Origin of the sequence: Kitasatospora sp. NPDC088391 (assembly GCF_044753345.1) — a bacterium.
Classification (GTDB): Bacteria; Actinomycetota; Actinomycetes; order Streptomycetales; family Streptomycetaceae; genus Kitasatospora.
On sequence record NZ_JBIVNB010000010.1, the window covers coordinates 56723 to 169384 of the forward strand.

Consider the following 112662-nt stretch of genomic DNA (forward strand, 5'->3'; position numbering starts at 1 on the left):
AGTGCCCTGGTCTCCAACTGCTCGATCCGGAGCCGCTTCTCGGCCCGCAGCACCTCGTCGCGGTGCCCGGCGTCGACCAGCCGGTCGAGTTCGGCCTTGAGGGTGCGGCCGTGCTCGCGGAACTGCCGCAGTTCGCCCTCGCGGGCGGTGCGGTCGGCCTCGACGGCGGCCCGGTCGGCCTCGGCGGCGGTGAGGGTCTCCTCGATCCGGCCGAGCAGGTGCCGGGCCCCGGTGGCGACGGCGGTGGCGGTGGCGGACTCCCGGCGGGCCCGTTCGCGGCGTTCGGCGGCTCGGGCCCGGGACTCGCGCTCGGTGCGGGCGGCGCGGTCCAGCTGGTCGGCGCGGCCGGCCAGCGAGCGGACCCGCTCCTCGTGGGTGCGGACGGCGAGCCGGGACTCCGTCTCGGCCTGCCGGGCGTCGCCGGCGGCGGCGGCCAGCCGGTCGCGTTCGGCCGGGTCGGGCTCGTCCTCGCCGCCGTCGGCCGACTCCTCGGCGGTGGCGAGGCGTTCGGCGGCCTCCGCGGCGGCGGCCCGGGCCTCGGCCAGGCCGCTCCCGGCCTTGGCGGCGGCGGTGGCGGTGCGTTCGGCCTCGCCGGCGGCGGCCCGGGCGGCGCCGCCGGAGCGGCCGAGCGCGCCGGCGAGTTCGGCCCGCCGCTGTTCGCCCCGGCGGCGCAGCAGGGCCGACTGCTCGACCTCGGCGGCCAGTTCGGCGCGCCGTTCGCGGGCGGCGGCCAGTTCCTCGGCCAGGCGGGCGCAGCGGGTGTCGAGTTCCTCGATGCCGCGGGCGGCCTCGGCGACGGCGGCCCTGGTCTCCAACTGGCCGGGCGCGCCGGCCGATCCGCCCAGGGCGTGGGCGGCGGCGAGCAGGTCGCCGTCCCGGGTGACGGCGGTCCATCCGGGGTGCGCGGCGGTCAACTGCCGTGCGGCGTCGAGGTCTTCGACCACGGCGGTGCGGGTCAGCAGTCGGCGGGCGGCGGCGAGCACCCCGGCGGGCCCGTCCAGCAGGTCGCCGGCCCACCGCGCCCCGGCCGGCGGGGCATCGCTGCCGTCGGCGCCGCCCCCTTCGGCGCTGCCGCCGTCCGGGCTGCCGCCGTCCGTGATCAGCAGCGCGGCCCGGCCGGCGTCCTCGGCCCGCAGCCGGGTCAGCGCCCGGACGGCGGTGTCGACGCCGTCGACGGCCACGGCCTCGGCGGCGGCGCCCAGGGCGGCGGTCATCGCCTGCTCGAACCCCGGTGCCACGGAAAGGAGTTCGGCGGCGGGCCCGAGGACGCCGGGGTCGCCGAGCAGGGTGCCGCTGCCGTCCTTGCGGCGCAGGCCGAGGGCGAGCGCGTCGTGCCGGGCGGCCAGCGCGGCGCGTTCCTTCTCGGCGGCGGTGAGCGTCTCGCGGGCGGCGGAGGCGGCCCGTTCGGCCGCCCCGAGCGCTTCGCGGGCCTGCTCGTGCCGCTGTTCGGCCTCCTCGTCGCCGGCCGCGGACTCCGCGCTGTGCGCGCGGAGTTGCTCGTGCTCCTGCTGGGCGGCCTCGGCCCGCAGCAGTGCCTCGTCGCGGGCGGTGGCGAGCCGTTCGCTCTCGGCCTCGGCGGCGGTGGCGCGGGACTGCGCGGCGGCGGCCCGGCCCTGCAGGCGGGCCAGCCCCTCGCGCCGGTCGGCGATCGCCCGGGCGGCCGCCTTGAGCCGCAACTCCTCGGCAGCGAGCGCGCGTTCGAGTTCGGCGCGTTCCTCGCCGGCCTCGGCGAGGGCGTACCGGGCCTGCTCCAGGGCCGCTTCGAGGGCGGCCTCGTCCTCGCGGACCCGGGCGGCGTCGCGCTCCAGGTCCTCGGGGTCGCGGCCGCGCCGCTCCTCCAGTTGCCCGGCGGTGGCGGCGGCCCGGACCCGGGCCTCGGCGAGTCCGACGGTGCCGCGGGTGCGCTCGGCCAGCGAGGAGAGCCGGTACCAGGTCTGCCGGGCGGCCTCCAGGGCCGGTCCGAGCTGTTCGACCTGGGCCTCCAGGACGGCCTCGCGCTGGATGGCGGCGGCGAGTTCCTGTTCGACGGTGGTGCGGCGCAGGCCCAGCGCGAGTTCGTCGGCGACCTCGGCCTCGACGGCCCGGCGCAGGGTGAGCAGGTCGTCGGCGAGCAGCCGCAGCCGGGCGTCGCGCAGTTCGGCCTGGATGCCGGCGGCCCGCCGGGCGATCTTCGCCTGCCGCCCCAACGGGCCGAGCTGGCGACGCAGTTCGGCGACCAGGTCCTGGGCGCGGTTGAGGTTGACCTGCATCGCGTCGAGTTTCCGGAGCGCCTTCTCCTTGCGCTTGCGGTGCTTGAGGACGCCGGCCGCCTCCTCGATGAAGGCGCGCCGCCCCATCGGGTCGGCGTGCAGCACGGAGTCGAGCTGGCCCTGGCCGACGATGACGTGCATCTCGCGGCCGATGCCGGAGTCGGAGAGCAGTTCCTGGATGTCGAGCAGTCGGCAGACGGTGCCGTTGAGCGCGTACTCGCTGCCGCCGTTGCGGAACATCGTCCGGGTGATGGTGACTTCGGTGTAGTCGATCGGCAGGGCGCCGTCGGTGTTGTCGATGGTGAGGCTGACCTCGGCGCGGCCGAGCGGGGGGCGCCCGCTGGTGCCGGCGAAGATGACGTCCTCCATCTTGCCGCCGCGCAGCGACTTGGCGCCCTGCTCGCCCATCACCCAGGAGAGCGCGTCGACCACGTTGGACTTGCCGGAGCCGTTCGGGCCGACCACGCAGGTGATGCCGGGTTCGAAGCGCAGGGTGGTCGCGGAGGCGAAGGACTTGAACCCGCGCAGGGTCAGGCTCTTCAGGTGCACCCGCCCGCCTCCTCGCCGTCCGTGTCCGCCGCCGCCCGTGTCCGGCGGCCGCCCGTCGGCGACTGTATCCGGCCGGGCCCGCGAACAGCCGCCAGGCGGCGGTTTGGCCGCACCGCGCGCCGGGCAGATCACGGCGGAGGGGGTTCGGCGGCGAGCCCGGGAACGACGAAGGGACGTCCGGCACGGACGTCCCTTATAGGCTGCCATCCCCTCGTCGGGGAAGCTCAGTGCACCACTGCGTCGATCACGGGGCCCCGGTTCCGGGGGCCATGGGCGACGGTCAGGTCAGGGCCGGCTCTCGCTGGTCCAGGTCGATGCTGCTGAGCAGCGAGTGCTCGTCGGCGACGGCAGTCAGGGCGTCGTTCTCGGACTGGAGCTTGGCGAGCTCGTTCTCCAGGTCCAGGACGCGCTGCTGCAGTCGCCGCATCTCGGAGAGCATTCGCGGGTCGGGACCGCCGACGTACCCGAGAAGCGCCTTTGCCATGATGTGTGGTCCTCCACGCTGAGTGACCGAACCGTGTACGGTGGGTCTTGGGGGAAGGGAAGCGCACGCGTCTGGGCGGTCGGACGTGCTGGCTGGGCACTACGAGGGCAGCCGCAGCTGGGAGCGCCTTCGTGACGCACCCGCACGGCGATGCCCCGCCGACAAACTCGGACCTGTGCGCGGGTTTCCAGCGTCTCACCAAAGACCGTACGGGTCAACACGATCACCGCACGCTACCGCGCCCCTGTCACCTGCCTGGCGGGACGGACACACCAGCGGCCGGGGTAGTGGATCACTACGCCTGCGGAGTCAACCACGAGTCTGCCCCGAAGGCAACCGCATGACACCGGCAGTTGCCGGCGGCTCTCCTCCGGCCGGCAACTGCGGTGTGCTCATCGGATCACGAAGCCTTGGTACCCGTCCCCCACGGCGGTCCAGATCTCGGTGACCCCACTGACCTGACCTGGCGTTCCGGGCCCGCGCAGCGCGGCGAGCAGGCGCTCGCAGTCGACCCGCGAACCCTCGGCGACCACCTGGACCCGGCCGTCCCCGAGGTTGCTCGTGTAGCCCGTCAGCCCGATCTCCAGGGCCCTGGCCCTGGTCCACCAGCGGAACCCCACCTGCTGGACGCGCCCGCGCACCCAGATGGTGGCGCGGACCGAACGGCGGCTGTCGTGACCTTGCATGTGTCAGACCATAGTCCGGCACTCAGGGGGCGTACGGAACAGGCTTCACGCCCCTTCCACCGAGCCTCCCCACCGGCCCGACGGCGTTCACCGCCCGCCCCCGCACCCCCGTAGTCCCCCGTGTCCCGCGCTCAGCGGCGCGGTTCGGCCAGCAGGTGCAGCGTCCAGCCCCGGCCGGCCGGGTCCAGCGGGGCGGTGGCGGCGGTGAACAGTTCGGCGGCCCGCCGGTAGGAGAGCCGGCCGCGGCCGGTCAGCGGGCAGCGGTCGGCGGGGGGCGTGCCGGCCGGGGCCCGGCGGTCGGTGAGGAACAGCGGGCCGGCGGTGCGCCCGGCCACCAGCAGCGGCAGCAGCCGGGCCGCGCCGCCGCGCCAGCGCAGCGGGCGCTCCCCGGCGGCGGCGGTCCGGGCCTGCCGGTTCGCCAGGTCGAGCCGGTCCACGTCCAGCGCCAGCAGTTGCCCGATCGGGGCACCGGTCTCCCGGACCAGATGCCAGAGCACCTTCTCGCGCAGCGGCGCCCGGAGCGCCAGGACGGCCCGCGCCCGGTCCTCGGTCGGGCCCGGGGCGGGCGCGACGGGCGGCAGCGGACGCACCCCGGCCGCCGGGTCGGCCGCCAGCCACCCCCGCGCACACCACCAGCGGGCGGCGGAGCGCAGCGCGGCGAGTTCGCGGTTGGCGGTGCGCGGGCCGACCTCCGCGGCGCGGGCCGCGAACGCCCCGGCCACCCGGCGGGGCGCGTCCGACCCGTCCAGGGCGGCGAGCGGCAGCACCGGCGGGGCGGCCCGGCGACGCTCCGGCCCGGTCGGCGGGGTACGGCCGACCAGCAGCCAGGCCCAGGTCCGCAGGGCGATCCGGTAGACCCGGCGGGAGCCCTCCGCGAGCGGGGCGCCGGCCAGGTAGCGGTCGACGGCGACGGCGTACTCGACAGGTATCACTCCCGCAGTAAACAGCGCGGTCGATGAGCCGTCAATCACCGCTCCCACTGCGGTAAATACGTGATTTACTGCGGGAATTTCAGCCCCTCCGAAAATTGATGCCGATCCGCTCAGGTTTTCCGTCGGAACCCCTTGTCGGCAGCCCTGCCGCCGGGGCAGTCTGCCGGTCATGAAGCCGATCTCGCGGCGGTTCGCCGTCCTGCGCGGGCGGGAGTTCCGCCTCTTCTTCACGGGCTACGCCGTCTCCCTGTTCGGGTCGTCGATGGCCTCGGTGGCGGTGGCCTTCGCGGTCCTGGACGGCGGGGGCGGCGGCTCCGGGCTCGGGGTGGTGATGACGGCGCGCATCCTGCCGATCGTCCTGTTGCTGGTGCTCGGCGGCGCGGCCGCGGACCGGCTCGGGGCGCGCCGGGTGATGCTCGGCTCGGACGGGCTGCGCTGCCTGACCCAGGCCGCGACGGCGGCGCTGCTGTTCGCCGGGCAGGGCCGGATCTGGGCGCTGGCGGCACTGATGGCGTGCTGGGGCCTGGCCGAGGCGGTGTTCATGCCCGCGCTGGACGCGCTGCTGCCCCGGCTCGTCCCGGCCACCGGGCTCGCCGACGCCAACGCCCTGCTGGGGATCGCCCGGAACGGCGCCCTGGTGGCCGGTCCGGCCCTGGCGGGCCTGCTCACCGCCGTGGCCGGCCCCGGCTGGGTGCTGGCGGTGGACGCGGCCAGCTACGCGGCGGGCCTGGCCGCGCTGGCCCTGCTCCGCCTCCCGGCGGCGGCCCGCCCGGCCGCCGGGGAGTCGCTGATCGGCGAACTGCGTTCCGGCTGGGCCGAGTTCGCCTCCCGCCGCTGGCAGTGGGTGAGCGCCCTGCAGGGCTGCCTGTTCAACCTGCTGGTCTGGGCGCCGTTCCTGGTGCTGGGCCCGGTGCTGGCCCGCGACCGGCTCGGCGGCGCGGGCGGCTGGGGCGTGGTGATGGGCGCCTACGGGGCGGGCGCGGTGCTCGGCGGGCTGCTGCTGCTCGGCCGCCGGCCGCGGCGGCCGCTGCGCACGGCGGTCGCGGTGACCGCGGGCTGGGCGCTGCCCTCGGGGGCGCTGGCGCTCGGCTGGCCGCTGCCCGCGGTGGCGGTGGCGGCGGCCGGGGCGGGCGTCACCTCGGTCGTCTGCGGTTCGCTGTTCGCCGCGCTGACCCAGCGTCACGTCCCGCCGGAGGCGCTGGGCCGGGTCAGCGCCTACGGGACGCTCGGGGCCTTCGCCTTCGGGCCGGTCGGGCTGGCGCTGGCCGGGCCGGTCGGCGACGCCTACGGGGCGGGGCCGGTGCTCGGCTGGGGCGCCGCGTTCCAACTGGCGTCCTGCGCGATGACGCTGGCGGTGCTGGGCCGCCGGGAGCCCGACGGCTCCCCCGCCCCGGCCGGGCCGCGTCCGGCGGTGCCCACCCGGACGGGGTGAGCGGCCGGACGCGCGACGGCTCCCGGACCGTTCCCGGTCCGGGAGCCGTCGCGGCCGTGCGGGGGTGACCCGGCGTCAGAAGTCGCCGCCGCCGAAGTCCCCGCTGCCGCCGAAGTCGCCGCCGAAGTCCCCGCCGCCGCTGTCGCCGAAGCCGCTGTCGAAGTCCGACCCGTTGAAGTCGGCGCCCGAGTACTCGCCGGCGTCCGCGCCGTCGTTGTCGTCGTGGCCCCCGTCGCCGTGGCCGTAGCCGTAGTCGGCCGCGTAGGCGTAGCCGGGGGTGGAGAGCATCGAGCCGAGCATGGTGCCGACCAGCAGGCCCGGCAGCATGCCGCCGCCGAAGTAGCCGCCCGCCCAGGGGCTGTAGGCGGGGCCGGCGTTCCAGTACGGCTGGTCGCCGTGCTCGGTGTGCACGGTGCGGACGTCCGGGTCCTGGCCGCCGGCCAGCCGGGCCGCGTCCTCGGCGCAGGCCGGGACGGTGCGCGGGGCGCCGCCGGACGGGGCCCACTGGACGTCGGCGACGGACGGGCCGTGCCGCGGGTCGAAGAAGCACGGGACGCGGCGCTCCGGCAGCGGCCGGCCCTCGCGGCGGGCCGCCAGCGAGGCCAGCGCGAACCGGCCCTGCTCCAGCGCCTCGGTGACGGGGCGGACGTCCTCGGGCTTCTTCGCCCCGTCCATGGTCCGCTTGGCCAGGTCGTAGGCGTCCAGGGCGCCGGTGTAGTCGGCGCGCTGGGCGTCGTCCGCGTCGGGGGCGCCGGGGTTGAAGTCGAGCCGGTCGAGTTCCTCGCCGAACGCGGTGATGTCCTCGTCCACCACGGTGCGCAGCCGGTCGAGGTCGGCGCGGAGCTGGTCCTCCTTGCGCTTCTTCGCCCGGCGGAACAGCAGGAACACGCCGGCGCCGAGCAGTCCGAGCAGCAGCAGCGGGACCAGCAGCCAGGCGATCGAGGTGCTGTGCTGCGGTCCGTCGCCCTTGGTCTGCTTCACCGCCTGGTCGACGAACTCGTCGACGGTGGCGCCGATGTCGCCGGGGTGGGAGCGGAACGCGGCGCCCGCGATCCGCTCGGTGGAGGCGCCCGGCAGGGCCTTCGCGTCGGACTGCGCCTTGAACTCGTTGCCGCGCCAGACCGCGTAGACGCCGACGATGCCGACCTTGGTGCGCAGGTCGGTGAACAGGTTCTTGCCCGGGTACGCCTCGCTGTCCGGCAGCACCGCGACGAAGACCGGCTTGTCGGCCGACTTCAGCCTGGCGGCCAGCTCGGCGGCCTGGTCCTTGGAGAAGCGGCCGGTCATCTCCGGGTCGACGTACACCTGGGTCCGCTTCAGCGCGTCGGCCGCGTCGTTCAGTCCGGACGCCGAGGCGGGCGCCGCCAGGCCGAACACCATCAGCAGGCCGAGCAGCGCCGCCCCGAGGGCGGCGGCGGGCCCGGTGGTCCGGGGGCGGCGGGGCACAGTTCTCATGCTCCAGACCGTACCGGTCCGCGCGTCCGCCCCGGGTCCTGCCCCGGTACCGTCCGACCCCGGTGCCGACCCCTACTCCAGGGCGAGGGCCGCCGCCGCGACCCCCGCCGACCGGCCGGAGTTCGGCCCCGGCGGTCCGGGCGGGGGCACGAAGCGGGCATAGTGGTGACGATCTTCCACTCCCCCGACAGGAGCCCCCAGGTGATCCTCGGTCTCGTCACCGCCGTCGCGGCGTCCGCCTGCTACGGCACCGGCTCGGTGCTGCAAGCCCTCGGCACCCGCCGCTCGGCCCGGGAGGAGGCCGCCTCCGGCGCCGTCACCGAGCACGGCGGGCCGAGCCTGTCCTCCACCGCGAAGGCCGCCGTCACCTGGGAGTTCATCCTCGGCACGGTGCTGGACTTCGTCGGCTTCGGCCTCGGCGCGCTGGCCGCCCGGCTGCTGCCGCTGTTCCTCTCGCAGACCATCATCAGCGCCAACCTGGTGATCACCGCGGTGCTCTCGGTGCGGCTGCTCGGGCTGCGGCTGCGGCAGTTGGAGTGGCTGTCGATCGGCGTGCTGTGCAGCGCCCTGGTGCTGCTGGCGGTCGCGGCCGGGCCGGAGGGCGGGCACCACGCGGCCCGGTCCTTCCACTGGTGGCTGCTGATCGGCTCGGTGGTGCTGATCGCCGGGGGCGCGCTGGTGGTCCGCCGGCTCGGGGCGAGCGGGGCGATCGTGGCCGGCCTGCTCTCCGGCCTCGGCTTCGGCGCGCTCGGCATCGGCGTGCGCGTCCTGGACGGCGTCGAGCCGTTCTCGCTCGGCGCGCTGCTCGCCGACCCGGCCCTGTACGCGATCCTGGTCGGCGGCATCGGCGGGATGTACCTGCACACCATCGCCCTGCAGATCGGCTCGGTGAACGGCGCGACGGCCGCCCTGGTGGTCGGCGAGACCGTGGTCCCGGGCGCGGTCGGCGTCCTGTGGCTCGGCGACTCCTCGCGGGACGGCCTGGGCTGGATGGCCGCCTTCGGCTTCGTCCTCGCGGTGGTCAGCGCGGTCGGCGTCGCCTACTTCGGCGACGAGGGCGGCGCGCTGCACGCCGCCGAGGAGGACGCGAAGTCCCCCGCCGGCAGTCCGAACTGACGGCCCGCCGGGGAGTCGGCCCGGGCCTGGCGGCAGGTCAGGCCCGGGGCGGGCGCTGGCACTTCGGGCAGGAGTAGCTGGAGCGGTTCATCCAGGGGTCGCGGCGCATCGCGGTGCCGCAGCGGCGGCAGGGCTCGCCCTCGCGGCCGTAGGCGTCCAGGTCCCGGGAGAAGTAGCCGCTCTCGCCGTTGACGTTGACGTACATCGAGTCGAAGCTCGTCCCGCCGACCGCCAGGGCCGCCGTCATGACGTCCCGGGCGTGGCCGAGGAGTTCGAGCGCGGCGGGGCGGGTCAGCCCGGCCGTGGGGCGGTCGAAGTGCAGGCGGCTGCGCCAGAGCGCCTCGTCGGCGTAGATGTTGCCGACGCCGCTGACCAGGGTCTGGTCGAGCAGGGCGCGCTTGACGGTGGTGCGCTTCGCCCGCAGGGCGGTGGCGAAGGCGGCGTCGTCGAACCGGGCGTCGAGCGGGTCGCGGGCGATGTGCGCGAGCGAGAGCGGGGTGGCCTCGGGGTCGTCGGCCTCGGCCTCCTCGACGGCCAGGCCGCCGAAGGTGCGCTGGTCGACGAAGCGCAGCTCGGTGCCGCCGTCGGTGAACCGGACCCGGGCCCGCAGGTGGACGGAGGGGGTCATCTCCGGTTCCTGGATCAGGAGTTGGCCGCTCATCCCGAGGTGGCCGATCATCGACAGGCCGTCGCCGAGCGGCACCCACAGGTACTTGCCGCGGCGCTGCGGCGCGCCGAGGGTCCGGCCGCGCAGTAGCGCGGTGAACTCCTCGGCGCCGCCGGCCTGGCGGCGGACGGCCCGCGGGTGCAGTACCTCGGCCTCGGCGACGGTGCGTCCGGCGGCCCAGCGGGCCAGGCCGCGGCGGACGACTTCGACCTCGGGCAGTTCGGGCACGGCGGGCGGCTCAGCCGGCCGCGGCGGGCGGCTCGCCCTGGGCCTTGGCGGCGTGGGCGGCCTCGTTCTGGGCCTTGATCGAGCGCCAGGCCGATTCGGCGGCCTTCTGCTCGGCCTCCTTCTTCGAGCGGCCGGTGCCGGAACCGTAGTCCTGTCCGGCCACCCGGGCGGCGGCGGTGAAGGTCTTCTCGTGGTCCGGTCCGGACTCGGTGACCACGTACTCGGGGACGCCGATGCCGACGGCCGCGGTGAGCTCCTGGAGGCTGGTCTTCCAGTCGAGTCCGGCGCCGAGCTGCGCGGACTCCGCGATCAGCGGGTCGAACAGCTGGTGGACGAAGTCCGTGGCGGAGTCCAGGCCCTTGTCGAGGTAGATCGCGCCGATCACGGCCTCGACGGTGTCCGCGAGGATCGAGGACTTGTCGCGTCCGCCGGTGCCCTCCTCGCCCTTGCCGAGCCGGATGAAGGCCCCGAGGTCCATGCCGCGGCCGACCTCGGCGAGCGCGCGGGAGTTGACCACCGCGGCGCGGAGTTTGGCGAGCGTCCCCTCGGCGACCTCCGGGTGGAGGCGGTAGAGGGTGTCGGTCACCACGAGGCCCAGCACCGAGTCGCCGAGGAACTCCAGGCGCTCGTTGGTGGGCAGGCCGCCGTTCTCGTACGCGTACGAGCGGTGGGTCAGGGCACGCACCAGAAGGGCGCGCTCGAGCGGATACCCGAGGCGCCCTTCCAGGACGTCGTATTCGGTCGAAGCCGGCCCGCCGCCCTTACCCCCGTTGCTCGCGGAGTTCGGCTTGCGAGAGGAGTTGCCACCGTCCGACATCGATCCGTGCACCCTGCCGATCAGACCGAGAGGACCTGGCGACGGTTGTACGTGCCGCAGCTCGGGCACGCGATGTGCGCGAGCTTCGGCTCGTGGCAGCGGTCGCACGCGACGAGCGCGGGCACGACGGCCTTCCAGTTGGAACGGCGGTGACGCGTGTTGCTGCGCGACATCTTCCGCTTCGGAACAGCCACGGTAAATCTCCTGGTTCTACGGCGAGGCCCTCACGGGCAGCGCTGTGTCTTATTCCTCGTCACCCTCGTCGCCGGGGGCGGCGGAGAGTCCCTGCAGAGCCGCCCACCGGGGGTCGGCGGCGTCGTGGTGGTGCGCCGGGTCGTCGCTCAGCCGCGCTCCGCATTCGGAGCACAGGCCCAGGCAGTCGTCCTGGCACACCGGCTGCAGCGGCAGTGCGAGCACCACCGCGTCACGCAGCACCGGCTGGAGGTCGAACAGGTCGCCCTCCAGGCGGTAAGTCTCGTCCTCGGACTCCTCGTCGAAGTCGTCCCCCGCGATCGCGCGGTGCCGCTCCTCGGACTCCGGGTAGTAGTAGAGCTCCTGGAAGTCGACCGTCAGGTCGTCCCCCACCGGCTCCAGGCAGCGCGAGCACTCGCCGGCGACCTCGGCCTCGGCGGTGCCGGTGACCAGCACGCCCTCGACCACGGACTCCAGGCGGAGCTCCAGCTTGATCTCGCTCTTCTCGGGGACGCCGATCACGTCCGCGATGCCCAGCTCCGCCGGGGCCTCCAGGGTTCGGGTCACCTTGCGCAGCGATCCGGGGCGACGGCCGAGCTCGTGCGTGTCGAACACGAGGGGGTCGCGGTGGTCGAGGCGGTTCAAGGTTTCCTGACTTCCTGGTGGCGGCACGCATCCCTGCGTGGCGCGAAGGTGGCTTCTGCGGTGCGCGGCCCGGTCGCGGGCACACGGCGAACCCGGCACGAACAGACCGGAGTGGTCAGACTACCGGAGACTCCGCGTCCAGCCCAACTCGCCCGTCCTCCGGCCGCCGGTCCCCGTCCCCCGGCCGCTGGTCAGCGGCCGCCGAGCTCCCGCAGCCGGGTCATGTCGATCATGCTGGTGTCGAAGAAGCTGGTCTCGTCCAGCCCGCCCTGCTGCGGCACCTGGGTCGGCTGCTGCGGCGGCTGCTGCTGCTGGTAGCCGTACGGGTCGGCGGGCAGCGGGTTGCCCCACTGGTCGAAGCCCTGCTGCTGCGGCTGCTGGTACTGCTGCTGGTAGTACGGGTCGACCGGCTGCTGGTGCCCGTAGGGCTGGCCGTACGGGTCGGTCTGCGGGGCCGCGGCCGGGTCGTAGCCGCCGCCGTACACCTCGGCGTACTGCGGGGCCTGCGGCTGGGCGTAAGGGTCCTCGGCGGGGTTCTGCCAGCCGGCCGCGGCCGGGGTCTGCTCGGGCCAGGACTGCTGCTGCGGGACGTCCGCGTACCAGGACTGCTCACCCTCGTCGGCGAAGCCGGCCGCGACCGCCTCGGCCCGGTCCTTGAGCTGCTGGGCCTCGTCGGCGGCGGCCAGGTAGGCGCCCAGCTCGTCGATCGGGGCCTTGCCGAGCAGCTTGTCGCGGCCCTTGCCGACCGCCTCCAGGGTGGCGGAGAGCACCGCCTCCAGGGTGGCGAGTTTCACGTCGACGTACTCGTCGGCCTCCGGGCTGGGGCTGATCCGCGGCCGGAACTCCTCGCCGTCCTCGGCGCCGTCCTGCTCCGGCTCGTAGACGCCCGAGTCGCCGCGCAGCTTCTGCCGGCCGCGGCCGACCGCGCCCAGCGTCTTGGTCAGCACCACCTCGAAGTTGGCGAGCTTGGAGTCGACGTAGTCGTCCGCCTCGGCGCGCTTGGTCTCCACCTCGCCGCGGGCCTCGGCCAGCACCCGGTCGGCCTCGGCCCGGGCCTGGCGGACCACTTCGGTGTCGGAGATCAGCGAGCCGCGCTCGTCGTGCGCGCCGCGGATGATGTGGTCGGCCTGCGCGTGGGCGTCGGCCACCATCTGCTGGTGGTCCGCCACCACGGACTGGGCCTGGGCGAGTTCGGCGGGCATCGCGTCGCGCAGGTCGCGGAGCAGGGCCGTCAGCTCGGCGCGGTTGACCACGCAGGAGGCCGACATGGGCATCGCCTTGGCCTTCTCGACCAGGGAGATGATCTCGTCGAGTTTCTGCTGCACGTCCACGGGCGTCTTTGTCTTTCCGTGTGCCGCCGAGGTGCGGCGGAGGCAGTGCCCGGGAGTCGCGGAGACCGCTCCCCGGGGCCGGGAGTACAGACTGTACGGCCACCCGCCCCGCCGCTCACAACGCCTCGGTCAGTTGCGCCGTTCGGCGATCCGCTCGACCAGCCGCTCGTGCACCACCGGCGGCAGCAGGTGGGAGACGTCGCCGCCCAGCGAGGCCACCTCCTTGACCAGGCTGGAGGACAGGAAGCTGTACGTCGGCGAGGTCGGCACGAACAGCGTCTCGACGCCCGTCAGGCCGTGGTTCATCTGGGCCATCTGCAGTTCGTAGTCGAAGTCGCCGGCCGCCCGCAGGCCCTTGATGATCGCCGGGATGCCGCGCTCGCGGCAGAAGTCCACCAGCAGGCCGCTGTGCGACTCCACCTCGATGTTGCCCAGGTGCGCGGTGGTCTCGGCGATCAGGCCGATCCGCTCGTCGACGGTGAACATGCCCTGCTTGTTGCGGTTGATCAGGACCGCCACGTGCACCACGTCGTACAGCTTCGAGGCCCGCTCGATGATGTCCAGGTGTCCGTTGGTGATGGGGTCGAAGGACCCCGGGCAGACGGCGCGGCGCATGGCGGAAAGCTCCCTCGGGAGGCGGGACGTTCGTGACTACGAGTCTTGTGCAGCCCCGGTAGCGGCGCGACCGTACCAGAGCGTGCCCTCGCCGTAGCGGCGGGAGCGCAGCCCCTCGAAGCCGTCCGGCCAACCGAACTCGCCGCCCCGGGTGCTGCGTTCCACGGTGACGAGAACATGCTCCGCCAGCCAGCCCCCCGAGCGCAGTGTGACCAGCATCTCCCCCAGCACGGCGTCCTCGACCGCGTACGGCGGGTCCAGGAACACCAGGTCGTAGGGCTCGGCGGGGGGCGCCCCGGCGATCACCTTCTCGGCCTTCTCGGCCCGCACCTCGGCGCCGGGCAGGCCGAGCGCGCGGACGTTCTCCCGGACCGTCCGGGCGGCGGCCGGGTCGGCCTCCACCAGCAGGGCGTGGCCGGCGCCGCGGGACAGCGCCTCCAGGCCGACCGCGCCGCTGCCGGCGAACAGGTCCAGCATCCGGGCCCCGCCGATCGGCCCGTACAGCGCCTCGACGGTGGAGAACATCGCCTCCCGCGCCTTGTCCGAGGTCGGTCGGGTGTTCCGGCCGGGCGGCGCGGCGAGCGGGCGGCCTCCGGCGACGCCGGCGATCACGCGGGGCATGGGGAAGTCCTTACGGGGCGGGGGCGCGAGGAACTGCGCGCCCGACCATAGCCGACATTCGGGGCATGGCCGGTGCGCGCGCCGCTCGCGCCCCGGGGCCCGTTACTCGTTGGACGCGGCGCCCAGCACCGACGGCGACGCGTACCGGGACCAGGACAGGCAGCCGTCCGGCGGGCAGTACTCGGGGCGGCGCGGGTCGTGGCCGAGCTCGCGCAGCTTGGTGCGGACGGAGTCGGGGGTGCGGCCGTAGCGGGCCGCGATCCGGGCGATGGTGTCGCCGTCGTGGAAGCGGCGGACCAGCTCCTCCTCGTGCTGCGGCACCCAGGGGGAGCCGTGGCCGGGGTAGAGCTCGCGCAGGACGTCCCGGTCCGGGATCGGCTCGGAGACGTCGGCGACGATCGCCAGCGCGCGCAGCGCGCGGTTCAGCGCGATCCGCAGCGAGGCGACGTCCTCCACCGGGAGGCGGAGCTTGCCGGAGGCGACCGGGTTGGCGGAATTGCCCTCGCGCCAGCCGGTCAGGGTGAGGGTGACTTCGCGGTCGTCCTCGCTGGCGACCTCGATCCGGAAGACCTTGTCGCCGAGCGGGAGCTCGTTGAGGTGACGGAATGCCATGGCAATGACCCCCAATTCTCGCGCCGGGGACGCGACTTGGAGCGCGCCCCGGACAACTTCATTCTCTCCCGGGGCACTGACATCCGAGGGGTGCGAACGAGCCGCTTCAGCCCTTCTCCAGGTACTCCGCGCGGTCCGCGTCGAGCAGGCTCTCCAGCGCGGTGCGCAGCTCGGGGTGGTCGGCCAGCGCCGGGTCGGCCCCGACCAGCCGGGTGGCCTCGGCCCGGGCGGTGGCGATCACGTCCTCGTCGTCCAGGACGGAGAGCACCTTGAGCGAGGACTTCACGCCGGACTGGGCCTGGCCGAGCACGTCGCCCTCGCGGCGCTGTTCGAGGTCGATCCGGGAGAGCGCGAAGCCGTCCAGGGTGCCGGCCACCGCGTCCAGCCGGGCCCGGGCGGCGCTGGCCGCGGGCATGTCGCTGACCAGCAGGCAGAGGCCGGGTGCGGAGCCGCGGCCGACCCGGCCGCGGAGCTGGTGCAGCTGGGAGACGCCGAACCGGTCCGCGTCCATGATCACCATCGCGGTGGAGTTCGGGACGTTGACGCCGACCTCGATCACCGTGGTGGCGACCAGCACGTCGACCTCGCCGGCCGCGAACCGGCGCATCACGTCGTCCTTGGCCTCGGGCGCGAGGCGGCCGTGCAGGATCTCGATCCGCAGCCCGGCCAGCGGCCCCTCGGCCAACTTCCCGGCGGTCTCCAGCACCGAGAGCGGCGGCCGCTTCTCCTCGCTGTCCGCTCCCCCGCCGACCTCCTCCGGGTCGTCCTTGCGCTTCCTCCCCTTCTTGCCCTGCTCCTCCTCGTCGCCGATCCGCGGGCAGACCACGTACGCCTGGTGGCCCTTGCCGACCTCCTCGCGGACCCGCTCCCAGGCCCGGACCAGGAAGTTGGGCTTCTCCAGGGCGGGCACCACGTGGGTGGAGATCGGCGAGCGGCCGGACGGCAGCTGGTCCAGCACCGAGGTCTCCAGGTCGCCGAAGACCGTCATCGCGACGGTGCGCGGGATCGGCGTGGCGGTCATCACCAGCAGGTGCGGCGGCTGCTCGCCCTTGGCCCGCAGCGCGTCGCGCTGCTCGACGCCGAACCGGTGCTGCTCGTCGACCACCACCAGGCCGAGGTCGGCGAACTGCACCTTGTCCTCGATCAGGGCGTGCGTGCCGATCGCCAGCCCGGCCTTGCCGGAGGCCATGTCCAGCAGCGCGCCGCGGCGGGCGGCCGCGCCCATCGAGCCGGTCAGCAGGGCCACCCGGGTGCCGATCTCGGAGCCGCCGATCATGCCGGCCTCGGCGAGGTCGCCCATCATCTCGACGATCGAGCGGTGGTGCTGCTGCGCCAGCACCTCGGTCGGGGCCAGCAGCACCGCCTGCCCGCCGGTGTCGACCACCGCGAGCATGGCGCGCAGCGCGACCAGCGTCTTCCCCGAGCCGACCTCGCCCTGGAGCAGGCGGTGCATGGGGTGCTCGGTGGCCAGATCGGCGAGGATCTCGGCGCAGACCTTCTGCTGGCCCTCCGTCAGGGTGAACGGGAGGCGGGCGTCGAAGGCGTCCAGCACCTTGCCGGGGACGGGGCGGCGCGGGACGGCGGGGAGGGCGGAGTCGGCGGCGCGGCGCTGGGCGAGGGCGACCTGGAGGACGAAGGCCTCGTCCCAGCGCAGCCGGTCCCGGGCGCGCTCCTTCTCGGCCTGGCTGTGCGGGCGGTGGATCAGCTCCAGGGCCTCGGGCAGCGGGATCAGGCCGTGCTGGGCGCGCAGTTCGGCGGGCAGCGGCTCGCCGACGTCCGCCAGGTGCTTGGTGAGGGCCAGGTCGACGCAGAGCGAGAGCTTCCAGCTGGGCAGCTGGGCGCTGGCCGGGTAGACCGGGATGAGCCGCCCGGCGAACTGCTCGGCCGCCGAGGAGCCCTCCTCGGCGTCGATCAACTGATAGTCGGGCGAGGCGAGTTGGCGGGTCCGGTTGAACAGGCCGACCTTGCCGGCGAACAGGCCCTGCTGACCGGGCTTCAGGTCCTTCTGCCGCCAGCCCTGGTTGAAGAAGACCAGCGAGAGCCGGGAGCGGCCGTCGGTGACCACCACCTCCAGCCGGTCGCCCTTGCGGCCGCGGAACGGGATCAGGGTGACCTTCTCGATCCGGGCCAGCACCGTGACGTGCTCGTCCACCTCCAGCTCGTCCAGGCTGGTGAGCTGCCCGCGCTCGACGTACCGGCGCGGGTAGTGGTGCAGCAGGTCGCCGACCGTGCGCAGCTTGAGGCTGTCGGCCAGCACCTTCGCGGTGCGGTCGCCGACCAGGTCCTTCAGTGGTTCATCGAGAGCGCCCATCGGACCCATTTCACACCACGGCACCGACGTCGCGGTGTCACTCCACCCCGATGAGCAGCGGGGCGGCCTCCTGGCCTCCGTGGTAGGCGACGGCGTCGATCTCCGGCCGGGTCCGCCGGGCGTGCGCGATCAGCCGGTCGGCGAGTTCGGCGGGGGCCTCCTCGCCGAGCACCAGGGTGACGAGTTCGCCGCCGGCCGCGATCATCCGGTCCAGCACGGCCAGCGCCGTGCCGGTGAGGTCCCGGCCGATCACGGCGACGTCGCCGTCGATCAGCCCGAGCACGTCGCCGGCCTGGCAGACCCCCGCCATCGTCCAGGACTCGCCCTCGGCGACGGCGAGTTCGGCGTGCCGGGTGGCGCCGGCCGCGGAGGTCATCGCCACCACGTCCTCGTCGAAGCGCCGCCCGGCGTCGTGCACGGCGAGCGCGGCCAGGCCCTGCACCGGGGAGCGGGTCGGCAGCACCGCGATCCGGACGCCCTCCTCGCGCAGCTGGTCGGCGGCGGCCCCGGCGGCCGGGCGCAGCTCGGGGTCGTTCAGCAGCAGCACCGCCTCGCGCGCGCCGCACCGGTGCACCGCGGCGACCAGTTCGGCGCTGGACGGCGCCCGGTCCGGGTCGGCCGACAGCACCACCGAACCGGCCTGCTCGCACAGCTGCGCCAGCCCGCTGCCGGTCACCACGCTCAGCACCGCCCGCCCGTGCGAGACGGTCTCCTCCCGCTCCCCGGACCGGGCCGCGGCCTCCGCGAAGTGGGTGATCCTGATCCGGTACGGGCGGCCCGCCTCGACGCCCGCCTCGACGGCCGCGCCCGCGTCGTCCACGTGCACGTGGACGTTCCACAGGCCGTCGCCGCCGCCGATCACCAGCGAGTCGCCGAGGCCCGCCAGCCGGTCGCGCAGCCGCGGCAGCCGCTCGTCCCCGGCCTCCAGCAGGTAGATCACCTCGAACGCCGGGTGCCCGGGTCCGGGCGGGCGCTCCTGGCCCTCGCAGCCGGCCACCACCAGCGGGTCGAGTTCGCGCCGCAACGCGACCGGCCCCATCGGCTGCCGGCCCGAGACCGCGTCCACCAGGGCGCCCAGCACCGCGACCAGGCCCCGGCCGCCCGCGTCGACCACGCCGGCCTCGGCCAGCACCGACAGCTGGTCGGGCGTCCGCAGCAGTGCCTGCCGGGCCGCCCGGTACGCCTCCTGGGCCTGCCCGGTCAGCCCGTCCGCGTCCTTCGCCGCGGCGGCGGCCGCCGCGGCGACCGTCAGCAGGGTGCCCTCGACCGGCTGCGCGACCGCCGAGTACGCCGAGCGGGCGCCGCCGTCCAGCGCCTCGGCGAGCCGGCTCCCGTCGGCGAGCTCCCCGGCCAGGCCGCGCAGCCACTGCGCCAGGATCACGCCCGAGTTGCCGCGCGCCCCGACCAGCGCCCCGCGGGCCGCGGCGGCGGCGGCCCGGGCCAGTCCGGGGTGCTCCTCGGCGGCGAACACCGCGTCCAGCGCCTCGGCCGCGGACTCCAGCGTCAGGTACAGGTTCGTGCCGGTGTCGCCGTCCGGGACCGGGTACACGTTCAGCGCGTCGATCTCCTCGCGGGCCTGGCCGAGGGCCGCCAGCGCGAGTCGGCACCAGGTGCGGACGGCCGGGGCGTCGAGGGTGTCCAGCACCGGGTCTCCTCCGGATGAACGCCGCCGGAACACGACAGGACGCGGCGGCGAGGGGCGAGGGGCGATGCTGGCAGGTTATCGGCCCCGGCCGGGCCGCCGGCCGCAGGCTCGTGCCCAGCTCACGGGAACGATCACCCCCGTGATCGTGGTAGTTTCGTGGAGCCGGACGTGCCGTTGTATGCTCTCCCGGTTGCCTGGAACACCCCGGGCTAGTTCAAGTACCTGATCTGTCTTGGAGTGACTCCTGTGGCTGCCAACTGCGACGTCTGCGGCAAGGGCCCGGGCTTCGGCAACTCTATCTCCCACTCGCACCGCCGCACCCCCCGTCGTTGGAACCCCAACATTCAGACGGTGCGCGCTGTGATCGGGCGGACGCCGAAGCGGCTCAACGTCTGCACCTCGTGCATCAAGGCCGGTAAGGTCTCGCGCTGACGCGCAGGCCGGTCCGCCGGTCACCTTCTTGTTCTTGTCGGCAACAGCCGACCACACCCTCCGGGGACCGTGGTCGGCTGTTGCTTTTCCCGCACCTGAGGGGCCCCGGCCGGGGCCCCTCAGGTGTTCACCGCTGCTGCCAGAAGTGGTCGACCGGGCCGATGCCGGCGCCGAGGGCGAAGCCTTCGCGGATGGCACCGGTGACGTAGGTCTTGGCGTGGGCGACGGCGGTGGGGACGGGGTGGCCCTTGGCGAGTTCGGCGGCGATCGCGCTGGCGAGGGTGCAGCCGGTGCCGTGGGTGTGGCGGTTGTCGTGCCGGGGGGCCCGGTACCAGTGGGTCTCGCCGGCGGGGCCGAGCAGCAGGTCGGCGGCTTCGCCGTCGAGGTGGCCGCCCTTGATCAGGGCCCACGCGGGTCCGAGGTCGCGCAGCGCCTTCGCGGCGTCGAGCATCTCGTCCTCCCGGGTGACGGTGCGCCCGGTGAGCTGGGTCACCTCGTGCAGGTTCGGGGTGGCGAGGGTGGCGACCGGCAGGAGGCGTTCGCGCACGGTGGCGACGGCTTCGGCGGCGAGCAGGGCGTCGCCGTGCTTGGAGACGCCGACCGGGTCGACGACCACGGGGGCGGCGGTGTCGGCGAGGAGTCCGGCGACGGTCTCGACCAGTTCGATCGAGGCGAGCATGCCGGTCTTGACGGCCTGGACGCCGATGTCGTCGACGACGCTGCGGTACTGGGCCCGGACGGCTTCGGCGGGGAGTTCCCAGTAGCCCTGGACGCCGAGCGAGTTCTGCGCGGTGACGGCGGTGATGACGCTCATGCCGTGGACGCCGAGGGCGAGCATGGTCTTGAGGTCGGCCTGGATGCCCGCCCCGCCGCCGCTGTCGGAGCCGGCGACGGTGAGGACTCGGGGCGGGGCGGTTCGGGTGGTCATGCGTCCCAACCTATCGAGCCCGGGGATCGCTCAGAGCACGGCCTCGGATTCGGCCCAGCGGCCCTCGGGGACGGTCTTGAGCCGGACCACCGCGTCGGCGATCGGGACGAGCCGGATGTCGGTGCCGCGCAACGCGGTGAAGTGGCCGAAGGCGCCCTGGTGGACGGCTTCGACGGCGTGCCAGCCGAAGCGGGTGGCGAGGACCCGGTCGAGGGCGGTGGGGGTGCCGCCGCGCTGGGTGTGGCCGAGGATGACCGGCCGGGCCTCCTTGCCGAGCAGGTTCTCCAGCTCGGCGGCGAGCCGGGTGCCGATGCCGCCGAAGGTCTGGTGGCCGAACCGGTCGACCTCGCCGTGCTCGAAGCGCAGCGTGCCGGGCTCGGGCTTCGCGCCCTCGGCGACCGCGATGATGGCGAACTTCTTGCCGCGCCGGAAGCGCTCCTCGATCATCCGGGCGACGGCCTCGATGTCGAAGGGCTTCTCGGGGATCAGGATGCCGTGGGCGCCGCCGGCCATGCCCGCGGTGAGGGTGATCCAGCCGGTGTGACGGCCCATCAGTTCGACCACCATGATGCGCTGGTGGGACTCGGCGGTGGTCTTCAGCCGGTCGATGGCCTCGGTGGCGACGTGCACGGCGGTGTCGAAGCCGAAGGTGACGTCGGTGGCGTCGATGTCGTTGTCGATGGTCTTGGGGACGCCGACCACCGGCAGCCCGGCGTCGCTGAACAGCTTGGCGGCGGTCAGGGTGCCCTCGCCGCCGATCGCGATCAGCGCGTCGATGCCGAGCTTCGCGGCGAGTTCGCGGGAGTTCTCGACGGCCCAGCGGATCTTCTCGCGCTGCACCCGGGCGGAGCCGAGGACGGTGCCGCCGAGGGTGAGCAGGCCGGTGACGTCGTCGTGCGAGATCGGGCGGGCCCGGCCCTCGATCAGGCCGAGGAAGCCGTCCTCGATGCCGAGGATCTCGTCGCCGTGCACGTCGGTGCCGCGGTGCACGACGGAGCGGATCACCGCGTTGAGGCCGGGGCAGTCGCCGCCGCTGGTGAGAACGCCGATTCGCATGTGGCTGTGCTCCTGCTCCGGGGCCGAGCCCCGCGTACGTGGGGGGGACCGGGCCGTCGACGCTGCCGGCCCGTCCGACAGTCGCCACCCTACGCGTCCGTGGACGTACCGTCCGGTAGCCACCCGGGGGCGGGGCGGCTACTCCTCGGCGAAGTGGTCCCAGCCCGCGCTGCGGTCCCAGGGGGCCCCGTCGACGGTGACGGTGCCGCCGCGGCCGGGCCGGGCGGGGCGGGCGACCTCGCCGATCACCCGCCAGCGGGCCGGGAGCTGGACGCTGCGCGGGAAGGTCGCCACGATCGCGTGGTCCTCGCCGCCGGAGAGCACCCAGACCAGCGGGTCGACGCCGACGGCCTGGCCGATGTCGGACATCTGGGCCGGGACGTCGAAGTCGGCGGCGTGCAGGTCGATGTCGACGCCGCTGGCCCGGGCGACGTGGCCGAGGTCGGCGACCAGGCCGTCGGAGACGTCGACCATGGCGGTGGCACCGAGGTCGCTGGCGGCGGGGCCGGCGTGGTACGGCGGCTCGGGGCGGCGGTGCGCCTCGACGAAGGCCCGCGGGGAGCGGAAGCCGCGCTGCAGCACGGTCAGGCCGGCCGCGGACCAGCCGAGCCAGCCGGTGACGGCGACCACGTCGCCGACCTGGGCGCCGGAGCGGACCACGGGGCGGCGGCCCTTGAGGTCGCCGAGCGCGGTGATCGCCAGCGTGATGGTGTCGCCGCGCACCACGTCGCCGCCGACCACGGTGGCGCCGGCCACCTGGCACTCGTCGCGCAGGCCGTCCATCAACTCGGTGGCCCAGGTGGTGGGCAGGTCGGCGGGGGCGACCAGGCCGAGCAGCAGGGCGGTGGGGACGGCGCCCATCGCGGCGATGTCGGCGAGGTTCTGGGCGGCGGACTTGCGGCCCACGTCGTAGGCGGTGGACCAGTCGCGGCGGAAGTGCCGGCCCTCGATCAGCACGTCCATGGTGGCGACCACCCGGCCGTCGGGCGCCTTGACCACGGCCGCGTCGTCGCCGGGCCCGAGCTCCACCGCCGGGGTCATCGGCAGCCGCGCGGTCAGCTCCCGGATGAGCCCGAACTCGCCGAGCTCGCCCACGGTCCCCTGCATCAGCCCGTCCTCCCGCGTTCCAGGTGTCGTCGGGGTGCGCCCCCGCCGCGCAGCGTACGCCCTCCGGGGCCGCCGGGGACTCCCCCGTCCGCACCCTCGCGCGGTAGCGTGGTGATCAGACTGCCGGTCAGCAACTCCCCCACCCAGCCGCCTGGAGGTCCACCGTGGTGCAGGCGTACATCCTGATCCAGACCGAGGTGGGCAAGGCCACCTCGGTGGCCGAGTCCATTGCCAAGATCACCGGCGTGCTCACCGCCGAGGACGTCACCGGTCCGTACGACGTGATCGTCCGGGCCGAGGCCGCGTCCATCGACGAGTTGGGCCGCCTGGTGGTGGCCCAGGTGCAGCAGGTGGAGGGCATCACCCGCACCCTGACCTGTCCGGTGGTGCGCCTGTGAGGGCGTCTACCATCGACGGGTGCCTCTCCGTGACCTGCTGAACCGCCTCCCGGCCCCGGTGCGCTGGCTGGGCCCGCCCGCCGCCCTGCTGGGGTGCACGGCGGGCCTGGTCGCGTTCTGGAGCGGCGACCCGGACGTCGCCCCGCCGGTGCCGTCGGCCGAGGCCGCGGAGTACTGCGCGGCGCTGGACCGGGCGCTGCCCGCCGAGGTGCTCGGCCACCCGCGGCAGGACCCGTCCCCGGCCTCGCCGTACACGGCGGCCTGGGCGTCCTCGCCGCGCACCGTGCTGACCTGCGGCGGGGACCGCCCGGACTTCCTGAACGACACCGCCCGCACCGGGCCGTGCGTCAACCAGGTCGGCTGGGGCATGGGCGAGGACGGCCACGGCGGCTACCGGTTCGCCACCGGGCTGCGCAAGGCGTACGTCGAGGTGCACGTCCCGGCGGGCGCGTACGGCAACTACGCGGACCCGCTGGGCTACGTCGCCGACGCGATCCGGTCGACCGTCCCGGTGATCAACGGGGCGGCCGACTCGGACTGCCTGGACGACGGGGGCTGAGCCTCAGCGCAGGCCGGTGGAGCGGCGCAGCGCGGCGGCCAGCAGGCGGTCGATCAGTTCGGCGTAGGGCACGCCGGTGGCCTCCCACATCTTGGGGTAGGCCGAGATCGGGGTGAAGCCGGGCATCGTGTTGATCTCGTTGACCATCCACCGGCCGTCGGCCAGCAGGAAGAAGTCGACCCGGGCCAGGCCCTCGCAGCCGAGGCCCTCGAAGACCTCGACGGCCTGGCGGCGGATCTCGTCCTGCTCGGCGGCGGTGAGGTCGGCGGGGATGCGGACCTCGGAGGAGTCGATGTACTTGGCCTCGAAGTCGTAGAACTCGAAGTCGCCGTCGACCAGCACCTCGGCCGCCACCGAGGCGCGCGGGCCGTCCTCGAACTCCAGCACGCCGCACTCGATCTCGCGGCCCTCGACGCCCTTCTCCACGATCACCTTGGGGTCGTGGCGGCGGGCCTCGTCGATCGCGGCGTCCAGGTCGGCGAGGTCCTTGACCTTGGTGATGCCGATCGAGGAGCCGGCCCGGCAGGGCTTGACGAACAGCGGCAGGCCGAGCGCGGCGATCCGCTCGCGGGCGGCGGCCCGGCCGGCCTCGGACTCCCAGTCGCGCGGCTTGAGCACGGTGTACTCGCCCGCGTACAGGCCGAGCGACTCGATGATCCGCTTGGTGAACTCCTTGTCCATGCCGACCGCGGAGGCCAGCACGCCGGAGCCCACGTACGGGACGCCGGAGAGCTCCAGCAGGCCCTGCAGCGTGCCGTCCTCGCCCCACGGGCCGTGCAGCAGCGGCAGCACCACGTCGACCTCGCCGAGGACCTTCGGCGCGGCGCCGGGCTCGCTCCACACCACCTCGCGGTCGCCCGGGGCGGCGGGCAGCACGACCTGGCCCTCGACCGACTCGGCGACCTGGTCGACGTCGGGCATCCGGCCGTCCGTGATCACCATCCGGGCGGGTTCGTCGCCGACCAGGGCCCAGCGGCCCTCATGGGTGATGCCGATCGGCAGCACCTCGTACTTGCCGCGGTCGATCGAGCGCAGCACGCTGGCGGCGGTGACCACGGACACGCCGTGTTCGGAGCTGCGGCCGCCGAAGACGATGGCGACGCGCGGCTTGGCCGCCTGGTTCGGGGAGGTCTGTTCGATGCTCATATCGGCGTTGAGACTACCGTCCGATTCCGGTCATCGGCGTTCAGGCTTGGCCGAACGGGCCATCAGTCCCTTCAGCACTTCCTGGGTGGGACGGCCGTTGTGCACCACGTCGACCACGGCCTCCACGATCGGCATGTCGACGCCGTTGCGGCGCGCCAGGTCGAGCACCGACTCGCAGGACTTCACGCCCTCGGCGGTCTGGCTGGTGGCGGCGACGGTCTCGGCCACCGTCATGCCGCGGCCCAGGTTGGTGCCGAAGGTGTTGTTCCGGGACAGCGGCGAGGAGCAGGTCGCCACCAGGTCGCCCATCCCGGCCAGGCCGGCGAAGGTGTGCGCGTCCGCGCCCAGCCGCAGGCCCAGCCGGGTGGTCTCGGCCAGGCCGCGGGTGATCAGCGTGGCCTTGGTGTTGTCGCCCAGGCCCATGCCGTTGGCCATGCCGACCGCCAGGCCGATCACGTTCTTCACCGCGCCGCCGAGCTCGCAGCCCACCACGTCGGTGTTGGTGTACGGGCGGAAGTACGAGGTGTGGCAGGCCCGCTGGAAGCGCTTCGCCACCTCCTCGTCGGTGCAGGCGACCACGGTGGCGGCGGGCTGCCGGTTGGCGATCTCCCCGGCCAGGTTCGGCCCGGACACCACCACGACCCGCTCCGCGGCGACCTCGGCGACCTCGGCGATCACCTCGCTCATCCGCTTCGCGGTGCCCAGCTCGATGCCCTTCATCAGGCTGACCAGCACCGTGTCGGGGGCGAGCAGCGGCGCCCAGTGCGCGAGGTTGTCGCGCAGCGTCTGGGACGGCACCGAGAGCACCGCGAACTCGGCGCCGGCCAGCGCCGCCGCCGGGTCCGTGGTGGCCCGGATGGTCGGCGGGAGGGCCAGGCCCGGCAGGTAGTCCGGGTTGACGTGGTCCCGGTCGATCGCGTCGACCAGCTCCTGGCGGCGGCCCCACAGGGTCACCTCGCAGCCGGCATCGGCCAGGATCATCGCGAAGGCGGTGCCCCAGGAGCCCGTCCCCATCACCGCGCAGCGGGTCACCGGCCACCCTCCTCTGCGGCGCGCTCGCGCTTGGCCTCGGCGGCCGCGGCCCGGTCCTTGGCGGCCCGGCGCATGTCGTAGCGCTCGGCCGGGGCCTGCTCGCCCCGGACGCCCTCCAGCACCTCGGTGATCGCCGCCATGATGTCGTCGGTGGCGTCCCTCAGCACCTGGGCGGTCAGCTCCTGGCCCTGGTACTTGCTCAGGTCGACGGCCGGACCGGCCGCCACCGTCACCCGGTGCCGCGGGAACAGGTGGTACTTGCCCTTCCCGCCCCGCGCCCCCCTGCCGTACGGCGGGATGATCTCGTGCGCGCCCCAGTGCGCGACCGGGATCACCGGCGCGCCCGTCATCAGCGCGACCCGGGCGGCGCCGCTCTTGCCGGTCATCGGCCACAGGTCCGGGTCCCGGGTGAGGGTGCCCTCCGGGTAGAACTGCACGCACTGGCCCTGCTCGATCGCCTCGATCGCGGCCCGGAACGCCTCGGCGGCGTCGGTGGACTCGCGGAACACCGGGATCTGGCCGGTCTTGCGCAGCATGAAGCCGATGAACGGGATCGAGAACAGCGAGGACTTGCCGAGGATGCGCGGCGGACGGCCCGAGTTGTACTGCCAGTGGGCGTAGAACACCGGGTCGATCACCGAGTTGTGGTTCACCGCGGCGATGAACCCGCCCTGCTTCGGCAGGTGTTCCCAGCCGCGCCAGTCCGTCGTCGCCAGGGCGTTGGTCACCGGCTTCACGAGCACCGCCGCGAAGCGGTACCAGATCCCGTAGTCGGCGTTGCCGAATCTGGCGTTAGAGCGGCGGGCCACCCCAGCTCCTCCTCGTTCGTGCGGCGCCCCGTTGCCCGAACACCGCGATCTCTCCTCACCGGGGCCGACCTGCGGCTCCGAGGCGCCGACCAGTCTCACCCGCGAGCCGAGTCCGTGTCGAGCAGCCACCGCCGCCACCAGCCGACCGGTCCCCCGGCCGCCGCCCCGGGGCCTCCCGGAACCGCTGGCCAGGTCTCCCCGGCCGACGCCACAATGGCGCCGATGACAGAGGACACCGTACGCCCCGCCGCCCCCGGTCCCACTGCCCCGGTCCCGGCCCCCGCCCGGCGGTCGGTGCCGCGGCCGGGCTGGTCGCTGGTCGTCCCCGTCAAAACGCTGGCCGAGGCCAAGAGCCGGCTGGCCCCGCTCGGACCGCTCCGGCCCCGGCTCGCCCTGGCCTTCGCCCTGGACACGGTGGCGGCGGCGCTCGCCTGCCCGGCGGTCGGCCGGGTGCTGGTCGTCACCCGGGACGCCCGCGCCGCCGGGGCGCTGCGCGCCCTGGGGGCGGACGTGGTCGAGGACGAGCCCGGCGGCGGGCTCAACCCGGCGCTCGCGCACGGCGCGGCCACCGCGCACCGGCACCACCCCCGCTCCCCCGTCGCCACCCTCTCCGCCGACCTGCCCGCGCTGCGGCCCGCCGAACTCGCCCGCGCCCTCGGCGCGGTGCCGCCCGGCGGCCGGGCCTTCCTCGCCGACACCCCCGGCACCGGGACCGTGCTGCTGACCGGCACCCCGCTGCGGCCGGCTTTCGGGGCCGGCTCCCGGGACCGCCACCTGGCCGGTGGCGCGCGCGAACTCCTGCTGTCCGACGTGCCCTCGGTCCGCCGCGACGTCGACACCCCCGCCGACCTCGCCGACGCCCGCCGCCTGGGCCTCGGCCCGGCCACCGCCGCCCTGCTCTGACGCTCTATGCTGCTGCCATGCAGGCCACCGCGTTCACCTTCGACCCCACGACCCGCTCCGGCTCGGTCCTGCTCGACGACGGCACGCCCGTCCCCTTCGACGCCCCCGCCTTCGACGCCGGCGGCCTCCTCCTGCTCCGCCCCGGCCAGCGCCTCCGCATCCGCACCGCCGGCGAGGGCCCGGCCCGGCGCGTCGTCTTCCTCACCCTCCAGACCTTCCCCGACCCGGCAGCCGACTGACCCCCCGTCACCCCCGAGTCATCCCCTGACGCCCTTTCACCCTTCCGTGGGACAGCGCTTCCACGCGCCCCCGCACGCCCCGCGTGCTTCAGGGGGCGATCACGCGCAGCGGGCGGTTTCGTGGGGCCGGTCGTCCGGGGCGTCGAGGCGGAGGGCGGCCACCTCCGGGGTGGTGAGCAACTGGAGCGTGACCGGGGCGAGTTGGAAGGGGCCCTGGGTGGCGGGGGCGACCCGGAGGAGGCGGGTGCGGCCGAGCAGCACGAAGGTGAGGCGGAGTTGGCCGTCGCGGGCGAGGAAGGCCGCGGTGCGGTCGGCGGCGCCGGGGCCGAAGAAGTAGCGGTAGGCCTCGTACTGCGTCCAGCCGAGCGGGAGGGTGCGGAGGGTGGACCAGAGGGACGCGAGGGCGTCGGCGAGGAAGCGGAACGAGGTCGGCTCGGTGATGCCCTCGATGGACACGGTGTAGCCGGGCGGCGTGGTCTTCACGGCGGCTCCTGGGGTGGGTCGAATTCGGCCCAGACGGTGTGGGTGCGGGCGGCGTAGCGGTGTCCGTAGCGATCGGCGCGGGCGAGGACGGCGAGGACGGCCCGGTGGTCGTGCTCGTCGGGGCCGGTGGGGAGGGTGGCCTCGATCCGGTAGCCGCCGCCGGGGAGGCGTTGGATCCGGGCTTCGGTTCCGCCCGCCGCGGCGAGGTCGGACGCCAGCTCGAACACCCTGGTGGTTCGCACGCCACGCCTCTCCCCGAGGTCAGCCGATCACGCAAAGTAAAGCTAAGGCATTAGATTCCACCTGATGCATTAGATTGTCAAGCTGAAGCACCCGCCCTGTCCCTGCCGGACAGGGCTCGCCCTCCGCCGGGAGACGCCCGATGCCCTCACAGGACCCGCCGTACCTCCGCATCGCGGACCACCTGCGCCGCCGGGTGACGGCCGGCGAGTGGGCGGTCGGCGAGCGGCTGCCCTCCCGGGCGCAGCTGGCGGAGGCCTACGCGGTGGGCGCCAACGTGCTGCAGCGGGCGCAGGAGGTGCTGATCGCCGAGGGTCTGCTGGAGGGCCGCACCGGCTCGGGGACGTACGTCCGGGAGCCCGTGGAGCGGCTGCCGCTGCACCGCTCGCGGACGGCCGGCGGCTTCCCGGCCACGGCGGTCCCCGGCGGGACGTGGGAGACCCAGACGGCGGCCCGGACGCCCGCCCCGGAGGAGATCGCCCGGCGGCTGCGGATCGAGCCCGGCGCGCTGACGGTGCACACCCGGTACGAGTTCCTGCTGGGCGGCCGGCCGGTCCAACTCGCCGATTCCTGGGAGCCGATGACGCTCACCGACGGCACGCCGGTGCTGATGCCGCAGTACGCCCCGATGCGGCTGCGCGGCGTGGTGGCGCGGATGGCGGAGATCGGGGTGCGGGTGGCGCGCGCGGTGGAGCGTCCGCGCCCCGCCCGGGCCTCGGCGGAGCAGGCGGTGCTGCTCGGGATCAGCCCGGGCGACCTGGTGACGCTGGTGGAGCGGACGTACCTGGACGACACCGGCCGGCCGGTGGAGACCGCCGACCTGGTGATTCCGGATTCCCGCTGGGAGATCTGCTACGAGCTGCCGGTGGAGGCCGCGGAGTAATTCCGCGCTTTCCGGTTCCCAGCCGTACCGGCGTTCCGACGGGGAGCCGCGCCGGCGGTTGTCGGCGGCGGCCCGTCGGCGCGCCCCGGAAATCCGCCCGGGGGAAGCCGCCCGGGGGAAGCCGCCCGGGAAGCCCTCCGGAAAGCCGGAGGGCCGCACCGGCCCCGGCCCGGGCGCTCCGGTGGTCCGGATCGCGCGGGGCGGGGCCGGTGCGGCCCGGCCTGCTCCCGGCACCGGCTGACGCGGCGCCAGGTGCGGGGCGACTACTTGGCGGTGGACTTGCGCGCGGTGGTCTTGCGCGTGGTGGTCTTCTTCGCCGGAGCGGTCTTCTTGGCGGTGGCGGTGGCCTTCTTGGCCGCCGTGGTGGCGGTCTTCTTGGCGGCGGCCTTCGCCGGGGCGGCCTTCTTGGCGGTGGCGGTCTTGGAAGCCGCGGCCTTCGCCGGGGCGGCCTTCTTCGCGGTGGCGGTCTTGGAAGCCGCGGCGGTCTTGGTCGCCGCGGCCTTGACCGCGGTGGCCTTCTTGGCCGCCGTGGTGGCGGTCTTCTTGGCGGCGGCCTTCTTGGTCGCGGTGACGGTGGCGGCACCCGCGGCGGCGGCGCGCTTGGTGGCGGCGCGCTTGGCGGCGGGGGTCGCGGCCACGCCGGACTTGCCCGGGGTGAGCGAGCCCTTGGGGGCCTTCTTCACGGACGGGCCGTCCTTCGGCAGCTTCTTGCTGCCGGCGACGAGGTCCTTGAAGCCCTGGCCGGGACGGAACCGCGGCACGGCGGTCTTCTTGACCTTGACCCGCTCGCCGGTCTGCGGGTTCCGGGCGAAGCGCGCCGAGCGCTCCACCTTCTCGAAGGTGCCGAAACCGGTGACCGAGACGCGGTCACCCGCCACGACGGCACGCACCATGGTGTCGAGCACTGCGTCGACGGCCTCTGCGGCAGCCTTGCGACCGCCCAGCTGCTCGGCCACCGCTTCGACAAGCTGAGCCTTGTTCACGTCTTCCCCTTCGGAAACGGGCGCCGGATGATTCCATCCGTTCTTTTCGCACGTTAGGTATGTATCTGCGGACTTTCAATTACCAAACGCGTGAATCACCCTAGTGTCGCAATGGATTTGCGCATGGAGGTGCTCACCGGGGCGGCATCCGCCCCTCGTCGAGGTCCTGCACAAAGCGACTCAACCGCCGTGCCGCCCCCGGGAGATCACGCTTGGCGGTCTCGGTGACGATCAGCAGTTGTCGGGTGAGAGCGGTCTTTGCGTCCGTCGACACGTTCAGCGCGTGAACGCGGGCGTGGGCTTGCTTCAACCGCTCGGCCACCAGTGCGTAGAGCAGGGTGACTTCCGAGTCGGCAGCACCGTCCTGGCCCTCCGCGGACGCCGGTTCGGCGTCCTGGTACGGGGGTTCGGCGCTGTGGTGCATGCAACGATTGTGCCATCTGTGCGGAGTTGCGCTACACCAGGGTCTATTCACGGGTGACGAACTCCCCTGCGAACAACGAAGACCCGCCCCGGGTGGGGGGCGGGTCTTGTTGTCGGTCCGTCAGAAAGCGGGGGGTCAGGCGACCGGCTGGGTACGCGGCTTGAAGGACGGCCGCTTCGCCTCGAACGCCGCCACGTCGGCCTCGTTCTGCAGGGTGATGCTGATGTCGTCCAGGCCGTTCAGCAGCCGCCAGCGCACGTTGTCGTCCAACTCGAACGGGGCGGTGACGCCCTCGGCCCGGACCTCGCGGGCCTCCAGGTCGACGGTGATCTCGGCGGTCGGGTCGGCCTCGGTCAACTCCCAGAGCCGCTCGACGGTCTCCTGCGGCAGGACCACCGTGAGCAGGCCGTTCTTCAGCGAGTTGCCGCGGAAGATGTCGGCGAACCGGGACGAGACCACGGCCTGGAATCCGTAGTTCTGCAGCGCCCAGACGGCGTGCTCGCGGGACGAGCCGGTGCCGAACTCGGGGCCGGCCACCAGCACGCTGGCGCCCTGACGCTCCGGCAGGTTCAGCACGAAGGACTCGTCCTTGCGCCAGGCCTCGAACAGGCCGTCCTCGAAGCCGGAGCGGGTGACCTTCTTCAGCCAGTGCGCCGGGATGATCTGGTCGGTGTCCACGTTGGAGCGGCGCAGCGGGACGGCGCGGCCGGTGTGGGTGGTGAACTTCTCCATGGCTCAGACCTCCACGGCCACGTTGTCGGTCAGGTCCGCGGGGGCGGCCAGTCGGCCCAGCAGGGCGGTGGCGGCGGCGACCTGGGGGGAGACCAGGTGGGTGCGGCCGCCCTTGCCCTGCCGGCCCTCGAAGTTGCGGTTCGAGGTGGACGCGCAGCGCTCGCCCGGGGCCAGCTGGTCCGGGTTCATGCCCAGGCACATCGAGCAGCCGGCGTGCCGCCACTCGGCGCCCGCGGCGGTGAAGACCTTGTCCAGGCCCTCCTCGACGGCCTGCAGGGCGACCCGGACCGAGCCGGGGACGACCAGCATCCGCAGGCCCTCGGCGATCTGCCGGCCCTCCAGGATCGCCGCGGCGGCCCGCAGGTCCTCGATCCGGCCGTTGGTGCAGGAGCCGACGAAGACGGCGTCGACCTTGACCTCGCGCAGCGGGGTGCCGGCCTCCAGGCCCATGTACTTCAGGGCGTTCTCGGCGGCGATCCGCTCCTGCGGGTCCGCGAAGTCCTCCGGGTTCGGCACGTTGGCGCCCAGCGGCGCGCCCTGGCCCGGGTTGGTGCCCCAGGTGACGAACGGGGTCAGCTCGGCCGCGTCGATCAGCACCTCGGCGTCGAAGACCGCGTCCTCGTCGGTGGCCAGGGTCTCCCAGTAGGCGACCGCGTCGTCCCAGTCCGCGCCCTGCGGGGCGTGCGGGCGGCCCTGCAGGTAGTCGAAGGTGGTGCGGTCCGGGGCGATCATGCCGGCCCGGGCGCCCGCCTCGATGGACATGTTGCAGATCGTCATCCGGGCCTCCATGGAGAGGCTGCGGATCGCCGAGCCGCGGTACTCCAGGACGTAGCCCTGGCCGCCGCCGGTGCCGATCTTGGTGATCACGGCCAGGATCAGGTCCTTGGCGGTGACGCCCTCGGGCAGCTCGCCCTCGACGGTGATCGCCATGGTCCTGAACGGGGCCAGCGGCAGCGTCTGGGTGGCCAGCACGTGCTCGACCTGGCTGGTGCCGATGCCGAAGGCCAGCGCGCCGAAGGCGCCGTGGGTGGAGGTGTGCGAGTCGCCGCAGACCACGGTCATGCCGGGCTGGGTCAGGCCCAGCTGCGGGCCGACCACGTGCACCACGCCCTGCTCGACGTCGCCCAGCGAGTGGATGCGCACGCCGAACTCCGCGGCGTTCTTGCGCAGCGTCTCCAGCTGCACCCGGGAGACCGGGTCGGCGATCGGCTTGTCGATGTCGAGGGTCGGGGTGTTGTGGTCCTCGGTGGCGATGGTGAGGTCGGTGCGGCGCACCGGCCGGCCGGCCAGCCGGAGTCCGTCGAACGCCTGCGGGCTGGTCACCTCGTGCAGCAGGTGCAGGTCGATGTAGAGCAGGTCGGGCTCGCCCTCGGCGCGCCGGACGACGTGGTCGTCCCAGACCTTCTCTGCGAGTGTCCGTCCCATCGGATTCCCTCCAGCCGGCCGCTCTGCCGGCCTTCTCGTGATCGTCGAGGTCTTGTCCCGTGCCGCCCTGTGAGGCTCGCTTGGAGTCGCGACCTGCACGCCGGACCGTCCAGAATGCGGACACCGTGGTGGGGTGCCGTCCTGGGTGTCTCCCGGGCTGCTGACTCCAAGAGTGGCGCTTTTCCCGGAAGATTGAACTTGCGTCTCGCCGATTGAGACTGCAGTATCGAGACATGGACAACACTAGCGGCGTCGGCGTTCTCGACAAGGCCGCTCTGGTGCTGAGCGCACTGGAGTCGGGCCCCGCCACGTTGGCGGGGCTGGTCGCCGCCACCGGTCTGGCACGGCCCACGGCCCACCGACTCGCCGTCGCACTCGAACACCACCGTCTGGTCACCCGCGACATGCAGGGCCGGTTCATTCTCGGCCCCCGGCTCGCCGAGCTCTCCGCCGCGGCCGGCGAGGACCGCCTGCTGGCTGCCGCCGGACCGGTCCTGACGCACCTTCGGGACGTCACCGGCGAGAGCGCGCAGCTCTACCGCCGGCAGGGCGAGATGCGGATCTGCGTGGCCGCCGCCGAGCGCCTCTCCGGCCTGCGGGACACCGTGCCGGTCGGCTCCACGCTGCCGATGAAGGCCGGCTCCGCCGCCCAGGTGCTGCTCGCCTGGGAGGAGCCCGAGCGCCTGCACCGCGGCCTCCAGGGCGCCCGGTTCACCGCCACCGCGCTCAGCGGCGTGCGCCGCCGCGGCTGGGCCCAGTCGATCGGCGAGCGCGAACCCGGCGTGGCCTCCGTCTCCGCCCCCGTCCGCGGCCCCTCCAACCGCGTGGTCGCCTCCGTCTCGGTCTCCGGCCCGATCGAGCGCCTCACCCGCCACCCGGGCCGGATGCACGCCCAGGCCATCATCGAGGCCGCCAACCGCCTCACCGAGGCCCTCCGCCGCAGCTGAGGCCCCCGCCCGCACGACCGGTGCCCCCGCTCCCGCCCAGGGACGGGGGCACCGCCGCGTCCGGGCCCGCCGTGGGCGGTGCCGCAGGGATGGGAACGCAAAAAAGCCCCGGTTGCCCGGAGCTTGTTCGTTGGAGCTTTTCTTGGCTGGGGTACCAGGACTCGAACCTAGACTAAATGAACCAGAATCACTCGTGCTGCCAATTACACCATACCCCAAAAGTACCCCCGACCGGATTCGAACCGGCGCTACCGCCTTGAGAGGGCGGCGTGCTAGGCCGCTACACAACGGGGGCCCTAGCTTGAATGAGTACCCCCGACCGGATTCGAACCGGCGCTACCGCCTTGAGAGGGCGGCGTGCTAGGCCGCTACACAACGGGGGCAAGTCTCATTCATCTGTGCAATTGTCAAAAATTGCGTACCCCCGACCGGATTCGAACCGGCGCTACCGCCTTGAGAGGGCGGCGTGCTAGGCCGCTACACAACGGGGGCTTGCTGCACTGACGTGCTGCGCTGGGGTACCAGGACTCGAACCTAGACTAACTGAACCAGAATCAGTCGTGCTGCCAATTACACCATACCCCACCAGAGTTCAACCCCTGTGCGGGGGTCTTCCTCGGTGTCTTGCGCCTCCCTGCCCGGGCGGCGCAGAAAGAACATTACCCGACGCCCCGCCCCGCTCCAAAATCGATAACCGCAGGCTGCGCGCCGGACACCTGCGGGCCAGGTCAGCGACATGGCCCGCAGGTGTCCGAGGGGGGTGCTCAGGAGGCCGGGAGCAGCTCCAGCGCGCCCAGCAGGCGGCGCAGCGTCTCCTCGCGGCCGAGCAGTTCCATGGACTCGAACAGCGGCGGGGAGACCCGGCGGCCGGTGACCGCGACCCGGAGCGGGGTGAAGGCGAACTTGGGCTTGATGCCCAGGCCGTCGACCAGGGCCTCGCGGAGCGCGGCCTGGATCGGGTCGGGGGTGAAGTCGGCCAGGCCGGTGAGGGCCTCGATCGAGGCCAGCAGGACCGGGCGGGCGTCCGCGGTGAGGACCTTGGCGGCGTCCTCCGGGTCGACCGCGAAGTCGGCGGGGGCGACGAACAGGAAGCCGGCCATGGTGACGATCTCGGAGAGGACGACCATCCGCTCCTGGGTGAGCGGCGCGACCTCGGCCAGCAGGCCGAGCTGCTCGGCGGTGGGCTCGGCCGGGAGCAGGTCGGCGGCCTGCAGGTACGGCACCAGGCGACGGACGAACTCCTCGGGGGCGAGGCGGCGCAGGTGCTCGGCGTTCAGGTGCTCGGCCTTCTTGAGGTCGAAGCGGGCCGGGTTGGCGTTGACGTCGTCGATGTCGAAGGCGGCGACCATCTCGTCGATGTCGAAGACGTCGCGGTCCTCGGCGAGCGACCAGCCCAGCAGGGCCAGGTAGTTGAGCAGGCCCTCGGGGAGGAAGCCGCGCTCGCGGTAGAGGTTGAGCGAGGCCTGCGGGTCGCGCTTGGAGAGCTTCTTGTTGCCCTCGCCCATCACGTACGGCAGGTGTCCGAACTGCGGGGTGCTGCCGTTGCCGACGCCGATCTCGGCGAGGGCGGCGTAGAGGGCGATCTGCCGGGGCGTCGAGGAGAGCAGGTCCTCGCCGCGCAGGACGTGGGTGATCTCCATCAGGGCGTCGTCGACCGGGTTGACCAGGGTGTACAGCGGGGCGCCGTTGGCCCGGACGATGCCGTAGTCGGGGACGTCCTTCGGGTCGAAGGAGATCCGGCCGCGGACCAGGTCGTCGAAGGCGAGCGTGGTGTCGGGCATCCGGAAGCGGACGATCGAGGCGCGGCCCTCGGCCTCGTACCCGGCGACCTGCTCGGCGGTCAGGTCGCGGCAGTGGCCGTCGTAGCCGGAGGGCTTGCCGGCGGCGCGGGCGGCCTCGCGGCGGGCGTCGAGCTCCTCGGTGGTGCAGTAGCAGCGGTAGGCGTGGCCGGCCGCCTGGAGGCGCTCGGCGACGTCCGCGTAGATGTCCATCCGCTGGGACTGGCGGTAGGGGGCGTGCGGGCCGCCGACCTCGGGGCCCTCGTTCCAGTCGAAGCCGAGCCAGCGCATCGCGTCCAGCAGCTGCTGGTAGGACTCCTCGGAGTCGCGGGCCGCGTCGGTGTCCTCGATCCGGAACACCAGGGTGCCGCCGTTGTGCCGGGCGTAGGCCCAGTTGAACAGGGCGGTGCGGACCAGGCCCACGTGCGGGTTGCCGGTCGGGGAGGGACAGAAACGGACCCGGACGTTCGGGTTCTTCTCGACCACGCTTTCAGCCTTCATCGCTTGACGACCTTGTTGGAGAGGGTGCCGATGCCTTCGACGGAGACGGCGACCTCGTCGCCGATGTTCAGGGGGCCGACGCCCGCGGGGGTGCCGGTGAGGATCACGTCGCCGGGGAGCAGCGTCATCGCCTCGGAGACGTGCGCGATCAGCTCGGCGACCGAGCGGACCATCTGGGAGGTGCGGCCGGCCTGGCGGAGCTCGCCGTTGACGGTGCAGGTGACGGCCAGGTCGGCGGGGTCGAGGTCGGTCTCGATCCACGGGCCGAGCGGGCAGGAGGTGTCGAAGCCCTTGGCGCGGGCCCACTGGCCCTCGCGCTGCTGGACGTCGCGGGCGGTGACGTCGTTGGCGCAGGTGTAGCCGAAGACCACCTCGGGGACCCGCTCGACGGGCACCTCGCGGCACATCCGGCCGATCACCACGGCGAGTTCGGCCTCGTACTGCACGTCCTCGGAGAACGGCGGGTAGGCGATGGACTCGGTGGGGCCGATGACGGCGGTGGAGGGCTTGAAGAACGTCAGCGGGACGGCGGGGACCTCGTTGCCCAGCTCGGCGGCGTGCGCGGCGTAGTTGCGGCCGACCGCGACGATCTTGCTCGGCAGCATCGGGGCGAGCAGCCGGACGTCCTGCAGGCGGTGGGTCTCGCCGGTGGGCTGGGGGGTGCCGAAGGGGTGCCCGGCCAGGGTGTGCACCACCAGCGACTCGGGTTGGGCGGCGTCCCCCTCGACGACGCCGAAGGAGACCGAGCCCGCCGCGGGGCTCCCTTCACGGACGGAGAACCTGGCGATACGCACAGCCCTGCAACCTCTCGGTTCGTCGGCCGCCCGGACGCTCCCGGACGGTGGCCGGGCCCGCAGTACCGGGCCGGCCCGTGCCCCCAGGTTATCGGCGCCCGGACCCCGGTCGCCGCAGGCGGGGGGCCGGGGCGCCGACGGGGCGTCAGAGCGTGGTGCGGCGCGGGTTGGCGGTGCTGGCGGGCAGCGTGGCGGCGTAGGCGCGGGGCGTGCGGGGGGCCGCGGAGCCGGGCAGTTCGGAGAAGTCGGCGACGGAGGCGAGGGTGGTGCGGCGCGGGTTGGCCGTGGAGCCGGGGGCCGTCGTGGTCTTCTCGGACATTTGCGTCAGCACCTTGTTTCGCTCGAATGGACTTTTGCGCGGGCCCGCGGCGGGGCAGGCTGCGGACAACCCTGCCAGATCGGGTGTCCCATTCCACAGCGGCCGTGACCAAAGCTACACATTCAGCTGTGATTTTGCTCACAATTGCGTCCGCAAAGCGGGCGGACCCGACGATTCCGGACCAATGCCGAAAGCCTCCATTCTGGATATCTCGGACATTCTCGGCGCAAAGCGATCTTCGTCTTGATTGACCCGGACATGGCGAGTGTCCGAAAAGAACCGTATTTCGCGCCCCGTGGGACACGCAACGTGAGACGCCGCAAGCACTGGGTAGCCCAGGACACCGTGTCGTAACGGCCCTTGTTGGACTTCCCCCGCTGTGCTGGAATGCCACGGAAAAACTCGACACCGCCCTATCTCCGCCCGGCGGAGGAGGGCGCCCGGTCCAGAGGTTGCGACGCCAGTGCAGGGACGTTTCAAGAGGGGCAGCGGCGCCGCGGGTGACCCGGAGTCGCGGGAGCCCGTGGCCGGCCCCCACCACCAGGCGGCACCGGCGACGACGGGCCGGGGCGAACGGCCGTTCGGCGGCCGCGCCGAGCCCGCCGCAGACAGCAGTGCCCCCGGCGCGGACAACGCGCCCCAGGAGGAGGCCGGCGGCCGGTCCGCCGGGCCGCAGAAGAGCCGCCGCGCCCGGTTGCGCGGCACGCTCAACCGCCGCCGCGCCACCGGCCTGAGCCGCTTCGCCATGCGCAACTGGCGGATCCGCACCCGCCTCATCGCGCTGCTCTTCCTCCCCGTGGTGGTGGCGCTCGTGCTGGGCGGCCTGCGGGTGCAGAGCTCGATGGAGAACTCCCGCCAGCTGTCCCAGATGAGCGACCTGGCCGAGCTCGCCCGCAACGCGACCGACCTGGCCAACGCCCTGCAGTACGAGCGCGACGTCTCGGCCGGCCCGCTGGCCGCCGGCGGCTCCGCCGACACCGACCCGGACATCGGCGAGGCGTACAAGAACACGAACGCGCTGTCCAAGAAGTTCAACGCCAGCGCGGACAAGTTCGACAACCTCGACCTGGCCGGCTCGAAGACCCTGCTGCTGCAGGTCCGCAAGGACCTCAACACGCTGTCCCGGGCCCGCACCGGCGCGTTCAAGAGCCCCGACAACATCCAGGCCACGATCACCAACTACGACGTGATCATCAAGGACCTGATCGGCGCCACCCAGGACATCGCGATCACCTCGAACTCCACCGAGCTGATCAAGACCACCCGGGCGCTGTACCAGTTCTCGCTGGCCAAGGAGTTCACCTCGATGCAGCGGGCGCTGATCGCCGCCGCACTGGCCAACCCCAAGGGTCCGGACATGTCCCCGTCCGACGAGACCTTCGGCGTCCGGCTGATGAACTCCGAGGACAACGCGATGGCGAACTTCACCGCCATCTACGGCGAGAACGAGGCCCGCTCGCTGCGCGCCGCGATGAGCTTCAACCAGGTGGTCGCCGAGGCCGACCGGTTCTCCAAGGCCGTCCTGAACACCAACGGCATCAAGCAGGCCGACGACGTCTCCTACAAGAACTGGTTCGACAAGTCGACCGCCAAGGTCAACGCCGAGAAGGCGATCGAGGGCAAGCTGCTCGACGTCCTGAACGGCAAGGCCCAGGCGCTGCAGTCGGACGCCGACACCGAGTCGGTCATCAACGCCGCGCTGGTCGCCCTGGTGCTCGTCGTCGCCATCGCCGGCGCCGCCCTGGTGGCGCGCTCGATGGTGCGCTCGCTGACCCGCCTGCAGGCCTCCGCCGAGGACGTCGCCGAGCGCCGCCTGCCGGAGCTGGTCAAGACGCTCTCCGAGAGCGACCCGCACGACGTCGACGTCACCGTCGAGCCGGTCGGCGTCGACTCCGCGGACGAGATCGGCCACGTGGCGCACGCCTTCGACATGGTGCACCGCGAGGCGGTCCGACTGGCCGCCGAGCAGGCGCTGCTCCGAGGCAACATCAACGCGATGTTCACCAACCTCTCGCGCCGCAGCCAGGGCCTGATCCAGCGCCAGCTGTCGCTGATCTCCGAGCTGGAGAGCCGCGAGGCGGACCCGGACCAGCTGGCCTCGCTGTTCAAGCTCGACCACCTCGCGACCCGCATGCGCCGCAACGGCGAGAACCTCCTCGTCCTCGCGGGCGAGGACCCGGGCCGCCGCTGGACCCGCCCCGTCCCGCTGGTCGACGTGCTCCGCGCCGCGGCCTCCGAGGTGGAGCAGTACGAGCGCATCGAGCTGGCCTCGGTGCCGACCGCCGAGGTCGCCGGCCGCGTCGTCAACGACCTCGTCCACCTGCTCGCCGAGCTGCTGGAGAACGCCACCTCGTTCTCCTCCCCGCAGACCCGGGTCCGGGTCACCGGCCACGCCCTGCCGGACGGCCGGGTGCTGGTCGAGATCCACGACACCGGCATCGGCCTCTCCCCCGACGACCTCGCCGACATCAACGAGCGGCTGGCCAACCCGCCGGTCGTGGACGTCTCGGTCTCCCGCCGGATGGGTCTGTTCGTGGTCGGCCGCCTGTCCCTGCGGCACGGCATCCGGATCCAGCTCCGCCCGTCCGACTCCGGCGGCACCACCGCGCTGGTCATGCTGCCGGTGGACGTCACCAACTCCGCCGAGCGGCGCGGCCCGCGTCCCGGCGCCCCCGGCGGCCCCGGCCAGGGCGGCAAGCCCCAGCAGCAGCGCGGCCTGGCGCCGCAGCCGCGCCAGCAGGGCCGCCCCGCGGGCGACCTGCCCGGCGGGCGCACCGCCCTCGGCCAGGCGCCGGCCGGCGCCCCCGCGGGCCGTCCGCAGCTGGGCCAGGGCCCGGCCGGCGGCAGCCCCGACCTGTTCTCCCCCGGCGGTGCGGGCGGCCCGGCCGCCCCGCAGCAGGGCGGCGGCCGACGCGGCCCCGGTGGCCCGGGCAACCGTCCCGGCGCGCCGGGCGAGGCCCCGAACCAGGGCGGTTTCGGCCCGGGCGGCGCCTTCGGCACCGGCCCCGGCCCCGGCCCGGACCGCGGCGGCCGCACCGGCGGCCTGCCGACCCGCTCGGTCGGCCAGTCGCTGCGCGAGAACCCCACCACGCCCGGCCAGGCCCCGGCCGCGCCGCAGTCCCCCGCCGGTACCGGCGCGGGCGCCCCGAAGGCCGGCGGCCTGCCGCCGCGCCGGGTGCCGGGCGCGTCCGGTGCCCCGGGCGTCCAGGGCGGTCCCGGCGGCGGGCTGCCGCCGCGCCGTCCGCAGCCGCAGGGCGGGCCGCAGCAGGGCCCGCGCCGTCCGCAGGGCCCGCAGGGTCCGCAGGGCGGTCCGGAACGGCAGCGCCCGGCGGAGGGCCGTCCGGGCGGCGAGCCGACCCAGCACGGCCGGGCCGGGCAGCCGCAGCGGCGTCCGATGCCGCAGCAGCCGGCCGCGCCGATCGAGGCCGCCCCGGCCGAGCAGTCCGGGTTCGCCCGGCCGCGCTTCGAGGCGTCCGACATCGACCCGCGCGACCCGCTGGGCCTCGGCCTGGTGGAGCCGGTGCTGCCGGACCCGGTGGGCCAGGGCCTGCCGTCGGCCGCGCCGCAGCAGCCGCAGCCGCAGCGCCGGCCGGCCCCGCAGCAGCAGCCGCAGTTCGCGGAGCGCCCGCAGCCGATGGCGCTGCCGACCGCGGGCGACCCGTCGTCCGCCCCGGCCGCCCCGGCACCGGCCCGTGAGCAGGTCCGCGAGCAGGCCAGGTACCAGCCGCAGCGGCCGGGCACCTCGGCCCCGGGCTTCACCCCGGCGGACGAGCGGCAGCCGCAGCAGGCCCGGCAGGCGACCCGCCCGCAGGCCCAGCAGGCTCCCCAGGCCCAGCAGACCCAGCAGGCGCCGCGTCCGCAGGCCGAGCAGCAGCAGCGCCCGCAGGGCATGCCGCAGCGGCCGGCCGCCGGTGGCGCCCCGCAGCGCCCGGCGGGTCCGCGTCCGGCCCCGCAGCAGGCTCCCCCGCAGGCCCCGCAGCAGCAGCGGCCGTTCGGGGCGGGCCCGGAGCAGGGCGGTCCGGCGCGTCCGGGCGACCCCGACGCGCCGTGGCGTCCGTCGGCGAACGACGAGCGCTGGCGGCGGGCCGAGCAGATGCGCGACCCGAGCACCAGCGGCCTGACCACCTCGGGCCTGCCGCGCCGCACCCCGCAGGCCAACCTGGTCTCCGGCAGCGCCGAGGCCAGCCCGCTGACGGGTCCTCAGGTCTCGCGCAGCCCGGACGAGGTCCGCGGCCGCCTGACCAACCTGCGGCGCGGCATCCAGCAGGGCCGCCAGGCCGGTTCGCAGCAGCAGGGCCCGCAGCAGGGTCCGGGCGGTCCCGCGCCGCAGCAGCGGTCGGGCTTCGACTTCGGCGGGACGTCCGAGGGCTTCGGCCCCGAGCACCAGGAGCGTTGAGTTGAGCCAGATGATGAGTCAGGCAGCGCAGAACCTGAACTGGCTGATCACCAATTTCGTGGACAACACCCCCGGGGTGTCCCACACGGTGGTGGTCTCCGCCGACGGTCTGCTGCTGTGCATGTCGGAGGGTTTCCCCCGGGACCGTGCCGACCAGTTGGCCGCCGTCGCCTCCGGCCTCACCTCGCTGACCTCCGGCGCCAGCCGGATCTTCGAGGGCGGCGAGGTCAACCAGACGGTCGTGGAGATGGAGCGGGGGTTCCTGTTCCTGATGGCGGTCAGCGACGGCTCCGCGCTCGCGGTGCTCGCCTCGCCGGACTCCGACATCGGCCTGATCGGCTACGAGATGGCGCTGCTGGTGGACCGCGCGGGCGCGGTGCTGACGCCCGCTCTGCGGGCCGAACTGCAGGGCAGCCTGCTGCACTGACGCTCCGTCCGCCCCTCGGGCCGCCGAAGCACCACCCTCACCGTGCCGGACCCCACCGACCCCGGGTCCGGCACCCCATCCAAGTCCTCCGCGGCACGGCGGCCGACAGCCTGTCGGCCGACCGGCCCCGCGGGCTCCGGCCACGGAGGACTGCAGCACAAGGAGGACGCATGACTCCGCCCCCGACACCCGCCGGCGCGTACGGCAACGGTTACGGAAACGGCTACGGCGGCCAGCAGGCCGGCGGCTACGGCGGTCAGCAGTCGGACGACGGCTACGAGCAGCAGCCGCTGGTCCGGCCGTACGCGATGACCGGTGGACGGACCCGGCCGCGCTACCAGCTGGCCATCGAGGCCCTGATCTCGACCACCGGCACCTCGGCGCCGGGCACGCTGCTGCCCGAGCACCAGCGGATCGTGTCGCTGTGCCGCGAGGTCAAGTCCGTGGCGGAGATCTCCGCGCTGGCGGGTGTCCCGCTCGGGGTCGCCCGCATCCTCGTCGCAGACCTGGCCGAGGCCGGCCTGGTCGCCATCCACCAGCCCGCCGCGGCGGGCGAGTCCGGCGGTACGCCCGACGTGACGCTGCTCGAAAGGGTCCTCAGTGGACTTCGCAAGCTCTAACGCGGCCGCCCCCAGCCGCGCCACCACCTCCGCCAAGATCGTCGTCGCCGGCGGCTTCGGCGTCGGCAAGACCACCCTCGTCGGCGCCGTCTCCGAGATCAACCCCCTGCGCACCGAAGCCGTCATGACCTCGGCCTCCGCCGGCATCGACGACCTCAGCCACGTCTCCGGCAAGACCACCACCACCGTCGCCATGGACTTCGGCCGCATCACCCTCGACGAAGACCTCATCCTCTACCTCTTCGGCACCCCCGGCCAGGACCGCTTCTGGTTCATGTGGGACGACCTCGTCCGCGGCGCCATCGGCGCCGTCGTCCTCGTCGACACCCGCCGCCTCGCCGACTGCTTCCCCGCCCTCGACTACTTCGAGAACAGCGGACTCCCCTTCGTCGTCGCCCTCAACGGCTTCGACGGACACCAGCCCCACACCGCCGACGAAGTCCGCGAAGCACTCCAACTCAACCCCGACATCCCCATCATCACCCTCGACGCCCGCCGCCGGGACAGCGCCAAGAGCGCACTCATCACCCTCGTCGAACACGCCCTGCTCGCCCGACTGCGGTGAGCCGGTCCCGGGTTGCCGGGGGGCGCGTACCACAGATGGTTCGCGTTCCCCGGTAACAGTTCGGTAGGCATTTGCCGCCCCGGTCTGACAGTGCGTAGCCGTTCGGACCCGGTCTGCGCCAATGACCTTGAATTTTGCGGGACTTCGCCCGCGAATGTCCGTTTTCCTGCCCGGTCCCGCAGGACGGGGACCTGTTTGTCCGGTTCTCCGGCTCGTGTTGAAATTCCTGCTACCCCGTAGGACCCACGCGGGCCGCGGCCCGTCGGGGGGCAGCCGCCGAATAGATCCATGGCCGCCAGTCGGTCGAGAGGTTGTTGTCGAGTGAGGCGTAAGCAGCCAGTCACCCCGCAGCGGCGCTCAGAGCCCCGCCAGCAGGACCCGGGTAGCGGCCCGACCACCGGCCAGTTCTCGGCGTTCACCGCGACCGAGGACCGGGCCGAGCCGAACCGCCCCGGCCCCGCCGCCGCGTCGGCCGAGCCCGCGGGCCGGACCGCCGCCAAGCCGGTCCCCGGCCGGGTGACGAACAGCCGGTACGACTTCCTGTCCCCGCTGAACTGGCGCGTGCCGACCCGCCTGGTGTCCATCCTGGCCATCCCGGTCGTCATCGCCCTGGTCTTCGGCGGCCTGCGCGTCAACACCTCGCTGGACGACTACAACGAGGCCGACCGCGCGGTGCGCATCGCCAACACCACCAGCGCCGCCACCAAGCTCGCCGACGCCCTGGAGCAGGAGCGCGACGAGAGCCTGGTGCCGCTGCTCACCGGGCAGGGCGACCAGGGCGAGGTGAAGAAGCTCCGGGACCGCACCGACCAGGCGCTGAAGGAGTACAACTCGGTCGTCGCCAAGATCAAGGACGACCCGACCATGAAGCGCCGGGACGAGCAGTTCCAGGGCCTGGTCAAGGCGCTGCCGCACCTGCGCGACAACGCCTACAAGCCCGAGCTGTTCGCGACCGCGACCGCCAACGCGTACTCGCTGCTGTTCGCGCCGCTGCTGGCGATGGACAACTCGGTCGGCTTCGGCTCCTCCAACGCCACCGCCAAGGGCCGCGCCATCTACGCGATGTCGCTGGCCAAGGCCTCCGCCTCCACCCAGCGCGCGCTGATGCTGAACCTGCTGGTCGGCCTGGGCGTCGGCGGCGTCGACGGCCACGAGGGCGAGGACCTGATCCAGTCCCTGACGGTCGCGTACCGCCTGGAGCAGACCGCGATCGCGGAGTTCAACACCGCCTCCTCCGACGAGGAGATCAAGCTCTACTCGGACGCGCTGGTCAACCAGGCCACCGCGGACCAGCGCCTGCCGCTGCGGATGCCGGACGGCCACACGCTGCCCACCATGGGCTCGCTGCTGGCCGTCGGCATGAGCTACGCCAGCCAGCTGTCGGCCGCCGCCTCGGACCGCGACGCGGCCACCCGCATCATCAACGCGGCCAGCGCCGAGGGCCTGACCCGCCCGCTGTGGGACCAGGCCACCAAGAGCCACATGAACGCGCTGCGCTCGGCCGAGTCCGTGCTGCTCGACCAGGTCGTCTCGGACGCCCAGAGCTTCAAGGACCGGGCGTTCACCGACTGGGTGCTCAACGCGCTGATCGTGATCGCCTCGCTGGTGCTGGCCGGTCTGCTGACCGGTTACATCGCCCGCTCGATGATCCTCGGCATGCGGACCCTGAACACCGCCGCGCTCGACATCGCCAACCACCGCCTGCCCGAGCTGGTCGACAAGCTGTCCAAGACCGACCCGGAGCGGGTCGACACCGCGGTCGCGCCGATCCCGCTGTGGGGCCGGGACGAGATCGGCGAGGTCGCCCGCGCCTTCGACCAGGTCCACCAGCAGGCCGTCTCGCTCGCCGCCGAGCAGGCGCTGCTGCGGGGCAACGTCAACGCGATCTTCACCAACCTGTCGCGCCGCAGCCAGGGCCTGATCCAGCGCCAGCTGGCGCTGATCACCGACCTGGAGAACAACGAGGCCGACCCGGACCAGCTGGAGAACCTCTTCAAGCTGGACCACCTGGCGACCCGCATGCGCCGCAACGGCGAGAACCTCCTCGTCCTCGCGGGCGAGGAGCCCGGCCGCCGCTGGAACACCCCGGTCCCGCTGGTCGACGTGCTGCGCGCGGCCGCCTCCGAGGTGGAGCACTACGAGCGCGTCGAGCTGGCCGGCATCCCCGAGGCCGAGGTCGTCGGCCCCGCCGTGACCGACCTCGTCCACCTGCTCGCCGAGCTGCTGGAGAACGCCACCTCGTTCTCCTCCCCGCAGACCCGGGTGCTGGTCAACGCGACCCGGCTGCCGGACGGCCGGGTGCTGGTCGAGATCCACGACAAGGGCATCGGCCTGACCGCCGAGGACTTCGCCGAGATCAACGAGAAGCTGGCCGAGCCGCCGACCGTCGACGCGACGATCTCCCGCCGGATGGGCCTGTTCGTGGTCGGCCGGCTGTCCCAGCGGCACGACATCCGGGTGCAGCTGCGCCCGTCCGGCGAGTCGGCCGGCACCACCTCGCTGGTCATGCTGCCGATCCAGCTCACCATCCAGGTCGGCCGGGTCCCGGAGCCGCAGGCCGAGGAGTTCACGGTCTCCCGGATCTTCCCCGACCAGGAGCAGGCCGCCCCGTGGGCGGTCGAGGGCCAGGACCGCACCGCGGCCGAGCTGGGCTTCGACGACCACCTGCCGGTGCGCGGCGACGCGGCCGCCAACGGCTTCTCCCCCGCGCTGGAGTCCATGCAGCGCTCCCAGCGCCTGGAGGAGCGCCGCCGGGCCGCCCTGGAGGCCGGTCCGGGCGGCGCCGAGGAGCCGCTGGAGGCGGAGATCCTGGAGTCGCCCTACGGCGACGGGGACGCCGCCGAGAACGGCTACCAGGGCCCGTACGCGCCGCAGGGCGGGGCCGACTACGGCCGCCCGGACGCCGACGCCTGGGGCCGCCCCGTCGAGCCGCAGCAGGCCGGGCAGGACGACGCCTGGGGCTACCGGCCGGACGAGGGCCGGTACGAGAACCAGTACGACGGCCAGTACGACGGCTACGCGCCGGCCGGGCAGTACCCGCAGGACGGCTACGCGCCCGAGCAGTACACCCAGGAGGACGGCTACTACCAGGACGGCCAGTACGCCGGGGAGTACCAGCAGCCCTACGGCGACGGGCAGTTCGGCGAGCAGCAGTACGAGGAGCAGTACCCGGAGGCGCAGTACGCCGACGAGTACCCGCAGCAGCAGTACGGCTACGAGGAGCCCGCCGGGCACCCGTACCCGGCGGAGGAGCTCCCGGCGCTGCCGCCGGCCGAGACCCCGGGCGGGCTGCCGCAGCGCCGTCCCGGCCAGCAGTTGGCCGGTGCGGGCGGGGCGGGCGGCTCGGAGAGCCCGAACTGGTTCACCGGCGCGAAGGACAGCTCCGCGGACTCCGTCGAGCCGCGCGGCCACGACGTGTCGGCGCTCGGCGGCTACGGCCCGACCGGCCCGACCGCGGCGGCCGGCGAGTGGGAGTCGCCCAACGACGGCGACTGGCAGCGCGCGGAGAAGCTGCGCGAGCCGTCCAGCGCGGGCACGACCGAGTCGGGCCTGCCGCGCCGGGTGCCGCGCCAGAACCTGGTGCCGGGCAACGCCCGGACCACCCCGCAGGAAGGCCCGCAGGTCTCCCGCGACCCGAGCGAGGTCCGCGGCCGCCTGACCAACCTGCGGCGCGGCGTCGAGCAGGGCCGCCAGGCGGGCGGCGACCCCGGTGCCACCGGAAGTTTCCGGATCGACCCCGACCAGGGGGCGTACGGTGAGGAACCGCACAACAGCAGCACCGATCTCTTCGGCGGCTCGAACCAGCAGGAGCGTTGAGTTGACCCAGATGAGCCAGGCCGCACAGAACCTGAACTGGCTGATCACCAACTTCGTGGACAACACCCCCGGGGTGTCCCACACGGTGGTGGTCTCCGCCGACGGTCTGCTGCTGTGCATGTCCGAGGGGTTCCCCCGGGACCGTGCCGACCAGTTGGCCGCCGTCGCCTCCGGCCTCACCTCGCTGACCTCCGGCGCCAGCCGGATCTTCGAGGGCGGCGACGTGACCCAGACCGTGGTCGAGATGGAGCGCGGCTTCCTGTTCCTGATGGCGGTCAGCGACGGCTCCGCGCTCGCGGTGCTCGCCTCGCCGGACTCCGACATCGGCCTCGTGGGCTACGAGATGGCCCTCCTGGTGGACCGCGCGGGCGCGGTCCTGACGCCCGCTCTGCGGGCCGAACTCCAGGGCAGTCTCCTGCACTGACGGTTCGTCGGATACCGTCCTGGTATTCGAAAGACCTCATTGCCCGTCCCGAGGTCGCTTCGGCGGCCTCGGGACCGGGCGTTGTACGGCCTTCGCACCACAGGTCACGGCGCTCCCCGGCGACGCGGCCAGCAACGCACCGCCGCACCCTTTGAGGAGATGAACCGTGACACCGCCCGACCACAGTGGCCAGTTCGGCATCCCGTACGCGGGCACCGGCCACGACGCTTTCGGGGTTCCCGGCGTCGGCCACGGTCAGCAGCAGCAGTACGCGCCCCGGTTCGACGGTGGCCAGTCGTACCTGCCCCCGGAGTCCGATCCGCGCTGGTACCAGCAGCCGGACGGATACGGCCAGGCCTACTCCGGCGCCGAGGCGTTCCCCGGCTCCCCCGCGTTCCCCGGCCACGACGGCCTGCCGCACCGCTACGAGGAGCAGCAGCCCGGACACGTGGAGGAGTTCCAGGAGTACGAGGAGTACGAGGAGGAGGACGCCGAGCCGCTGATCCGCCCCTTCGCCATGACCGGCGGACGGACCCGGCCGCGCTACGAACTCGCCCTGGAGGCCCTGGTCTCCGCCGCGGTCGACCCGGCCCGGATGGCCACCCTGCTGCCCGAGCACCAGCGGATCGTGTCGCTGTGCCGCGAGGTCAAGTCCGTGGCGGAGATCTCCGCGCTGCTGGGCTTCCCGCTGGGTGTGGCCCGCATCCTCGTCGCGGACCTGGCCGAGGCCGGCCTCGTCGCCATCCACCAGCCCGCAGCCGGCGGCGAATCCGGCAACCAGCCCGACGTCACGCTGCTCGAAAGGGTCCTCAGTGGACTTCGCAAGCTCTAACGCGGCCGCCCCCAGCCGCGCCACCACCTCCGCCAAGATCGTCGTCGCCGGCGGCTTCGGCGTCGGCAAGACCACCCTCGTCGGCGCCGTCTCCGAGATCAACCCCCTGCGCACCGAAGCCGTCATGACCTCGGCCTCCGCCGGCATCGACGACCTCAGCCACGTCTCCGGCAAGACCACCACCACCGTCGCCATGGACTTCGGCCGCATCACCCTCGACGAAGACCTCATCCTCTACCTCTTCGGCACCCCCGGCCAGGACCGCTTCTGGTTCATGTGGGACGACCTCGTCCGCGGCGCCATCGGCGCCGTCGTCCTCGTCGACACCCGCCGCCTCGCCGACTGCTTCCCCGCCCTCGACTACTTCGAGAACAGCGGACTCCCCTTCGTCGTCGCCCTCAACGGCTTCGACGGACACCAGCCCCACACCGCCGACGAAGTCCGCGAAGCACTCCAACTCAACCCCGACATCCCCATCATCACCCTCGACGCCCGCCGCCGGGACAGCGCCAAGAGCGCACTCATCACCCTCGTCGAACACGCCCTGCTCGCCCGACTGCGGTGACGGGACGTCAGAAACGGTAATGGACACGCCAGAAGGGGGCGTGCGGAGCCTTCCGCACGCCCCCTGGGCACTTCTGCCCACCGGCCGCTGTCAGGGCTGCTGATCGGCCCTCAGGAGTCCGTAGGTGTAGGCGTCCTCCAGCGCCACCCAGGAGGCCCCGACCACGTTGTCCGCGACGCCGACCGTGGACCAGGTCGCGGTGCCGTCGGTGGACTCGATCAGCACCCGGGTCTTCGACCCCGTGCCGTGCTGGCCCTCCAGGATGCGGACCTTGTAGTCGACCAGCTCCAGCTTGGCCAGCGGCGGGTAGATCGGCTCCAGCGCGGCCCGCAGCGCCTTGTCCAGCGCGTCGACCGGGCCGTTGCCCTCCCCCGTGGCGACCTTGCGCTCGCCCTTGGCCCAGAGCTTCACGGTGGCCTCGTTGCCCGCGAAGCCCTTCGGGCCCTGCTCGCTGATGGTCCGCCAGGACTCCAGCGTGAAGAACCGCTGCTTCTCGCCGCCGTTCACCTCGTCGCGCAGCAGCAGCTCGAAGGAGGCGTCCGCCGCCTCGTAGGTGTAGCCGAGGTTCTCCTGCTCCTTCACCCGCGCCACCACCCGGCCCGCCAGGTCCCGGTCGGTGGACAGGTCGTAGCCCAGCTCCTTGCCCTTGAGCTCGATCGAGGCCCGGCCCGCCATGTCCGAGACCAGCATCCGCATGGTGTTGCCGACCAGCTCCGGGTCGATGTGCTGGTACAGGTCCGGGTCGACCTTGATCGCGGAGGCGTGCAGGCCCGCCTTGTGCGCGAACGCCGAGAAGCCCACGTACGGCTGGTGGGTCGACGGGGTCAGGTTCACCACCTCGGCGACGGCGTGCGAGATCCGGGTCATCTCGGCCAGCGCCCCGGCCGGGAGCACCCGGCGGTCGTACTTGAGCTCCAGCGCCGCCGCGACCGGGAACAGGTTGGCGTTGCCGACCCGCTCGCCGTAGCCGTTCGCGGTGCACTGCACGTGGGTCGCCCCCGCGTCGACGGCCGCCAGCGTGTTGGCGACCGCGCAGCCGGTGTCGTCCTGGGCGTGGATGCCGAGCCGGGCGCCGGTCGCGGCCAGCACCGCGGCGACGGTCTCGCGCACCCCCGACGGCAGCATGCCGCCGTTGGTGTCGCACAGCACGACGACGTCCGCGCCGGCCAGGTGCGCGGTCCGGACCACCGCGAGGGCGTACTCCGGGTTGGCCCGGTAGCCGTCGAAGAAGTGCTCGCAGTCGATGAACACCCGGCGGCCCTGGGCGCGCAGGTACTCCACGCTGTCCCGGACCATCTCCAGGTTCTCCTCCAGCGTGGTGCGCAGCGCCAGCTCCACGTGGCGGTCGTGCGACTTCGCGACCAGCGTCACCACCGGGGCGCCGGAGGCCACCAGGGCGGCCAGCTGCGGGTCCTCGGCGGCCTTGCCGCCGGCCCGGCGGGTGGCCCCGAAGGCCACCAACTGGGCGTGCCGGAGCTCCAGTTCGGCCTGGGCGCGGGCGAAGAACTCGGTGTCCCGGGGGTTGGCGCCGGGCCAGCCGCCCTCGATGAAGCCGACGCCGAACTCGTCCAGGTGGCGCGCGATGGCCAGCTTGTCCGCCACCGTCAGGTTGATGCCCTCGCGCTGGGCGCCGTCGCGGAGCGTGGTGTCGAAGACGTGGAAGTCGTCGTTCGGGTAGCTGTTGGCCTCGGTCATGGCCCTGGGTTCTCCGTTCGGTGGAGTTACTGCTCGTTGCCGGGATCGGAATCCGGCTCCACTGTCCAGCATCCCGCGCGCGTTCCCGGTGTCTCCGTCCCCTTGTGGGGGACCGGTGCCGGTCCGGGAGGCAAAACAAAAGACCCCTCGCGGGTGCGAGAGGTCTGCGCGCGGGTCTGGACGCTGGTGGTCGCTCCGCGGTCAGGGTGTTGCCGTGGAAGCGGTCACTGCGGACCGGCGCGCCTGCTGCTAATAATCAGCGAAAGCGAGGACACCCTCGGAGTCTTGCACACGCTCCCGGCGCGAGCACGGGCGTCTCGCCATCCGAAACGGTCACGCGAACAGGTCGGCGGTGTCGAGCGCGAACCCGAACGGCTCGGGCAGTGACAGGGGTTTCCCCACGGACACCAGGACGGTCGCGGTGTAGTCGTCCTTCGCCGGGCTGCTGTACAGCACCACCTGGCCCGCTTTCCGGTCCACCAGGAGGTATAGCGGGATCTCCGCAGCGGCGTAGCCCTTGCGCTTGGACTCCCGGTCCTTGGCCGGGTTCCCGGAGGTCACCTCGACCACCATCAGCAGCCCGTCGGGCTTGGCCCACGAGTCACGGTCCATCATCCCGCCGCGAGCCGCGAACGCGCCGTCCGGAATGTACCGTCCACCGGGCACGATGACGCCCGTTCCCGGCGCGAAGTCCAGGTCCGCAGCAGCCTGTCGGAAGACCTGCCGGACGATCCGTCCGATCACGGTCTCGTGCTCGCCGTTCGGGGGCGGTGTCACGATGATCTCTCCCTCGATGATCTCGGCCTTGAACCCCTCCGGGGTGTCCAGGGCCAGGAAGGCGTCGAGGAGGTCATCCTCCGGGCTGCGCCACACGTCGGCGTCGTACATCTCGGCGGTCATGGTCCCTCCCTCCTATCCGAGCCGTTCAACGAGTGGAGTGTTCCGAGGCTACCGGGCCCGGGCGTTCCGCCATGAAACGCCCGGGCCGGTACCGGGTCAGGCGATGGGGTGGAGCCAGCCGTGGGTGTCGGGGGTCTGGCCGCCCTGGATGGCGAGGAGGGAGCGGCGGAGCTTCATCGTGACGGGGCCGGGTTCGCCGGTGCCGACGGTCCAGTCGGCGGTGGCGGACTTGACGTGGCCGACGGGGGTGATGACGGCGGCGGTGCCGCAGGCGAAGACCTCGGTGATGGTGCCGTCGGCGTTGCCCTGCTTCCACTCGTCGGTGGAGATGCGGCGCTCCTCGGTCCGGTGGCCGAGGTCGGCGGCGAGGGTGAGCAGGGAGGCGCGGGTGATGCCGGGGAGCAGGGCGCCGGAGAGCTCGGGGGTGACGATGGTGGCGTTCTCGCCCTCGCCGAGGACGAAGTAGAGGTTCATGCCGCCCATCTCCTCGACCCACTTGTGCTCGGCGGCGTCGAGCCAGACCACCTGGTCGCAGCCCTTGGCGGCGGCCTCGGCCTGGGCGACCAGGGAGGCCGCGTAGTTGCCGGCGCACTTGGCGGCGCCGGTGCCGCCGGGCGCGGCGCGGACGTAGTCCTCGGAGAGCCAGACCGAGACCGGCTTGACGCCGCCGGAGAAGTACGCGCCGGCCGGCGAGGCGATGATCATGAAGACGTAGGAGTTGGCGGGGCGGACGCCCAGGCCGACCTCGGTGGCGAACATGAAGGGCCGCAGGTACAGGCTCTGCTCGGGCTGCTCCGGCACCCAGGCGCGGTCCTGCTGGACCAGCAGGTCGACGGCCTCGACGAAGGTCTCGATCGGGAGCTCGGGCATCGCCAGGCGGCGGGCCGACGCCTGGAAGCGGGCGGCGTTGGCCTCCGGGCGGAAGGTCGCCAGCGAGCCGTCGGCCTGCCGGTACGCCTTCAGGCCCTCGAAGATCGACTGGCCGTAGTGCAGCGTCATGTTGGCCGGGTCGATCTCCAGCGGCGCGTACGGCGTCAGCTGGGCGTCGTGCCAGCCCCGGCCCTCGGTCCAGCGGATGGTCACCATGTGGTCGGTGAAGACGCGGCCGAAGCCGGGGTTGGCCAGTCGGGCCTCGCGCTCCGCGTCGGACAGCGGGTGCGCGGAGGGCTTGAGGTCGAACGTGATGGGCGCCGGGGTGGGCGTGCTCATGGCTGTCTGTCCTTCACCGTGGGGTTGGGCTGGGCCTGGACCGTCGGCGGGGGAAAACGCATGACGGCACGGCCCACTGTCGATACTCGCATCCAGGGGGCCGTGCCGAACAGCCGGGCGGCTGTGCTCGCTGTGTACCGGCCCACCGGCCGGAGGTTGTGGTCCGGCCGGTCAGCCGGCTACTCGGGCGGCGAGCGCGTCGCCGACCTCGGAGGTGGAGCGGGCGCCGGAGCGCTCGGCGAGGTCGGCGGCCACCGCGGCCTCGACCACGGCGGCCTCGGCGGTGAAGCCCAGGTGCTCCAGCAGCATGGCGACCGACAGTACGGTGGCGGTCGGGTCCGCCTTGCCCTGGCCGGCGATGTCCGGGGCGGAGCCGTGCACCGGCTCGAACATCGACGGGAACTCGCCGCCCGGGTTGATGTTGCCGGACGCGGCCAGGCCGATGCCGCCGGTGACGGCCGCGGCGAGGTCGGTGAGGATGTCGCCGAACAGGTTGTCGGTGACGATCACGTCGAAGCGCTCGGGCTGGGTGACGAAGAAGATCGTCGCCGCGTCGACGTGCAGGTAGTCGGTGGTGACCTCGGGGAACTCCCGGCCGACCTGCTCGAAGATCCGGGTCCACAGGTGGCCGGCGTGCACCAGCACGTTGTTCTTGTGGACCAGGGTGAGCTTCTTGCGCGGGCGGGCCTGGGCCCGGCGGTAGGCGTCCCGGACGACCCGCTCGATGCCGAACGCGGTGTTCAGCGACACCTCGGTGGCGACCTCCTGCGGGGTGCCGGTGCGCAGCGTGCCGCCGTTGCCGACGTACGGGCCCTCGGTGCCCTCGCGGACCACCACGAAGTCGATGTCCGGGTCGCCGGCCAGCGGCGACTTCACGTTCGGGAACAGCTTGCCCGGACGGAGGTTGATGTGGTGGTCGAAGGCGAACCGCAGCTTCAGCAGCAGCCCGCGCTCCAACACGCCGGACGGCACGCTCGGGTCGCCGATCGCGCCGAGCAGGATCGCGTCCTGGCCCTTCAGCTCCTCCAGCACCGCGTCGGGGAGGGTCTCCCCGGTGCGGTGGTACAGCCGTGCGCCGAGGTCGTACTCGGTGGTCTCCAGCTTGGCGTCGGAGGGCAGGGCGGCGCGGAGCACCTTGAGGCCCTCGGCCACGACCTCCTGGCCGATGCCGTCACCCGGGATCACTGCGAGACGAATGGTGCGAGACATAAATCGGACACTACAACCGTCCCAGGCCCTGAGCACGCACCGTCCACGATGCGGACGTGGCGTCGGGCCGGGGCGGGGCGCCGTCGTCCACCGGGTCAGCCGCCGTTCCGGCTGAGGAGCTGGACTCGGTCGCCGACCGGGTTGAGGTGGTGGATCAGCAGGGCCTCGGACAGCGGGGTGCGCAGGACCTGGCCGGGGCGGGTGGGGATGAGGACGGGGGTGGGGAGGGCGGGGTCGAGGGGGTAGGGGCCGAGGGTGGTGAGGGCTTCGGCGGGGTTGTCGGAGGGGGCGGTCCAGAGGGTGTAGCGGGGGTGGGTGAGGGGCGGGAGGGCGGCGAGGCGGACGGGGAGGAGGAGGGTGTCGGAGTCGAGCAGGGCGGTGTCGGTGTCGCCCCAGCGGCCGTTGAGGGGTTGGACGTCGAGTTCGGCGCCGGTGCGGGCGTCGAGGGTGCGGGCGACCAGGACGTCGCTGCCCTTGAGGCGGTCGGCGACGACGGTGGCGTCGGGGGTGCCGTCGCCGTCGGTGTCGAGGGAGGCGTGGACGGCGATCGGGCCGGCGGGGGTGGCGGCGGGGGCCCAGCGGACGGCGGCGAGGTAGAGCAGGCCGTGGCCGTCGACCGCGGCGGCGGCGGCGCGGAGGTTGTGGGCGCGTTCGGCGGGGTCGTCGACGCAGGGGGTGTCGTCGGGGGTCGGGCAGTCGGGCCAGCGCGGGGCCTCGCCGCCGGGCTGCAGGACGGTGAGCAGGTCGGGGCGGGTGCCTTCGCCGGAGAGGGCGAAGGCGGCGGCGGTGCCGAGCGCGGTGGCGGCGGTGGCGGCGCGCGGGGCGGCGAACAGCGGGACCCGGAGGGCCGGCAGGGCGGGGTCGGCCGGGGCGAGGGTGAGGCGGCCGGAGAGTTCGGCCCGGTAGCTGCGGGCGTGCCCGGCCTGCAGCAGGTCGAGGGTGGGGTCGGCGGCGCGGCCGAGGTCGTGGCCGAGCCGGAGGGTGACGGTGACGGTGGCGGTGCCGTGCGGCGGGAGGTCGACCCGGGCGGGCGAGAACGCGAAGGCGGCGCCGGGCACGGTGGTGGCGGGCGCGTAGCCGGTGGCGTAGGAGAGCGGGCGGTCGCCCAGGTTGCGGACCGTCACCTGCCGGGTGGCGGTGAGCGGGCCGGTGGCCTCGACGACGCCGAAGGAGACGCCGACGGCGCCCTCGGTCTGCGCCCCGTAGGCGAGCACGGGGGTGCGGACGGCCTCGTCGACCCGGACCCGGCCGCTGCCGGTGCGTTCGGGGCCGTACACGGGGCCGGTGCGGCCGTCGTGCGCGTAGGTGTCGGTGGCGGTGTCCATCAGGGCCGCCTTGACCTCGGCGGGGCCGTAGTCGGGGTGGGCGGCGCGGACCAGCGCGGCCAGGCCGGCCAGGTGCGGGGTGGCCATCGAGGTGCCGTCCTCGCGCATGCCGCCGGCGCCGGTGCCGGCCTTGGCGGACCAGATGGTCTCGCCGGGGGCGGCCAGGTCGGGCTTGACGACGCCGTCGGTGCCGATGCCGCGGGAGGTGAAGGAGGCCAGGGTGTCGGTGCGCTGCGGCTGGTCCTGCGGGACGGCGCCGTGCAGCGGGTTGCCGGGGGCGGCGAGCCGGACGGTGACCGGGCCCTCCCCCAGGGCGGCCAGCAGCCGCTGCCCGTCGGCGCGGGCCAGGATCGCGGCGGGGACCCGGTCGTCGCCGGCGATCTCGCCGAGGTTGTCGCCGTCGGCGGCGAAGAGCGTGCCGACGGCGCCCGCGTCGGCGGCGTGGTCGGCGCGCGGGGCGGAGCCGCAGGCCCGGTCGGGGTCCTTGGTGGTCCAGCGCAGCACCGCGACCTTGCCGCGCAGCCGGTCGGCGTCGGCGGGGGTGAAGGGCTTGCAGCCGTCGGACTGGTCGGCGGGGACGGCGAGTTCGCCGCTCACCTCGGTGTCGTCCCAGTGGGTGTACTTGCTGCTCCAGTGCGCGGGGACGTTCCCGGCCAGCGCGGCGGGGGCGAGCACGGTGATGCCGTCGGCGTCGCCGTGCGGGTCGACGGAGGCGGCGGCGGTGAGCACCCGGGCGGCGGTGCCGGGGCTGCCGCCGACGGCGTACACGTCGCCCTCGTTGCCGGCCGCGGCGACCACCACGGTGCCGAGGGCGGCGAGCCGGTCGGCGGCGAGCGCGTCGGCGTCGCCGGGGCTGCCGTAGGCGCTGCCGAGCGAGAGGTTGACCACGTCGAGGCGGTCGGTGAGGTCGCCGTCGCCGTTCGGGTCGGCGGCCAGGTCGAGGGCGGCGGAGAGCTGGTCGGTGGAGCCGTCGCAGCCGAACACCTTGATGGCGTAGAGCCGGGCGCCGGGGGCCGCGCCGGGGGCGACCTTGAAGTCGGCCGGGTCCAGGCCGGGGCGGTAGGGGCCGCGGTAGGGCTTGCCGTCGGCGGTGACGCCCAGGCCGGCGGCGGTGCCGGCGACGTGGGTGCCGTGGCCGTTGGCGGCGCAGTCGAGCGGGTTGTCGTCGGGGTGCGGCTCGGGCTGGGGGTGGGCGGAGGCCGGGTCGGGGTCGTAGTCGTCGCCGACCAGGTCCTTGCCGCCGATCACCTTGGCGGTGGGGAACAGCCCGGCGGGCGCGGGCTTCGCGCCGTCGACCGAGCGGTACGCCTCGGGGGTGCCGGGGCCGCCGAAGTCGGCGTGGGTGTAGTCGATGCCGGAGTCGACGATGCCGATCCGGACGCCCTCGCCGGTGTGTCCGGCGGGGCCGTCCCAGACCTTCGGGGCGCCGGTGAGCGGCACCGAGTAGCCGTTGGCGCGCCGCTTGAGCGCGATCGGGCGGACGGCGCGCACCCCGGGGAGGGCGGCCAGCCGCGGGAGTTCGGCGGCGGACAGCCGCAGGGCGAGGCCGCTGGCCAGGGTGCGGGTGCGGTAGAGCGGGCGGGCGTCGGGGGCGGCGCGCCGCAGCCGGGCGGTGAGCGCGTCCAACGACCGGTCGGCGGCGGCGCGTTGGCCGCTTCCGGCGGCGGCCGCGGCGCGCCTTGTCTGGTCGGGGGTGCGCAGCTGCCGGCGGGCGTCGTCCCGGGCGCGCTGCCAGGCGGTGGCGGCGGGCTCGGTGTCGAGTTCCACGAAGACGGTGGTGCTCGGCCCGGCCGGCTGGGCGGCCGACGCGGGGACGACGGCGGCCGGGGCGAGCAGGGCGAGGGCGGCGAGGAGGCCGAGGGAGGTGGGGCGCACGGCCCCAAACTAGGAGCCGCCGCCGGGTCGGGCGAGGACGTTCACCCTGTGGGTGACGGTGCGTCACCCGCCCGGCGCAACCGGGGGGTTGGCGGTCAGTCGATCGCCGGGGCGCCGTTGTCGCGCCGGTCGAGGGCGCGCTGCAGGGCGGCGGCGGCCCGGGGGTCGGCCGGGAGGGCGCGGCGGCGGCGCGGGGCCGCGGCGCGGGCGGCGGCGGTGGCGGCGGAAGCGGTGGCGGTGGTGCGGTCTGCGACGAAAGGCATACCGGGCTCCTTGGTGCGGGGGCGCGACGGCGCGTGAGGGTGGGGTGCGGGGTACGCCCGGCAGGGGTCTCCTGCCGCACCGCGTACGGGCCTTACGGGCCACGCGCCCCGTCGTTGCGGGGGTGGCGCACCGTATGACCACTTCACAGTACGACGGCCGGGCCGCGCGGTCAGCAGATTTACTCGGATTTCCTAGTATCTGAGACGGCATTCACTCCCGGGTACGCGAACGGCCCTTCCGACACAAGGCCGGAAGGGCCGTTCGGGAGCGCTGGGCAGCGCCGGCGGGGCGTCAGCCGAGGTTCACCGCGCGGGCGAACCGGGCGCCGATGGCGCCGGCGATCTCGGTCAGGACCTCCTGGGAGACCTCGCTGTCGACCGTGATCGAGGCGAGCGCGTTGTCGCCGTCCCGGGCGACCTGCATGCCCGCGATGTTGATCCCGGCGTCACCGAGGATCCGGCCGAGGGTGCCGACCACGCCGGGGCGGTCCTCGTAGTGGAAGAAGGCCATGTGGTCGGTGAGCGCCACGTCCACGTCGAAGCCGTCCACACCGACGATCTTCTGGGTCTGCTTCGGGCCGGACAGGGTGCCGGAGATCGACACCTCGCCGCCGGCCGCCAGGGTGCCGCGGACGGTGATCACGTTGCGGTGCTCGGGCGACTCGCTGGAGGTGGTCAGGCGCACCTCGACACCGCGCTCCTGGGCGAACAGCGGGGCGTTGACGTAGGACACCGTCTCGGCCACCACGTCCTCGAACACGCCCTTCAGGGCGGAGAGTTCGAGCACCTTGACGTCGTGCTGGGTGATCTCGCCGCGGACCTCGACGTCGAGCCGGACGGCGACCTCGCCGGCCAGCGCGGTGAAGATCCGGCCGAGCTTCTCGGCCAGCGGCAGGCCCGGGCGGACGTCCTCGGCGATCACGCCGCCCTGGACGTTGACCGCGTCCGGCACCAGCTCGCCGGCGAGGGCCAGCCGGACCGAGCGGGCGACCGCGATGCCGGCCTTCTCCTGCGCCTCGTCGGTGGAGGCGCCCAGGTGCGGGGTGGCGACCACGTTGTCGAAGGCGAACAGCGGGGAGTCGGTGCACGGCTCCTTGCTGTAGACGTCCAGGCCGGCGCCGGCCACCCGGCCGTCCTGCAGGGCGCGCAGCAGCGCCTCCTCGTCGACGATGCCGCCGCGGGCGGCGTTGACGATCCGCACCGAGGGCTTGACCTTGTGCAGCGCCTCGTCGCCGATCAGGCCGATGGTCTCCGGGGTCTTCGGCAGGTGCACGGTGATGAAGTCGGCGACCTCCAGCAGCTCCTCCAGGGAGAGCAGCTTGACGCCCATCTGGGCCGCGCGGGCGGCCTGGATGTAGGGGTCGTAGGCGACGATCTTCATGCCGAACGCGGACATCCGCTGCGCGACCAGGACGCCGATCCGGCCGAGGCCGACCACGCCGAGCACCTTCTCGCTCAGCTCGACGCCGGTGTACTTGTTGCGCTTCCACTCGCCGCCCTTGAGCGCGGCGTTGGCGGGCGCGATGTTGCGGGCGACCGAGATCAGCAGGCCGCAGGCCAGCTCGGCGGCGGTGACGATGTTGGAGGTCGGCGCGTTGACGACCATCACGCCGGCCTTGGTGGAGGCGGCGACGTCCACGTTGTCCAGGCCGACGCCGGCCCGGGCGACGACCTTGAGCTTCTTGGCGGCGGTCAGCGCCTCGGCGTCCACCTTGGTGGCGGAGCGGATCAGGATGGCGTCGACGTCGGCGATCGCGGTCAGCAGCTCGGTGCGGTCGGCGCCGTTGCAGTGCCGGATCTCGAAGTCGGGGCCCAGCGCGTCGACGGTGGCGGGCGACAGCTCTTCGGCGATCAGTACGACAGATTTGCTCACGACAGTGTGTCCTTAACTGTCCGGTTCACCCCGCCGCACGGAGGTGGCGCGCTCTGGGCGGGGGAAGGTGGCATGTCGCGTAGTTAGACGCACGACGCTGTGGGCCTGACGCGTGGTTCGGAGTCTATCGGCGGGTTCGTGCGGGGACTGCTCCCGTCCGGCGAAATCACCCGGACGGGAACAGCCTTGTTGTACAAGCGGATCAGGCGTCCTGGTCGACCCAGGACATCAGCTTGCGGAGCTTCTTGCCGGTGGTCTCCAGCAGGTGCTCGCTGTCCGCGTTCTTGTACTCGTTGTACTTCGGCAGGCCCGCCTTGTACTCGGCGATCCAGGTGTTGGCGAAGGTGCCGTCCTGGATCTCGGCGAGGACCTTCTTCATCTCGGCCTTGGTGTCGGCGGTGATGATGCGGGGGCCGGTCACGTAGTCGCCCCACTCGGCGGTCTCGGAGACCGACCAGCGCATCTTCTCCAGGCCGCCCTCGTACATCAGGTCGACGATGAGCTTCAGCTCGTGCAGGCACTCGAAGTAGGCGATCTCGGGCTGGTAGCCCGCCTCGACCAGGGTCTCGAAACCGGCCTTGACCAGGGCGGCGGTGCCGCCGCAGAGGACGGCCTGCTCGCCGAACAGGTCGGTCTCGGTCTCCTCGGTGAAGGTGGTCTTGATCACGCCGGCCTTGGTGCCGCCGATGCCCTTGGCGTAGGACAGCGCCAGGTCGAAGGCCTTGCCGGTGGCGTCCTGCTCGACGGCCACGATGCAGGGGACGCCGCGGCCCTCCTGGTACTGGCGGCGGACCAGGTGGCCCGGGCCCTTCGGGGCGACCATGCAGACGTCGACGTCGGCCGGCGGCTGGATGAAGCCGAACCGGATGTTCAGGCCGTGGCCGAAGAACAGGGCGTCGCCCGCCTTCAGGTTCGGCTCGATCGCGTCCTTGTAGACGTCGGCCTGGATCGGGTCCGGCACCAGGATCATGATGACGTCGGCCTCGGCCGCGGCCTCGGACGGGGTGACCACGCGCAGGCCCGCCTCCTCGGCGGCGGCCCGGGACTTGGAGCCCTCCAGCAGGCCGACCCGGACGTCCACGCCCGAGTCGCGCAGCGACAGCGCGTGGGCGTGGCCCTGGCTGCCGTAGCCGATGACCGCGACCTTGCGGCCCTGGATGATGGACAGGTCGGCGTCGTCTTCGTAGAACAGCTCGGCCACGGGGGCACATCTCCTTGCGTGGTGGTGATGCCGGGGTTCCTACGGTAGGCCAGCCCGGCGGGGGTTCGGCGGTGGTGCTCAGTCAGTAAGACGCTGGTGTCAGGCGGTGCGGTCGAGCGCGCGCAGCGAGCGGTCGGTGATGGAGCGGGCGCCGCGGCCGATCGCGACCAGCCCGGACTGCACCAACTCCTTGACGCCGTACGGCTCCAGCATCCGCAGCATGGCCTCCAGCTTGTCGGAGGAGCCGGTGGCCTCGATGGTCACCGCGTCGGGCGACACGTCGACGGTCTTGGCCCGGAACAGCTGGACGATCTCGGTGACCTGCGAGCGGGTCTCGGCGTCGGCCCGGACCTTGACCAGGACCAGTTCGCGCTGGACGGCCTGGGACTGCTCCAGCTCGACGATCTTGATCACGTTGACCAGCTTGTTGAGCTGCTTGGTGACCTGCTCCAGCGGCAGCTCCTCGACGTTGACCACGATGGTCATCCGGGAGATGTCGGGGTGCTCGGTCGGGCCGACCGCCAGCGAGTCGATGTTGAAGCCGCGGCGGGAGAACAGCGAGGCGATCCGGGCGAGCACGCCGGGCTTGTTCTCGACCAGGACGGACAGGGTGTGCTTGGACATGGTGGTCATCGCTTTCTGGGTCCGTCAGTCCAGGTCGTCGCCGAAGTCGGGGCGCACGCCCCGGGCGAACAGGATCTCGTCGTTGCTGGTGCCGGCCGCGACCATGGGCCAGACCATGGCGTCCTGGTGGACGATGAAGTCGATGACCACCGGGCGGTCGTTGATCTCCATCGCCTGCTTGATCACGTCGTCCAGGTCCTCGGGGCGCTCGCAGCGCAGGCCGACCGCGCCCATCGCCTCGGAGAGCAGCACGAAGTCGGGGATCCGGGTGCCCTGGGCGGGCGGCGCGATGCCGTCGTGGCCGGGGCCGGAGTGCAGCACGGTGTTGGAGTAGCGCTGGTTGTAGAACAGGGTCTGCCACTGGCGGACCATGCCGAGCGAGCCGTTGTTGATGACCGCGACCTTGATCGGCAGGTTGTTCAGGGTGCAGGTGGTGAGTTCCTGGTTGGTCATCTGGAAGCAGCCGTCGCCGTCGATCGCCCAGACCTGCGCGTCCGGCTTGCCGGCCTTGGCGCCCATCGCGGCGGGGACGGCGTAGCCCATCGTCCCGGCGCCGCCGGAGTTCAGCCAGGTGGCCGGCTTCTCGAACCGGATGAACTGGCTGGCCCACATCTGGTGCTGGCCGACGCCCGCGGCGTAGATCGCGTCCGGGCCGACCAGCTGGCCGATCCGCTCGATCACCTGCTGCGGCGACAGCTGCCCGTCGGGGGCGGGCTCGTGGCCGAGCGGGTAGGTCTTCTTCCAGTGGTCGAGCTTGCTCCACCAGTCCGCGTAGTCGACGCGGTGGCCGGCGTCGAACTCGGCCTGGACGGCGACGATCAGGTCGGCCAGCACCTCGCGGGCGTCGCCGACGATCGGGACGTCGGCGGGGCGGTTCTTGCCGATCTCGGCCGGGTCGATGTCGGCGTGCACGACCTTGGCGTTCGGGGCGAAGGAGTCCAGCTTGCCGGTGACCCGGTCGTCGAACCGGGCGCCCAGGGTGAACAGCAGGTCGGACTTCTGCAGGGCGGTGACGGCGGGGACCGAGCCGTGCATGCCGGGCATGCCCAGGTGCTGCGGGTGGCTGTCCGGGAAGACGCCGATCGCCATCAGGGTGGTGACCACCGGGGCGCCGGTCAGCTCGGCCAGGATGCGCAGTTCGGCGCCGGCGCCGGCCTTGGCCACGCCGCCGCCGACGTACAGCACCGGGCGCTTGGCGTTCACCAGCAGCCGGGCGGCCTCGCGGATCTGCTTGGCGTGCGGCTTGGTGACCGGGCGGTAGCCGGGCAGCGCGGCCTCGACCGGCCAGCGGAAGACGGTGGTGGCCTGCAGGGCGTCCTTGGCGATGTCGACCAGGACCGGGCCGGGGCGGCCGGTGGCGGCGATGTGGAACGCCTCGGCGATCACCCGGGGGATCTCGGCGGGGTCGGTCACCAGGTAGTTGTGCTTGGTGATGGGCATCGTGATGCCGCAGATGTCCGCCTCCTGGAAGGCGTCGGTGCCGATCGCCTTGGAGGCGACCTGCCCGGTGATCGCGACCATCGGGACCGAGTCCATGTAGGCGTCGGCGATCGGGGTGACCAGGTTGGTGGCGCCGGGACCCGAGGTGGCCATGCAGACGCCGACCCGGCCGGTGGCCTGCGCGTAGCCGGTCGCGGCGTGGCCGGCGCCCTGCTCGTGCCGGACCAGGATGTGCCGGACCTTGGTGGAGTCCATCAGCGGGTCGTAGGCGGGGAGGATCGCACCACCGGGGATGCCGAACACGGTGTCCGCGCCCACGGCTTCGAGCGAGCGGATGAGCGACTGCGCGCCGGTCATGGTCTCGGTGGTCTGGGGACCCGGAGCGTGCGCGGCCGGGTGGTCCCCGCGACGGGGGGTTGCGGCGTGCTCAGTCATCTGCCTGTCTCTTCTCGGGTTCTGCTCGGGTTCGTCCGGGTCGGGCCGCCGGGGGCCCGGTCCGGTCTCCGGCTCTGCCTCAATCGTCCGGATTTCAGGTGGTTGAGGCCAGTGGTGGTGCGGTGGCCAACCAGGATTCGTGCAACAAAAAACCCCTCGTGCCCAGGGCAAGCGAGGGGGAGGCGCGTCGGGCTGCGGTTCAGCCGACGCGCCCGCCAAGTACGAGAATTCGGGTGGTCATGGCACCGACCTTCCTCCCACGCAGTGGCGGGTGTCAAGCTGGTGGGACCGCCGTCTCACCATGCGAACCACTGCCCGGACCCCCCACCGGGTGCCGTTGTGCCAGGTCGCGGGGGGTGTGCTGCGGTCCGGGACGGGCCGCCGCGGCCTCCGCCAGTCCACCCGTTCGCGGGCCGGACCCGAGCAGCGCCCGATGGGCGGCGGCCGCCCGGTCGGTGCCCGGGACCGGGTAGCCGCGGCGCAACAGGGCGCGGCGCAGCCGGAGTTCGTCCAGCGGCCGGTCGAAGGCCAGGCCCTGGCCGCGGCGGCAGCCCAGCTCCTGGAGGACGGCGGCCTGCCGGGGGTGGTCGACGCCGTCGGCGCCGGTGACCAGGCCGAGGTCCCGGCCCAGGCGCAGCGCGTGCCCGGCCAGTGCCCGGGTGAGCGGGGACTCGGCGAGGTCCTGGACCAGGCTGCGGTCGAGCTTGAGGGCGTCGAAGGGCAGCCGGGCGAGCACGCCGAGCGAGCCGCCGCCGGCCCCGAAGCCGGCCAGCGCGGTGGAGACGCCGAGGCGGCGCAGCGCGGCCAGTCGGCGGCCGAGTTCGTCGGCGAGCGCGTCCGGGCCGGTCCGGGCGACCTCCAGGACCAGCAGGCCGGGCGGCAGGCCGGTGTCGCGCAGGACGCCGGCCAGCGTCTCGTACATGCCGGGGGCGCAGATCCGTTCGGCGGCGAGCCGGACGGTGACCGGGACGGGGGGCGCGGCGGGGCCGTCGGCGCGGCGGCGGGCGGCGGCGGCGACCGCCTCGGTGAGCAGCCAGCGGGCGAACCGGGTGGCGGCGTCGCCGGTCTCGGCGGTGCGCAGGAACTCGGCGGGGGTGAGCAGCATGCCCTGGGCGGAGCGCCAGCGGGCCTGCGCCTCGACGCCGGTGAGCCGGCCGCCGGACAGGTCGACGACGGGCTGGTGCAGCAGCGTGAAGGAGCCCTCCCGGACGGCGGCGCGCAGCCGCTCCTCCAGTTCGCCGCGGCGGTCGAGTTCGGCGCGCATGGCGGGGGTGTAGAGCACCACCCGGCCCTTGCCGCGGGACTTGGCCTGGTACATCGCGAGGTCGGCGTTGCGGAGCAGTTCGTCGGCGGCGGTGCCGGAGGGGCCGTCGGGGGCGCGCTCGGGCTCGCCGGGGCCGGGTTCGGGGGCGGGCAGCGGGGTGTCGGGGCCGAAGGCGATGCCGATGGAGGCGGCGACGCCGAGTTCGGCGCCGGCGATCCAGTAGGGGTCGGAGAGCGCGCCGCGGATGCGTTCGGCGAGGTCGCGGACCTGGGGGTGGCCGAGCCGGCCGCGGACCAGGACGGCGAACTCGTCGCCGCCGAACCGGGCGACGGTGTCCTCGCCGCGGACGGCGGACTGGAGCCGGCGGGCGGCCTGCACCAGCAGCTGGTCGCCGACCTGGTGGCCGGCGGTGTCGTTGACGGCCTTGAAGCCGTCGAGGTCGAGGAAGAGCACGGCGACGGTGGTGCCGGCCGGGCCCTGGGCGGCCAGCGCGGCCCGGACCCGCTGGGCGAACAGCGCCCGGTTGGGCAGGTCGGTGAGCGGGTCGTGGAACGCGTTGTGCTGCAACTGGGCCTGCAGGCGCACCCGTTCGGTGATGTCGCGGCTGTTGAGGATCAGCCCGTCGCGGTAGGGGTTGACGGTGGACTCGACGTGCAGCCACTCCCCCTCGCCGGAGCGGATCCGGCACTCGACCCGGGCCGAGGGCTCGCCGTTGCTGAACCGGGCGCCCCGGGTGCGGGCCAGGATGCGGCGGACCTCGGCGAGCACCCGGTCGACGTCCTCGGGGTGGACCAGGTTGAGCAGGTTGCCGCCGACCAGTTCCTCCGGGTCGCGGTTGTAGACCCGGAGCGCGGCGGGGCTGACGTAGGACAGCGCGCCGGACGGCCCGGCGATCATGATGACGTCGCTGGAGCCCTGCACCAGGGAGCGGAAGTGCGCCTCCTTGGTGGCGAGTTCCTGGGCCAGCGAGAGGTTGTCGATCAGCATGATGCCCTGGCGGAGGATCAGGGCCAGGGCGACGGTGCTGGCGGCGGCCAGTATCACCCGGTCGATCGAGCGGCCGCCGAGCGCGTTGTAGAGGATGCCGGCGGTGCAGACCGCGGCGGCGGCGTACGGGGTGAGGGCGCTGAAGGTGGAGGCGACCCGGCGGCGCGGCAGGCCCTGGGCGGAGGGGTGCTGGCGGTGCGGGTGCGGGCGGAGCGGGTGGCGGCCGTGCGACCAGGGGGCCCAGGCGAGCAGCACCGAGCCGGCGAACCAGCCGGCGTCGAGGAGTTCGCCGGAGTGGTAGTCGCTGTGGAACTGCGGGGTGGTGAACAGGGCGTCGCAGACCACGGTCAGCGCGAGGCCGATCATCGCGGTGTGCACGGCGGCCCGGTTGCCGTCCCGGCCGCGGAAGTTCAGGCCGACCACCAGGCTGACCAGCAGGATGTCGAGCACCGGGTAGCCGAGGCCGAGGGCGAGCTTGAGCGGGTCGTCGCCGTCGCCGGCGGCGACCCGGCCGAGGGCGAGGCTCCAGCTGAGGGTGAACAGCGAGCCGGCCACCAGCCAGCCGTCCAGCAGCAGGCAGAGCCAGCCGGCCGGGTTGCGGGGGCGCTGGGCGAGCACCAGCAGGCCGAGGATGGCGAGCGGGGCGAACAGCAGGAAGGCGTAGTCGGCGGGCGAGTCCTGGGGCGGGGTGCGGCCGAGGACGACCTCGTACCAGCCCCAGGCGCCGTTGCCGAACGCCACCATGGCGGAGGAGAGGCCGAACAGCAGCCAGGCCGGGCGGGTCCGGCCGCCGATCAGCAGACCGTGCCCGAGACAGGACAGGGCGGCCGCGAGGGCCGCCCCGGCGAGACCGAAGTCCCCCATCACCAGTGCGAGTTCGCACGATCCCCAGCCGACGGCGGCGCCCACCGCGTACCCGGAGCAGAGCACCGCGAGCAGCACGGCCACCAGCCGGCGCGGCACGGAACGGGCAGGGGGCACCACCTCGGTGGAGTTCAATCGACATCTCCCCCTCCGGCCCTGCGGCCGTACCGGTGTTCCCGCTTCGGACCCTACACCACTGCGGTCACGCACTGGCACGTGCGCTCGACTTAGAGTAATGAACCGCAGGTGGCGTGGAGTCGGTTGGGAGCGGGATCGCCCGTTCGGCGCAGGGGGCGGGTCGCCGGACGGGGGTCTTGACAGGGCGTCAGGGGGCGGCGGCGGCCCGCACGGCGTGCAGCAGCTCGGCCTGACGGTGGATCAGCGGGTCGGCGGCGGTGTCCTTCGCCGCCACCGCGGCGGCGAAGGCGGCGAGCGCGGCGTCCACCTGGTCGGCGGGGTCGAGCTCGATCCGCTCGGTCCTGCCGTCCCGTTCCAGCAGGACGGTCGGGGCCCGGTCGGCGGGCGGGGTGAAGGCCCGGTCGACCTGGAGCCGGCCGGTGCTGCCCCACAGCTCGTAGCCGTTGCGGTAGGCGTGCTCCATGCCGAAGGCGAGCTGGGCGGACACGCCCCCGGGGGTGTGCAGCAGGGCCGCGCCGGAGGTGTCGACCTCGGCGCCGGGGCCGCGGTGCAGGACGGCGCCGGCCACGGTCAGTTCCGGGCCGAGGAAGTGCAGGGCGGCCCGGACGGGGTAGTAGCCGACGTCGAGCAGGGCGCCGCCGCCGAGTTCGGGCCGGTGCCGGATGTCGGTGGGCGGCAGGCCGGGGATGGCGAACGCGGCGGAGAACGCCCGGAGTTCGCCGATGGCGCCGTCCGCGACCAGTCGGCGGACCTGCTCGTGCGCGGGGTGGTGGACGAACATCACGTTCTCCCGCAGCACCAGCCCGGCCTCCTCGGCCCGCCGCTGGAGGGCGGCGGTGGCGGCCGGGTCGGCGGTGAGCGGCTTCTCGGCGAGCACGTGCTTGCCGGCCGCCAGCGCGGCGGCGACCCACTCGGCGTGCAGGGCGATCGGCAGCGGCACGTACACCGCGTCGACCCCGGGGTCCTCGACCAGGGCCCGGTAGCCGGCCACCGCGCGGGCCCCGTACCGCGCGGCGAGCGGTTCGGCCCGCGCGGGGTCGCGGCTGGCGACCGCGGCCAGGCGCAGGCCGGGCCGGGCGGCGATCGCGGGCAGCATCCGCCGCCGGGCGATCTCCGCGCAGCCCAGCACGCCGATCCGCAGGGGGGGCCGGTCGGGCTCAGTCATCCTGGGGGAGTCCGTTCAGCACGGCCAGCAGGGTGCGGGCCTGGACGTTGACGTAGTGGCCGTGCCGGACCAGCGCGGAGAGCTGGCCGGGCGTCACCCAGGCGTAGCCCTCGGGCTCCCGGAGCGGCTCCCGCTCGTCCTCCTCGACGATCAGGTAGTCGGCCTCGGCGTGCAGGAAGCGCCCGCCCTCCTCGGAGTGCACGGCCCGGTAGCGGACCTGCTCGGGGGCGGCGTCCAGCATCCGGTCGAGGAACGGCGGCCGGTGGTCGTGGTTGCCGGGGGTGCACTGGACGGTGGGGGCGAGTTCGACGGCGTCCAGGAAGCCGCCCTCGACCTTGGCGTGCGCCAGGACGTGCCGGACGCCGTCGATCCGCCGGGTGAGGAAGGCGGCGACGCCGGGGCCGACCGGTTCGATCAGCGGCTGGGTCCAGCTGGTGACCTCGCGGCTGCCGGCCGTCACGTTGACGGCGACCACCTTGAAGAACCGGCCCTGCTCGTGGTCGATGCTCTCCTCGCCCTGCTTCCAGCCGGGCAGCCCGGCCAGCGGGACCCGCTCGGCCCGGATGTCGTAGCGGGAGCGCTGCCCGGTGAACCAGGACAGCAGTTCGGTGTCGGAGTGCAGCGCGCGGCCGGCCGGGTCGGCGACCGGGGCGCAGGACAGCACGGTGCGGGAGTCCATGTTGACCACGTTGTCGCGGCCGAGCAGTTCGGCGATCTGGCCGAAGGTCAGCCAGCAGAAGTCCTCGTCGAGCGGGACGTCGTCGAGCGCCTCGACGATCATGTTGCGGTTGCTCTTGTGGAAGAACCAGGAGCCGTGCTCGGACTGCAGCACGTCGGCCAGCACCCGGCGCGGGCGGCCGCCGATGAAGTACTCGATGTACTTCACGTCGGCGCCCTGGTGGACCTTGGTGTAGTTGCTGCGGGTGGCCTGCACGGTGGGCGAGAGCTGGAGCAGGTTGCGGTTGCCGGGCTCCATCTTGGCCTGCATGAGGCAGTGCAGGACGCCGTCGAACTCCTTGACCAGGATGCCCAGGATGCCGACCTCGGGCTGCTTGATGACCGGCTGGTGCCACTCCCGGTAGGGCCCGTCGTCGACGGTGACGTGCAGGCCCTCGACCGAGAAGAACCGGCCGCTGCGGTGCACCAGGTTGCCGGTGTCCGGGTCGAACGACCAGCCGACCAGGTCGGCGAACGGGATCTTCTCGACCTTGAAGTCGTTGGCCAGGCCGCGGCCGGCCAGCCACTCGGCGAACTGCTCGGTGCTCAGCCGGGCGCCCTCGCGGGCGGCGGCGGAGCGGGCGATCCGGGCCGCGGGGCCGGGGTCCTCGCGGGGGCCGGCGGAGGGCGCCGGGGTTTCCGGGGCGGTCATCTGACGACTCCTCAGCTGTTCTTGGCGACGAACTCGCGGACCGACTCGATGATGTAGTCGAGCTGGGCGTCGCTCAGGCCGGGGTACACGCCCACCCAGAAGGTGTGCTCGGTGATGATGTCGCTGTTGGTCAGGTCGCCGACGATCCGGTGCGGCCGGCCGATGTAGGCGGGCTGCCGGGTGAGGTTGCCGGCGAACAGGCGGCGGGTGCCGATCTTCCGGTTCTCCAGGAAGTCGACCAGCGCGGCGCGGGTGAACGGGGCGTCCGGCTTGACGGTGATGACGAAGCCGAACCAGCTCGGGTCGGACTTCTGGGTCGGCTCCGGGAGCAGCAGGCCGGGCACGCCGTCCAGGCCCTCGCGCAGCCGGCGCCAGTTGCGGCGGCGGGCGGCGATGAAGCCGTCGAGCTTGGCGAGCTGGCTGAGGCCGAGGGCGGCCTGGATGTCGGTGGCCTTCAGGTTGTAACCGACGTGGGAGAAGATGTACTTGTGGTCGTAGCCGGCCGGCAGGTTGCCCAGCTGGTACTCGAACCGCTTGAAGCAGGTGTTGTTGACGCCGGGCTCGCACCAGCAGTCCCGGCCCCAGTCGCGCAGCGACTCCACGATCCGGGCCAGGGCCAGGTTCGAGGTCAGCACGCAGCCGCCCTCGCCCATGGTGAGGTGGTGCGCCGGGTAGAAGCTGACCGTGGTCAGGTCGCCGAAGGTGCCGGTGGGCTTGCCGTCGTAGGTGGCGCCGACCGCGTCGCAGTCGTCCTCGATGAGGTAGAGGTCGTGCTCCTTGGCGAGCTGGGCGACCTCGCCGACCTCGAACGGGTTGCCGAGGGCGTGCGCGATGATGATCGCCCGGGTCTTCGGGCCGATCGCGGCGGCCACCCGCTCGGCGGTGGTGTTGTAGGTGCCGAGTTCGACGTCCACGAAGACCGGGATCAGCCCGTTCTGCAGGATCGGGTTGACGGTGGTGGGGAAGCCCGCCGCGACGGTGATCACCTCGTCGCCCGGCTTGAGCGCCTTGTCGCCGAGTTCGGGCTGGCACAGGGCGGAGACCGCCAGCAGGTTCGCGGACGATCCCGAGTTGGTCAGGTGCGCCTTGCGCCGCCCCAGCCGCTTGGCGAAGGCGGACTCGAACTTGCGGGAGCTCGGTCCGGCGGCGATCCGCATGGTCAGCGCGGCCTCGACCAGGGCGACCCGGTCCTCCTCGTCCAGCACCGCGCCGGACGGCCAGATCTCGCTGACGCCGGGCACGAACTCGCCGCGCTCCTGTTCCTGCTCCTGGTGGAACTTGCGAACCTCGTCGAGGACGAGCTCCTTGTGCACGCTCATCGCCGCTCTCCTTCTGATCGGACGTCTGTTCGGGCTTCTCTCCGGTCCGGTCCAGCTTGCGGGCGGCTGCTGGAGCCGGACTCGACAGCGGATCGGCGTTCCGCCGCAGCGGCCCCGGCGGGCCCCGGCGGGCCCCGGCGGGCCTCAGCGGGCCTCGGCGCGCAGCCGGGCGTACAGGGCCAGGCAGTCCCGGTAGTCGGCCAGCAGCCCGCGGTCGATCGCCTGGGCCAGCGAGGGGGCGGCGGCGTCCTTCTCGGACAGCAGCGGCTCGCCGGTCAGGCCCAGCTCCCAGGGCAGCGCCAGCTCCGGGTCGAAGGGCTGGATCTCGATCTGGGTGCCCGGCACGAACTCGGTCGAGCACAGGTAGCTGACGCAGGAGTCGTCGGTCAGCGCGACGAAGCCGTGCGCCAGGCCCTCGGCGACGTAGACCGCGGTGCCCTCGTGGGCGTCCAGCACGGTGGTGTCGTAGGCGCCGAAGGTCGGCGAGCCGAGCCGGACGTCCACCACCACGTCGAGCAGGCTGCCGCGCACGCAGGTGACGAACTTGGCCTGGCCCGGCGGGATCGCCACGCCGTGCAGACCGCGCAGCGTGTTGCGGACCGAGGACGAGTAGTTGACCTGCTGCGGCGCGAACACGTGGCCGGTCTCCCGGGCGATGGCGTCGTACTTGTACGACTCGAAGAACTCGCCCCGCGCGTCCGGCCACTTGCGCGGCGTGATGCGGTAGGCGTCGGGTACCTTCATCTCCTCGATCCTCATGTCCACCGGACCTTAGGGACGCCCCCTAGAGCTGCGGTCGCGCTGCCGGGGAGGGGGAACGGACCCGGCCCCGCGGCGGGGCCGCGGGGCCGGGTCGGATCGGGTCGGGTCGGATCGGGTCGGCGGGTCAGACCGCGGCGGGCACGCCCCGGCGGGCCGCCGCCAGCAGCACGGGCACCAGCTCGGCCGGGGTCGGCATGGCCAGCATCTCGGCCCGCAGCCGCTCGGCGGCGGCCGCGTAGCCGGGCTCGTCCAGCAGCGCGGAGACCTCGTCGGCGAGCAGTTCGCCGCCCTCCGGCCCGTCGGCCAGCTCGTTGACCGCCAGCCGGCGGCCGGCCCCGGCCGCGGCCAGCCGGGCCCCGGCCAGCATCTGCTCCGGCCGCGGGGCGATCACCAGCTGCGGGCGGCCGGCCAGCGTCGCGGTCATCGTGGTGCCGCCGCCGCCCTGGTGGGCGATCGCCCGGCAGGTCGGCAGCAGCAGGCTCAGCGGCAGCCCGCCGACCGCCCGGACGCCGTCCGGCAGCGGGCCGAGCAGCTCGTGCTGGGCGGCGGTGACCGCCAGCACCACCTCGGCGCCGCGGGCGACCAGCCGCTCGGCGGCGATCAGCACCGGGGCGGGCAGCGCGGCGCCGGGCCGGAGCTTGTCGGCGGTGACGCCCAGGGTCAGGCAGACCCGGGGCCGCTCGGGCGCGCCGCGCAGCCAGTCCGGCTGGGCGCCGGGCCCGTTGTAGGGGACGAACCGGACCGGCAGCCGGGGCACCGGGGAGGGCAGGGTCAGCCCGGGCGGGCAGGAGTCCAGCCAGGCCTCCGGCCGGCGCTCCGGGTCGGCCCCGAAGCGCTCGAACAACTCCCGGTAGCCGGGCAGCAGTTCGCCGTCCAGGTCGGTGCGCTCCAGTTGCAGCACCGCGGAGCTGCCCCACATCTGGCTGAACGCCGGGACGTCCAGCAGCGCGGCGACGATCGCGCCGGCGTACGTCCCGGCGTCGTGGACGACCAGGTCGGGGCGCCAGTCGCGGGCGTGCGCCAGCAGGTCGGCGGTCATCGCCCCGGCGATCCGGACCTGCTTCTCGCCGAGGGCGCGCAGGATGCCGCGGCGGTCGGGCTCCAGCTCGGCGGCGCGCAGCGGCCAGTCGTCGGGCCAGCTGCCCTGCGAGTGCCAGGCGGCGAGCTTGCCCCCGGTGGAGCTCTTGGTGACGTCCAGCACCGGGCCGACCGGCACCGCCGCCAGGCCCGCGCGGGTGATCGCCTGCTCGCAGTTCGGCGGCGCGGCCACCCGCACCTGGTGGCCGGCGGCCTGGAAGGCCCAGGCCAGCGGCACCATCGGGTACAGGTGCGAGGGCGCGGCCCAGGTGGTGAACAGGATGCGCACGACTATCCTCCGGACAGTGGTCTGCGGCCCGACGCGGCGTCGGACCGGGGTGGCCGGCCGTCCGGGGCCGGCCGGGGCCGGGGGACGGGCCGGGTCGGGTTCAGCGGCCGCCGGCCACCGTCAGCGCCTCGCCCGTGATGTTGCCGTTGGCGGCCGAGCCGAGGAACAGCACCGCCCGGGCGACCTCCTCGGGGCTGCTCAGCCGGCCGGTGGGGGTGGCCCCGGTCTCCCGGGCCCGGACCGGTTCGGGCAGCCCGGCGGCGACCCGCTCGGTGGTGGTCAGGCCGGGGCAGACCAGGTTGACCAGCACGTCGGTGCCGGTCAGGTCCCACATCAGGCTGCGGCCCAGGCCGTGCAGGCCGGCCTTGGCGGCGCCGTAGAACTCCTGGCCCCGGTTGCCGCCCAGCGCGTTGTGCGAGGAGATCAGCACGATCCGGCCCCAGCCGCGGGCCCGCATGCCGCCGACCGCGGCCTGCACGGTGCGGATCGCCGGGCCGAGGTTGTCCTCGATCACCGGCAGCCAGGCCTGCTCGGGCACGTCCTCGAAGGCGGTGCCGGGGGCGCGGCGCTCGCCCCAGCGGACGGCGTTGGCCACCAGGACGTCCAGCGCGCCGAACCGGCGCTCGGTCTCCTCGACGGCGCGGCGCGGCGAGTCGGGGTCGTCCAGCGCGTACGGCACCGCGAAGGCCAGGCCGTCGGCCGCGCCGAGTTCGGCAGCCAGCTTCTCGGCGGCCTCCCGGTCGGAGCGGTAGGCCACCGCCACCCGGGCGCCCTCGGCGGCGAACGCCCGGGCCACCGCCCGGCCGATCCCGCCGGTGGCGCCGGTCACCAGGACGCCGCGTCCGTGCAGGCCCAGGTCCATCTGTACTCCTCCCGTCGGGGCGGGCGGCCGGGCCGTCCGCGTGCCACGACTCTGGGGTCAGCGGCTAGAGCCGGGCTGTACGGCGGCTCGGGCCCGGTCGGCGAGCCGCACCAGCGCGTCCACCGCCTGCGCGGGGGACGGCATCGCGGCCAGTTCGGCGGCCAGTCGGCGGGCGCCCGCGCGGTGGGCGGGCTCGTCCAGCAGCCGGGCCACGGCGGCGGCGATCGCGGCCGGGTCGTGCTGCTCCTCGGCGGTGGCCAGGTGCAGTCCGGCGCCGGTCGCGGCGATCCGCTCGCCGTGCTCGGCCGTCCACGGGGTCTGCGGGACGACCAGCTGGGGCAGGCCGGCGGCGAGCGCGGTCAGGCCGGTGCCGCTGCCGCCGTGGTGCACCACCGCGTCGCAGGTGTCCAGGAACAGCGAGAGCGGCGTCGGGTCCACCAGCCGTACGGTGGCGGGCAGTTCGGCCGGGTCGGGGCGGAACTCGGGCTCCACGGTGGCGATCACCTCGACGTCCGGGAGCGCGCCGAGCGCCTTCAGCAGCCGGGCCGGGAGCTCCGGCCCCTCCAGCGCGACGGTGCGCAGGCCGAGCGAGAAGCAGATCCGGCGGCCGGCCCGCCGCTCCCCCGCCCAGGCCGGGACGGTGGCGGTGCCGTTGCTGGGCACGAACCGGATCGGCAGGCCGGGGGCCGCGTCCGGGTCCTGCAGGGTGGGCGGGCACGGGTCGAGCACCAGGTCGGGCGCGGGCAGGCCGCCGTCCAGGCCGAGTTCGGCGCACACCGGCGCCAGCGCCTCCGCCACCCGGCCGAAGCTGCGGGTGGAGAACGAGTCGACGCCCCAGCGGTGGTGCGCCACGGGGATGCCGAGCAGGCCGCCGACCAGCAGCGAGGCGTACTCCAGCGGGTCCGCCAGGATCAGGTCGGGCCGCCAGCCGCGGGCCACCTCGATCAGCGGCGGGGCGACCTCGCGGACCCGGGCCCGCCAGCGCTCGGCGAGCAGCTCCCACGGCGGCTCCTGGCGGGAGCCGCCGACCCCGCCCGCGTCCTTGCGGCCGGCCGCCCGGGCGGCCTTCCGCTGCGCGATCTCCCGCTGCTCGCCGCCGACCACGACCACCGGCAGCCCGGCGTCGAGGGCGGCCGGCCGCACGTCCGCCTGGGCCGCCAGCAGCACCTGGTGGCCGGCCCCGCGCAGCGCCCAGACCAGCGGGAGCAGCGGGGTGAGGTGGCTCGGCACCGGGCTGACGGTGATCAGTACGCGCATGGCTGTGGTCTCTCTCCTGTGGTGGGGCGGGGCGGCGGGCTCAGGCCGCGGGGGCCGGGTGCAGGGTCTCGGCGAGCAGGTCGCGCAGCGAGGTGTCCAGGCTGCGGACGGGCGTCCAGCCGAGCACCCGGGCGGCCCGGGTGATGTCGACCTGCTGCCACTCGACGTCGCCGCCGCGCTGTTCGGCGCCGTCGTTCTCCTCGACCACCTCGGCGGGCAGGCCGCTGAGTTCGATCAGCCGGTCGACCAGGCCGCGGACCGCGACGGCCTCGCCCCGGCCGAGGTTGACCACGGTGCCGGACGGGCCGCGCTCGGCGGCGGCGAGCACGGCGGCGGCCACGTCGCGGACGTCCACGAAGTCGCGCTGGGCGCGCAGCGGGGTGAGCCGCAGCGGCGGCGGGGCGGCCGTGCCGGGGCGGGACAGGTCGGCGAGGTGGGCGGCGATGGTGCCGAGCAGGCTGCCGCGCGGGGTGCCGGGGCCGGAGACGTTGGCGATCCGCAGCACCACGGCGTCGGCGGTGCCCTCCCGGGCGGCGGCCAGCACGGCGCGGGCGCCGCGCAGCTTGGAGCGCCCGTAGGCGGTGACCGGGGCGGTGGCGAGGTCCTCGGTGATGGCGACGCCGCGCGGGCCCCGGCCGTACTCGTGGACCGAGCCGAGGTGGACGACCCGGGGGGAGGCCGCGGTGGCCGCGACGGCGGCGACCAGGTGTTCGGGCAGTTCCGCGTTGGCCCGCAGCATCTGCTCCTCGGCGACGCCCCAGACCGCGCCGGCCGCGTTGACCACGACCTCGGCCCCGGTGTCGGCGAGGAGCGCGGCGAGCCGGTCGGGTCCGGCGGTGGTGAGGTCGAGGGCGACCTGCCGTTCGGCGGCCGGGCGGGCGGGGCTGCTGCGGGCCACCCCGGTGACCCGGGCGCCGGCCCGGGCGAGGGCCTCGCAGACGTGCCGGCCGACGAATCCGGTCGATCCCAGCACCAGCACCGACCGGCCCGCCACCGGGCGCGGCGGCTCCGCCGCGCGCGTGTCGAACTGGGACACCTTGCTACCTCCCTGTCAGGCGGCGGGCGGGGCCGTGCCCCGCCCGCCCTTGCTCGTGTCGGAGCGGATGGTGCCGCCGTCCGCTCGAGTGCCGGTGGACCGCCGGGTGCTCAGCCGGTCGGCGCGGACCCGGCGAGAGCGGCGTCGGTGAAGGCGTCCAGCACCGGCCGGTAGTAGTCGGGGCCGAAGCCGAGGTCGGCGACCTCGGGGACCAGTCGGCGCAGCTTGTCGATCGAGATGGCGTGCTGGGCGCCGGAGTCGAGGTACTCGCGCTCGGTCCGGACGCCGAGCCGCCGCTCCAGGTGGTCGACGATCCGCTCGACCGGGACGGCGACGCCGGAGGCGACGTTGACCACCTCGCCGTCGAGCCGCTGGGCGAGCAGCCGGTCGATCACGGTGATCACGTCGGCCACCCCGATCAGGTCGCGGGCGGCGCCCCGGTGGACCCGGACGGTGCCGGAGCGCACCTGGTCGAGCAGCGCGGGCAGCAGCTGGTGGGCGGGCTGGCCGGGGCCGACCAGGTGGCCGAGCCGGAGGATCAGGTGGCCGGCGCCGGAGGCGGTGACCCGCTGTTCGAGGGCCAGCTTGTGCCGGCCGTACGGGGTGCACGGCTCGGCCGGCTCGTCCTCCCGGCCGGGGCCGCGGGCGTTGCCGTACATGCCGGTGGAGGCGGTGGAGAAGAACAGCAGGCGGCGGCCGTCGGCGGCGCACTGCCGGGCGGTGGCGTCGACCAGGGCCCGTTCCCGGGCGAAGTCGGTGTCGGAGGTGCCGCTGGCCCAGGAGACCCCGGCGGCGAGCACCACGGTGTCGGGGTGGGCGGCGGCGATCGGTTCGAGGCTGCGGGCCAGGAACCCGTGTCCCACGATGTGCATGTCTTCCTCGTCCCTTCAGCGGGCGGCGGCCGCGGCGGGCTGCCGGGCGGCGAGCTGTTCCAGGGTGCGGACCAGGTCGGCGGGGGCGGGGCGGGCCTCGTTCTCGGCCCGCAGCCGCTCGGCGGCGGCCCGGTGCGCCGGATCGCGCAGCAGCCGCTCGGCCGCCGCCCGGATCTCCGTCACCCCGGCGGTGGCGTTGGGCAGGCCGAGGCCGATGCCGGCGGCGGCGATCCGGTCGGCGTTGAGGTGCTGGTCCAGCCCGTTCGGGAGGGCGAGTTGGGGGATGCCGGCGGCGAGGGCGGTCATCACGCAGCCCGCCCCGCCGTGGTGCACCACCAGGTCGCAGTGCGGCAGCAGCAGGTGCAGCGGCACCCGCTCCAGCAGCCGGGCCCCCTCGGGGAGCCGGCCCTCCATCCGGTCCCGGTCGGCGCCGGTGAGGGTGAGGACCACCTCCACGTCGAGCCCGGACAGCGCCTCCACCACCTTCGGCACCGTGAACGACACCTCGCCGAACATCTCGCTCACCGAGGTGCCCCACACCACGCACACCCGCGGCCGCTCCGGCAGCTCCGCCAGCCACCCCGGCACCGCACCCGGCCCGTTGTACGGCACGAACCGCACCGGCAACCGCTCCGCGCCGCCGAGGGACGGGGCGACGGCGGGCGGGCAGGGGTCGAGGACGTGCGCGTAGTGCTGGGGGCCGTACTGGCCGACGCCGTGGCGCGGGAAGGCGCCGCTGTAGTCGGGCGGCAGCATGATCAGGCCCTCGCCCTCGTCGGCCGGGCCGACCGGGCCCCACAGGTGGAGCACGGCGGGCACGTCGAGGACCCGGCCGACCAGCGGGCCCTCCAGCGAGAGCTGGTCGTGCACCACCAGGTCGGGCCGCCACCAGCGGGCGAACCCGACGGCGGCGTCGGTGGAGCGGCGGCCCTGCTCGACCAGGGTCGGGAAGTGGCCGGCGTACCAGGCGCCGAGGTCGAAGTCGGCCAGCCGGGCCAGCGGCTCCCCGGTCTCGGGGTGCGGCGGGAGGGCGGCGAACCGCCACTGGCCGTCCCGGGCGCTGACGTAGTTGTGCAGGCGGCCCTGGGACGCCATGTCCCAGCCCTCCAGCACCGGGACCGCGGTCAGCCCGGCCCGGGCCAGCGGCTCCTCCTGCGACGGCGCGCACACCACCCGCACCTCGTGCCCGGCCGCCTGCAGCGCCCACCCGAGCGGCACCATCGCCGACCAGTGCCCCGGCCAGTCCGACACCGTGAACAACACCCTCATCGGTGCGCACCCCCGACCGCGGCGGGCTGCCGGGCGGCGAGCTGTTCCAGGGTGCGGACCAGGTCGGCGGGGGCGGGGCGGGCCTCGTTCTCGGCCCGCAGCCGCTCGGCGGCGGCCCGGTGCGCCGGATCGCGCAGCAGCCGCTCGGCCGCCGCCCGGATCTGCGCCACCTCGACGGCGGCGTTCGACAGGCCGAGGCCGGCGCCGGCGGCGGCGATCCGGTCAGCGTTCAGCCGCTGCTCGACGCCGTTGGTCAGGGCGAGCTGCGGGACGCCGGCGGCGAGGGCGGTCATCACGCAGCCCGCCCCGCCGTGGTGCACCACCAGGTCGCAGTGCGGCAGCAGCAGGTGCAGCGGCACCCGCTCCAACAACCGCACCCCGTCCGGAAGTTCACCCTCCATCCGGTCCCGGTCGGCACCCGTCAGGGTGAGCACCACCTCCACGCCCAGATCGGACAGCGCCTCCACCACCTTCGGCACCGTGAACGACACCTCGCCGAACATCTCGCTCACCGAGGTGCCCCACACCACGCACACCCGCGGCCGCTCCGGCAGCTCCGCCAGCCACCCCGGCACCGCACCCGGCCCGTTGTACGGCACGAACCGCACCGGCAACCGCTCCGCGCCGAGCAGCGCGGGCGCCAGCGCCGCCGGGTTGGGGTCGATCACGTGGGTCAGCCGGTCGAAGCCGGGCTCGCCGACGGCGTACCGCTCGAAGGAGCGGCTCATGTCGACCGGGACCAGGGTCAGTCCGGGCTCGTGCTCGTCCGTCCCGGCCGGGCCCCACAGGTGGACGGCCGACGGGATGCCGAGCACCCGGCCGAGCAGCAGTCCCTCGATGCTGACCAGGTCGTGCACCTGGACGTCCGGCCGCCACCAGCGGGCGAACCCGACGGCGGCGTCGGTGGAGCGCCGGGCCCGCTCGGACAGCACCGGGACGTTCTCCTTGAACCAGCCGCCGAGGTCGAAGTCGGCCAGGTCGGCCAGCGGCTCCCCGGTGACGGGGTGCAGCGGCGGCTCGGGGTACGGCCACAGGTCCTTCCCCGCGTTGAGGTAGTTCTGCAACCGGCCCTGGAAGGCCATGTCCCAGCCGTCCAGCACCGGGACCGCGGTCAGCCCGGCCCGGGCCAGCGGCTCCTCCTGCGACGGCGCGCACACCACCCGCACCTCGTGCCCGGCCGCCTGCAGCGCCCACCCGAGCGGCACCATCGCCGACCAGTGCCCCGGCCAGTCCGACACCGTGAACAACACCCGCACGACTCGCTCCTCACACCGCGGACGCGGCGCCGGTCAGCGCCCGTCCAGTCCCGGCGCGATCCGCTGCGGACCGCGTCAATTCCCTTGCTGCCACGACCAGTTCCTCGGCGATCCGCTCGCCGGCGCCGGCTGGGACGAGGTCCGTGCGGACCCGGACCACCACCTCGGCGGCGCCGTCGGCCAGCGGCGCGACCTCGACCACCAGCGCCTGCGCGCCGCGCTCCTCCGCCAGCTCCAGCGGGGTGGCCCGGCAGCCGGGCAGCACCAGCTCGGCGGGCGGGCTGTCCTGGAGCACGAACAGCGGCAGGGTCAGCAGCGGGCCGACGTCCAGGCCGGCCGCGGCGAGCGCCATCACCACCTCGCGGAACGGGAGTTCCTGGTGGGCCAGCGCCCGGCGGGCGGTCGCCCCCAGCTCGGCGGGCGTCGGGGCGGCGGCGTCCGTGCCGTCGCCGCCTCCGCCGTCCGGGTCGCCCGGGCCGGTCCGCAGGCAGAGCAGGTCGACCCGGCTGGTGACGGCGGTGTCCATCCGCGGGCCGCCGCGCCGGGCGACCGGCACGCCGAGCAGCAGGTCGCGCTGCCCGGACAGCTCCCGCAGCACCCCGGCCAGGGCGGCCGCCCAGTGCGCGAACGGGGTGCTGCCGGACTCCCGGGCCGCCGCGTCGAGCCGGGCCCGGTCCTCGGCGTCGAGCCGGGCCCGGTGGGTGGCCAGCGGGCCGACCGGCGCGCCGCCGCGGGCGGCGCCGGGCAGCTCCAGCGCCCGGGCCCCCGTCAGTTCGCGCTTCCAGAACTCCCGTTGGGCGTCCAGGTCGACCCGGGCCAGGTGCCGGCGGTGCTCCTGGTTGGCCTCGGCCAGGGTGGCGGCGGGGCGGTCGAAGACCGGCCGTTCGCCGCGGACCCGGGCGCCGTAGGCGGTGGACAGGTCCTCGGCGAGCAGCGCCTGGGACCAGCCGTCGAAGGCGATGTGGTGCACGGCGACGCCGATCAGCCAGGCCCCGGCGGCGGGCACCCGGACGGCGGCGGTCCGCCAGATCCGGCCCGCGCCGACCGACAGGCCGCCCTGCAGGACGGCCCGCAGCGCGTCGGCGGCCGGGGCGGTCCCGGCGGCGTCGGGCAGCAGGGTGAACTCGGGCTCGCCGGGCTCCTCGGGCAGCAGCGCCAGCGAGCGGCCCTGCGACCGGTAGCGGGCGTGCAGCGCCTGGTGGCGGTGGTGCAGGTCGCCGGCGGCGGCGCGCAGCGCGTCCGGGTCGAGGTCGCCGTCGAGCCGCCAGGCGAACGCCGAGATGTCGTCGAGGACCAGGAACACGTCCTGCATGGTGGTGAGTTCGACGGTGCCGGGGGGCAGCGCGGGGCCGGTGTCGGCCTCGTCGCCGGCCGCCCCGGTCCGGTCGATCCAGGCGGCGAGGGTGCGCACGGTGGGGGTGCGGTAGAGCTGGGCGGCCTCCACGGCGTGGCCCTCGGCGCCGAGCCGGGCGCAGAGCCGGGCGGCGTCCAGCGAGTTGCCGCCGAGTTCGAAGAACGGGGTGCCGAGCGGGACGCCCGGCCGGCGCAGGACGGCGGCGAACGCCTCGGCGACGGTCCGCTCGGTGGCGCCCTCGGCCTGCTCGGCGGGGTCGTCGGCGGTGCCGGGCGCGGTGTCGGCGGCGAGCGCGTCCAGGGCCTTGCGGTCGAGCTTGGAGTTGGCGGTGAGCGGCATCCGCTCCAGCCGGACCAGCCGGGCGGGCACCATGTAGCCGGGCAGCGCGGCGGCGAGGGCGGCGCGCAGTTCCCCGGGCTCCAGCGGCGGGGTGTGCTGGCTGGTGTAGAAGCCGCTCAGCGCGGTGCAGGCGCCGTCCGGGCCGTACACGGGCTGCACGGCGACGTCGGCGACGCCCGGGACGGCGGCGGTCTGCGCCTCGATCTCCTCGACCTCGATCCGCAGGCCGCGCATCTTCACCTGGCGGTCGATCCGGCCGCCGTAGCGCAGCAGGCCGTCGGGCCGCCAGCGGCCGCGGTCGCCGGTGCGGTAGACCCGCACGGTGCGGCCGTCGATCTCGACCTCGGTGAACTTGCGGGCGGTCAGCTCCGGGTCGAGGTAGCCGCGGGCCAGGCCGTCGCCGGCCAGGCAGAGTTCGCCCTCCTCGTCGACGGCGCACGGCCGGTCGCCGTCCAGGACGTGCACCTCGGTGTGCGGCAGCGGGCGGCCGAGCGGGATGCCGTCGGGGGCGTCGCAGTCGGCGGCGGTGACCTCGTACTCGGTGGCGAAGACGGTGCACTCGACCGGGCCGTAGCCGTTGCCGAGCGGGATGCCGGGGTGGCGTTCCAGGAAGCGGCGGACGTGCGGCGGGGAGAGCTTCTCGCCGCCGACCAGGACCTTGCGCATGCCGGTGAAGGCGTCCACGCCCTCGTCCACGATCATGTTGAACAGCGAGGTGGTGATGAAGCCGTGGGTGACGCCCTCGGTGGCGATCATCGTGCGCAGGGTGTCGGGCAGCAGCAGCGAGTCGGTGAACACCACCTTGCCGCCGCACAGCAGGGCGCCCCAGCAGTCGCAGGTGAAGCCGTCCCAGGGGGCGGCGGCGATCTGCAGGATGGCGGTGCCGGGGCCGAAGTCGGAGAAGGCGCAGTCGTCGAACAGCCGGGCGGTGCCGCGGTGCGGGGAGAGCACGCCCTTGGGGGTGCCGGTGGTGCCGGAGGTGAAGAACACGGTGCTGACGTCCTCGCCGCGGACCTCGACGGGGGTGGGCCGGCGGCCGGCCGCGGTGAGCGCGGGCGGGGCCAGTTCCGGGACCGGCCAGTCGCCGGGCAGGTCGGTGACCAGGACGGGGGCGTCCAGTTGGGCGACCAGGCCGGCGGTGCGGTCGGCGGGCCAGCGCGGGTCGAGGGCGGCGTAGGCGGCGCCGCGCTTGAGCACGGCCAGCATGGCGACGACGAGTTCGGGGCCGCGCGGCAGCAGCAGCGGCACGATCCGGCCGGGGCCGGCCCCGGCGTCCTCCAGCGCGGCGGCGAAGTCGTCGGAGGCGTCGTCGAGCTGCCGGTAGGAGACCCGGCGCTCCCCCTCGACCAGGGCGGTCGCCTCGGGCCACCGCTCGGCGCACCACCGGAACAGGCCGTGCATGGTGTCCGCCCGCAGGTAGGGGCGCGGCGCCGGGTTCCAGCGCGGATCGGGCTGCACCGTGTACGCCATCTCGTGGTCTCCTGTTTCGTCCGCTGGTCCACCCGGCCGCGCGGGCCGGGTCGCTGCGCCGTACAGCCTGCGGGCGGACGGACGACGGTGGCTCGAATCCGACTGGGAACACCCGTGCGAACCCGGACGCGCGGACGCCGACCCGCCGAGGCGGGTGCCTCGGGGGCCGGCGTCGTCCGGTTCCCGGGATCGGTCGTCCTTCCGGGACGGTCCGTCGGTCAGCCGTCGTTGCGGCCCTTCCAGCGGAAGGTGGTCAGGCAGAACACCAGGCCGACGACGACCCAGGCGCCGAGCACCAGCGCGGCGCGGTCGAGCTCCCAGGCGTGGGCCGGCTCCTGCGCCAGGTAGCTGTGCGGCAGGAACACCGAACGCATGCCCTGGCAGAGCCACTTGAGCGGGAAGAACGAGGCGATCTGCTGGATGTAGTGCGGCAGGCTCTGGAACGGCACGAACACGCCGGAGATGAACTGCAGCGCCATGAACGGCAGGATGACGATCGGGCCGCCGCCCTCCTCGCCGGTGATCAGCGTGGAGAAGGCCAGGCCGAGCAGGCTGCACGCGGTGATGCCGAGGACGTACAGCCAGCCGAAGGTCAGCCAGGCGCCGACGCCCGACGGCAGCTTGAGCTTGAAGAACGCCGAGCCGATCACCAGCAGCACGGCCGCCTGGCCGATGCTGGACACCAGCACCATGGCGATCTTGCCGAGGAAGTACGCGACCGGCGGCATCGGGGTGCCGCGCAGGCGCTTGAGGCTGCCGTTGCGGCGCTCCGCGGAGACCTGCAGGGCCAGGCCCTGGAAGCTGGTGGCCATCACGCCGACGGCGAGCATGCCGGTGGCGTAGAGCTGGGACAGCTCCAGGTCGGTGCCCTCCACCTTGCCGCCGAAGATGGCGCTGAACAGCACCAGCAGCACGATCGGGGTGGAGAAGGTCAGGACCATCTGGCCCTTGGACCGGAAGAACGCCCGGATCTCCAGGCTCGCCCGGGCACCGGCGATCTTCAGCAGCGAGGGCGCGGCACCGGACGGGCGGACCCGGGCCGTCGCCGTGCTGGGAACCTCGGCCTTCTGGGTGGTCTCCATCACTGGTTTCCAATCATCTGCAGGTAGATGTCCTCGAGCGACGGCCGGGTCACGGTGAGCTCGGGAACCTCACCCCCGAAGCGGGCGCCCAGTTCGGCGATGGTCCGGGTGGGGGTGGCGGTCTGGAGCTCCTGCGGCCCGTCCTGACCGATCCAGCGGACGGTGGCCGGCGCCAGGTGCCGGTCGCCGAGCCGCTCCGGGGTGGAGACGTCGATCACCCGGCCGGACGAGACCACGCCGACCCGGTCGGCCAGGAACTCGACCTCGTCCAGGTAGTGGGTGGTCAGCAGGATGGTGGTGCCGGAGCTGCGCAGGCCCGCGATCAGCGCCCAGAACTTGCGCCGCACCTCGGGGTCGAAGCCGGTGGTGGGCTCGTCCAGGAACAGCAGCTCCGGGTTGCCGATGATGCCGAGCGCGACGTCGAGGCGGCGGCGCTGGCCGCCGGAGAGCGCGGCCGCGTGGGTCTTGCGCTTCTCGGTCAGGCCGACCGCCTCGATCACCTCGTCGGCGTCCCGCGGCGAGGGGTAGTAGGCGGTGAAGTGGTGCACCACCTCGGCGACGCTGAGGTCCGCGAAGTCCTTGGAGTCCTGGAGCACGATCCCGATCCGGGAGCGCCAGGCCGAACCCGCCTTGGCCGGGTCCTCGCCGAGCACGCTCAGCTCGCCGCCGTCCCGGGACCGGAAGCCCTCCAGCATCTCGGTGGTGGTGGTCTTGCCCGCGCCGTTCGGACCGAGCAGCGCGAAGATCTCGCCGTGCTGCACGTCGAGGTCGACCGAGTCGACGGCGAGCGTGTCGCCGTACCGCTTGCGCAGCCCCCTGGCGTGGATGGCGAATTCGGACATGACAGGTCCCTTCGGGTTCGTGGACGACACCCACGACGTTAGGAACCGGGCCTCGCACCGCCCTCGAACCGGACTGGACCGGCCGGTCCGGCCTCCGGCTCGACCCGCCGCCGAGGGCTTCTCCAGCGCGGCACCGGACCGTCGGCGTCCGACAGTGACGCCGTTCGCGAAGGCCGAGGAAGCCGATGAAGGTACTCGTCATCACCACCCCGGTGGCAACCCATTTCGCCCCGCTGGCCCCGCTGGCCTGGGCCCTGCGCGGGGCCGGCCACGAGGTGCTGGTGGCCGGCCAGCCGGACGTGATCGGCGCCGCCCGGGCGGCCGGCCTGAGCGGCCACAGCGTCGGGGAGGCCTTCCACGCGGGCGAGTTGATGTCCCTGGGGCTGCCGGAGGGGCTGCGGCCGATCGAGGTCGGCGGGCGGCCGACCGGCCCCGCGTTCGCGGGCGCCGTGCGGCCGTGGACCATGCACACCCGCTACACCGTGACCGCCTACCTGGAGATCGCCCGGGCCTGGAAGCCCGACCTGGTGCTCTCGGACCGGCTGGAGTACGGCGCGCTGATGGTCGGCGGCCTGCTCGGCATCCCCGTGGTGCAGCACCGCTGGGGCGTCGACCCGGTCGGCGAGGTCGCCCACGCGGTGGGCGCCCGGGCGCTCGGCGGCGTCTGCGAGCGGCTCGGCCTGCCCGACGGCCTGCCCCTCCCCTCGCTGGTGCTCGACCCGTGCCCGCCCGGCTTCCAGGACCCGTCGGTCACCCCCGGCACCCCGATCCGGTACGTGCCGAGCAACGGCTCCGGGACGGTCCCCGGCTGGGCGTTCGACCGGCCGGAGGGGCACCGGGTGTGCGTCTCGCTCGGGCAGCTGACCCTGGCGATGAACGGGCTGCCGCTGCTGCGCCGGATCGTCGACGCCTTCGACGGCCTGCCCGACACCGAGGCCGTGGTCACCGTCGGCGCGCCGTACCGGGAGCAGCTCGGCCCGGTGCCCGCCTCGGTGCGGCTGGTCGACCCGGTCCCGCTGGACGCGGTGCTGGGCAGCTGCACGGCGGTGGTCCACCACGGCGGCTCCGGCACCCAGCTGACGGCGACCGCGTTCGGCCTCCCGCAGCTGGTGCTGCCCGGCCACCTGGACACCTTCGTGGTCGGCGACCGGATCACCGCCTGCGGGGCCGGCCTGAGCCTGGACGAGGCGGCGCAGCAGAACGACGCGGAGGCCGTCCACAAGGCGCTGCGCACCCTGCTCACCGACCCGCAGTACGCGGCCGGCGCGGCCGCGCTCCGCGACGGCATGGCCACCCAGCCGACCCCGGCCGAGACGGTCCCGGTCCTGGTCGACCTGGCCGCCGCCGCCCGCTGACCACCCGCCCCGAGGTCCCCCGGCACCCGCGCCGGGGGACTTCGCCGTTCCCGGACCTGTTCTCTTTCCCCGCAGGGGACTTGACGGGGCGTCGGCCGGATGTCCGGGCCGTCCCGCGGGCCCGCCGCGGGGGCGGGCGCACGACGACCGCCCGCCCGGGGCCGTGCTCGGCCCGGGCGGGCGGTTCGCCGTTCCCTGGGGGGGTCTAGGCGGGCTGGCGGGAGACGGTGTGGACCGGGCGCAGCACCAGGGTCTCGGTGGCGTCGGCGAGCAGCGCGGCGGCGGCCTCGGCCGCGGCCTCGTCGCGCCACCAGGAGAGCAGGCCGTGGCCGCCGGGGCGGACCTCGGAGCCGCCCAGCGCGGCGGCCAGGAAGCCGTCCCGGCCGGCCAGCTGCTCGGTGAGCGCGGCGCGGGCGGCCTCGACGCCGTCCGTCTCGTCGGCGGGGAGCGGGGCGAGCAGCAGCACGCCCTGCTCGGCGCCGTCGGCGGGCAGCAGGGTGCCGTCGGCGGCGGTGGGGACGAGGCGGTCGATCCGGGCGTCGGCGAGCCGGGGCAGGTCGCTCATCGCCTTGGCGGCGAAGGCGTAGGAGCGGACCACCGACAGGTAGGAGTGCGAGTCCTGCCACCAGGCGAGGTTGACGTAGGTCTCGGGCGAGGCGGTGGCGCGGGCCAGCACGCCGAGGTGGAAGCCCTCGCCGGCGCGCATCAGTTCGGCCTGGTCGGCGAGCAGCTGCTCGAACTCGGCGGCGTCGCCCTTCAGGGTGAAGGTGGCGACCACGGTGATCGGGCGGGCGGGGGTCTGGTCGTCGGTCATCTGCGGTGTCCTGTCCTGGTGTCGGTCCGTGCCACGCTTCATGTCTAGCCGCGGCCGGTCGAGGGCCGCTCGAACGCCCGGCGGGGCGTTCCGGCGCCGGGTCAGCCGGCCGTCCAGCCGCCGTCGGCGACGTACTCGCCGCCGGAGCAGTAGGCGGAGTCCGCGCCGGTCAGGAAGAGGGTGAGGGCGGCGATCTCCTCGGAGGCGCCGAACCGGCCGAGCGGGATCTCGGAGAGCAGGCGCTGCTCGATCCGCTCGGGCAGGCCCTCGGTCATCTCGGTGCGGATCACGCCGGGGCAGACCGCGTTGACCCGGATGCCGTCGCGGCCGAGTTCGAGCGCGGCGACCTTGGTCATGCCGAGGACGGCGAACTTGCTGGCGCAGTACGCGGTGAGCATCGGCACGCCCTGCAGGGCGTTGACGGAGGCGATGTTGACGATGGTGCCGCCGCCGGCGGCGCGCAGCGCGGGGACGACGGCGCGCATGCCGAGGAAGACGCCGAGCTGGTTGACCTCGACGACGTTCAGGTAGTCCGCGCGGCTGGTGGCCTCCAGCAGGCCCTGGTGCAGCACGCCGGCGTTGTTGACCAGTCCGTCGAGGCCGCCGAAGGTCTGCTCGGCGAGGGCGACGGCGGCCGCCCAGTCCTCCTCGCTGCGGACGTCCAGGCGGATCGCGGCCGCGGAGTCGCCGAGTTCGTCGGCGAGTTCCTTGACCTCGTCCCGGAGGTCGCCGAGCACCACGTTGGCGCCCTCGGCGACGAAGCGCCGCGCGGTGACGGCGCCCTGGCCGCCCGCCGCGCCGCTGATCAGGACGGTGCGTCCGGTGAGCTTGCCCATCAGTTGTCTCCCCCGTGGTCGGGTGCTGCGGTGGTGTGGGTGTGGGTGGGTGCGGCCGGGGAGGGGGCGGTCCCCCTCCCCGGCCGGCGGCCCGACGGCCCGTCGGGCGTCCGACGGTCCGTCAGGCGGCCGCGAGGCGGCGGCCGTCGGACGCGGTGAGGCCGAGCGCGCCGAACGCGGCGGCGGGCGGCGCGGTGTCCAGGCCGGGGCCGGAGGCGGCGGCGTGGCCGTCGGGGCGGACCAGCAGCCAGCCGCCGGCCGGGATGCCGAGTTCGGCGGCGACGGCGCCGTCGGGGTCGGCGAGCGGCCGGGGTCCGGCGTCCGCGCGGTCGGTGCCGTCGGTCAGGGTGCGGACCCGGACGGCGGGGTGGTCCTCGGCGAGCCGGTGCAGGGCCGGGTACTGGGCGGGGACGGCGCGGGCCAGCAGGGTCCAGCCGGGGGTGCGCAGTTCGTCCAGCAGGGCGGTCCAGCCGGGGCCGGGGTCGGTGACCCGGGCGACCCGGCGGCCGGCCGCCGGGTCGGCGGCGCCGGCCGGGGCGAGCGGGCCGTCGGCGTAGGACAGGTCGAGGGCCGACATGCCGCCCATGATCTTGCGTTCGATCTTCGACTTGAGCGGCCGGACCGAGCGGACCACGGTGAACAGGGTGCGCAGGGCCGCGGCGGCCTTCCGGCTGCGCAGCTGCACCAGCATGGTGGCCATCCGGGTCGACTTCAGCAGGGCCGCGCCGACCGGGACGCGCTCGGCGCTGTAGCTGTCGAGCAGGGTCTCGGCGGCCTCGCCGTGGATCACCGCGGCGAGCTTCCAGGACAGGTTGACGGCGTCCTGGACACCGGTGTTCATGCCCTGGCCGGAGGCGGGGCTGTGCACGTGGGCGGCGTCCCCGGCGAGGAACACCCGGCCGCTGCGCATCTGTTCGATCATCCGCTGCTGGATGGTGAACACCGAGATCCAGCTGGGGTCCTCGACCCGGACGGGGCGTCCGGTGCCGGCCTCGATCTTGGCGGCGAAGCGGTCCGCGACGGCCCGGTCGCCCGGGTTGCTCGCGTCGGCGGTGTCGAGCAGCCGCCACTTGCCGGGGGCCGGGAAGGGCACCATCATCACGGTGCCGGCGGGGGTGCGCATCCAGTGGATGCTGTCCCGCGGCAGGTCGCAGTCGACCACCGCGTCGGCGATCAGCCAGGTCTCGCTGCTCTCGCCGATCAGCGGCATGCCGAGCTGCTTGCGGACGGTGCTGTGCCCGCCGTCGCAGCCGACCAGCCAGCCGGCGTCGACCTCCTCGGCGCGGCCGTCGGCGTGCTCCAGCACGGCCCGGACGCCGTCCGGGCCGCGGTCCTCGAACCGGGTCAGCCGGACGCCCCACTCGACCTCGACGCCGCGCCGGGCGGCGGCGGTGCGCAGCACCTCCTCGGTGACCACCTGGTCGACCATCAGCGTGAACGGGAACCGGGTCGGCAGCCGGCTGTAGTCGGTGTCGAAGCGGACCAGCCGGCGGCCGTTCTGGTGCAGGGTGAAGTGCTCGACCCGCTGGCCCCGCGGCAGCAGCTCGTCCAGTACGCCGATCTGGTCGTAGACCTCCAGGGTGCGGGCGTGGGTGGCCAGCGCCCGGCTGGTGGTGGCGGGGCCGGCGGCGGCGTCGACCAACCGGACGGGGACGCCGTGCCGGGCGAGTTCGTGGGCGGCGGTCAGGCCGACCGGCCCGGCGCCGACGACCAGGACCTGGACGGGGCTCACCGGCGCTCCTCCAGGCCGTCCTTGACCGCCTTCCACCAGCCCGGGTTGTCGCGGTACCAGTCGACGGTCTCGGCCAGGCCCCGCGCGAACGGGATGCGCGGCTCGTAGCCGAGCTCGGCCCGGATCTTGCCCTCGTCCAGCGAGTAGCGCAGGTCGTGGCCCTTGCGGTCGGCGACCCGGCGGACGGAGCTCCAGTCGGCGCCGAGGTGGTCCAGCAGCAGTTCGGTGATCTGCCGGTTGGTCTGCTCGTTGCCGCCGCCGATGTTGTAGACCTCGCCGGCCCGGCCGCCGGTCAGCACCAGCTGGATGGCCCGGCAGTGGTCGTCGACGTGCAGCCACTCGCGGATGTTCAGGCCCTCGCCGTACAGCGGGACCTGCTTGCCCTCCAGCAGGTTGGTGACGAACAGCGGGATGAGCTTCTCGGGGTGCTGGTAGGGCCCGTAGTTGTTGGAGCAGCGGGTGATCGACACGTTCAGCCCGTGGGTGCGCCAGTAGGCGCGGGCGATCAGGTCGGAGCCGGCCTTGGACGCGGCGTACGGGGAGTTCGGCAGCAGCGGCCACTCCTCGGTCCAGGAGCCCTCGTCGATGGTGCCGTACACCTCGTCGGTGGAGACGTGCACGACCCGGGGGACGCCGGTGCGCAGCGCCGCCTCCATCACGTTCTGGGTGCCGCCGACGTTGGTGCGGACGAACTCGGCCGCGGACTCCAGCGAGCGGTCGACGTGCGACTCGGCGGCGAAGTGGACCACGGCGTCGTGGCCGGGGAACAGCTCCAGCAGCAGGTCCAGGTCGCAGATGTCGCCCTGGACGAAGTCGAGCCGGGGGCCGGCGGCCGGGAGGTTGTCCCGGTTGCCGGCGTAGGTGAGCTTGTCGAGGACGGTGACCCGGGCGTCCTCGTAGCCGGGGTAGCCGCCCGCGAGCAGCGTCCGGACGTAGTGCGAGCCGATGAAACCGGCCCCGCCGGTGACCAGGATTCTCATGCCGCCACCTCGACCTGGGTGTGATCGCCGACCACCAGGCGGTGGTGGCGCATTGCGCTGTGCACGCTGGTGACGGCCGCGGAGCGGCCGATCAGCGAACCGTGGATGCCGGTGACGCCGCGCACGGACGCGCCGTCGAGGGCGATGGAGTACGACACGTGGGTGTCGCGCAGGACGCAGTCCTTGCCGATCGAGGTGTGCGGGCCGATGTGGCTGTCCTCCACCACGCTGCCCGCCCCGACCACCGCCGGGCCCTCGATCCGCGAGCGGATCACCTTGGCGCCGGGTTCGACCAGCACCTCGCCGATCAGCTCGCTGTCCGCGTCGACCTCGCCGGCCACCGACCGGCGCAGTCCTTCGAGCAGTTCGCGGTTGCAGTCCAGGACGTCGTCGACCCGGCCGGTGTCCTTCCAGTATCCCCGGTACTCGCTGGCCCGGACCGGCGCGCCGGCGGTGACCAGCCACTGGATGGCGTCGGTGATCTCCAGCTCGCCGCGCGGGCTGGGCTCGATCGAGTCGACGGCCAGGTGGATCTCCGGGGTGAAGAAGTAGACGCCGATCAGCGCCAGGTCGCTGCGCGGCTGCTGGGGCTTCTCGACCAGCCGCTGGACGGCCCCGTCGGGGCCGACCTCGGCCACGCCGAACGCGCGCGGGTCGTCGACCTTGTGGACCACCACCTGGGCGGCCGGGCGGCCGGCCCGGAACTCCTCGGCGATCTCGGCGATCCCGTTCGGGAGCATGTTGTCGCCGAGGTACATCACGAAGTCCTCGTCGCCGAGGAACTCGCGGGCGACGGTGACGGTGTGGGCCAGGCCGAGCGGCTGCTCCTGGTGCAGGTAGGTGATGCGCACCCCGAGCCGGGAGCCGTCGCCCAGCACGGCCTCGATCTCCGGGCGCCGCTCGCCGACGATCACGCCGATCTCGGTGACCCCGATCTCGCGGATGTTCTCCAGCACGTGTTCCAGCACCGGGCGGTTGGCGATCGGGATGAGCTGCTTGGGCATCGAATAGGTGAACGGACGCAGGCGGGTACCAGACCCGCCCGACAGCACCAGAGCCTTCATCGGGGTCCTCTTCCTCAACGGTCAATGGCGCGGACAGCCCGGAGGATGGGAGCGGCCGGTGGAGAATCCCTCGAATCCGGCCGCCAGGACCGCTCGGCCGGGCGGCGGGGCGGACTCCAACAGGACTCGAGCGAATCCCGGGCAGGCCCCGCCACCCATCGGCGATCCTGGCCGCATGTCCGCGACCACGCCCCCGAACGGGGCGCAACTCCCGTACCGCTTCCGGCAGCTGAGGCCGCCGGAGCACTCCGTCGACCCGCGTGCGAGGCGCTGGTGGCGGCTGCGCGCGCTGGGCTGCTGGCTGCTCGCCGCGGCCGCGCAGGTCGCGCTGCTGGTGCTGCTGCCGTCCTGGCTGCCCGACGTCAGGGCCGGCCTGCTGGCCCTGACCGTCCTGCTCGCCGCCGTCCACCTGGTGGTGATGCCGCGCCGCCGGTTCGCCGTGCACCGCTGGGAGACCACCGACCTGGCGATCTACACCCGGACCGGCTGGCTGGTCGAGGAGCGCCGGATCGCCCCGATCGCCCGGGTGCAGACCATCGACCACGAACGCGGGCCGCTGGAGCGCTTCCTGGGGCTGACCACCGTCACCGTCACCACCGCCTCCTCGGCCGGGCCGCTGCGGATCACCGGACTGGACGAGGACACCGCGGCCCGGCTCACCGCCGAACTGACCGACGCCGCCCGCTCCGCCGGGGCGGGGGACGCCACGTGACCGCCCCGGACGCCCCACCCGCCGCGCCCGCCACCGGGGCCCCGGCCGCGGCCCCCGCCGACGCCGACAGCTGACGGCGGCTGACCCCGCTGATGCTGCTGGTGCACCCGGTGCGCGAACTGGCCAAGGTGATCCCGCTGGTGGTCCCGGCCTACCTGTTCGGCCGCAGCTTCGGGCACCACAACAACTGGGCGTTCGCGGTGACCGGGGTCGCCGTCGCGGCCGGCCTGCTGCGCTGGTGGACCACCCGCTACCGGGTGCTGCCGGGCCTGGTGGAGCTGCGGCACGGCCTGCTGGTGCGCCGGCACGTCGCGGTGCCCGTCGACCGGGTGCGCACCGTCGACCTGCACGCGGGCGCCGCGCACCGGGTGCTCGGCCTGATGACCGTCACGGTCGGCACCGGCGAGGCCGCGGCCCGGCGCGGCGACCGGCTGAAGCTGGACGCGCTGCGCCGCCCGGAGGCGCTGGCGCTGCGCGAGGAGCTGCTCGGCGGAGGCGGCGGCCGGGCCGGCGGTCCGGCGGCGGCCGGGGACGCCGGCACGGTGCTGCTGCGCTTCTCGCCCGGCTGGCTGCGCTACGCGCCGTTCGCCCTGGCCGGGTTCCTGCCGCTGGTGGTGATGGGGGTGGCGCTGACCGGCCCGCTGGCGGCGGTGGTGGAGCAGACCCCGGTCGGCTCGCTGGTGGAGTGGCTGGTGCACCTGGACGGGCTCGGCCCGCGGGCGGTCCGGGTGCCGGTGGCGCTCCTGCTGGCCGGCACCGTGCTGAACCTGCTGTTCTTCACCGAGCGGACCGTCGGGTTCGTGCTGACCCGCCGCCCGGGCGGCGCGCTGGAGATCGGGCACGGCCTGGTGAACCGGCGGGCGGTGGCGCTGGAGCGCAGCCGGGTGCACGGGGTCGAGCTGTCCGAGAGCCTGCCGGTGCGGCTGCTCGGCGGGGCCCGCTGCACGGCGGTGTCGACCGGCGCGCACCGGGAGCGGGGCGGTCCGGCGCTGGTCCCGGCGGCGCCGCTGCCGACCGCGCTGGCGGTGGCCGGCGAGGTGCTGGGCGCCGACGGGCCGGTGCGCGCCGCGCTGACCGGGCACGGTCCGCGGGCCCGCGTCCGACGGCTGACCAGGGCGCTGGCCGGCTGGGCGCTCGGGGTCGGGCTGTTCGCGGCGGCCGCGGCCCTGGACCAGCTGCCGTGGTGGTGCGCGGTCGGCTGGGCGGCGCTGCTGCCGCTGACGGTGCCGCTGGCGCTGGACCGGTACCGGTCGCTGGGGCACGCGGTGGCGGACGGCTTCCTGGTGGTGCGGCACGGTTCGCTGGTGCGCCGCCGGTCGGTGCTGGCGGGCGGCGGCGTGATCGGCTGGAACCTGCGCACCTCGTGGGGGCAGCGCCGGGCCGGGCTGGTGACGCTGACCGCGACCACGGCGGCCGGGCGGAAGGCGTACCGGGCGGCGGACCTGCCGGTGGAGCTGCTGCCGGAGCTGGCCGAGCGGGTGCTGCCGGGCCTGCTGGAGCCGTTCCTGGTCGACGCGGAGCTGCCGGGGCCGCGCCGGGGGTGACGGCATGCCGGAAGGGCGCCACCCCTCGGGTGGCGCCCTCCTGGCGTTCCGTCAGTGCGTGAAGTGCTCCTCGGCGATCCGCACCGCGCGGTTGCCGAAGGCGATCCGGTCGAGGATCTTCCGGCCGAGCGGGGTGCGCTGCACCAGGGCGGCGAGCTTGGGCCGGACCTTGGCGGCCAGGCCGCCGCGGGAGAGCATCGCCTTGCTCTGCAGGCCCTGGAGCTTCATGGTGGCGGCGATGTCGGGGCCACGCCGGGTCTCGAACTCGCCGAGCCGGGCGGCGGAGGTGTCGCCGTCGGCGAGCGCCCGGACCAGGATCGGGTGCAGCACCACGGCGTCCTGGACGGCCAGGTTGATGCCCTGGGCGCCGATCGGGCTGTGGGTGTGCGCGGCGTCGCCGATCAGCACCAGGCCGTCGTCGGCCCAGCGCTCGGCCCGGCCGGAGAACACGTCCAGCAGGCTGACGTCGCGGGCGGAGCGGATCTGCGCACGGATCAGGTCGGCGTACGGCGGGGCGGCGGCGGCGAGCTGCTCGCGGAGGTGGTCGATGCCCTGCGCGGCGACCTCCTGGTAGCCCTTGTGCGGCAGGGTCCAGCCGATCTGCGCGCTGTCGGGGTAGGAGTCGTAGGCCAGCACGGGGTTGCCACCGTCCCGGAACACCCGGACGTCGCGGCGCTCGCCGGGGGCGCGCTCGGGCACCTTGAGCTTGAACCAGAGCACGTCCAGGTCGAAGGCCTCGGTGCGGCCGGCCTCGATGCCCGCCAGTCGGCGCACCTTGGAGAACCGGCCGTCGGCGCCGACCACCACGGGCGCGCGGACCTCCAGGGCGCCGGCCCGGACGCCGACGGTGCGGGTGCCTTCGCGCAGCAGCTCGCCGACCCGGTGGCCGTCGAAGTACCCGAAGCCCTCGAACTTCTCGCAGTGCAGCAGCAGTTCGTCCAGCAGGTGGGCCTGCGGCAGGCTCAGCAGGTGGTCGTGCGGGGCGGGCAGTCGGCGGTAGTCGATGTCGAGCAGCACCCGGTCGCCCTCGACCAGTCGGAACCGCTCGTGCTCGTGCGCGCCGCGGGCCCGGGCGCCGGCCAGCACGCCGAGGCCGTCCAGCAGGGCCATCGCGCCGGGCTGCAGGATCTCGCCGCGGAACTCGCGCTGGTGGGCGCGGGCCCGTTCGACCACGGCGACCCGCAGTCCGGACTTGAGCAGCAGCAGCGCCAGCACCAGGCCGGCCGGTCCGGCGCCGACCACGCAGACGTCCGCCTCGGCCGTCCGGCCGGTGTCCTCCTCGCTCATCTCCAGGTCCTCTCGTCGATCGGTGGGGCTTCGGGGTGGTTCGGGGGCTTCGGGGACGGGAACGGGGCCCGCCGCCGGGCCGGGTCGAGGACCGGGCGGGTTCCGGCGGCGGGCCCCGCGGGTGGAGCGGGGGTTCAGCCGAGCAGGCCGAGGCCGCCGTCGGCGGTCAGGGTCTGGCCGTGCAGCCAGGCCGCCTCGGGGCTGCAGAGCAGGGCGACCACGTCGGCGAGGTCGGCGGGGGTGGTGAGCCGGCCGGCCGGGGTGCGGGCGGCGAGGGCGGCGGCGACCTCGGGCTGCGGGGTGGCCGGGCCCTTGTCGATCTTGGCGGTGGAGACCGCGTTGACGGTGATGCCGCGGCCCGCCAGTTCGACCGCCAGGTAGCGCACCAGGCTCTCCAGCGCGGCCTTGGCGACGCCCGCGCCGACGTAGCGCGGCACCACGGAGCGGGCGCCGCTGCTGGAGACCGCGACGATCCGGCCGGGGCCGCCGGCCATCAGGGCGGCGATCTCGGCGGAGCCGCGCAGCAGCGGGTCGAGGGCGGCGCCGACGGCGGCGGTGACCGCGGCGGGGTCGCCGCCGACGGCGGTGGTGGGCCGCCAGGGCGCCGCGTTGTGGACGAACACGTCGAGCCGGCCGTACCGCTCGCGGACGGTGCCGAGCAGTTCCGCCAGGCCCTCGGCGGTGGTGACGTCGGCCCGGACGGCCGTCACCTCGCCCTTGAGTCCGGCGAGTTGTTCGACGGCGCGCTCGGCGTCGGCGTCGGAGTGCGCGTAGTCGAGCAGCACCCGGGCGCCCCCGGCGGCGAGCCGGCGGGCGACCGCCAGCCCGACGCCGCGGGACGCCCCGGTGACCACGGCGGTCTTCCCGGACAGCCCGAGGTCCGAGGGCTCGGCCCGGTCAGACACCGGCGGGCGCCGCGGGGGTGCGGGTGCCGGCCACCGGTGCGGCGGCGCGGACCTCGGAGTCGGCGAGCGCCGCCAGGTCGGCGTACTCGGGCAGGGCGCGGGCCTGCTCCCAGGCCGCCGGGGAGGCCCAGCGGGTGAGCGCGGTGTAGCCGCCGGGGCGCATCAGCGCCTTGGCCAGGTCGGCGTGGCCGAACCCGGCGGTGCGGGCGGCGGCCTCGGTCCAGGCGGCGAACGCGGCCTCGAACTTCTCGGCGTCGCCGGTGGCGGTGAACCGCTCGACGGCCAGCACCGCGCCCTCCGTGTCCTGCGCGGCCGGCTCGCCCTCGACCCGCAGCACGCCCATCGACGGCTCGGCCTGGACGTCCACCAGCTGGTGGAACTCCTTGGCGTGGGCCTGGAAGGTCTCGCTGCCGAGCACCTGCTGGAAGTCGCCGGGGGTGGCCCACCAGCCGAAGTTGACGTACACCTCGGGTTCGGCGAGGGCGCGCACCGCCTGGTGCGAGCGGAAGCCGAACTGGGCGCGCATCCACTCGACGTGGTCGAGGAAGCGCTGCTCGAAGGCGGCGCCGCCGGCCGGGTCCTTGAGGACGAAGGTGTTGATGACGGTGAACAGCGGGGCGCCCATGGCCTCGCTCCCTTCGGTCTGCGGGTCGGTCAGGCCCAGTCGGGCGGCGAACTGCCCGCCCAGGACCCGCCGTTGGATCTTTCCGTTGCCCGAGCGCGGGATCGACGCGACCGCCTCGGTGTGCACCAGCCGCTGGTAGTACGGCAGTTCGGCGTTGATCTGCTCGACCGCCGCGGCGAGCCGCTCCGGCTCGTCGAGCACCAGCAGCGCGCCGGCCACCCGGTAGCCGTGGCCGTCGGGCAGGCCGACCACCACCGCCTCCCGGACCAGCGGGTGCGCGGCGGCGACCTGTTCGACCTCGGACGGGGCGACCAGGAAGTTGTCGACCTTGAACACGTCGCCGAGCCGGTCGATCAGGAACAGCCGGCCGTCCTCGTCGACCCGGCCGATGTCGCCGGTGGTGAACCACTCGCCGGGGGCGAGGTCGGGCGCGCCGAGGTAGCCCTTCATCACCTGCGGGCCGCGCAGCTGCACCTCGCCGGGTTGCCCGGCGGGCAGTTCGGCGCCGGTCTCCAGGTCGACGATCCGGCAGTCGGTGCCGGGCACCGGGCGGCCGACCGAGCCGTGCGCGGGCCGGTCGGGGTCGTCGCTGTGGGTCAGCGGGGAGGTCTCGGCCAGGCCGTAGCCCTGGAACACCGGGATGCCGAACCGCTCGGTGAGCTTCGCCGCGGCCTCCGGCGGGAGCGCGGAGCCGCCGGAGGCGATCCGAGCGACGGTGCGCAGGGTCAGGCCGTCCAGCGCCGGGTCGGCGGCCAGCCGGGCCAGCCGGACCGGGAGGCTGTAGAAGTGGGTGGCCCCGTGGGTGTTGGCGGCGTGCACCGCGTCCACCGGCTCGGGGGCGTCGCAGAGCACCTGGGTGGCGGCCGCGGCGACGGCCGAGTTGAGGTGCATCGGGTGGTAGGTCGGCAGGTGGTTGAGGCTGACCGAGTCGGCGTCCAGCCGGTGCGCGGCGGCGATCTGGGCCGCGTTCACGGTCAGGTTGCGGTGGCTCAGCCGGACGGCCTTCGGCAGGCCGGTGGTGCCGCTGGTGAACTGGAGGCAGGCGGTGTCGTCCGGGTCGACGGCGGGCGGCTGCCAGCCGTCGCCGGCCGGGGCGGCCGCCAGCAGTTCCTCCAGCGTCGGGGTGCCGTCGTCCTCGGCGCCGCCGATCAGCACCACCTCGCGCAGGTCGGGCAGGTCGGCGCGGACGGCCTTCAGCTTGGGCAGCAGCCCGGCGTCCACGAAGGCCAGCCGGGCCCGGCTGGTGGCCAGCACGTGCCGGACGCCGATCTCCGGGATCAGCGGGTTGACCACGGCGACCACCTGGCCGGCCCGGGCGGCGCCGTAGTAGGCGGCCGCGAAGTCCGGGTGCAGCGCGGAGGCGACCGCGACGGTGCCGGGCCCGTCCAGCCGCCCGGCCAGGGCCCGGGCCACCGCGGTGGCCCGGGCGTCCAGGGTGGCGAAGTCCACCGTCGCCCCGCCGCCGGTGATCGCGGTCCGGTCGGGGTGCGCGGCGGCGGCCTGCGCGGCCAGCCCGTCCAGCCGCCCGGGGGCGGGCAGCGCCCGGTCAGCCACGGCGGGCCTCCGCGAAGGCCAGCGCGTGCTTCAGCGTGGTGGTGCTGTTGGTGCTGAGCGCGCGGTGCACGTACTCCCGGGCGCCGGCCACGGTGGTGCCCGCGCCGAGGACCTTCTCGATCGCGGACGGCTTCAGCGTGACGGTGTGCCGGGAGGTGACGTCCACCCCGCCGTCCGCCTCGGTGATGGTCCAGCGGCCGGTGTGCGCGGTCATCAGGGCCGGCACGGCGATCTGCTTGTAGACGATGCGGTCGGTGCCGAACACCACCCGGACCGACTTGGTGGTGTGCACCGAGCCGTCGGCGGTGCTGGTGTCCATCGTCATCACCTGGATGCCGGGGGTCTCCTCCCGGAGGTCCAGCGCGGCGACGTGCGGCAGCCGCTCGGGCCACAGGTCGGCCCGGTTCAGGAAGTCGAAGACGTCCGCCCCGGCCGCGGCCACGTGCACGGTGTCGTCGAAGGTGAACACCAGCTCGTCCAGCTCGGAGCCGAGTTCGGCGAGCTCCCGGATGCCGGCCAGCTCGGACTCGCTGTTGCGGTCCAGCGCGGCGTTGATCCAGGCCACGTTCTCCGGCAGGTCGTCCACGGCGGTGAAGTCGTGGTGCAGCTCCAGGCGGGTGTGCGACCCGTCGAGCGCGGTGACCTTCCAGGTGCCGCCCATCGACGCCACCGGCGCCTGCGACACCTCCTGGCGGAACGTCACCACCAGGTTCTCCGGGTCGAGTTCGCGGCGCGAGACCCAGGTCTTCACCTCGCCGTTGGCGGTCGCCCAGATCTGGATGCGCTCGGTGCCGGCGCCCTGCTCCAGGTGCTCGACATGGACGTTCGGCGCGAAGTACTGCGGCCACTTGGTGACGTCGGCGACGATCGCGTACACCGCCTCGGCCGGGGCCGCGACGTCGGTGCTGTGCAGGGTGCGGTGCTGCTCGGACATGGGAAAGTCCTCCTTCGGCCCGGCGGGGCTCAGTAGTTGCCCAGGCCGCCGCAGACGTTCAGCGCCTGCGCGGTGATGGAAGCGGCCGTCTCGGTCACCAGGTAGCCGACCAGGCCGGCCACCTCCTCGGGGGTGGAGTAGCGGCCCAGCGGGATCTTGGCCTGGAAGCGCTCCAGGATCTGCTCCTCGGTGGCGTCGTACGCGGCGGCGTAGCCCTGCCGGACCCGCTGCGCCATCGGCGTCTCGACGTAGCCCGGGCAGACCGCGTTGACCGTCACGCCGGTCTTCGCCAGCTCCAGGCCGAGCGCCTTGGTGAAGCCCACCACGGCGTGCTTGGACGCCGAGTACGGGGCGCCCAGCACCACGCCCTGCTTGCCGCCGGTCGACGCGATGTTGACCACCCGGCCCCAGCCGCGCTCCTGCAGCCCGCCCCGGTTCAGCACCTCGCGGGTGGTCAGGAACACGCTGTTCAGGTTGGTGTCGATCACGTCGTACCAGAGCTCGTCGGCGATCTGCGCGGTGACGCCGCCGCCGCTCCGGCCGGCGTTGTTCACCAGCACGTCGATCCGGCCGTACTGCTCCAGCGCGGCGTCCACCAGCGCCTTCACCTGCTCCGGCTTGCGGATGTCGGCGACCGCGCCGGACACCTCCAGGCCCTCCGCCCGCAGCTCCTTGACGGTCTGTTCGACCGAGTCGGCGCTGCGCGAGCAGATGAACACCGCCAGGCCGCTCGTCGCCAGGCCCCGGGCCACCGCCAGGCCGATCCCACTGGTGGCACCCGTCACCAGGGCCACCCTCCGCTCGCTGCTCATCCCGTGCGCTCCTCTCGGTACGTCGACGGCGAACAGCGTGCCGACGGGGTCTCGACCGCCGATCGAGCCCGGCTGGACGCGCCCGCTCCAGTTCCGTTCGAGGCCGGTGCGACCCCGCGGCCGGAGGCTCTGCGGTGACAGGACCCGACGGGTAACCAGCCAGAGAGGACCACCCATGACCGTGACGGAGCAGGTGCCCGCCACCGCGACCGCCGAGCTGTACTTCCAGGTCCAGCAGTTCTACGCGCACCAGATGCAGCTGCTCGACAGCGGCCGGGTCCGGGAGTGGGCCGAGACCTTCACCGAGGACGGCGTCTTCGCCGCCAACGCCCACCCCGAGCCCGCCGTCGGCCGGGCCGGCATCACCACCGCGGCGCAGGCCGCGACCGACGCCTACGCCGCCAAGGGCATCCAGCGCCGGCACTGGCTCGGCATGGTCACCGTCGAGCCCCGCGGCGAGGACGCGGCCTTCGGCCGCTGCTACGCCGTCGTCGTCGAGACCCCCAAGGGCGGCCAGGCCGCCATCCGCGTCTCCACCCTCTGCGAGGACACCCTGGTCCGCGAGAACGGCCGCTGGCTCGTCCAGCACCGCCAGATCACCCGCGACGACCTCTGATCCCCCCTCCCCCCGCTGTGCCCGCCACCCCTCCCCTCGGTGGCGGGCACAGCCTTTTGCGCGCTGCGCGGTCCGGGGGCGCTCGGCAACGGGAAAAAGGGGCGCGAGGAACTGCGCGGAGCGGAAGAAGGCCCGGGTGGAGCCCTTCCGCCTCGCGCGGTTCCCCGCGCCCCTGGGTGTTGCCTCGCCGCAGTTCGGGCTCACGCCCCCTGCGCGTTCGGGGTCAGGCCGCCGCAGGCTCGTGTTCGGCGAGGCTGGCGTTGATGAACTCCAGCAGCAGGCGGGGGGTGTGGGCCTCGGCGACGGTCTCCTCGGCGAGTTCGATGTCGTACTCGCGCTCGATCCGGCCGGTGGTCTGGAGGACGGCGAGGGAGTCGTAGCCGAGGTCGTCGAGGGGGGTGTCGAGGACGTCGCCGTCGAGGTCGACGCTCTCGTCCTCGCCCGCGCACTCGCGGAGCAGGGTGGTCAGTTCGTCCAGCGTCATGTGGGACATGTCGGTGTGTTCCTCTCGGGGTGGGGACGGGTTCAGGGGGCGGTGACCACGGCGGCGGAGTTGAATCCGCCGGCGCCGCGGGCCAGCACCAGGGCGGTGCGGACGGCGGCGGGCCGGGCCGTGCCGAGGACCAGGTCGAGGCCGAGGCCGGGGGCCGGGGCGTCGACGTGGACGGTGGGCGGCAGCACCTGGTCGCGGAGCGTCAGCAGCGCCGCGGCGAGGTCGAGCGAGCCGCCGCCGGCGTAGAGCCGGCCGGTCATGGTCTTGGGGGCGGTGACGGGGACGCCGCCCGGGCCGAAGACGGCGCCGATCGCGGCGGCCTCCTGCCGGTCGAGCTCGGGCACGCCGGCCGCGTCGGCGAACACCACGTCGACCTGGTCGGGCGTCACCCCGGCCTCGGCGAGGGCGAGTTGGATCGCGCGCCGGAGTCCGGGCTCCTGCCCGCTGCCGGGGCGCGGGTCGAAGGTGGCGGCGTAGCCGGCCAGCCGGCCGTAGACCCGGGCGCCGCGCGCGGCGGCGGAGCCCTCGCTCTCCAGGATCAGGATCGCGCCGCCCTCGCCGGCCACGTAGCCGTTGGCGTCGGCGGAGAAGGGCAGGTAGGCGCGGGCCGGGTCGGGGTTGGTGGAGAGCCGGCCGCCGGCCAGCTGCGCGGCCCAGCCCCAGGGGCAGATCGAGCCGTCGACGCCGCCGGTGACGATCAGCCGGCTGCCCTTGCGGAGCTGGCGGCGGGCCTGGGCGACGGCGTCGATGCCGCCGGCCTGCTCGCTGACGATGACGCCGCTGGGGCCGCGCAGGCCGTGCCGGATGGAGATCTGGCCGGTGTTGACGGCGTAGAACCAGGCGAAGGACTGGTACGCGGAGACGTACTTGCCGCCCTGGCTCCAGAGCGCCTGGAGTTCGCGCTGGCCGAACTCGAAGCCGCCGGCCGAGGCGGCGGTGACCACGCCGGCCGCGTACTCGGGGAACTGCTCGGGGTCGAGGCCGCTGTGGCCGATGGCCTCCTCGGCGGCGACCAGGGCGAGCCGGGTCATGTGGTCGGTCTGCGGGAGCAGCCGGTTGGGGATGCGGGCGGTGGCGTCGAAGCCGGGGACCTCGCCGGCCAGCGTGGCGGGGTACTGGGTGGCGTCGAAGCGCTCGACCGGGCGGATGCCGCTGCGGCCCTCCAGGGTGGCCTGCCACCAGGACTCGGTGCCGAGGCCGTTGGGGGCGGCGACGCCGATGCCGGTGAAGACGGCGGCGGCGGTGGCGGCGGGGCGCTCGATCAGCGCGCCCTGGGGGGTGGTCATGCGGTCCTCCGCTCGGGTCGGGTGAGCACGATGGCGCTCTGGAAGCCGCCGAACCCGCTGCCCACGCTCAGCACGGTGTCGATCTTCCGCTCGCGGGCGGTGATCGGGGTGTAGTCGAGGTCGCACTCGGGGTCGGGCTCGTGCAGGTTCGCGGTGGGGGGCACCACGCCGTGCTCGATGGCCAGGGCGGAGGCGGCGATCTCCAGCGAGCCGATGGCGCCCAGCGAGTGGCCGATCATCGACTTGATGGAGCTGACCGGGGTGGCGTAGGCGTGGTCGCCGAGGGTGAGCTTGAAGGCGGCGGTCTCGTGCCGGTCGTTCTGCTTGGTGCCGGAGCCGTGGGCGTTGATGTAGTCGACGGCGGTGCCGGGCAGCCGGGCCTCGTCGAGGGCGACCCGGATCGACTCGGCCATCTCCCTGCCGTCGGGGCGCAGGCCGGTCATGTGGTACGCGTTGGAGCGGGTGGCGAAGCCGGCGATCTCGGCGTAGACGTGCGCGCCGCGGGCCCGGGCGGCCTCCAGCTCCTCCAGGACGAAGATCGCGGAGCCCTCGCCGAGCACGAAGCCGTTGCGGGTCCGGTCGAACGGCCGGGAGGCGTGCTCGGGGTCGTCGTTGCGCGGCGAGGTGGCCTTGATGGCGTCGAAGCAGGCGACCGAGATCGGCGAGATCGGGGCCTCGGTGGCGCCGGCGATCATCACGTCGGCGCTGCCCTCGCGGATCAGTTCGACGGCGTGGCCGACGGCGTCCAGGCCGGAGGTGCAGCCGGTGGAGACCACGCCGGCCGGGCCCTGGGCGCCGACGGTCCAGGCGACCTCGGCGGCGAAGGAGCTGGGCACCAGGTAGTCGAACAGGTGCGGGACGGCGTAGCGGTGGTCGACCAGCCAGCCGCGGCCGCCGTCGCTGACCACGTTGTACTCGGTGTCCAGGCCCATGGTGGCGCCGACCGCGCTGCCGACGGTGACGCCGGTGCGGAACGGGTCGAGGGCGTCGAGGTCGAGTCCGCTGTCGGCGACCGCCTCGCGGGTGCCGACCACGGCGAACTGGGCCGCCCGGTCCATCCGGCGGATCTCCTGCGGGCTCAGCCCGGCGGCGACCGGGTCGAAGTCCGCCTCGGCGGCGATCCGCGAGCGGAACGAGGAGGCGTCGAAGAGCGAGATCGCCCTGGTGGCGGTCCGGCCGTCGGTGAGCAGGGACCAGAACGCCTTCGTCCCGATCCCGCCGGGTGCGACGACGCCGATCCCGGTGATGACCACTCGCCGGCTCATGGCCGCCTCCCCTGTTTGGTGTTCACGCCCGTTCCTTTCCTTTCGGTGGTTCTGCCGAGCCGTGCCGCGCCAGCCTGCGCGGCCCGGCTCAAGCCGCGCTCGACACCGGACGGGGTGCCGCTCGCAGTCCGTCCAGCACGTCGGCGAGCAGTGCGGGGGCCGCCCGTTCGCGGAAGAACAGGTGGCCGCCGGGCACGGTGCGCAGCTCGAAGCCGCCCGGGGCGTACTGGCTCCACTGGGCGACGCCGGCCGGCGGCGCGATGGTGTCGCCCTCGCCGGCCAGCGCGAGCAGCCGGCCGTGCAGCGGGCCGCCGCCGACCGCGCAGAGCGCCTCGCCGAGCCGCAGGTCGTCGCGGAGCGCGGGCAGGACGCGGCGGCGCCACAGCCCGGTCTGCCGGTCCTCCTCGACGGCGCCGGGCGGCAGCAGGCCGTGGTCGACCAGGCGGTGCAGCAGCTCGGTGTCGGGGAGGCCGGCGGCGCTGAGCACCGGCGAGCGCAGGTGCGGGGGCAGGACCGCGCCGACCGCGACCAGGTCGGGCTGCGGGCGGCCGGTGCGCTGGAGTTCGCGGGCGTAGCTGTAGGCGACCAGGCCGCCGAGGCTGTGCCCGTAGAACGCGAACGGACGGTCCGTCAGCGGGCCGATCAGGGAGTCGAGTTCGGCGACCAGCCGGTCGACCTCGGCGATCAGCGGGTCGTGGTCGGTGATCCGCTGCTCCCTGATCCGCTGTCCGCGGCCGGGCAGCAGCAGCGGCACCACCTCGGCGGCGGAGCCGATCACGGACCGCCAGCGGGCGAAGGCGGAGACGCCGGCCCCGGCGTGGTGGAAGCAGATCAGCCGGGGCGGGCGGGGGCCGTTCACTCCTCGACCAGGGCGACGGCGCGGGTCCAGCCGGCCCCGGCGCCGGCGATCTTCACCGGGAAGCAGGAGACCCGGAAGCCGTGCGGGGGCAGCGCGTCGAGGTTGGCGAGCCGTTCGACCTGGCAGTACTCGCGGCGGCGGCCGGCGAAGTGCGCGGGCCACAGCACGGACTTGTCGCCGGTCTCCTGGTAGGCCCGGATCATGTGCCCGAAGGGGGCGTCCAGGCTCCACGCGTCGGTGCCGATGACCCGGACCCCGAGGTCGAGCAGGTGGTCGGTGGCGGGGCCGTCGAGGCCCGCGAAGTCGGTGAAGTACCGGGGCGTGCCGGCGTGCCGGGAGGCGCCGGTGTGCAGCAGCACGATGTCCAGCGGGTCGGGTTGGCGCCCGGCCTCGGCGAGCGCCTTCTGGAGCCGGTCGACGCCGATCACGCCGACGCCGACGTCGGTGACGTCGAGCACCAGGGCGGGGCGCAGGAACCAGTCCAGCGGCATCTGGTCGATGTGGCGCGGCACCCCGTAGTCGCCGACCGAGCCGTAGTGCGAGGGCGCGTCGACGTGGGTGCCGGTGTGGCTGGTCAGGGTGAGGGTGTCCAGGGACAGCAGCTCACCGCCGGGCAGGTCGGACGGGTCGAACTCCAGGCCGAAGTGGAGCTTCATCTCCTCGGCCATGTGACGGGCGCCCTCGGCGGGCGTCATGATCTCGTGGACGATCGGGTCCGGCTCCCAGCCGGCCGCGTCCACCGGGGACGACAGGTCGATGATCCGCAACTTCTCCCCCACGCTCGGGATCGGGTTCCGTCGCCGGCGGGCGGCGGAAGGCGTGGGCGCACTGTGCTGGCGCCGCCTGGAGCCCCGTTCGAGAACGGGTGGGGCGGCGCCGGGCACCGGCCGGGGACGGTGCCGGGGCACCGGCCGGGACGGCGGCCGGTGCCGTCAGGCGGCGAACAGGTCGAGGATCGGGGTGCGCTGACGGGGGATCCGGTCCAGGACCGGGTCGGCGGCGAGCATCGCCTGCTGGAGCTTGCGGACCCGCGGCGACGGCTCCAGGCCGAGTTCCTCCACCAGGCGCCCCCGCAGCCCCTGGTAGACCTCCAGTGCCCGGCCCTGCCGGCCGGAGCGGTAGAGCGCCACCATCGCCTGGGCGTGCAGGCCCTCGTGCAGCGGGTGGCGGACCGTCAGGCCGCGCAGTTCGGCGATCAGGTCGGCGTGCCGGTCCAGCCGCAGGTCGGCCTCGATCCGGCGCTCCAGGGTGCGCAGCCGGCTCTCCTCCAGCCGGGCCAGCTCGATGTCCAGGATCGGGCCGACCTTGACGTCCACCAGGGCGGGGCCGCGCCACAGCGCCAGCGCCTCCCGGTAGATGACCGCGGCCGCCTCGTCCTCCCCGCTGTCCGAGGCGTCCCGGCCGAGCTCGGCGAGCCGGTCGTACTCGTGCACGTCGACCGCGCCCGGCTGGACCTCCAGCAGGTAGCCGCCGTGCCGGGTGACCAGCACGTCCTTGGCGCCGATCGGGGCGTCCGGGCCGAGCGCCTGGGCCAGCAGGCGGCGCAGGTGCAGGATGTAGGTCTGCAGGGTGGTGAGGGCGCTGCGCGGGGCGTCCATCCCCCACAGCTCCTCCAGCAGGGTCGGGACGGGCACGACCTGGTTGGCGTACAAGGACAGCAGCGCGAGGATCTGCCGGGGCTTGCCCGCGCTGGGCACGATCGATCCGTGTCTGGTCTCGGCCTCGAGGGGGCCGAGCACTCTGATGTCCATGGGTGTTCCCTCCGTGTGGTGTCGCGGCGGGCCGGCGCGGGCCGGGCCGCGGACGGTGGGGCCGAGTGGGCTCCACCGCCCCATCAGACTCCTCCGGCACCCGTGTGCCGGACCAGTGCCAGGCTCCCGAGCACGGCGTGCGTTTCCACCGGTGCGGACCGTGAATCCTTCATACCCAGCTCGTGAGGCTGGCACTGGCCGCCCGGGCGGCCCGAGCAGAAGACTGGCCCCAGGTCGAGCGAACGCCGACCCGATCACGACCAGGGGGAGAGACCAATGGGTGCCGCCGCGTCCGTCACGGGCCACAGCGACGATCTGCTGATCGAGGACCTGAGCCACAACTCCCAGGCCGGCGCCCTGCCTTCGGGCGGCGCCGGGATCCACTGCTTCTGCCGCACCACCGACTCCTTCGTCGGCACCCCCGCCGAGGCCGCCGCCGGACGCCGGGCGTGACGGGGCTCCTCGGCCCGGCCGACCGGGACGGGTTCCTCGCCTTCCAGCCCCACCTGAGCGTGGAGCCGGTCCCGGGCGAGGCCGTCTACCTGATATCGGACCAGCAGGTCACCGCCCTCCACGGGGCCCAGATCGCCCGGCTGGCACCGCTGTTGGACGGGACGAGGAGCCTCGGCGACCTGCAGCGGGACACCGCGGGGCACCTCTCCGCCGAGCAGACCGCGCAGGTGGTGGACCGGCTCCGGCGGGCCGGGCTGGTGTGCGAGCGCCCGGCGGGCCGTCCGACGCCCCAGGAGGGCTACTGGGCGGCGGCCGGCCAGGACGCCCACCTGACGGGCCGTCGGCTCGGCTCGGCCTCGGTCGCCGCGCTCGACGTGTCCGGCGACGACCCGGCCGAGCTGCGCGGCGCGCTGGACGCGGCGGGGCTGCGCACGGTGGCCGACCCGGACGGCGCGGACCTGACGGTGGTGCTCTGCGAGGACTACCTGGACCCGCGGCTGGCCGGGGTGGACGCCGCGCACCGGGCGGCCGGGCGGCCGTGGCTGCCGGTCCGGACGGTCGGCGTGGAGTCCTGGATCGGCCCGTTCTTCGGCGACGCCGAGGGGCCGTGCTGGTCCTGCCTGGCGGACCGGCTGTGGCGCGGCCGCCAGGTCGAGGCGCACGTGCAGCGCTCGCTGGAGCGCAACGGCCCGGCGCCGCGCCGGGGCTGCTCGCTGCCGGCGGCCCGCACCGCGGCGCTGCAGCTGGCCGCGCTGGAGGCCACCAAGTGGCTGGCCGGGCACCGCCACGAGGGCCAGCGGGCGCTGTGGTCGCTGGACACCCTGACCCTGGAGGGCCGCCGCCACCCGGTGACCCGCCGCCCGGAGTGCCCGCAGTGCGGCGACCCGGGCCTGGTCGCGGCCCGGATCTCGGCGCCGGTGGTGCTGGAGCCCCGACCGAAGCTGCACACCGGCGGCGGGGGCCACCGGGCGCTGTCGCTGGTCCAGGTGATGGAGCGCTACGGCCACCACGTGGACCCGCTGACCGGCCTGGTGAAGGAGATCCGCCGGGACCCGCGCGGCCCGGCCGCGCTGAACTGCTTCCACGCCGGGATCAACCCGGTGGGCGGCGCCCACGGCCTGGCCTCGGTCCGGGCGGGGCTGCGCGCCAACGCCTCGGGCAAGGGCGCGACGCCGCTGCAGGCCGAGGTCGGGGCGCTCGCCGAGTCGCTGGAGCGCTACTCGGGGCACCTGCAGGGCGGCGAGCCGATGGTCCGCGGCCGCTACCGGGACCTGGCGGCGGACGCCGTCCACCCGGACGCGGTCCAGCTGTTCGACCCGCGGCAGTTCGCGGGCCGGGAGCGGCACAACGCCGAGCAGGGCGCCTTCCAGCAGATCGCCGACCCGTTCGACGAGGACGACGAGATCGACTGGCTGCCGCTGTGGTCGCTGACCGAGCGGCGGCAGAAGCTGCTGCCCGCGGCCCTGCTGTACTACAACGCCCCGCAGCGCCCCGGCCGGCGCTACTGCCTGGCCTCCTCGAACGGGGCGGCGGCCGGCGGCACCCTGGAGGACGCGGTGCTGCAGGGCTTCCTGGAGCTGGTCGAGCGGGACGCCATCGCGCTGTGGTGGTACAACCGCACCGTGCAGCCCGGGGTCGACCTGGACGCCTGCCGCGACCCGTGGGTGGCGCAGGTCCGCGAGCTGCACGCCTCGCTGCACCGCGAGGTGTGGGCGGTCGAGCTGACCACCGACCTGGGCATCCCGGTGGTGGCGGCGTTCTCCCGGCGCACCGACAAGCGGGCCGAGGACATCATGCCCGGCTTCGGCGCCCACCTGGACCCGGAGATCGCGCTGCGCCGGGCGCTGGCCGAGGTCAACCAGCTGCTGCCGAACGTGGTGGACGCGCGGGCCGACGGGACGGGCTACGGTTTCACCGACCCGCAGGCGATGGACTGGATGCGCACCGCGACGGTGGCCGCCCTCCCCTACCTGGCGGCCGACCCGGGCCGCCCGCCCGCACTGCCCGCCCCGGCCCCGTTCGGTCCGCACGCGGACCTGCTGGACGACGTGACGGCCGCCGAGCGGCTGGTGCGCCGGGCCGGGATGGAGCTGCTGGTGCTGGACCAGACCCGTCCGGAGGCCGGCCTGCCGGTCGCCAAGGTCGTGGTGCCGGGCCTGCGCCCGCACTGGAACCGGTTCGCCCCCGGCCGGCTGTTCGACGTCCCGGTCCGGCTGGGCCGGCTCGCCGCGCCGACCCCGTACGACCGGCTCAACCCGGTCTCGCTGTTCGTCTGATCGTCCTGACATCCCTTCAGTCCCACTGGCACCATCGGCATCACCGGCACCACCCCGTCCCCCGCCCCCTTCCGACTGCACTCACCCGTGTTCGTCCGACCCGCGCGCGTACCGCGTCTGGATGGCCCATGCGTATCGACAACCTGGCAGCCCCGCAGCTCAGCGAACTCTGGTCGCTGCGCGAGGACACGTGCGTGGAGAGCGACGACGAGGCCGGCACGCTGACCGTCCAGAGCCGTTGGGGCACCGTCGAGTTCGAGGACCCGGACCCGGCGCTGCGGATGGCGCTGGAGCGGATGACGCTCGGGCCGGTGTCCCTGAGCAACGTGCTGCCCGGCTTCCCCGGCCTGTGGGAGGTCGACCGGCCGGGCGGGCACGACCCGGCGGTGTCCCGGCTGCTGCACGACCTGGACCGGGTCCGCGACAGCCTGGTGCGCTCGCTGGCGCTGGGCGGCACCCCGGTGCTCAGCGTGGTCCCGCTGGCCCGGGGCGCCTGGTTCACGCCCCGCCCGGCGCCCTCCGACCGGCCGTGCCGGCTGTCCCGGTTCACCGTGATGCGCTGGGCCGAGGGCGGGCTGCGGCTGGAGTCGCCGCTCGCCCACCACCGGGTGCAGCTGCACCGCTCCGAGGCGGTGCTGCTGCTCGGCATGCTGGACGGCAGCACGCAGGCCGGCGGGCCCCGGCTCGACCCGGAGCTGGCCGCCACCGCGATCGGCTACCTGCTGGCGGCCCGGATCGCGGTGGTCGCCGAGGACGGGCCCGACGGCGGGGCGGCCTGCCCGCCCCGGTTCGCCGAGGACGAGGACCCGCGGCTGGTCGGCTGGTCGCCCGACGACCTGATGGTGCACGCCCGCAGCCGGCTCGGCCGCACCGACGGCGCGTTCGGCGCCACCCTCGCCCACCTGGACGCGGGCCGGGCCGAACCGGTGGTCAAACCGCTGGCCGGCCGCCCGCCGATCGCCCTGTACCGGCCCGACCTGGACGGCCTGCGGGCCCGGGACGAGCCGTTCACCTCGGTGCTGGAGCGCCGGCACTCGGTGCGCGCGTACGGCCCGGGGCAGCTGGCCGAGGAGCAGATCGGCGAACTGCTGTTCCGCGCCTGCCGGGTGCGCCCCGGCGACGGCGGCGGGAGCGGCGGCTTCGCCTGGAGCAGCCGCCCGTACCCGAGCATGGGCTCGGTGTACGCGCTGGAGCTGTACCTGGTCGCGGGCACCGGCACCGCCCTGGCGCCGGGCGCCTACCACTACGACCCGCTGGGCCACCTGCTGGAGCCGCTGGAGGCGCAGCCCGCCGACACCGCCGAACTGCGGCTGGGCGCGCAGACCGCGCTGGGCGCGGACCGGCCGCCGCCGCTGCTGCTGGTGATCACGGCCCGGTTCCGCCGGGCCACCCACGCGTTCAGCGGGATCGCCTACACCAGCCTGATGAAGGACGTCGGCGTCCTCCTGCAGAACCTCTACCTGGTGACCACCGCGATGGGGCTGGCGCCGTGCGCGCTGGCCACCGGCAACTCGGACACCGCCGCGCGCGCCTTCGGCCTGGACTGGCCGGTGGAGTCCAGCGTCGGGGAGTTCGTGGTCGGAGTGGACCCGCAGCGCACAGACACGGCGTAGCGCCGTCCCGTACGATCCGAGGCAGCGGGAGCCCGTCCGAGTGTTCTGGGGGAATCAGTGAGCGAGAGCGCGTCCTGGCCGGTGTCCGACCCCGAGGGGAAGCAGTTGGCGCCCAGGACGGCGGTCGCCATCACCGCCGCGGTGTTCCTCGGGTACACCGGGGTCGCCACCAGCTACGTCCTGGCGCTGCACCCGAGCGCGCTGCTGCTGGGCGGCACGGTGTTACTGCTGGCCCTCCTGCTCGGCATCCAACTGGTGCACTCCTTCCCGAGGTTGGCGCCCGCGCTGGCCTCGAAGTGGCAGCTCACCCTGGTGCTGCAGGCGCTGATCACGTACGTGCCGCTGTTCTTCCTCGGCCCGCTGTGGATCGGCATGCCGAGCTTCCTGGCGGCCTCGCTGCTCCTGCTGCTGCGGCCGGCCGTCGCCTGGCCCGGGTTCGTCTCGGTGGTGGTGGCCAGCAACCTGCTGATGCTGTGGATCGGCGACGGGGTCAGTGAGTCGTTCTACATCTCGGTCGCCACCACCACCAACGGCCTGGTGATCTACGGCCTTTCGCGGCTCACCGACCTGGTGATCGAGGTGCACCGGTCGCGCGCCGAGCTGGCCACCCTGGCGGTGGCGCAGGAGCGGCTGCGGTTCGCCCGGGACCTGCACGACCTGCTCGGCTACAGCCTGTCCGCGATCACCCTGAAGTGCGAGCTGGCCTACCGCCTGGTGCCGACCCAGTCCGAGCTGGCCCAGCAGGAGTTGACGGAGATCCTGCAGACGGCCCGTCAGGCGCTGTCGGACGTAAGGGCGGTGGCCCGCGGCTACCGCGAGATGTCGCTGGGCGCGGAGGCGGAGAGCGCGAAGGCGATGCTGGCCACCTTGGGGGTGCGCTGCACGGTGCGGCTGGACTTCGGGCTGCTGCCGCAGCAGGTGGAGACGGTGCTGGCGACGGTGCTGCGGGAGGGGCTGACCAACATGCTCCGGCACAGCAAGGTCGAGGAGTGCGAGATCTCGGCGGTCCGGGACGGCCGGACGATCCGGTTCCGGCTGGCCAACGACGGTGTGGGGCGGGCGATTCCGGCCCAGGCGGACAAGGAGCACGCGGACCGGGTCCACACGGAGCGGGTCCGGGACAGCGCGGGCGGCTCCGGCATCGGCAACCTGACCACCCGGGTCCGGGAGCTGGGCGGCACGCTGACCGCCGGTCCGCACGGCCAGGACTGGTTCGTGGTGTCGGCGGTCATCGACCTGGACGCGGCGGCCCTGGTGCTGTCCGGCAGCGGCAGCCGGCGGGGCGCGGCGGCGCCCGCGGCGGCCTGCTGAGACCGCCGCGGGGCGGGGCGCGGGCGGCTCAGAGCCAGCCGGCGTCCCGGGCGATCCGGATCGCGTCCACCCGGTTGCGGGCGTTCAACTTGCCGACCACGGTGGTCAGGTAGTTGCGGACCGTCCCGGCCGACAGGAACAGCTTGGCGGCGATCTGGCCGGCCTCCATGCCGTCGGCGGCCAGCCGCAGCACCTCCCGCTCGCGCAGGGTGAGCGGGGAGGCCTCGGCGTCCAGCGCGGCGACCGCCAGGGCCGGGTCGATGGCCCGGCCGCCGGCCGCCACCGTCCGGATGGCGGCGGCGAGTTGGCCGGGCTCGATGTCCTTCAGCAGGAAGCCGGCCACGTGCGCGGCCATCGCCCGGCGCAGGTTGCCCGGCCGGCCGAGACTGGTGAGGATCAGCGTCCGGCACTCCGGCACCGCCTCGGCGAGCTGCCCGGCGGCGGTGATGCCGTCCGTCCCGGGCAGGTCGATGTCGAGCACGGCGACGTCCGGCGCGGTCTCCTTCGCCCGCGCCACCACCTCGTCGCCCGAGCCCAGGTCCGCCACCACCTCCAGATCGGGTTCGAGCTGGAGCAGGGCGACCAGCGCGCGGCGGAGGACTTGCATGTCCTCCGCTATCAGAATTCGAATCACCGTTTCCCCCGGTTTCACACAGCCTGCGTGATCACTCCGAACAATAGCGACAACAGAGGCCCCGGAACCGGTCCGGAGGGCGGATTCTCACCCTCCGGAGCGCAGCAGTCGCACCACCTCACCGAGGAAGCCGTCGTCGAGCATGGTGGCGACCGAGGTGTCCGCGACCGCGCGGTGCCCGGCGTCGTGGCAGGCGATCGAGACCAGGTAGCCGCGCTCCAACCGGTGGGTGCCGAACGCCCATTCGTCATAGGCGGCGGGGCCGCCGTCGGGGGTGAGCAGGGTGGTGTCGTCGGGACCGAAGCCGAACTCGGTGAAGCCCAGCCGCATGCCCTGCCCGAGGGCCTTGGTGTACGCCTCCTTGAGGGTCCACAGCCGCAGCAGCCGCCGCTCCCGCTCGGGTTCGGGCAGCGCGCCCAGCCAGCGCCGCTCGGCGGGCGTGCACAGCAGCCGGCGCATGTCCTGGTAGCGGACCTTGCGGTCGGCCAGTTCGGTGTCCACGCCGATCCGGCCGCGCCGGTTCAGGCCGACCACGATCAGGTCCCGGGTGTGGCTGATGCTGACGTCGACCTGGTCACAGCCGCGCAGGTAGGGGCGGCCGCCGGGCCGGTAGCCGAGTTCGACGGCGTCCGGCGGCACGTGCAGGGCGGCCCCGGCGGCGTACCGGACGAGCAGGCGGGAGGCGGCGAACCGCTCCCGGGTGCGGGCCCGCTCCAGGGTGCCCAGGCGCTGCCAGTCCCGGCTGCCGAGGACGGCCCGCAGCTCGGGCTCGGCGAGCACGGCGTCCTGCCACTGCTCGGTGTAGGCGTGCACCACGGCGTGGCCGTGCCAGGCCATCGCCTGCCGGACCCGCAGCCAGGGCGCGCGCGGTCCGGGCATCAGCAGCGGCGCGCCCACCTCCGTGCGACGGTCCGTCATCCGGCGCCTCCTTCGGCGAGCGGGGTGTCGTACAGGTCGTAGGAGCGGCCGCCGGCCAGCCGGTCGAGCAGTTCGGCGTGCAGCCGCCGGACGCACTCCTCGGGCGGCGGGCCGACCGGCAGGCCGAGCCGGCGGCCGAGCCGGGTCAGCGCCAGCACCGCCCAGGCCGGGTCGGCCAGGAAGCCGCCGTCCGGCGCCGCGGCCTCCCAGGCGCCGAGCACCGCCCCGGCGGCGGCCAGCAGCGCGTACCGCTCGACCTGCGCGCACCAGGTGGGGCTGGCGAGCGCCTCGGCGGTGTCGGCGGGCAGCGCCAGGCAGCGGTCCCGGAGGTCGGCCAGTTCGTCGGCGAGCGCCCCGGCCAGGGTGGCCAGCCGGTCGCCGAGCGGGCCCCCGGGCGGTCGTCCGGCGAGCCGGGCGGCCGCGCCGGCCAGGGTGGCGGTCAGGAAGTCGGTGCCGCCGGCCACCGCGAGCGCGCCCAGGTCGAGCGGCGGCAGCGGCTCGGCGAAGGCGTACAGCGCGGCCGGCGGTTCGGCCGCCCGGAACCAGGACCGCCGTGCCAGCAGCGGCAGTTGGGGGATCAGCACCGCCTGGCAGGCCGCGGTGCCGACGTGGCCGAGACCGGCCGCGGGCAGGTCCCGGAGCAGCTTCTGCAGGCTGCCGGGCCCGCCCTCGCGGTCGTACCCGGCGGCGCCGAGCACGGTGGACAGCTCCTCGACGTCCTCCTGCAGCAGGTCCGGCACCAGGTACTTGACGGCGGCCGC

At 74.3% G+C, this 112662-nt stretch carries 99 protein-coding genes and 5 tRNA genes (2 of these 104 only partly in view); 25 read left to right on the forward strand and 79 right to left on the reverse strand.

What is annotated here, in order from left to right:
* The 4 genes from smc to ACIQBJ_RS26670 form a co-directional block, all read right to left on the reverse strand.
* Nucleotides 1–2798: the 5' portion of a chromosome segregation protein SMC gene (gene smc, locus ACIQBJ_RS26655; RefSeq protein ID WP_400715425.1), read on the reverse strand. It extends 811 nt beyond the left edge of the window; the window shows 2798 of its 3609 coding nt (coding positions 1–2798); the start codon lies at nt 2796–2798; its stop codon lies off the left edge, out of view.
* Between the two features lie 280 nt (nt 2799–3078).
* Nucleotides 3079–3282 (reverse strand): hypothetical protein, encoded by a 204-nt coding sequence (locus ACIQBJ_RS26660; protein WP_400715427.1) that lies wholly within the window; start codon nt 3280–3282, stop codon nt 3079–3081.
* A gap of 392 nt (nt 3283–3674) precedes the next feature.
* Nucleotides 3675–3968 carry an acylphosphatase gene (locus tag ACIQBJ_RS26665; protein ID WP_400715429.1) on the reverse strand — a complete coding sequence of 98 codons (294 nt, stop codon included), beginning with the start codon at nt 3966–3968 and terminating at the stop codon, nt 3675–3677.
* 131 nt (nt 3969–4099) lie between these two features.
* The gene (locus ACIQBJ_RS26670) at nt 4100–4900 is read right to left on the reverse strand and encodes a hypothetical protein (protein ID WP_400715431.1); all 801 of its coding nucleotides are present in this window, start codon (nt 4898–4900) and stop codon (nt 4100–4102) included.
* A 169-nt stretch (nt 4901–5069) separates the two neighbouring features.
* On the opposite strand from ACIQBJ_RS26670, the gene ACIQBJ_RS26675 reads away from it, so the two are divergent.
* Entirely contained in the window at nt 5070–6332 is a 1263-nt protein-coding gene (locus tag ACIQBJ_RS26675; protein WP_400715433.1) for an MFS transporter, read from the forward strand.
* 75 nt (nt 6333–6407) lie between these two features.
* Here ACIQBJ_RS26675 and ACIQBJ_RS26680 read toward each other — a convergent pair whose 3' ends face one another.
* Nucleotides 6408–7787 (reverse strand): hypothetical protein, encoded by a 1380-nt coding sequence (locus tag ACIQBJ_RS26680; protein ID WP_400715435.1) that lies wholly within the window; start codon nt 7785–7787, stop codon nt 6408–6410.
* Between the two features lie 201 nt (nt 7788–7988).
* Between ACIQBJ_RS26680 and ACIQBJ_RS26685 the strand changes: the two genes are divergently transcribed.
* A complete protein-coding gene (locus ACIQBJ_RS26685; protein WP_400715437.1) occupies nt 7989–8903 on the forward strand; it encodes a hypothetical protein in 915 nt (304 codons plus the stop codon).
* A 37-nt stretch (nt 8904–8940) separates the two neighbouring features.
* On the opposite strand, the gene mutM is transcribed toward ACIQBJ_RS26685, so the two are convergent.
* From mutM to ACIQBJ_RS26735, 10 genes are all read right to left on the reverse strand, one after another.
* Nucleotides 8941–9798, reverse strand: a complete 858-nt coding sequence (mutM, locus tag ACIQBJ_RS26690; protein WP_400715439.1) for a bifunctional DNA-formamidopyrimidine glycosylase/DNA-(apurinic or apyrimidinic site) lyase — start codon at nt 9796–9798, stop codon at nt 8941–8943.
* Between the two features lie 10 nt (nt 9799–9808).
* The gene (gene rnc, locus ACIQBJ_RS26695) at nt 9809–10615 is read right to left on the reverse strand and encodes a ribonuclease III (RefSeq protein ID WP_400715441.1); all 807 of its coding nucleotides are present in this window, start codon (nt 10613–10615) and stop codon (nt 9809–9811) included.
* Nucleotides 10616–10635: 20 nt separating this feature from the next.
* The gene (gene rpmF, locus ACIQBJ_RS26700; RefSeq protein ID WP_035866499.1) at nt 10636–10809 is read right to left on the reverse strand and encodes a 50S ribosomal protein L32; all 174 of its coding nucleotides are present in this window, start codon (nt 10807–10809) and stop codon (nt 10636–10638) included.
* A gap of 49 nt (nt 10810–10858) precedes the next feature.
* Nucleotides 10859–11452: a YceD family protein gene (locus tag ACIQBJ_RS26705; protein ID WP_400715443.1), complete on the reverse strand. Its 594-nt coding sequence runs from the start codon at nt 11450–11452 to the stop codon at nt 10859–10861.
* Between the two features lie 191 nt (nt 11453–11643).
* The gene (locus ACIQBJ_RS26710) at nt 11644–12783 is read right to left on the reverse strand and encodes an ATP synthase F0 subunit B (RefSeq protein WP_400715444.1); all 1140 of its coding nucleotides are present in this window, start codon (nt 12781–12783) and stop codon (nt 11644–11646) included.
* A 129-nt stretch (nt 12784–12912) separates the two neighbouring features.
* Nucleotides 12913–13398 (reverse strand): pantetheine-phosphate adenylyltransferase, encoded by a 486-nt coding sequence (gene coaD, locus ACIQBJ_RS26715; RefSeq protein ID WP_400715446.1) that lies wholly within the window; start codon nt 13396–13398, stop codon nt 12913–12915.
* Nucleotides 13399–13434: 36 nt separating this feature from the next.
* Nucleotides 13435–14019, reverse strand: coding sequence for a 16S rRNA (guanine(966)-N(2))-methyltransferase RsmD (rsmD, locus tag ACIQBJ_RS26720; protein WP_400715448.1), 585 nt, complete (start codon nt 14017–14019; stop codon nt 13435–13437).
* 102 nt (nt 14020–14121) lie between these two features.
* Entirely contained in the window at nt 14122–14631 is a 510-nt protein-coding gene (locus tag ACIQBJ_RS26725) for a hypothetical protein (RefSeq protein WP_400715450.1), read from the reverse strand.
* 106 nt (nt 14632–14737) lie between these two features.
* Entirely contained in the window at nt 14738–16942 is a 2205-nt protein-coding gene (gene recG / locus ACIQBJ_RS26730) for an ATP-dependent DNA helicase RecG (RefSeq protein ID WP_400715452.1), read from the reverse strand.
* A 37-nt stretch (nt 16943–16979) separates the two neighbouring features.
* Nucleotides 16980–18587 (reverse strand): DAK2 domain-containing protein, encoded by a 1608-nt coding sequence (locus tag ACIQBJ_RS26735; RefSeq protein ID WP_400715454.1) that lies wholly within the window; start codon nt 18585–18587, stop codon nt 16980–16982.
* A 246-nt stretch (nt 18588–18833) separates the two neighbouring features.
* Between ACIQBJ_RS26735 and rpmB the strand changes: the two genes are divergently transcribed.
* Nucleotides 18834–19019: a 50S ribosomal protein L28 gene (gene rpmB, locus ACIQBJ_RS26740; protein ID WP_014138233.1), complete on the forward strand. Its 186-nt coding sequence runs from the start codon at nt 18834–18836 to the stop codon at nt 19017–19019.
* A gap of 127 nt (nt 19020–19146) precedes the next feature.
* Here the strand turns inward: rpmB and thiD are convergent, their stop codons facing one another.
* The 3 genes from thiD to ACIQBJ_RS26755 all read right to left on the reverse strand — a co-directional run bounded on the left by thiD (nt 19147) and on the right by ACIQBJ_RS26755 (nt 22110).
* Nucleotides 19147–19947, reverse strand: coding sequence for a bifunctional hydroxymethylpyrimidine kinase/phosphomethylpyrimidine kinase (gene thiD / locus ACIQBJ_RS26745; RefSeq protein ID WP_400715456.1), 801 nt, complete (start codon nt 19945–19947; stop codon nt 19147–19149).
* A 30-nt stretch (nt 19948–19977) separates the two neighbouring features.
* Nucleotides 19978–21003, reverse strand: coding sequence for a 6-phosphofructokinase (locus ACIQBJ_RS26750; RefSeq protein ID WP_400715458.1), 1026 nt, complete (start codon nt 21001–21003; stop codon nt 19978–19980).
* Between the two features lie 138 nt (nt 21004–21141).
* Nucleotides 21142–22110 (reverse strand): thiamine-phosphate kinase, encoded by a 969-nt coding sequence (locus ACIQBJ_RS26755; protein WP_400715460.1) that lies wholly within the window; start codon nt 22108–22110, stop codon nt 21142–21144.
* Between the two features lie 164 nt (nt 22111–22274).
* Between ACIQBJ_RS26755 and ACIQBJ_RS26760 the strand changes: the two genes are divergently transcribed.
* Both ACIQBJ_RS26760 and ACIQBJ_RS26765 read left to right on the forward strand, forming a co-directional pair.
* Complete coding sequence (locus ACIQBJ_RS26760) at nt 22275–22508, forward strand: Lrp/AsnC family transcriptional regulator (protein ID WP_400715462.1); 234 nt, start codon at nt 22275–22277, stop codon at nt 22506–22508.
* A 19-nt stretch (nt 22509–22527) separates the two neighbouring features.
* Nucleotides 22528–23067 (forward strand): DUF3515 domain-containing protein, encoded by a 540-nt coding sequence (locus tag ACIQBJ_RS26765; protein WP_400715464.1) that lies wholly within the window; start codon nt 22528–22530, stop codon nt 23065–23067.
* A gap of 3 nt (nt 23068–23070) precedes the next feature.
* On the opposite strand, the gene ACIQBJ_RS26770 is transcribed toward ACIQBJ_RS26765, so the two are convergent.
* Genes ACIQBJ_RS26770 through ACIQBJ_RS26780 form a run of 3 tightly spaced genes read right to left on the reverse strand, consistent with a single transcriptional unit; the run spans nt 23071 to nt 26054 of the window.
* Nucleotides 23071–24213 (reverse strand): D-alanine--D-alanine ligase family protein, encoded by a 1143-nt coding sequence (locus ACIQBJ_RS26770; protein WP_400715466.1) that lies wholly within the window; start codon nt 24211–24213, stop codon nt 23071–23073.
* A gap of 30 nt (nt 24214–24243) precedes the next feature.
* Nucleotides 24244–25245, reverse strand: coding sequence for an NAD(P)H-dependent glycerol-3-phosphate dehydrogenase (locus ACIQBJ_RS26775; RefSeq protein WP_400715468.1), 1002 nt, complete (start codon nt 25243–25245; stop codon nt 24244–24246).
* A complete protein-coding gene (locus ACIQBJ_RS26780) occupies nt 25242–26054 on the reverse strand; it encodes a lysophospholipid acyltransferase family protein (protein ID WP_400715470.1) in 813 nt (270 codons plus the stop codon). Before ACIQBJ_RS26780 ends, ACIQBJ_RS26775 begins: the two co-directional genes overlap by 4 nt.
* Before the next feature lie 222 nt (nt 26055–26276).
* On the opposite strand from ACIQBJ_RS26780, the gene cofC reads away from it, so the two are divergent.
* Both cofC and ACIQBJ_RS26790 read left to right on the forward strand, forming a co-directional pair.
* A complete protein-coding gene (gene cofC / locus ACIQBJ_RS26785; protein WP_400715472.1) occupies nt 26277–26957 on the forward strand; it encodes a 2-phospho-L-lactate guanylyltransferase in 681 nt (226 codons plus the stop codon).
* A 17-nt stretch (nt 26958–26974) separates the two neighbouring features.
* Nucleotides 26975–27196 (forward strand): hypothetical protein, encoded by a 222-nt coding sequence (locus ACIQBJ_RS26790; protein WP_400715474.1) that lies wholly within the window; start codon nt 26975–26977, stop codon nt 27194–27196.
* Between the two features lie 99 nt (nt 27197–27295).
* Here the strand turns inward: ACIQBJ_RS26790 and ACIQBJ_RS26795 are convergent, their stop codons facing one another.
* Complete coding sequence (locus tag ACIQBJ_RS26795) at nt 27296–27679, reverse strand: hypothetical protein (RefSeq protein ID WP_400715476.1); 384 nt, start codon at nt 27677–27679, stop codon at nt 27296–27298.
* Nucleotides 27676–27921, reverse strand: coding sequence for a hypothetical protein (locus tag ACIQBJ_RS26800; protein ID WP_400715478.1), 246 nt, complete (start codon nt 27919–27921; stop codon nt 27676–27678). The genes ACIQBJ_RS26795 and ACIQBJ_RS26800 overlap by 4 nt, the downstream gene beginning before the upstream one ends.
* 140 nt (nt 27922–28061) lie before the next feature.
* On the opposite strand from ACIQBJ_RS26800, the gene ACIQBJ_RS26805 reads away from it, so the two are divergent.
* Nucleotides 28062–28802 carry a GntR family transcriptional regulator gene (locus ACIQBJ_RS26805; RefSeq protein WP_400715480.1) on the forward strand — a complete coding sequence of 247 codons (741 nt, stop codon included), beginning with the start codon at nt 28062–28064 and terminating at the stop codon, nt 28800–28802.
* A 263-nt stretch (nt 28803–29065) separates the two neighbouring features.
* Here ACIQBJ_RS26805 and ACIQBJ_RS26810 read toward each other — a convergent pair whose 3' ends face one another.
* From ACIQBJ_RS26810 to leuC, 4 genes are all read right to left on the reverse strand, one after another.
* On the reverse strand, nt 29066–29785 hold the full coding sequence (locus tag ACIQBJ_RS26810) for an HU family DNA-binding protein (RefSeq protein WP_400715482.1): 720 nt from the start codon (nt 29783–29785) through the stop codon (nt 29066–29068).
* A gap of 133 nt (nt 29786–29918) precedes the next feature.
* On the reverse strand, nt 29919–30209 hold the full coding sequence (locus ACIQBJ_RS26815) for a hypothetical protein (RefSeq protein WP_400715484.1): 291 nt from the start codon (nt 30207–30209) through the stop codon (nt 29919–29921).
* 135 nt (nt 30210–30344) lie between these two features.
* Nucleotides 30345–30941 (reverse strand): 3-isopropylmalate dehydratase small subunit, encoded by a 597-nt coding sequence (leuD, locus tag ACIQBJ_RS26820; RefSeq protein ID WP_123552708.1) that lies wholly within the window; start codon nt 30939–30941, stop codon nt 30345–30347.
* A gap of 3 nt (nt 30942–30944) precedes the next feature.
* Nucleotides 30945–32366, reverse strand: coding sequence for a 3-isopropylmalate dehydratase large subunit (leuC, locus tag ACIQBJ_RS26825; protein WP_400715487.1), 1422 nt, complete (start codon nt 32364–32366; stop codon nt 30945–30947).
* A 233-nt stretch (nt 32367–32599) separates the two neighbouring features.
* Between leuC and ACIQBJ_RS26830 the strand changes: the two genes are divergently transcribed.
* Nucleotides 32600–33313 carry an IclR family transcriptional regulator gene (locus tag ACIQBJ_RS26830; RefSeq protein ID WP_014138216.1) on the forward strand — a complete coding sequence of 238 codons (714 nt, stop codon included), beginning with the start codon at nt 32600–32602 and terminating at the stop codon, nt 33311–33313.
* 143 nt (nt 33314–33456) lie between these two features.
* Here the strand turns inward: ACIQBJ_RS26830 and ACIQBJ_RS26835 are convergent.
* The 8 genes from ACIQBJ_RS26835 to ACIQBJ_RS26870 form a co-directional block, all read right to left on the reverse strand.
* A tRNA-Gln gene (locus ACIQBJ_RS26835) sits at nt 33457–33531 on the reverse strand.
* A 4-nt stretch (nt 33532–33535) separates the two neighbouring features.
* Nucleotides 33536–33608 (reverse strand) — tRNA-Glu (locus ACIQBJ_RS26840).
* A 15-nt stretch (nt 33609–33623) separates the two neighbouring features.
* A tRNA-Glu gene (locus ACIQBJ_RS26845) sits at nt 33624–33696 on the reverse strand.
* A 36-nt stretch (nt 33697–33732) separates the two neighbouring features.
* Nucleotides 33733–33805 (reverse strand) — tRNA-Glu (locus ACIQBJ_RS26850).
* 21 nt (nt 33806–33826) lie between these two features.
* Nucleotides 33827–33898 (reverse strand) — tRNA-Gln (locus tag ACIQBJ_RS26855).
* Nucleotides 33899–34077: 179 nt separating this feature from the next.
* Entirely contained in the window at nt 34078–35592 is a 1515-nt protein-coding gene (gene gltX / locus ACIQBJ_RS26860; RefSeq protein WP_400715489.1) for a glutamate--tRNA ligase, read from the reverse strand.
* Nucleotides 35589–36386, reverse strand: a complete 798-nt coding sequence (locus ACIQBJ_RS26865; protein ID WP_400715491.1) for a fumarylacetoacetate hydrolase family protein — start codon at nt 36384–36386, stop codon at nt 35589–35591. The genes gltX and ACIQBJ_RS26865 overlap by 4 nt, the downstream gene beginning before the upstream one ends.
* Before the next feature lie 145 nt (nt 36387–36531).
* Complete coding sequence (locus ACIQBJ_RS26870) at nt 36532–36705, reverse strand: hypothetical protein (protein ID WP_400715493.1); 174 nt, start codon at nt 36703–36705, stop codon at nt 36532–36534.
* A 523-nt stretch (nt 36706–37228) separates the two neighbouring features.
* Between ACIQBJ_RS26870 and ACIQBJ_RS26875 the strand changes: the two genes are divergently transcribed.
* The 8 genes from ACIQBJ_RS26875 to ACIQBJ_RS26910 all read left to right on the forward strand — a co-directional run bounded on the left by ACIQBJ_RS26875 (nt 37229) and on the right by ACIQBJ_RS26910 (nt 48350).
* A complete protein-coding gene (locus ACIQBJ_RS26875; protein WP_400715495.1) occupies nt 37229–41101 on the forward strand; it encodes a nitrate- and nitrite sensing domain-containing protein in 3873 nt (1290 codons plus the stop codon).
* A 13-nt stretch (nt 41102–41114) separates the two neighbouring features.
* Nucleotides 41115–41528 (forward strand): roadblock/LC7 domain-containing protein, encoded by a 414-nt coding sequence (locus tag ACIQBJ_RS26880; RefSeq protein WP_176192842.1) that lies wholly within the window; start codon nt 41115–41117, stop codon nt 41526–41528.
* Between the two features lie 170 nt (nt 41529–41698).
* Nucleotides 41699–42148, forward strand: coding sequence for a DUF742 domain-containing protein (locus ACIQBJ_RS26885; protein ID WP_400715497.1), 450 nt, complete (start codon nt 41699–41701; stop codon nt 42146–42148).
* Nucleotides 42129–42713: a GTP-binding protein gene (locus ACIQBJ_RS26890; protein WP_400715499.1), complete on the forward strand. Its 585-nt coding sequence runs from the start codon at nt 42129–42131 to the stop codon at nt 42711–42713. The genes ACIQBJ_RS26885 and ACIQBJ_RS26890 overlap by 20 nt, the downstream gene beginning before the upstream one ends.
* Nucleotides 42714–43034: 321 nt before the next feature.
* On the forward strand, nt 43035–46529 hold the full coding sequence (locus ACIQBJ_RS26895; RefSeq protein WP_400715501.1) for a nitrate- and nitrite sensing domain-containing protein: 3495 nt from the start codon (nt 43035–43037) through the stop codon (nt 46527–46529).
* 10 nt (nt 46530–46539) lie between these two features.
* Complete coding sequence (locus ACIQBJ_RS26900) at nt 46540–46953, forward strand: roadblock/LC7 domain-containing protein (RefSeq protein ID WP_014138208.1); 414 nt, start codon at nt 46540–46542, stop codon at nt 46951–46953.
* A 166-nt stretch (nt 46954–47119) separates the two neighbouring features.
* On the forward strand, nt 47120–47785 hold the full coding sequence (locus tag ACIQBJ_RS26905; RefSeq protein ID WP_400715503.1) for a DUF742 domain-containing protein: 666 nt from the start codon (nt 47120–47122) through the stop codon (nt 47783–47785).
* Nucleotides 47766–48350 carry a GTP-binding protein gene (locus ACIQBJ_RS26910; protein ID WP_400715499.1) on the forward strand — a complete coding sequence of 195 codons (585 nt, stop codon included), beginning with the start codon at nt 47766–47768 and terminating at the stop codon, nt 48348–48350. The genes ACIQBJ_RS26905 and ACIQBJ_RS26910 overlap by 20 nt, the downstream gene beginning before the upstream one ends.
* Before the next feature lie 90 nt (nt 48351–48440).
* Here ACIQBJ_RS26910 and cimA read toward each other — a convergent pair whose 3' ends face one another.
* From cimA to ACIQBJ_RS27035, 25 genes are all read right to left on the reverse strand, one after another.
* A complete protein-coding gene (gene cimA, locus ACIQBJ_RS26915; RefSeq protein ID WP_400715505.1) occupies nt 48441–50045 on the reverse strand; it encodes a citramalate synthase in 1605 nt (534 codons plus the stop codon).
* 333 nt (nt 50046–50378) lie between these two features.
* On the reverse strand, nt 50379–50945 hold the full coding sequence (locus ACIQBJ_RS26920) for a Uma2 family endonuclease (protein ID WP_400715507.1): 567 nt from the start codon (nt 50943–50945) through the stop codon (nt 50379–50381).
* A 96-nt stretch (nt 50946–51041) separates the two neighbouring features.
* On the reverse strand, nt 51042–52154 hold the full coding sequence (locus ACIQBJ_RS26925; RefSeq protein ID WP_400715509.1) for a branched-chain amino acid aminotransferase: 1113 nt from the start codon (nt 52152–52154) through the stop codon (nt 51042–51044).
* Nucleotides 52155–52325: 171 nt separating this feature from the next.
* Nucleotides 52326–53363, reverse strand: coding sequence for a 3-isopropylmalate dehydrogenase (locus tag ACIQBJ_RS26930; RefSeq protein ID WP_400715511.1), 1038 nt, complete (start codon nt 53361–53363; stop codon nt 52326–52328).
* Nucleotides 53364–53458: 95 nt separating this feature from the next.
* Nucleotides 53459–56563, reverse strand: coding sequence for a S8 family serine peptidase (locus tag ACIQBJ_RS26935; RefSeq protein ID WP_400715513.1), 3105 nt, complete (start codon nt 56561–56563; stop codon nt 53459–53461).
* A gap of 95 nt (nt 56564–56658) precedes the next feature.
* Nucleotides 56659–56826, reverse strand: coding sequence for a hypothetical protein (locus ACIQBJ_RS26940; RefSeq protein WP_400715515.1), 168 nt, complete (start codon nt 56824–56826; stop codon nt 56659–56661).
* A gap of 292 nt (nt 56827–57118) precedes the next feature.
* The gene (serA, locus tag ACIQBJ_RS26945; protein ID WP_400715517.1) at nt 57119–58699 is read right to left on the reverse strand and encodes a phosphoglycerate dehydrogenase; all 1581 of its coding nucleotides are present in this window, start codon (nt 58697–58699) and stop codon (nt 57119–57121) included.
* 202 nt (nt 58700–58901) lie between these two features.
* Nucleotides 58902–59900: a ketol-acid reductoisomerase gene (gene ilvC, locus ACIQBJ_RS26950; RefSeq protein ID WP_400715519.1), complete on the reverse strand. Its 999-nt coding sequence runs from the start codon at nt 59898–59900 to the stop codon at nt 58902–58904.
* Nucleotides 59901–59999: 99 nt separating this feature from the next.
* Nucleotides 60000–60524, reverse strand: a complete 525-nt coding sequence (ilvN, locus tag ACIQBJ_RS26955; protein ID WP_400715821.1) for an acetolactate synthase small subunit — start codon at nt 60522–60524, stop codon at nt 60000–60002.
* Nucleotides 60525–60548: 24 nt separating this feature from the next.
* Complete coding sequence (locus tag ACIQBJ_RS26960) at nt 60549–62399, reverse strand: acetolactate synthase large subunit (RefSeq protein WP_400715521.1); 1851 nt, start codon at nt 62397–62399, stop codon at nt 60549–60551.
* Nucleotides 62400–62673: 274 nt separating this feature from the next.
* Complete coding sequence (locus tag ACIQBJ_RS26965) at nt 62674–65649, reverse strand: putative bifunctional diguanylate cyclase/phosphodiesterase (RefSeq protein WP_400715523.1); 2976 nt, start codon at nt 65647–65649, stop codon at nt 62674–62676.
* Between the two features lie 190 nt (nt 65650–65839).
* The gene (locus ACIQBJ_RS26970) at nt 65840–66817 is read right to left on the reverse strand and encodes a Gfo/Idh/MocA family protein (protein ID WP_400715525.1); all 978 of its coding nucleotides are present in this window, start codon (nt 66815–66817) and stop codon (nt 65840–65842) included.
* Nucleotides 66810–68186, reverse strand: a complete 1377-nt coding sequence (locus tag ACIQBJ_RS26975; RefSeq protein ID WP_400715527.1) for an NDP-hexose 2,3-dehydratase family protein — start codon at nt 68184–68186, stop codon at nt 66810–66812. Before ACIQBJ_RS26975 ends, ACIQBJ_RS26970 begins: the two co-directional genes overlap by 8 nt.
* Before the next feature lie 11 nt (nt 68187–68197).
* The gene (gene rfbH / locus ACIQBJ_RS26980; protein ID WP_400715529.1) at nt 68198–69505 is read right to left on the reverse strand and encodes a lipopolysaccharide biosynthesis protein RfbH; all 1308 of its coding nucleotides are present in this window, start codon (nt 69503–69505) and stop codon (nt 68198–68200) included.
* A 144-nt stretch (nt 69506–69649) separates the two neighbouring features.
* The gene (locus tag ACIQBJ_RS26985; protein WP_400715531.1) at nt 69650–70264 is read right to left on the reverse strand and encodes a dTDP-4-dehydrorhamnose 3,5-epimerase family protein; all 615 of its coding nucleotides are present in this window, start codon (nt 70262–70264) and stop codon (nt 69650–69652) included.
* 127 nt (nt 70265–70391) lie between these two features.
* Entirely contained in the window at nt 70392–71633 is a 1242-nt protein-coding gene (locus ACIQBJ_RS26990) for a nucleotide disphospho-sugar-binding domain-containing protein (RefSeq protein ID WP_400715533.1), read from the reverse strand.
* A gap of 100 nt (nt 71634–71733) precedes the next feature.
* The gene (locus tag ACIQBJ_RS26995) at nt 71734–72495 is read right to left on the reverse strand and encodes an SDR family NAD(P)-dependent oxidoreductase (RefSeq protein WP_400715535.1); all 762 of its coding nucleotides are present in this window, start codon (nt 72493–72495) and stop codon (nt 71734–71736) included.
* A 57-nt stretch (nt 72496–72552) separates the two neighbouring features.
* A complete protein-coding gene (locus ACIQBJ_RS27000) occupies nt 72553–73752 on the reverse strand; it encodes a nucleotide disphospho-sugar-binding domain-containing protein (RefSeq protein ID WP_400715537.1) in 1200 nt (399 codons plus the stop codon).
* 40 nt (nt 73753–73792) lie between these two features.
* A complete protein-coding gene (locus ACIQBJ_RS27005) occupies nt 73793–74788 on the reverse strand; it encodes an NAD-dependent epimerase/dehydratase family protein (protein WP_400715539.1) in 996 nt (331 codons plus the stop codon).
* Nucleotides 74789–74898: 110 nt separating this feature from the next.
* Complete coding sequence (locus ACIQBJ_RS27010; protein ID WP_400715541.1) at nt 74899–75660, reverse strand: NAD-dependent epimerase/dehydratase family protein; 762 nt, start codon at nt 75658–75660, stop codon at nt 74899–74901.
* A 15-nt stretch (nt 75661–75675) separates the two neighbouring features.
* Complete coding sequence (locus ACIQBJ_RS27015; protein WP_400715543.1) at nt 75676–76929, reverse strand: nucleotide disphospho-sugar-binding domain-containing protein; 1254 nt, start codon at nt 76927–76929, stop codon at nt 75676–75678.
* Nucleotides 76926–78185, reverse strand: a complete 1260-nt coding sequence (locus ACIQBJ_RS27020; RefSeq protein WP_400715545.1) for a nucleotide disphospho-sugar-binding domain-containing protein — start codon at nt 78183–78185, stop codon at nt 76926–76928. The genes ACIQBJ_RS27015 and ACIQBJ_RS27020 overlap by 4 nt, the downstream gene beginning before the upstream one ends.
* 10 nt (nt 78186–78195) lie before the next feature.
* The gene (locus ACIQBJ_RS27025; protein WP_400715548.1) at nt 78196–81348 is read right to left on the reverse strand and encodes an amino acid adenylation domain-containing protein; all 3153 of its coding nucleotides are present in this window, start codon (nt 81346–81348) and stop codon (nt 78196–78198) included.
* Between the two features lie 218 nt (nt 81349–81566).
* Nucleotides 81567–82430: an ABC transporter permease gene (locus tag ACIQBJ_RS27030; protein WP_400715550.1), complete on the reverse strand. Its 864-nt coding sequence runs from the start codon at nt 82428–82430 to the stop codon at nt 81567–81569.
* Nucleotides 82430–83272, reverse strand: a complete 843-nt coding sequence (locus ACIQBJ_RS27035; protein WP_400715552.1) for an ABC transporter ATP-binding protein — start codon at nt 83270–83272, stop codon at nt 82430–82432. The genes ACIQBJ_RS27030 and ACIQBJ_RS27035 overlap by 1 nt, the downstream gene beginning before the upstream one ends.
* A 185-nt stretch (nt 83273–83457) precedes the next feature.
* Between ACIQBJ_RS27035 and ACIQBJ_RS27040 the strand changes: the two genes are divergently transcribed.
* Nucleotides 83458–84627: a nucleotide disphospho-sugar-binding domain-containing protein gene (locus tag ACIQBJ_RS27040; RefSeq protein WP_400715554.1), complete on the forward strand. Its 1170-nt coding sequence runs from the start codon at nt 83458–83460 to the stop codon at nt 84625–84627.
* A gap of 205 nt (nt 84628–84832) precedes the next feature.
* Here ACIQBJ_RS27040 and ACIQBJ_RS27045 read toward each other — a convergent pair whose 3' ends face one another.
* From ACIQBJ_RS27045 to ACIQBJ_RS27065, 5 genes are all read right to left on the reverse strand, one after another.
* Entirely contained in the window at nt 84833–85441 is a 609-nt protein-coding gene (locus ACIQBJ_RS27045; RefSeq protein ID WP_400715556.1) for an antibiotic biosynthesis monooxygenase family protein, read from the reverse strand.
* Between the two features lie 101 nt (nt 85442–85542).
* Nucleotides 85543–86277, reverse strand: coding sequence for an SDR family NAD(P)-dependent oxidoreductase (locus tag ACIQBJ_RS27050; protein WP_400715558.1), 735 nt, complete (start codon nt 86275–86277; stop codon nt 85543–85545).
* A gap of 121 nt (nt 86278–86398) precedes the next feature.
* The gene (locus tag ACIQBJ_RS27055; RefSeq protein ID WP_400715560.1) at nt 86399–88009 is read right to left on the reverse strand and encodes an FAD-dependent oxidoreductase; all 1611 of its coding nucleotides are present in this window, start codon (nt 88007–88009) and stop codon (nt 86399–86401) included.
* A complete protein-coding gene (gene rfbB / locus ACIQBJ_RS27060) occupies nt 88006–88989 on the reverse strand; it encodes a dTDP-glucose 4,6-dehydratase (RefSeq protein WP_400715562.1) in 984 nt (327 codons plus the stop codon). The genes ACIQBJ_RS27055 and rfbB overlap by 4 nt, the downstream gene beginning before the upstream one ends.
* Nucleotides 88986–90053, reverse strand: a complete 1068-nt coding sequence (locus tag ACIQBJ_RS27065) for a glucose-1-phosphate thymidylyltransferase (RefSeq protein ID WP_400715564.1) — start codon at nt 90051–90053, stop codon at nt 88986–88988. The genes rfbB and ACIQBJ_RS27065 overlap by 4 nt, the downstream gene beginning before the upstream one ends.
* Before the next feature lie 175 nt (nt 90054–90228).
* On the opposite strand from ACIQBJ_RS27065, the gene ACIQBJ_RS27070 reads away from it, so the two are divergent.
* Both ACIQBJ_RS27070 and ACIQBJ_RS27075 read left to right on the forward strand, forming a co-directional pair.
* Nucleotides 90229–90765, forward strand: a complete 537-nt coding sequence (locus ACIQBJ_RS27070; protein ID WP_400715566.1) for a PH domain-containing protein — start codon at nt 90229–90231, stop codon at nt 90763–90765.
* A gap of 92 nt (nt 90766–90857) precedes the next feature.
* The gene (locus ACIQBJ_RS27075) at nt 90858–92309 is read left to right on the forward strand and encodes a PH domain-containing protein (RefSeq protein ID WP_400715568.1); all 1452 of its coding nucleotides are present in this window, start codon (nt 90858–90860) and stop codon (nt 92307–92309) included.
* Between the two features lie 51 nt (nt 92310–92360).
* Here the strand turns inward: ACIQBJ_RS27075 and ACIQBJ_RS27080 are convergent, their stop codons facing one another.
* From ACIQBJ_RS27080 to ACIQBJ_RS27100, 5 genes are all read right to left on the reverse strand, one after another.
* Entirely contained in the window at nt 92361–93596 is a 1236-nt protein-coding gene (locus ACIQBJ_RS27080; RefSeq protein WP_400715570.1) for an FAD-dependent monooxygenase, read from the reverse strand.
* Between the two features lie 134 nt (nt 93597–93730).
* On the reverse strand, nt 93731–94501 hold the full coding sequence (locus ACIQBJ_RS27085; protein WP_400715573.1) for an SDR family oxidoreductase: 771 nt from the start codon (nt 94499–94501) through the stop codon (nt 93731–93733).
* Nucleotides 94494–96680 carry an AMP-binding protein gene (locus tag ACIQBJ_RS27090; protein WP_400715575.1) on the reverse strand — a complete coding sequence of 729 codons (2187 nt, stop codon included), beginning with the start codon at nt 96678–96680 and terminating at the stop codon, nt 94494–94496. The genes ACIQBJ_RS27085 and ACIQBJ_RS27090 overlap by 8 nt, the downstream gene beginning before the upstream one ends.
* Nucleotides 96673–97614 carry an aromatase/cyclase gene (locus ACIQBJ_RS27095; RefSeq protein ID WP_400715576.1) on the reverse strand — a complete coding sequence of 314 codons (942 nt, stop codon included), beginning with the start codon at nt 97612–97614 and terminating at the stop codon, nt 96673–96675. The genes ACIQBJ_RS27090 and ACIQBJ_RS27095 overlap by 8 nt, the downstream gene beginning before the upstream one ends.
* Before the next feature lie 29 nt (nt 97615–97643).
* Nucleotides 97644–98426, reverse strand: coding sequence for an SDR family NAD(P)-dependent oxidoreductase (locus tag ACIQBJ_RS27100; RefSeq protein ID WP_400715578.1), 783 nt, complete (start codon nt 98424–98426; stop codon nt 97644–97646).
* A 175-nt stretch (nt 98427–98601) separates the two neighbouring features.
* Between ACIQBJ_RS27100 and ACIQBJ_RS27105 the strand changes: the two genes are divergently transcribed.
* The gene (locus tag ACIQBJ_RS27105) at nt 98602–99042 is read left to right on the forward strand and encodes a nuclear transport factor 2 family protein (protein ID WP_400715580.1); all 441 of its coding nucleotides are present in this window, start codon (nt 98602–98604) and stop codon (nt 99040–99042) included.
* Between the two features lie 223 nt (nt 99043–99265).
* On the opposite strand, the gene ACIQBJ_RS27110 is transcribed toward ACIQBJ_RS27105, so the two are convergent.
* The 6 genes from ACIQBJ_RS27110 to ACIQBJ_RS27135 form a co-directional block, all read right to left on the reverse strand.
* Nucleotides 99266–99535 (reverse strand): acyl carrier protein, encoded by a 270-nt coding sequence (locus ACIQBJ_RS27110; RefSeq protein WP_400715582.1) that lies wholly within the window; start codon nt 99533–99535, stop codon nt 99266–99268.
* A gap of 32 nt (nt 99536–99567) precedes the next feature.
* Complete coding sequence (locus tag ACIQBJ_RS27115; protein ID WP_400715584.1) at nt 99568–100821, reverse strand: ketosynthase chain-length factor; 1254 nt, start codon at nt 100819–100821, stop codon at nt 99568–99570.
* On the reverse strand, nt 100818–102086 hold the full coding sequence (locus tag ACIQBJ_RS27120; RefSeq protein WP_400715586.1) for a beta-ketoacyl-[acyl-carrier-protein] synthase family protein: 1269 nt from the start codon (nt 102084–102086) through the stop codon (nt 100818–100820). Before ACIQBJ_RS27120 ends, ACIQBJ_RS27115 begins: the two co-directional genes overlap by 4 nt.
* Nucleotides 102087–102174: 88 nt before the next feature.
* Nucleotides 102175–102945, reverse strand: coding sequence for a thioesterase II family protein (locus ACIQBJ_RS27125; protein ID WP_400715588.1), 771 nt, complete (start codon nt 102943–102945; stop codon nt 102175–102177).
* Complete coding sequence (locus ACIQBJ_RS27130; RefSeq protein WP_400715823.1) at nt 102942–103712, reverse strand: cyclase family protein; 771 nt, start codon at nt 103710–103712, stop codon at nt 102942–102944. Before ACIQBJ_RS27130 ends, ACIQBJ_RS27125 begins: the two co-directional genes overlap by 4 nt.
* A gap of 165 nt (nt 103713–103877) precedes the next feature.
* Nucleotides 103878–104696, reverse strand: a complete 819-nt coding sequence (locus ACIQBJ_RS27135) for a BTAD domain-containing putative transcriptional regulator (RefSeq protein ID WP_400715590.1) — start codon at nt 104694–104696, stop codon at nt 103878–103880.
* 276 nt (nt 104697–104972) lie between these two features.
* Between ACIQBJ_RS27135 and ACIQBJ_RS27140 the strand changes: the two genes are divergently transcribed.
* The 4 genes from ACIQBJ_RS27140 to ACIQBJ_RS27155 all read left to right on the forward strand — a co-directional run bounded on the left by ACIQBJ_RS27140 (nt 104973) and on the right by ACIQBJ_RS27155 (nt 110349).
* The gene (locus tag ACIQBJ_RS27140) at nt 104973–105149 is read left to right on the forward strand and encodes a hypothetical protein (RefSeq protein ID WP_400715592.1); all 177 of its coding nucleotides are present in this window, start codon (nt 104973–104975) and stop codon (nt 105147–105149) included.
* Nucleotides 105146–107425, forward strand: coding sequence for a TOMM precursor leader peptide-binding protein (locus ACIQBJ_RS27145; protein WP_400715594.1), 2280 nt, complete (start codon nt 105146–105148; stop codon nt 107423–107425). Before ACIQBJ_RS27140 ends, ACIQBJ_RS27145 begins: the two co-directional genes overlap by 4 nt.
* Before the next feature lie 128 nt (nt 107426–107553).
* Nucleotides 107554–109038 carry a SagB family peptide dehydrogenase gene (locus ACIQBJ_RS27150; protein ID WP_400715596.1) on the forward strand — a complete coding sequence of 495 codons (1485 nt, stop codon included), beginning with the start codon at nt 107554–107556 and terminating at the stop codon, nt 109036–109038.
* A 57-nt stretch (nt 109039–109095) separates the two neighbouring features.
* A complete protein-coding gene (locus tag ACIQBJ_RS27155) occupies nt 109096–110349 on the forward strand; it encodes a sensor histidine kinase (RefSeq protein WP_400715598.1) in 1254 nt (417 codons plus the stop codon).
* 28 nt (nt 110350–110377) lie between these two features.
* Here the strand turns inward: ACIQBJ_RS27155 and ACIQBJ_RS27160 are convergent, their stop codons facing one another.
* The 3 genes from ACIQBJ_RS27160 to ACIQBJ_RS27170 form a co-directional block, all read right to left on the reverse strand.
* The gene (locus ACIQBJ_RS27160; RefSeq protein WP_400715600.1) at nt 110378–110983 is read right to left on the reverse strand and encodes a DNA-binding response regulator; all 606 of its coding nucleotides are present in this window, start codon (nt 110981–110983) and stop codon (nt 110378–110380) included.
* Between the two features lie 87 nt (nt 110984–111070).
* Nucleotides 111071–111901, reverse strand: a complete 831-nt coding sequence (locus ACIQBJ_RS27165) for a 4'-phosphopantetheinyl transferase family protein (RefSeq protein ID WP_400715602.1) — start codon at nt 111899–111901, stop codon at nt 111071–111073.
* Nucleotides 111898–112662, reverse strand: partial view of an acyl-CoA dehydrogenase family protein gene (locus ACIQBJ_RS27170; RefSeq protein ID WP_400715604.1) — the final stretch only. Its footprint extends 1032 nt past the window's final position; only the last 765 of its 1797 coding nucleotides appear in the window; the start codon falls outside the window, past its right edge — the gene reads right to left on this strand; the stop codon is at nt 111898–111900. Before ACIQBJ_RS27170 ends, ACIQBJ_RS27165 begins: the two co-directional genes overlap by 4 nt.

What these genes read in the sequence shown, in the direction of transcription:
- ACIQBJ_RS26660 (WP_400715427.1), bottom strand. Translation starts at nt 3,282, where the DNA reads ATGGCAAAGGCGCTTCTCGGGTACGTCGGCGGTCCCGACCCGCGAATG.
- ACIQBJ_RS26665 (WP_400715429.1), bottom strand. Translation starts at nt 3,968, where the DNA reads ATGCAAGGTCACGACAGCCGCCGTTCGGTCCGCGCCACCATCTGGGTG.
- ACIQBJ_RS26675 (WP_400715433.1), top strand. Translation starts at nt 5,070, where the DNA reads ATGAAGCCGATCTCGCGGCGGTTCGCCGTCCTGCGCGGGCGGGAGTTC.
- ACIQBJ_RS26680 (WP_400715435.1), bottom strand. Translation starts at nt 7,787, where the DNA reads ATGAGAACTGTGCCCCGCCGCCCCCGGACCACCGGGCCCGCCGCCGCC.
- rnc (WP_400715441.1), bottom strand. Translation starts at nt 10,615, where the DNA reads ATGTCGGACGGTGGCAACTCCTCTCGCAAGCCGAACTCCGCGAGCAAC.
- coaD (WP_400715446.1), bottom strand. Translation starts at nt 13,398, where the DNA reads ATGCGCCGCGCCGTCTGCCCGGGGTCCTTCGACCCCATCACCAACGGA.
- rsmD (WP_400715448.1), bottom strand. Translation starts at nt 14,019, where the DNA reads ATGCCCCGCGTGATCGCCGGCGTCGCCGGAGGCCGCCCGCTCGCCGCG.
- ACIQBJ_RS26725 (WP_400715450.1), bottom strand. Translation starts at nt 14,631, where the DNA reads ATGGCATTCCGTCACCTCAACGAGCTCCCGCTCGGCGACAAGGTCTTC.
- recG (WP_400715452.1), bottom strand. Translation starts at nt 16,942, where the DNA reads ATGGGCGCTCTCGATGAACCACTGAAGGACCTGGTCGGCGACCGCACC.
- thiD (WP_400715456.1), bottom strand. Translation starts at nt 19,947, where the DNA reads ATGACCACCCGAACCGCCCCGCCCCGAGTCCTCACCGTCGCCGGCTCC.
- ACIQBJ_RS26750 (WP_400715458.1), bottom strand. Translation starts at nt 21,003, where the DNA reads ATGCGAATCGGCGTTCTCACCAGCGGCGGCGACTGCCCCGGCCTCAAC.
- ACIQBJ_RS26755 (WP_400715460.1), bottom strand. Translation starts at nt 22,110, where the DNA reads ATGCAGGGGACCGTGGGCGAGCTCGGCGAGTTCGGGCTCATCCGGGAG.
- ACIQBJ_RS26770 (WP_400715466.1), bottom strand. Translation starts at nt 24,213, where the DNA reads ATGAGCATCGAACAGACCTCCCCGAACCAGGCGGCCAAGCCGCGCGTC.
- cofC (WP_400715472.1), top strand. Translation starts at nt 26,277, where the DNA reads ATGACAGAGGACACCGTACGCCCCGCCGCCCCCGGTCCCACTGCCCCG.
- ACIQBJ_RS26790 (WP_400715474.1), top strand. Translation starts at nt 26,975, where the DNA reads ATGCAGGCCACCGCGTTCACCTTCGACCCCACGACCCGCTCCGGCTCG.
- ACIQBJ_RS26805 (WP_400715480.1), top strand. Translation starts at nt 28,062, where the DNA reads ATGCCCTCACAGGACCCGCCGTACCTCCGCATCGCGGACCACCTGCGC.
- ACIQBJ_RS26815 (WP_400715484.1), bottom strand. Translation starts at nt 30,209, where the DNA reads ATGCACCACAGCGCCGAACCCCCGTACCAGGACGCCGAACCGGCGTCC.
- leuD (WP_123552708.1), bottom strand. Translation starts at nt 30,941, where the DNA reads ATGGAGAAGTTCACCACCCACACCGGCCGCGCCGTCCCGCTGCGCCGC.
- leuC (WP_400715487.1), bottom strand. Translation starts at nt 32,366, where the DNA reads ATGGGACGGACACTCGCAGAGAAGGTCTGGGACGACCACGTCGTCCGG.
- ACIQBJ_RS26830 (WP_014138216.1), top strand. Translation starts at nt 32,600, where the DNA reads ATGGACAACACTAGCGGCGTCGGCGTTCTCGACAAGGCCGCTCTGGTG.
- gltX (WP_400715489.1), bottom strand. Translation starts at nt 35,592, where the DNA reads ATGAAGGCTGAAAGCGTGGTCGAGAAGAACCCGAACGTCCGGGTCCGT.
- ACIQBJ_RS26870 (WP_400715493.1), bottom strand. Translation starts at nt 36,705, where the DNA reads ATGTCCGAGAAGACCACGACGGCCCCCGGCTCCACGGCCAACCCGCGC.
- ACIQBJ_RS26880 (WP_176192842.1), top strand. Translation starts at nt 41,115, where the DNA reads ATGAGTCAGGCAGCGCAGAACCTGAACTGGCTGATCACCAATTTCGTG.
- ACIQBJ_RS26885 (WP_400715497.1), top strand. Translation starts at nt 41,699, where the DNA reads ATGACTCCGCCCCCGACACCCGCCGGCGCGTACGGCAACGGTTACGGA.
- ACIQBJ_RS26900 (WP_014138208.1), top strand. Translation starts at nt 46,540, where the DNA reads ATGAGCCAGGCCGCACAGAACCTGAACTGGCTGATCACCAACTTCGTG.
- cimA (WP_400715505.1), bottom strand. Translation starts at nt 50,045, where the DNA reads ATGACCGAGGCCAACAGCTACCCGAACGACGACTTCCACGTCTTCGAC.
- ACIQBJ_RS26920 (WP_400715507.1), bottom strand. Translation starts at nt 50,945, where the DNA reads ATGACCGCCGAGATGTACGACGCCGACGTGTGGCGCAGCCCGGAGGAT.
- ACIQBJ_RS26925 (WP_400715509.1), bottom strand. Translation starts at nt 52,154, where the DNA reads ATGAGCACGCCCACCCCGGCGCCCATCACGTTCGACCTCAAGCCCTCC.
- ACIQBJ_RS26930 (WP_400715511.1), bottom strand. Translation starts at nt 53,363, where the DNA reads ATGTCTCGCACCATTCGTCTCGCAGTGATCCCGGGTGACGGCATCGGC.
- ACIQBJ_RS26940 (WP_400715515.1), bottom strand. Translation starts at nt 56,826, where the DNA reads ATGCCTTTCGTCGCAGACCGCACCACCGCCACCGCTTCCGCCGCCACC.
- ilvN (WP_400715821.1), bottom strand. Translation starts at nt 60,524, where the DNA reads ATGTCCAAGCACACCCTGTCCGTCCTGGTCGAGAACAAGCCCGGCGTG.
- ACIQBJ_RS26960 (WP_400715521.1), bottom strand. Translation starts at nt 62,399, where the DNA reads ATGACTGAGCACGCCGCAACCCCCCGTCGCGGGGACCACCCGGCCGCG.
- ACIQBJ_RS26970 (WP_400715525.1), bottom strand. Translation starts at nt 66,817, where the DNA reads ATGACTGAGCCCGACCGGCCCCCCCTGCGGATCGGCGTGCTGGGCTGC.
- ACIQBJ_RS26975 (WP_400715527.1), bottom strand. Translation starts at nt 68,186, where the DNA reads ATGACCGCCCCGGAAACCCCGGCGCCCTCCGCCGGCCCCCGCGAGGAC.
- rfbH (WP_400715529.1), bottom strand. Translation starts at nt 69,505, where the DNA reads ATGAGCGTGCACAAGGAGCTCGTCCTCGACGAGGTTCGCAAGTTCCAC.
- ACIQBJ_RS26985 (WP_400715531.1), bottom strand. Translation starts at nt 70,264, where the DNA reads ATGAGGATCGAGGAGATGAAGGTACCCGACGCCTACCGCATCACGCCG.
- ACIQBJ_RS26995 (WP_400715535.1), bottom strand. Translation starts at nt 72,495, where the DNA reads ATGGACCTGGGCCTGCACGGACGCGGCGTCCTGGTGACCGGCGCCACC.
- ACIQBJ_RS27000 (WP_400715537.1), bottom strand. Translation starts at nt 73,752, where the DNA reads ATGCGCGTACTGATCACCGTCAGCCCGGTGCCGAGCCACCTCACCCCG.
- ACIQBJ_RS27010 (WP_400715541.1), bottom strand. Translation starts at nt 75,660, where the DNA reads ATGCACATCGTGGGACACGGGTTCCTGGCCCGCAGCCTCGAACCGATC.
- ACIQBJ_RS27015 (WP_400715543.1), bottom strand. Translation starts at nt 76,929, where the DNA reads ATGAGGGTGTTGTTCACGGTGTCGGACTGGCCGGGGCACTGGTCGGCG.
- ACIQBJ_RS27025 (WP_400715548.1), bottom strand. Translation starts at nt 81,348, where the DNA reads ATGGCGTACACGGTGCAGCCCGATCCGCGCTGGAACCCGGCGCCGCGC.
- ACIQBJ_RS27030 (WP_400715550.1), bottom strand. Translation starts at nt 82,430, where the DNA reads ATGGAGACCACCCAGAAGGCCGAGGTTCCCAGCACGGCGACGGCCCGG.
- ACIQBJ_RS27035 (WP_400715552.1), bottom strand. Translation starts at nt 83,272, where the DNA reads ATGTCCGAATTCGCCATCCACGCCAGGGGGCTGCGCAAGCGGTACGGC.
- ACIQBJ_RS27040 (WP_400715554.1), top strand. Translation starts at nt 83,458, where the DNA reads ATGAAGGTACTCGTCATCACCACCCCGGTGGCAACCCATTTCGCCCCG.
- ACIQBJ_RS27045 (WP_400715556.1), bottom strand. Translation starts at nt 85,441, where the DNA reads ATGACCGACGACCAGACCCCCGCCCGCCCGATCACCGTGGTCGCCACC.
- ACIQBJ_RS27050 (WP_400715558.1), bottom strand. Translation starts at nt 86,277, where the DNA reads ATGGGCAAGCTCACCGGACGCACCGTCCTGATCAGCGGCGCGGCGGGC.
- rfbB (WP_400715562.1), bottom strand. Translation starts at nt 88,989, where the DNA reads ATGAGAATCCTGGTCACCGGCGGGGCCGGTTTCATCGGCTCGCACTAC.
- ACIQBJ_RS27065 (WP_400715564.1), bottom strand. Translation starts at nt 90,053, where the DNA reads ATGAAGGCTCTGGTGCTGTCGGGCGGGTCTGGTACCCGCCTGCGTCCG.
- ACIQBJ_RS27070 (WP_400715566.1), top strand. Translation starts at nt 90,229, where the DNA reads ATGTCCGCGACCACGCCCCCGAACGGGGCGCAACTCCCGTACCGCTTC.
- ACIQBJ_RS27075 (WP_400715568.1), top strand. Translation starts at nt 90,858, where the DNA reads ATGCTGCTGGTGCACCCGGTGCGCGAACTGGCCAAGGTGATCCCGCTG.
- ACIQBJ_RS27080 (WP_400715570.1), bottom strand. Translation starts at nt 93,596, where the DNA reads ATGAGCGAGGAGGACACCGGCCGGACGGCCGAGGCGGACGTCTGCGTG.
- ACIQBJ_RS27095 (WP_400715576.1), bottom strand. Translation starts at nt 97,614, where the DNA reads ATGTCCGAGCAGCACCGCACCCTGCACAGCACCGACGTCGCGGCCCCG.
- ACIQBJ_RS27100 (WP_400715578.1), bottom strand. Translation starts at nt 98,426, where the DNA reads ATGAGCAGCGAGCGGAGGGTGGCCCTGGTGACGGGTGCCACCAGTGGG.
- ACIQBJ_RS27105 (WP_400715580.1), top strand. Translation starts at nt 98,602, where the DNA reads ATGACCGTGACGGAGCAGGTGCCCGCCACCGCGACCGCCGAGCTGTAC.
- ACIQBJ_RS27110 (WP_400715582.1), bottom strand. Translation starts at nt 99,535, where the DNA reads ATGTCCCACATGACGCTGGACGAACTGACCACCCTGCTCCGCGAGTGC.
- ACIQBJ_RS27115 (WP_400715584.1), bottom strand. Translation starts at nt 100,821, where the DNA reads ATGACCACCCCCCAGGGCGCGCTGATCGAGCGCCCCGCCGCCACCGCC.
- ACIQBJ_RS27120 (WP_400715586.1), bottom strand. Translation starts at nt 102,086, where the DNA reads ATGAGCCGGCGAGTGGTCATCACCGGGATCGGCGTCGTCGCACCCGGC.
- ACIQBJ_RS27135 (WP_400715590.1), bottom strand. Translation starts at nt 104,696, where the DNA reads ATGGACATCAGAGTGCTCGGCCCCCTCGAGGCCGAGACCAGACACGGA.
- ACIQBJ_RS27140 (WP_400715592.1), top strand. Translation starts at nt 104,973, where the DNA reads ATGGGTGCCGCCGCGTCCGTCACGGGCCACAGCGACGATCTGCTGATC.
- ACIQBJ_RS27150 (WP_400715596.1), top strand. Translation starts at nt 107,554, where the DNA reads ATGCGTATCGACAACCTGGCAGCCCCGCAGCTCAGCGAACTCTGGTCG.
- ACIQBJ_RS27165 (WP_400715602.1), bottom strand. Translation starts at nt 111,901, where the DNA reads ATGACGGACCGTCGCACGGAGGTGGGCGCGCCGCTGCTGATGCCCGGA.